Below are 84470 nucleotides of genomic sequence, written 5' to 3' on the forward strand. Positions count from 1 at the left end.
CACAAGCCAGCATTCGCGGCTTGTGTGGAGCAATATTGCCCCACACTCGTGCCAGTATCCCCAGATGCGTCTTGTGTGGAGAACCCGCTCTCCACACTTTGATTTTTCCCTCCCACCGCGCATTGTGTGGAGCGATATTGCTCCATACAATCCTCAGCGAATCCCCTTCAAGCCTTGTATGGAGCATCACTGCTCCACACGCCAAAACTCGACCCTTGTGTGGAGCGTCTGTGCTCCACACGGCGAGCCCGACCGGTATTCGCTGCCCGCGTGGAGCCACGACGCACAATCCAGCCAAACCCTGCCGCAAAACTGTCATGCCGCATGCCATGCCGCATTGTCCTGCAGCGGTGATTGGTCGTGCCTGATGCGCGGAATGAGCGTATACGAAAACCGTGGATTATTGAGCCATACCAATATTGAGGACACGCACACCGTCTTCGTGAATTGAGGGCAACACGGGGTATTGTGGGATGCGGCATTCAATAGTCGATTTAAGGAGAAGCGAAATGGCTGAAACCTTCAACGTCGTCGTGGAGATCCCGCGCGGTTCCAAGAACAAGTACGAAGTCGACCAGGAGACGGGCCGCGTCTTCCTGGACCGTGAGCTGTTCACCGCCATGGGCTACCCGGATGACTACGGCTACATCGAGGGCACGCTGGGCGAGGACGGCGATCCGCTGGACGCGCTCGTCATGGTCCGCAACTCCGTGTTCCCGGGCTGCGTGGTCGAGTGCCGCGCCGTGGCCCTGTACCACATGGAGGACGAAGAGGGCGGCGACGACAAGGTGCTGTGCGTGCCGGCCGACGTCCGTTACGACGACATCCAGGATGTCAAGGACGTCAACGAGTTCCACCTGAAGGAGATCAAGCACTTCTTCGAGCAGTACAAGGCCCTCGAGCCCAACAAGGAAGTCCTCCCCGGCGACTACTGGACCGGTGCGGACGTTGCCGAAAAGGAAATCAAGGAGGCACGTGAGCGTCTGGCTGAGGCGTCAAAGTGAAAGCCCAGTGGGCTTTCACTAGCCGAAGTGAGCGGCTGTGCCGCGAAGCACGCGTGAAACGCGTGACGTCGAAGTGATCTCCTTCAGCGAAGCCCGGTGGGCTTCGCGGCGGCGACGTGCGAGGATGCGACAGCATCCGAGCCAGCAATGAGCCGGCCGTAGGCCGTCCATAATTGCAGGACCGTCGCCGAACAGGAGATCAACGAGGCGCATAGCCGCGAACCGATCTCCACAGAAGAAAGGCTCCCTTCGGGGAGCCTTTCTTCGTCTCTGCGACTATACTGATATTTCGTTGTTTCACCTAGGCGTAGGCGGCGTGTGGAAACGCTGGTCGAGGCCCATCCCGTGGAATCGTGCCGGCACTGCCATCGTGGCATGTGTGCGGCGGCGGGATGAACCATTTCACGCACACCATGATTTCGATGATTATCCAGGTACTGCTGATTTCCGTTTCCGTCGCGATGGACGCGTTCGCCGTATCCATCGGCAAGGGGCTGACCGTGCATAGGGTCCGCTTCGTCGACGCGCTCAAGTGCGGCCTGTGGTTCGGCGGTTTTCAGGCGTTGTTCCCGTTGCTCGGCTTCTTCGCCGCGAATGCGCTCGCCTCGTATGTGACCGCCGTCGACCATTGGATCATTTTCGGTCTGCTGGCGTTCATCGGCGGCAATATGATCCGTGAGGCGTTCGAGGAGCCGGAGGAGAACGCGAAGGAGACGCCCGAGTTCGATTGGAAGCATATGCTGCCGCTTGCGGTCGCGTGCAGCATCGACGCGTTCGCCGTGGGTGTGAGCTTGGGCTTGATGAAGCTCAATGTCGCGTTCGCGGTCGCGTCGATGGGCGTGGTCACCGCATTGTTCTCGATCGCCGGCATCTATATCGGCCGTGCGTTCGGTTCTCGCTGGCAGACGCCGGCGCAGATCGCGGGCGGCGTGGTGTTGATCGTCATCGGCGTCAAGGTGCTGCTCGAGCATCTCGGGTTCACCGCGTTCTGAGCGTCCGGGCACCGCACCTTACAGCGCACCACGCGCCCACCACATACGAGACGGGCCGTGCGACTCACGTGAGTCGCACGGCCCGTCCGTCATTGGTCATTGTTCCGACATCTCACGCGGCGAGCTGCACCACCAGCGCCGCGGCGAAGACGACGAGACCATAGAGCATGACGGGCAGCATCGCGACGCCCACCCATGGCGCCCGTACGGCCGGATCCGGGTCGAGTTCCTTGAGCCACCACACCGAGCCGAACGCGAGCACGAGCACGAACAGCACCATCACGACGATGATGCCGGCGAACAACGCGGGCTGCAGCGTGAACGCTCCGGAGACGACGTAGGGGATGAAGTACCAGCCGGCGAGCGCGATGGATGCGGCGCCGCCGGTCACGCAGTGCGACAGCGCGCGGATGAGGTGCGAGCGTTCCTCGCGCAGCATCTGGCGCGCGAACGAGACGATGGTGAGCAGGACGAGCAGTCCGGCCACGGCGGCGGCCCACTGCGTCTCCGCGTGCATTTCGTATTGGAGCGGGCTGCGTTCGATGGCTTCGCTCATCGGCACGAGCAGGTTGCCGGCGGCGGGCGACGTGACGACCACGATGGACAGCAGGCCCGCCACGCATCCGATCGCACGGTCGATGACGGTCGCGCGGAACGGCCAGTACCAGTGGAACACCGCGAGTACGGCGACCATGAGCACGATCGTGATGATATCGGCGAAGATGCCAGCGCCTGCACCGGCGACCGCCCAGATCACGCCGGTCACGATGAACAGCGCGTATGCAAGCGCCTGGCATGCGAGCATCATGCCCCGCTTGGCGTTCCATTGGCTTATGGTTTCGGCGTTCATACCCACTTGACCACTCCCGGATCCATCTTGGCCTTCATTCGCCCATCAATCCTACCCGCCGCATTGGATGCACGCCGCATGAGCCGCGTACACCACGCACGCCATATGTACGCCCACATGCTGGATAGCATCGCGCGACGGCGTCCGTTGCATGGAACGCGCGTATTCCGCCGATTCCGGGATGCCGGTCGGATCGAAGCGGCGGCGTTGCCGTCTGTTGACACAGACGTTAACAGCGTGTGTCCGGCATGTGCGCGTACAATTGGCGCAGAAATCGTGAGATTCCCATGATGGACGCCGGCCCGGCGCGATCCGGTGCGGACGTTCCCGAAATCGTTCCCGGCGGATCGTTCCCGGCGGCGGTTCCCGGCCTGCATCATACCGGCCGGACCGTGCGGCGGCGGCAATCAACGGAAACGTCAAGACACCGGCGTTGCCGGCGTCCGGCCAATGAGAGGGGCAAGACGTGACTGATCTGACGTTGATGACGTTCGCCGCCAACCCTGCCTCGGTGCTGCCCTCGCTCGCCCTGCTCTCCCACCGCGTGCGCGTCCTGCCGATGGACGCGGCGAGTCTGGTGAAGATGCCGGAGAACACCATCCTGTTCCTCGACGCGCGCGACGATCTGGCCACTGCGAAGACCCTGTGCAATCTCATCCACGCCTCCGGCCTGTCCACGCCGATCGTGCTGGTGCTCACCGAAGGCGGTTTCACCGTCGTCAATTCGCAGTGGGGCATCGCCGACGTGGTCGTCTCGACCGCGTCGCCCGCGGAGGTGGAGGGCCGTCTGCGGCTCGTTTCGGAACGCGGCAACACGCCCGCCAACGCCGTCGCCGCAGTTGCGGGCGACAAGGGCGTGACCGCGGAGGACGGTCAGATCCGTTCCGGCGATCTCATCGTGGACACCAACGGATACACCGCCTCCCTGCACGGGCGCCCCATCGATCTGGCGTACAAGGAGTTCGAACTGCTCAAGTATCTCGTGCAGCATCCGGGCCGCGTCTTCACGCGCGCGCAGCTGCTGCAGGAGGTGTGGGGCTACGACTACTACGGCGGCACCCGCACGGTCGACGTGCACATCCGTCGTCTGCGCGCGAAGCTCGGCGGCGAGTACGAGCATCTCATCGGCACCGTGCGCAACGTCGGCTACCGCTTCGACCCGCCGGACGACGAGACGGAGGAGTCCGCCGCGAAGGACGCCGCGCGCCGCTCCCCCGCCGACGACTGATGCCGCGCGAATCGAAACGCGCGCGTCTCGCCCGCATGCATGACGAGTACGCGGTGTTGTGCGGACTGTTCCCCGCACCGAAGTGCGCGCTCGACTTCTCGACGCCGCTGCAACTGCTCATCGCCACCGTGCTGAGCGCGCAGACCACCGACAAGCGCGTCAACACCGTCACGCCCGAACTGTTCTCCCGATACCCGGACGCCGCCGCGCTGGCCGCCGCGAACCCCGAGGACGTGGAGGACATCATCCATCCGCTCGGCTTCTACCGTTCCAAGACGAAGCATCTGCTCGGACTCGCCGCCGCGCTCGACGAACGTTTCGGCGGGCGCGTGCCGCGCACGATGCCGGAACTCACGAGCCTGCCGGGCGTTGGCCGAAAAACCGCGAACGTCGTGCTCGGCAACGCGTTCGGCGTGCCCGGATTCCCCGTGGACACGCACGTGATGCGCGTGACCGGGCGTCTGCGCTGGCGCACGGACTGGCGCGACGCGCACCCCGACCCGGTGGCCGTCGAACGCGAGATCACCGCCTGTTTCCCGCCCGAGGAGTGGACGGATCTGAGCCATCGGCTCATCCTGTTCGGACGCGCGGTGTGCCATGCGCGCAAACCGGATTGCGCCGCATGCCCGCTCGCCGGCAGCTGCCCGTCGCGCCTCGTATAGCCGCGTATCACACGCATATCGCTGCATATCGCCGCATATCGCCACGCATATCGCACGGAACCGCATGACCGCCGCACGGCCGCCGAGAATCATGTGAACGCGACCATGTAGACTAAGGCCTCATGGCGAATCACGGCAATCATGGGGGCAGGCGCGGCAACGGCGGCAACGGCGGCGTGGGCGAACCGATCCGCTGGGTCATCTTCCTCGGCGTCGCGGCGCTGCTCGCGGCGCTGGTGTGGGGCGGATGGACGCTATGGCGCCATCGCGACGACATTCCCGGACTGACCGGCGGCGGCCCGGAGCCCGGCACCTCCGTGACCATCGGACTGACCGGAGTGCCCTCCTCGCTCGACATCCGCACCGCCTCCGGCACCGAATCGGACCGTCTGAGCCGCGTGCTCATCGGCAACGTGTACGAGACGCTGCTCGACGTGAACGAGAAGAACGAGATCACCGGCGGCATCGCCTCGAAATGGGAGACCTCCGCGGACGGCAGAACGCTCACGCTCACGCTTCGTTCCGGACTCACGTTCGCGAACGGCGACACGCTCGACTCCACCGACGCGGTCTGGTCGATCCAGCAGGCGGTGGAAGGCAAATGGCCCGGCGCAGACACCACGTTCAAGCGTCTCGTCTCCGTCACGAACCCGAACCCGACGACGGTGGTCATCACGCTCAGCCAGCCCGACGCGACGCTCACGCGCGCGCTCACCGGACGTCTCGGCATCGTCTACGACGCGGAGGCGAACATCGACTACGCGACGCAGAGCGCCGGTTCCGGCCCGTTCACCGTCGGCTCGTTCAAGGACGGCGTGCTCACGCTCAAGGCGCGCGACGGCAGCGACGCGAAGGTGGGCACCGTCACGCTCAAATACTTCGCCGACGACGACACGTTGATGAAACAGGCGGATTTCGGCGGATTCGACATGATACTGCCCGATCAGGCCGCCTCCGCCGATCGGCTCAAAGACGATTCCTCGTTCACGATCGCGACCGGTTCCAGCACGCGCAAGGTGTCGCTGCTGTACAACAACGACGCCGACTCCATCCTCTCCGACATCCAAGCGCGTCAGGCGATGCGCCTCATGCTCGACAAGACCGCGCTGACGAACGGGCGCGCGGACGTCGCACAGGTGCTCGGCGGGCCGATCGGACCGCTGGAACCCGGCTACGAGGATCTCACGTCCGTATTGCCGTACGACAGTGCGAAAGGACAGTCGATGATGGGCTACTTCCTCGCCGGATACGTCGGCGAGGTGAAACTCGTCGCACCGACCCGCTACCAGTCGCTCGCGCAGGCCATCGCCGACCAGTACAACGCGCAGAACGTGAACGTCTCCGTCGAGACGTTGGACGACGCGCAGCTCGCGCAACGCGCGCAGTCACGCGACTTCCAGCTCATGCTCACCGAACTGGACGGCGAGGCGGGCGCGGCAGTCTTCTCGACGCCCGACTCGACGCCGCACTACACGAACGCGGACGCGCAGTCGCAGTATGATGCGGCAGTCACGGCGACGAACGCGACTGACTACGCGAACGGATTGAAGACATACGCGCGCACCGTCAGCGAGGACGCGGCCAGCGACTGGCTGTACGCGAAACGCAACGCAATCGCAGCCTCGACATCGCTCAGCGGGTACCCGACGCAGATGACCGATACGCGTCTCGTTCTGACCGGCATCGCGAAGCGGTAGGACATGTGCGTCATCCCGCGCGTCATCCTGCGGATAGCGCGCGGGATGACGCGCGGAAGAGCGCGGGAAGGTTGTCACCTAAGCCGCATAGACTCGCCTGTATGACTGAAGCCAAATCCATCACGGCCAACCTCACCCCGCTGCCCGACCGCGTGGGCGTGGACGGCCTCGAAGACAAGTGGCGTGCCGTCTGGGACGAGCAGGGCACCTACAAGTTCAACGACACCCGCGACCGCAAGGCCGTGTATTCCATCGACACCCCGCCGCCCACCGTCTCCGGGCACCTGCACGTCGGCCACGTGTTCTCCTACACGCACACCGACGTGATCGCGCGCTTCAAGCGCATGCAGGGCTTCGACGTGTTCTACCCGATGGGCTGGGACGACAACGGCCTGCCGACCGAGCGCCGCGTGCAGAACTACTACGGCGTGCGCGTCGACACCTCCCTCAAGTACGATCCTGACTTCAAGCCGCCGTTCGAGGGCACCGACGGCAAGAAGATCGACGCCAAGGACCAGGTGCCGTGCTCCCGCCAGAACTTCATCGAACTGTGCGAGAAGCTCACCGCCGAGGACGAGAAGCTGTTCGAGGCGCTGTGGCGCAAGCTGGGCCTGTCGATCGACTGGTCGCAGACCTACCACACCATCGGCGAGCATCCGCGCCGCGTGGCCCAGAAGGCGTTCCTGCGCAACCTCGCGCGCGGCGAGGCCTACCAGCAGGACGCGCCGGGCCTGTGGGACGTGACCTTCCAGACCGCCGTGGCCCAGGCCGAGCTCGAATCGCGCGAGTACCCGGGCTTCTACCACAAGATCGCGTTCCGTTTCGCGGACGGCACCCCGATCTACATCGAGACCACCCGCCCCGAGCTGCTGGCCGCCTGCGGCGCGCTCATCGCGCACCCGGACGACGAGCGCTACAAGCAGTACTTCGGCCAGAAGGTGTACTCCCCGCTGTTCAAGGTGGAGGTGCCGATCCTCGCGCACCCGGCCGCCGAAATGGACAAGGGCGCCGGCATCGCCATGTGCTGCACGTTCGGCGACGTGACCGACGTCGAATGGTGGCGTGACCTGAAGCTACCGACCCGTCCGATCATCCAGCGCAACGGCCGCATCGTCATGGACGTGCCGGACTGGATCACCGACGAGGGCGGCCGCGAGGTCTTCGGCGAAATCGAAGGCAAGACCACGTTCTCCGCCCGCAAGATCATCGTCGACAAGCTGCGCGAATCCGGCGACCTGGACGGCGAGCCGACGCCGACGAAGCGTATGACGAACTTCTACGAGAAGGGCGACAAGCCGCTCGAGATCGTCACCTCCCGCCAGTGGTACCTGAAGAACGGCGGCACGGACGACGCGCTCAACGCCCAGCTCATCGAGCGCGGCCGCGAGCTCGAATTCCACCCGGACTTCATGCGCGTGCGCTACGAGAACTGGGTGCACGGTCTGAACGGCGACTGGCTGATCTCCCGCCAGCGCTTCTTCGGCGTGCCGTTCCCGCTGTGGTACCCGGTGAAGGAGGACGGTTCCGCCGACTACGATCACCCGATCACGCCGAGCGAGGATCGTCTGCCGATCGACCCGACCACCGACGTGCCGGAAGGCTTCGACGAGTCGCAGCGCGATGTTCCGGGAGGTTTCACCGCCGAAAAGGACATCATGGACACGTGGGCGACCTCCTCGCTCACCCCGCAGATCGTGACCCGCTGGGAGGAGCCCGGCGAGGAGAACCAGGCGCTGTTCAAGGCCACATTCCCGATGGATCTGCGCCCTCAGGGCCAGGACATCATCCGCACCTGGCTGTTCAGCTCCGTGGACCGCGCGCATCTCGAGAACAAGTGCCTGCCGTGGAAGCACACCACGCTCTCCGGCTGGATCCTCGACCCGGACCACAAGAAGATGTCGAAGTCCAAGGGCAACGTCGTCGTGCCGAACAAGCCGATCGAGCAGTTCGGCGCGGACGCGGTGCGCTACTGGGCCGCCGCCGCCCGCCTCGGCCTCGACGCCACCTATGACGAGGGCCAGATGAAGATCGGCCGTCGCCTCGCGATCAAGCTGCTCAACGCGACGAAGTTCGCGCTGGCCATCGGCCGCGAGGACGAGAACCACCACGTCTCCGCCCCGGCGGACGTGACGTGGGATCCGGCCGACGTGACCGAGCCGCTCGACCGCGCCGCCATGGCCCGCATGGCGCTCGTGGTGCGCGAGGCGACCGCCGCGCTCGACCATTACGAGCACTCGAAGGCGCTTGAGGCGATCGAGAACTACTTCTGGCAGTTCTGCGACGACTACATCGAGCTGGTGAAGAACCGCGCCTACGGCACCGCCGACGCGACCGGCCACGTGCCTTCCGAGGCCGCGGTGAAGTCCGCGCGTACCGCGCTGGGCCTGGGCCTTGACGCGTTCACCCGCCTGCTCGCGCCGTTCCTGCCGTACGCGACCGAAGAGGTGTGGAGTTGGATGCACGCCGGTTCCGGTTCCGTGCATCGTGCCGCCTGGCCGACGCCGGACGTGTACGAGGCCGCCGCGTTCAAGGTGGCGCCGGAGCTCCTCAACCATGCGGGCGAGGCGCTGGCTGCGCTGCGCGGCATCAAGTCCAAGGCGAAGGTCTCGATGAAGACGCCGATCCTGTCCGTCACGCTGGGCGTGGCCGACGACGTGCGTGAGTCGCTGGCCGGGGCGCTGGACGACATCGCCGAGGCCGGCCGCGTGGTGGGCAAGATCCAGTTCGCCGCCGCTGCCGCCGCCATCAAGGCCGCGAAGGAGACGGTGGATGCCGCCCGCGAGGCCGCGAAGGACGCCAAGGCCGAGACAGAGGCCGCCGCCGAGGTCATCGTCGAGCAGTCCGAGCTCGGCGAGCCGCCCGCCAAGAAGCCGCGCAAGTAGCAACCCCCATCCTCCCATGGTGCGGTAACACAATTTCTCCATAACCCCGGAATCATGCGGTTTTCGCCCACCGCACCATGGGGATTTCACCGCACCATGGGAATTCCACCGCGCCACACGGCATCGCAAATGCGGGGTTCCGATTGTTGAGCCGCACCTGCGGTTGTTGGACTGGAGTAATTCAGATTCGACGATCACAGGTGCGGTTTTCTCAGATCAGGGGATCGCAAACGTCATTACGGCCCAAACCCAGAAAGAAGCAAACCCATCAGCGGCGGTTTGTACGGAAATAAAGCCACTGCTCCGTATTTTCCGCCGCTGCCGACCACTCAGCGGCGGATATTACGGAAAAGCACCCCTACCTCCGTAATATCGGTCACTAACTCCGTCTCAGGGGCGGTTTGTACGGAGCAATGGGATGTTCTCCGTACAAACCGCCGCTGGCCATGGATAAGTTGGGGACAAGCACTCCACCCCCTTCCTCCCAAAGTGCCCCTGGCAAAGTGCCTCTCCTCCATGGATGTCGCATCCTCCCATGGTGCGGTAACACAATTTCTCCATAACCCCGGAATCATGCGGTTTTCGCCCACCGCACCATGGGGATTTCACCGCACCATGGGCAACGCGCCGTGGGGGGTGGGGGTGGGTGTGCATGGGGTTATATGCCCGGATTGATGATGAGGAAGCGGGTGGCGTCTTGTTGTGCGGAGGATGCAGACAGGATGGATTTGGCCGTTTCATCGGCCAACAATGCGCTGATGAGCGCACCGGCATCGCCGAAGGCGGTGGTGTCGACGATGAGCTGCGTGGTATCGACGGTCAGACGGGTGCCGGTGCCACCGGCCGCACCGTTCATACCGACGAACGGCGACACCTTCATCAACGCGGAATCCACGCCATCGGCATCACCGGATTCAGCCGATGCACCGCCACTCGCACCATCCGACGAACCACCACTCGTACCACCCGATGCACCATCGCTCGCATCGCTTGACGTGCCGCCGCTCGCGCCATCCAATGCACTATCACCCGCGCCACGCGACGAACCGCCGGATGCACCACCCGATGCGCCATCGCCCGATGTACCCGACGTGCCAGTCGTTGTTCCGGCGTCGTTTCCTTGCGCGCCGGACGCCCCAGACTTCGCCCCCGACTTCCCGCCCGTCGCGCCGGGCACGCCGCCCGCGAATTTCATCACATCGCCGGCATCCGTCTTTCCGACGTTCTCATCGATCACGGTGGTGGTCACATCGCCACTGGACGCCTGCGAGATCTTGCGCTCGGCGGCGGCCACGTGCTTGAGCCGCGTCGACTCCGCACGCGCGGACAGCGATTCGTCCGTCGCCATGCCGCGCGCGACGAACCGCCCGTACGCACCCGCAGCGTTCCCCGCACCGGACGCAGCGCCACCGTCATCTCCGGCACCCCCTGCGTCACCGGTGTCGGAACCACGCCCGACGCCCGAGTCCCCAGTGCCGGCACCGGACACGCCACCGGCCGCACCCGCGCCATCCAGCTCGCTTGCGAAGCGCAGCAGCACCTGACGGTACGCACTGCCCGCGCCGGTGCGTTCGCGCGCTGCGGCAAGCGCGGCCATCGCGGCGTCCACCTTCGCCGTGGCACCCGCATGCGCGCCGGAACCAGCGTCCGCACCATCACCGGAACCATCACCGGCACCGCCTCCGATGCCGAACTCGCGTGCGGTCGCCGCGTTCGCTTCGGCCACGTGCCCGACCGCGCCCGCCGACGATCCTCCGGTCAGTTCGCTCAGATGCTTCGTGTACGCGTCCGTGTACGCCATCGAATACGGGATCATCGCCTGCGACAGCTGCGTCTGCCCGTCCGCGTACGCCTCCGCGCCCGCGGTCGTCTCCTCGCCGGCGAGGCGGCGCAACGTGTCCACGAGACCGTCGGTGCCTTGCGCGCGCACCATGCGGATCACCTGTTCGAGCGCGTCGGCGGCGCCCGCATGCTGGTGCGCGGAGGCGAGCGCATCGGTGGCGTTCGCCTCGTCGAGCACGGCGGCGGCGAGCGGCGTGTCGCCGCCGAGCTCGCCTGCCGTGCCCATCAGCGCAGTCAGTTGCGTCGACGTGCCAATCGAACCGGACAGATGGTTCGTGTATGACGTGACGTATGCGGTCATGTAGGCGTTGAACGCTTTGTCGTAGTCATTCTGTTTCGCCGCGATTTCGCGAGCTGCGAGCGACCGTTCGAGGTCGCGCAATGTGGTGAGCTCGTCGAGTAGCCGCTGATGCGCACCTGCGGACCCAACGGCACCGTTCACGTTCGCATCACCCGCGGCGCCATTCGTAGCTCCCGCGCCGCCACTCGCGCCGAGCGTCCCGTCGCCCATCGCGACGGCGTCGGCGGCGAGCGCGGACGCGCCATCGACGGAAACGGCAATCACGTCGCCCATCGTGAACCGTTTCGCGGTCATGTAGCAGTCGAGCCGGTCGCCTACGCGCATCACGCGCGCGACGACCGTGTCGGAGCCGTGCGTGGTGACGATGGCGTCGTCGCCGACGCTCACGTCGCCGGCGACGTGCGTCGGCACGGTGAACGCGACGAGCATGCGCTGCGACTGCGCGGCGCGCGTCGTGCGCACGCGCGCCGCGTCGAGCGTGACATGCACGCCGACGAGGCCGCTCGCACCGGCGATCGCGTCGCGGCTCACGTCAGGCCCGTCGAGCGAGTAGGCGACGCGCACCGCGATTGGGAGACTGCGCGCGCCGGCCTGCACGGTCGCGACGGTCGCGGACGACGATTCAGACACCGCTGCCGCCGAGGAACCTTTGGATGATTGCGCCTCTCCGGAGCCGTCGGATTCGCCGGAACCGCGGCTCACCAGATACAGTCTTCCCGGGCGGCCGTCCGACGCGGCCACGGTGAGGACGTCATGCCCGGCGAGCGCGGGTATGGCGGCGCGTTGCGCCATGATCGACGTGCCGACCGCCCCAGACAGTGCGAGCGACGATGCGACGACGACCGCGCACGCGCACGCCAACGCTCCCCGCCGATGCCCCATATCACTCATATTTCCCGTACTGTAGCCGGACTGGGCCGCACGGGAAAACGGTCATCTCAGGCGAAAACGTCCAGCACGCCCGGGTCTCCGCCGCGTTCGGCGATGCGCTGGTGACGTTTCTTCGCTTCGGTGACGACGAATTCGCGGTACATTTCGGCGATGTCCGGATCGAGGCCCGCAGCCACGGCGATGCGGTGGAGCCGTTCGATCTGGTAGTCCTCGCGCTTGTAGTCCGCGGGGGCGAATCCGGCGCGCGCCTTGAGGACGCCCACTTGCGTGGTGTATTTGAACCGTTCGGCGAGGAGGGAGACGATGGCGGTGTCCACGTTGTCGATGGACTGGCGCAGCGCCTTGATCTTCGCCACGGTTTCCGCGGTTTCGGGATTTTCCGCCGCCTTGGCGGAATCGATGACGGTGGCGTGTTCGCCGGGATTGCGGGTGACGGTGGCGCTCAGCCAGTCGCCCTGTTCGTCGTCCGTATGCGTCGTTTCACTCATAGGAGCTACCCTACCCCACCGGGTCGCTCCGCGACAGGCGTCGGTCCGGGTTTGTCACGGTTTAATCCCGGCTGTTCACGGATCGGGAGCGAACCGTAACGGATCAGGAGCGACGCTCGGGGCCGATGGCGAGGGCGTCGTCGTGGGTGCGGCCGATGTGGATCGCCTCGTTGATGGCGGCGATCTCGTCGGCGGAATAGTCGAGCGCACGCCCGTCGATCTGGCTCACGGGGATGACCCATCCGCCGTGCGTCATGTACAGGCGGTCGGCTTCGCGCAGTTCGGCGATCGGCAGCTTGCGGTAGGCGATGGCCTTGCCTTCCTGCCGTGCCCATGCGAACAGTTCGCGCTGCGAGGTGCCGTTGAGGATGCCGATCGACGGGTCGGGCGTGACGAACGTGTCGCCGTACCGGGCCACGATCGAGGAGTTCGGGCATTCGAGCGTGTAGCCGTCCTCGGTGTAGAGCACCGCGTCGCCGACGCCGCGCCGCGCGCACTCACGATGCACGGCGCAGTTGAACGCGTAGCTCAGCGTCTTCGCGCCGTTGAGCAGCCAGGGCGCGCGAGCGGTGATGTCGGACGGGTAGCCGCGCGTCATCGAGGCCATGGTGATCGGATCGGTCTCATGCAGCGAACCTTTGGCGTCGAGGAAGATGAACACGGTGGGCGTATGGTCGGAGGCCTTGCCCACGCCGGTTTCCGGATCGAGGCCGCGCGAGACGATGATGCGCAGCAGCGGGCCGGGTTCCGGGTCGTCGTAGGCGTCGATGACCTGCTCGACGGCCCGCGTGAACGCTTCGATGTTCGGCTTGGGCATATCCATCAGAGCGGCGGAATGCGCAAGGCGGCGCAGATGGTTCTCCAACGAGATCGGGTAGCCCTTCCACACGGTGGTCGCCTCGAAGATGCCGTCGCCGCGCAGCACACTCAGGTCGAACGCGTTGATGGCGGCCGTCGAGGGGTCGACGAACGTGACGAGCCCGGCGCCATACGCCCTCCCGGCGCCCACGGCGCCCCCGTCATTTCCGCCGAACAGGGCCTTGCCGTTGCCCATTGCCAACACGATAGACCTCATCTATGCACCCTCTCTGCACGTACCTACTCCTACCGTGCCACAATCACGGTAGACACGCATTGTTTCATGTGAAACACGTAACGTCTCGCTGCCACAACGTAACCGTCACAACACCTACGCGCCTCTCCCGCGTGACCGTATGACGGCCGGACCGTCACAACAGTCACTGTAACGCTGCACGGAGGACGAATCGCGACAGGAGTCGTTGCCGGCCTGAAATCATCGCATGTTCACGACGGCATTATTCGCCCCTACCGTCACGAACCGTACGCCGAAACGGGATCGGGGCAGGACAGGACAGTGCCGACGGGTGCCGACATACGACGACACAAAGGGGTGGTTCCGGATCTTCAAGAACCACCCCGCATTCGTCGCTCACGGCTTGCCGCCATGATCGGCATCCGCTCACGCCTTGGGCACGGAACCTTCCTGCGCGTGGTCGAACACCGGCTTGTTGTCCGCATCGAACTTGTAGATGCCGATCGAGGCGGTGGACGGGTCGTGCGCGTCGTTGAACGGTCCGATGCTCGCCTTGCCCTGGTACTGGATGTCCTTGCCGTCCTTCAGCAGGGCGAGGCACGCCTTGTACGAATCGCACTTCTCGCCACCGTCCGTGCCGGAGACCGCCGGCAGGTTCTTCGCCACGGTCTCGCCGTCGGCGCTGCCGCCCTTCTGTGCGGCGAGCGCGGCGAGCATCACCGCGTCATACGTTTCGGCCGCGTAGGTGAAGTCCTTCACCTTCGGGTCGACGGCCTTGATCTGCTTCTGGTAGTCGTCGGTCGGGTGGGCGCCGGGGATGGTGCCGACCGTGCCCTCGAGGAGTCCCGCGTCGAAATCGGCGGAATGGTCGACGGTGTTGCCGTCGGTCATGTACAGCTTGTGCGTGTCGATGCCGGCGGTCTTCAGCGCCTTGACGAGCGAGACGGTCTGGTCGAACGCGATGACGAGCACGGCGTCCGGGCTGGTGGCCTTCACGGCCGTGGCGATCGAGGCGAAGTTCGTTTCGGTCGGGTCGAAGGTGTCCTTCTCGCCGTAGACGACGTTCACGCCGGCGTCCTCGACGGTCTTGACGACGACGTCACGCAGCGACGTGCCGTACTCGTCGTTGAATACCGTGATGGCGAGGTTCTTGACGCCCGCCTGGGCGATGACCTGGCCGAGCACCGCGCCCTGCACGGTGTCCGGCGGAATCGTGCGGAAGAACTTGTCGTCGAGACCGCTGAACGCGGTGGATGTGGCGCCGTTGGAGATCATCGGCACGCCGGCCGCGGTGACCTGCTTGTAGCTGTTCTTGACGACGGAGCTGGACGGCGGGCCGACCACGACGGACGGATTCTTGCTCAGGACGGATTGCGCGGCGGCCGTGTTCTGGTCGGCGTGATCCGCGTCGGAGGTGTCCGCGGTGACGCTGGACGCGTCCTTGCCGAGCACGCCTCCGGCCGCGTTGATGTCTTCGACGGCGAGTTTCAGCGCCGCCACGTTGGACGGTCCGATGTAGGCCATCGAACCGGTGGTCGGGAACAAGCCCGCGGCCACGAACGTGTCCTGCTTGCCGCCGGAATCCGCGACGGAATCACCGCTCGCACCGTTCGACGCCGAGCCGCAGCCCGCCAACGCCATCGACGCCGCGGCCACCATCGCGGTCAGGATCATTGCCGTTGATCGTGTCTTCCTCATGACCTCATCACGTTCCTCTCTATGCCGTGCGGGTCCGATCGGGGTGTGGCGCGTTCCCGGTGTCGCGGCGTTCCGCCGCCCCGGCGCGTTCGCGGGAACCGTGACGAAGGCTCCCGCTCCTCCCCCGATGCGCCCTGTGGTGGGATTCTCGCGTTGTGTCGCGTGCGAATCTTGAGGAAGACGATATGCAATGGTTGATTCGACGGCGTTGTTGCCGTGTAACCGCCGCATGAAGCGCGAAAACCCCCGGAAATCAATTCCGGGGGTTCGTAATGGTCTCGCAATCAGGCGCGACCGCCCGTAACACGGGCCATGTAGCCGGCCTGCGGCTCAGTTGCCGTTGACGGCGCCACCGCCGGACTGCTGCACGATCGCGGCGAGGAAGTCGCGGTTCGTGGCGGTCTTCTTGAGGCGCGGCACGAGCGTCTGGTACGCCTGCTCGGGTTCCATGCCGCCGAGCAGTCGGCGCAGACGGTAGACGATCGGCAGTTCCTGCGGCGCGGTGATGAGCTCTTCGCGTCGGGTGCCGGAGGCGTTGATGTCGATGGCCGGGAACAGGCGCTTGTCGGCGAGTTCGCGCGACAGGCGCAGCTCCATGTTGCCGGTGCCCTTGAACTCCTCGAAGATCACCTCGTCCATCTTCGAGCCGGTCTCCACCAGCGCGGAGGAGATGATGGTCAGCGATCCGCCGTTCTCGATGTTGCGGGCCGCGCCGAAGAACTTCTTCGGCGGGTAGAGGGCCTGCGCGTCGACGCCGCCGGAGAGGATGCGGCCGGAGGCGGGCGCCGCGATGTTGTAGGCGCGGGCGAGTCGGGTCATCGAGTCGAGCAGCACGACCACGTCCTGGCCGAGTTCCACGAGTCGCTTCGCGCGTTCGATGGCGAGTTCGGCGACGGTGGTGTGGTCGGAGGCGGGGCGGTCGAAGGTCGAGGAGATGACCTCGCCCTGCACCGTGCGCTCCATGTCGGTGACCTCTTCCGGGCGTTCGTCCACGAGCACGACCATCAGGTGGACTTCCGGGTTGTTCGTGGTGATGGAGTTGGCGATGTTCTGCAGCGTGATCGTCTTGCCGGCCTTCGGCGGGGAGACGATGAGGCCGCGCTGGCCCTTGCCGATCGGCGAGACGATGTCCATGATGCGGCCGGTGAGCTTGTTCGGCGTGGTCTCCTGCTTGAGTCGCTCCTGCGGGTACAGCGGCGTGAGCTTGTTGAACTGCGGGCGGTTCATCGCCTGCTCGACGCTCATGCCGTTGATGGAGTCGATGGACTGCAGCGGCACGAACTTCTGGCGCTGGTTGCGGCGGTCGCCGTCGCGCGGCGCGCGGATGGCGCCGTGCACGGCGTCGCCCTTGCGCAGTCCGTACTTCTTGACCTGTCCCATCGACACGTACACGTCGTTCGGTCCGGGCAGGTAGCCGGAGGTGCGCACGAACGCGTAGGAGTCGAGCACGTCGACGATGCCGGCGACGGGCACGAGATCGTTGTTCTGGTCGTCGCGGCGCTCACCGCGGGCGGCGCGATCGTCGAAGCGCATGTCGCGGTCGCCGCGTTCCGCGCGATCGGCGGAACGGCGGTCGTCGCGCTCGTCGAAGTCGCGGTTGCGGCCGCGCAGGCGGCGCCCGCGACGGTCCTCATGGTTCACGGTGCGCTCGCCGCGGCCGCGATCGCCGCGATCGTTGCGATCGCGACGGTCGTCGTCGGCGTCGGCGCGCGCGGGGGTGTCCTGCGTGGGCAGCGTGGCGAGGATGTCGTCGAGGTCGCGCACGACCTCTTCCTGCGTCTCGCGCTCTTCGGCCGGACGACGGCGACGACGCACGTTCGCGACGATGATCTCGTCACCGTTCTCGTCGATGGTGTGACGGCGGCCGCGCGCGCGTTCCGGCTCGCTGGTCGGCTTGCCGAGGTCGAGCGTGTCAAGCAGATGCGTGGTGTCGATGAGCGGGGTGTCGGTGGCGGCGTTCCTGCGGTCGCGGCGGGCGACACGGGGCTCGTCGTCGCGACGTGCGTTGCGACGGGTCTTCGCGGCCGGGAATTCGATGTCTTCGATGTGGCCTTCGGCGACGGGCTCGGTCTTCGGTTCGACCGGCTGGGCCGATTCGGTGTGCACCGGGGCGGCGGCCGGCTCGGTCGCGGCAGGCTCGGTCGCGGCGGCGCTTTCGGCGGGGGTTTCGGTCTTGGCGGCGGCCGTCTTGGTGCTCTTCGCGGTCTTCTTCGGGGCGCGCACGGTGACGCCTTCGGGCGCGGCGCCGCCGGAACGTGCGGCCTGCAGCGTGGCGATCAGGTCCTGCTTACGCATGGTGGACGTGCCGCGCAGTCCCATCTGCTTGGCGAGCTCCTTGAGCTCCGGCAGCTTCATATCCTCAAGATTCTGGCTATTGGCCACGGTGTTCTTACCTTTCCACAGCACTCACCGTTGCGCCATGACGCACCGGCTTATGCCTGAAATGTGATTGGCGGCATCAGCCGCTACGAAACGTTCGCCGCAATGCCATGCCCGCGAACTGCACTCACTGTACAACGCCTCGCCGACCAACGCAAACCGCGCGGGAATCCACTGCGTCACATACGACAAAGGCTCCTCCCGAAGAATCGGGAGGAGCCTTGCGCTCCGTCATCCCACTTTTGCTCAGAAATGAGATGACGCGTGCGACGGCAAGGCGCACCGAGGGAAGGCGCCGAACCGTCAAAAGGACAGCCCGGTGGGCTGTCCTTAGGTGAGGGGAGCGGCTATGCCGCGACGGTTGAGCGAAGCTCAACAGGTGCGTCGCGTGCCGAAGAAAGGCGGTATACGCTCCGTGGATTACTTCTGTTCGTGGTAGGACTTGTCGGTGTTGACCGACCACACGTTCTTCTTGGACGTCTTGCCGGACTTGATGTTGCCAACGGCCTCGATGGCGGTGGCCATGGAGTGGTCCATGTTGTTGTAGCGGTGCTGGCCGTTGCGGCCGACGCAGTAGAGGTTGCCGAAGCCGTCGAGGTATTCGACGAGCTCGTCCATATGCTCGTAGGTGTCGAAGTAGGCGGGGTAGGCTTTCTTGACGCGTTCGCGGTGGGAGTCGAGGACGTCGGCGGGACCGTTGATGATGCGCATGCGGGTGAGTTCGGAGATGGCGAACTTGGTGGCTTCCTCGTCGGTCATGTTCCAGAAGGAGTCGCCTTCGGCGCAGAAATATTCGAGGCCGATCCAGACGGTGTTGTCGACGTCCTTGACGAGGTAGGGGCTCCAGTTGTTGAAGATCTGGAGACGGCCGACCTTGTAGCCGGGGTCCTGCACGTAAATCCAACAGTCGGGCACGATGGACGGGTTGCCGAGGGTGGGGATGTCGGTGGTGTTCTTGAGGCGCAGGTGCTTGACGAGCAGGCCGACGGTGACGAAGTCGCGGTAAGGCAGGCCGTTGGCGACCTCGACCATGTCGGCGGGGGCGTGCTTGCCTTCGGCGGATTCACGGCCGGCGTCGATGGCGTTGACCAGGTCCTTGACGGGCATGGAGGAGATGAACTGGTCGGCGGTGCGCTCGGTGCGGCTGCCTTCCGCGTCCTCGGTCACGACGGAGGCGATGCGGCCGTCCTGCTGGCGCACTTCGACGACCTTCGCGCCGGTGATGACCTTGACGCCCGCCGCCTCGCAGTTGTGTTCGACGGTCTCCCACAGCTGGCCGGGGCCATACTTGGGGTACCAGAACTCCTCGATGAGGGAGGTTTCGACTTCGGCGTTGGAGCGCTTCTTGGGCAGGAGCTTCTGGAACGCGTTCTTGAGCACGCCGAGGATGGACAGGCCCTTGACGCGCTGCGCGCCCCAGTCGGCGGAAATCTGGGAGGGGTGGCGGCCCCACAGCTTCTCCGTGTAGCCTTCGAAGAACATCGAATACAGTTTGCGGCCGAAACGGTTGATGTAGAAGTTCTCCAGGTTGGTCTCGGGCAGCTTGTGCACCATGGACTTGAGGTAGGAGAATCCGGCGATCATGGTGAGCTTGAAGCCCATGGCCTTGAGCGTGTTGGGGCTCAGGGAGATCGGGTAGTCGAAGAAGTGGCGGTTCCAGTAGATGCGGGAGACGCGGTGGCGCTTGAGCATCACCTTGTCTTCGGTTTCCGGATCGGGGCCGCCGGGCTCCATGTCATGCTCGCGGCCGAGCTTCTTGTCGTCGTATGAGGGGGCGCCCTGCAGCGGAAGGACTTCCTTCCACCAGTCCATGATGCGGTCGTCCTTCGAGAAGAAACGGTGGCCGCCGATGTCCATGCGGTTGCCGTTATGCTTCACGGTGCGCGAAATGCCGCCGAATTCGCGGGTTTCCTCCAGCACGGTGACGTCATACTTGTCGGCGCCGCCGTCCTTGATGAGCTCCCATGCGGCGGTCAGGCCCGCGGGGCCGCCGCCGATGATCACCACGGATTGCTTGTCGGTCACGTTCATCTCCTTATAACACAAAATCACGCATATCCTACCGGACGGCCCGGAACCGCACACCACGCCTGTGCGGATGCTCACAGAATCATTCCCATCGGGCGATTCAGCGGTCTTCGCCCGGGCAACCGGCGCGCTCCCACCGGAACCGGGCGCAGCCGTGTATTCCACGGCAACATCGAAAACGAAACCGGGCCACCATACGTCAAACGGCCGCTTCCCCACGCAACGGGGAAGCGGCCGCGACGTCAGATCATCCGTTTCAGCGGCGCACGCGCCACAGTGTGAGGGACACACCGGCGAGCGCGAGCATGGTCGCCATCATGACGAACCAGTCGGTGGCGGCACCGGTCGCGGACAGGTTCGCGGGCTTCTTGCCCTGGGTCTGCGGCTTGGCTGCCTGCTGATGCTGGCCATCGTTCTGACCACCGTTCTGCTGGCCGCCGTTGTTCTGTCCGGGTTGCTGGCCACCGTTATCGTCGGTCAGGCGGGCGGCGGCGCCGAGGGTGTTGTGCTTGCCGTTCTCGTCGGCGTTGAGGCAGGTCTTGAGCTCGGTGAGCTTGTACCAGTGGGAGCCTTCGGCAATCGGCGTGCATTCGGCGCGGAACCCGATCTCGGTCTCGTTGTAGAGCATGCGCACGAGCGGCGTGTAGGCGCGGCCGGTGGCCGGATCGTTGCCGGGCTTGGCGACCACGTCCCACTGCACGTTGGCGGCCATCGGCGTGACGGACTCGCCGCGCCACCCGTTGTTCGCGTACGTGTACACGTCGGTGGTGCTGTTCGGCGCCTGCTGGGTGGAGCCGGGCAGGCCGAGGAGCGCGGCGAACGGCATGATGGTCTCGGCGTGGGCGAAGCGGAACGTGGCGACGGTCTTGCCGCCGGCGACGCGCGCGTCGATGGTGTTGAAGAAGTCGTCGAGCAGCGGCTGGGCGATCGTGTACGTCTCGTCCTGGCCGGCGCGGCTCGGGCCCTTCTCGTAGAAGTCCTCGGCGTCGAGCGCCCAGGCGAACAGCTCGGCGTCCTTGGCCTGGTCGCCCTTGAAGTACTGGTCGAAGTCGAAGGTGTGGGCGCCGGTGTTCTCGTTCTTCATGTCCGCGGCGATGATGTACAGGTTGTACAGGTCCATCGCGGCGTCGTATTCGGAGCCGATCTTCTTATCGGCCTCGCCGCACGCGTCGGCGTCCTTGGCCGGGTCGGCGCCGGGCGCACAGTTGGCCGCGCCGTTCTCGGTGCCGTCGGCGGTGTTGTACCACGTGTAGTCGCCGTTGGCGAGCTTGGCAAGGAAGTCCTCGGTGAAGATCTGTCCGAGCAGGTCGTGCGAGGCGGTGACGAGCTGCTTGTCCTTCTTGATGGTCTTCTCGGCGCCGGCGATGGTCTCGTCGCCGTCGATGAAGTTCTCGTAGTCCTGCGCGATCTTCAGGGCGTCGCCGGTCTTCGTGGTGCCGTCCGGGTTCTCGGACTTGTGGAAGTAGAGCGTGTTCGGGGTCTTGTCGAACTTGGCGGCCTCGCCGGTGCCGGCCGGATCCTTCGGGGTGACGACGCTGTCGGCCAGCTCGTTGTCGGAGGCCTGGTTGAATCCGCGGGCGAAGTTCTCGCCGGATTCGGTGGCGCGCGCCTCGCCGGACGACTGGTAGGCGATGGTCTCGTCGCCGCTCTTGGCGGCGGCGTCGAACAGCGTCTTGTTGCGCTCGTAGGCGCGTGCGCCGATGCCCTGGTGCTGGTCGGCGCCCTGGCCGGTGAGCATGCCGTAGCCGTTCTCCACGTTGGCGGCGGTGATGGCGTCGAGGTTCTTCACGAACTCGTCGCGGATGGCGTCGGACTTGAATCCGCCGTCCTTGGCGGCCGCTTCGGCCATCTTCTTGAGCAGCGCGTCGTACTTGTAGCTGGACAGGCCGCGCGAGCCGTGGCGGGCCATCGTTTCGGTGTAGATGGGCTCGTAGCCGGCGGGGGCCGCGCTGTACGCGCCGACGGTGTCGGCGGAGGGAGCGACGTACGGCTGCTTGCTGCTGTAGTACAGGCCTTCGGAGGAAAGGGCCTGTGCCTGGGGAGCGGGGGCGATGACGCCGCCCACCATCAGAGTGGTCAATGCGGCGGCGCCTGCGATGGAGGCGACGACCGCTTTGCGCACGCCGGCGGTTTCGGGCATGCCGGCGCGATGGGATTGAAGGATACGCATGGCTTCGTTGTATCGAATCTCAACGAACGCCACACGCCACCTGAACGTCGTCCAGATGAACTTTCATCAATCGTTCGACGAACCGCGCGCGCCGCACGCCGCCACCGGCACCGCTCGCACCCGCACGCACCCGCATGCCGGAGCGTCAACGGCTCCGGCGCGGCGCCCGGCGCCCCGTCTAGTGGATGTCGTCGGGGATGTCGATGTCGGTCTTCTGGACCTCCTCGACGTTCACGTCCTTGAACGTCACGATGCGCACGTTCTTGACGAACCTGCTCGGACGGTACACGTCCCACACCCACGCGTCGGTGAGCTGCACGTCGAAGTAGACGTCCTGACCGGCGGAACGCACGTTGAAGTCCACCTTGTTCGCCAGATAGAAGCGGCGCTCGGTCTCCACCACGTAGGTGAAGAGCTTGATGACGTCACGGTATTCCTTGTACAACGCCAGTTCGGCGTCGGTTTCGTAGTTGTCGAGATCCTCGGCGCTCATATCCTGTCCTTTGTTCCAGTCCTTCACAGCGGTGGCCGCACCGCGACTGCCCGTCGCCGATGCGGCCACCCTATCTTCATATCGCTGCCTGCCTCCACCTTACCGGCAGCCCGTACATTCCCTTCGGCGCTTACTTCTCCATCTCGCGTTTGCGCCCGCGGCCGAGCGTGCGCCACCACGCCTCCTTGGAGGTCTTGCGCTCGTTCTGCCCGTACGGCCAGTTGCTTTCCTCGTCCGTCTCGCCGGAAGCGTGCGTTCCGGCGGTGCCGTCCGCACGCTTCGGCGGCAGGCCGAGCCGTTCGCGGGCCTCGTCGGGGCTCATGCGGTGCGCGTCGTCGCGGGTCGGCTCCGGCCGCGCGTCCGCGTCGGCCTCGCCGCGCGCGCCGGCCGCGGCCGCGGCGTCCGCCGTACGCTGCCGGATCGCGATGGAATGTTCGCGCGCGCTCAGCGCCTCGCGCACGCCGGGATTGTCCTCGATGACGTGCATGCCGAACGCGTCGAGCGAACGGATCGGATCGTATTCGTCGACGAGCGTGTCCATGACGATGAGATCCTGGTATTTGCCGCTCACCGGATCCCACAACGCGTCGCGCGACGTGCCGGATGGCTCGAATCCGAGCGACTGGTAGACGGACACGGCACGCGAGTTCTGCTCGGGCACGGCGACCCAGATGCGGTGCATGCCGAGACCGGCGGGTTCGGGCGCGAAACCGTAGGTCATGACGCGCGGCATCGCGTCGCGTGAATAACCGCGACCGCGGTAGTCCTTGCCGAGGATGACCTGGATGCGGGCGGAACGGGACCACCCGTCGATGTCGATGAGGAAGATCATGCCGATGACGTTGCCGGTCGCAGCGGCGTCGACGACATGGTCGGCGTCGTGGTCGGCGTCGGTGAGCAGCGCCCATGCCATCGTGCGGCGGGACTCCGGGTCGCCCACGCCGGACTCGGTGGGTGCCTGGCCCTGCGTCCACGCGACGGAGCGCCGCACCCACGCGTGCACGACGGCGCGTTCGGCGTTCTCGTCCTTGCCGGTGATCTTGGTGGCGCCGCTGTAGGCTTCGAGCTCGTCGAGCTTGGGCAGATCCTCCACGGTGGCCGGACGCAGATGCACCATCTCGCCGCGGATCGGCGGGATCACGATGCGCTCCGGCAGGTCGCGCCGAAGCCCAGTCTCCGCTGTTTCCGTGTGCTCAGTCATAATCGCTGTCCATCCCTCACAATCGTTCGCCTGATCGTCCCCGCCTCGTTGACGTCGATCATTGCCGAACATATCCTACTCGGCTGTATGAACGCTGAAAAGACGCTGACACCATCCCCGCACATGCACGGTGCGCGCACGGGCGGGGCGTCGGCGCCGCCGCACCATGCGAAACGCCCCGACGGCGGAACCATCGGGGCGTTCGGAGCGTGCGGCGCAAGCGGCGCTACTGGAGCTTCTTGCGCACGATCGCGGTGACGGCCTTCGCGTCGGCCTGACCGCGCGTCGCCTTCATCACGGCGCCGATGATCACGCCCATCGGCTTCATGTTGCCGCTCTTGAGCTTCTCGACGACATCCGGGTTCGCCTCGAACGCCGCGTCCACGGCCGCCTCGATGGCGCCCGTGTCCTCGACGATCTTGTAGCCGTGCTTCTTGACGACCTCGTCCGGCGTGCCCTCGCCGGCCAGGACGCCGGCGATGGTCTGCTTGGCGAGCTTGTCGTTGAGCTTGCCGGCGGCGATGAGCTTCTCGACCTCGGCCACATCGGCCGGGGTGACGGGCAGCTCCTCCAAGGTGACGCCCTTGGCGTTCGCCTCGCGGGAAAGCTCGCCGAGCCACCACTTGCGGGCGCCCGCGGCCTTCGCGCCGGCCTTCACGGTCTCCTCGATCAGGTCGAGGGCGTCCGCGTTGAGGATGTCGCGCAGCTGCAGGTCGGTGAGGTTCCATTCCTTCTTGAGGCGGTTGCGGCGCTCGCGCGGCATCTCCGGCATCTGCGCCTCCATCTCGGCGATGTGCTCCTTGGTGATGTGGAGCATGACCAGATCCGGATCCGGGAAGTAGCGGTAGTCGTCCGCGTCGGACTTGAGACGGCCGCCGGCGGTGGTCTGCGTGGCCTCGTCCCAGTGGCGGGTCTCCTGCAGGATCTCCTTGCCATCGTCGAGGCGCGCGGCCTGACGGCGGATCTCGTACTGGATGGTCTTCTCGATGCCGCGGAACGAGTTCACGTTCTTCGTTTCGGAACGCGTGCCGTACGGGGCGTCGGCGGAGGGGCGCAGCGAGACGTTCACGTCGGCGCGCATGTTGCCCTGCTCCATGCGCGCGTGGGAGATGCCCAGCGCACGCACGATGTCGCGGATGGCGCGCATGTACGCGCCCGCGATCTCCGGCGCGCGGTCGCCCGCGCCCTCGATCGGCTTGGTGACGATCTCGATCAGCGGCACACCGGCGCGGTTGTAGTCCACGAGCGAGTGGTCGGCGCCCTCGATGCGGCCGTCGGCGCCACCCACGTGCGTGTTCTTGCCGGCGTCGTCCTCGATGTGCGCGCGCTCGATCGGCACGCGGAAGACGGTGCCGTCCTCCAGCTCCACGTCCAGGTAGCCGTTGCCGTTGGTCGGCTTGTCGTACTGGGAGATCTGGTAGTCGCGCGGCATGTCCGGGTAGAAGTAGTTCTTGCGGGCGAACTGGCTCCACTCGTTGATCTCGCAGTGCAGGGCGAGACCCAGCTTGATCGCGTAGTCGACGGCCGTCTTGTTGACCACCGGCAGGGAGCCCGGCAGACCGAGGCTCACCGGGGTCAGCTGCGTGTTCGGCTCGCCGCCGAAGTGGACTTCGGCCGGGCAGAACAGCTTGGTCGTCGTGCACAGCTCGACGTGCGTCTCCAGACCGAACACCACGTCGTACTTCTTGGTGGCATCGGCGTACTTCATCAGTTTTTCAGCCATGATGTTGCTTCCTTGAATCCTTCCGATGTCGCTTCGTCACTTGGCGAGGCCGTCGAGCCACGGCGCCTTGAGATCCTGCCAGATCGGGCCGTTCCAATCCTCTTCGAGCGCGGCTTCGAGCGCGGCGGCGGGCTTGTACATGACCTCGTCGCGCTGCTGCGGCGCGATGAACTGGAAGCCGACCGGCAGGCCGTCGTCGGACAGGCCGGCCGGGATCGACATGGCCGGCACGCCGGCAAGGTTCGCCGGAATCGTGGCGATGTCGTTCATGTACATGGCCAGCGGGTCGTCCATCTTCTCGCCGAACTTGAACGCGGTGGACGGGCTTGTCGGGGAAACGAGCACGTCGGCCTGTTCGAACGCCTTCCTGAAGTCGTCGATGATGAGCGTGCGCACCTTCTGCGCGGAGCCGTACCAAGCGTCGTAGTAGCCGGCGGACAGCGCGTAGGTGCCGAGGATGATGCGGCGCTTGACCTCGTCGCCGAAGCCGGCCTCACGCGTGTAGGCCATCATGTTGGCAGCGGTCTGCGGCACACCGGCCGGCGGCATCACGCGCAGGCCGTAGCGCATGCCGTCGTAGCGGGCCAGGTTGGAGCTGACCTCGGACGGCATGATGATGTAGTACGCGCCCAGCGCGTACTCGAAGTGCGGGCAGGAGACCTCCACGACCTCGGCGCCCATGTCCTGAAGCTTCTTCACGGCCTCGTTGAAGCGGGCCTCGACGCCGGGCTGGAAGCCTTCGCCGCCAAGCTCCTTGACCAGGCCGACCTTCAGGCCCTTGAGGTCGCGCTTGGCGCCTTCGCGCGCGGCGGCGACCATCGGGCGCGGGCCCTCCGGGATGGACGTGGAGTCGCGGCGGTCGTTGCCGCCGATGATCTCCTGCAGCAGCGCGGAATCGAGCACGGTGCGGGAGACCGGGCCGATCTGGTCGAGCGAGGAGGCCATGGCGATCGCGCCGAAACGGGAGACGCCACCGTAGGTCGGCTTCACGCCGACGGTGCCGGTGAGGGCGCCCGGCTGGCGGATCGAGCCGCCGGTGTCGGTGCCGAGGGCGAGCGGCGCCTCGAACGCGGCCACCGCGGAGGCGGAACCGCCGCCGGAGCCGCCGGGCACGCGCTCGGTGTCCCACGGGTTGTGGGTGGTCTGGTATGCGGAGTGCTCGGTGGAGGAGCCCTGCGCGAACTCGTCGAGGTTGGTCTTGCCGAGGATCGGCATGCCGGCGGCCTTGAGCTTCTCGATGACGGTCGCGTCGTACGGCGGCACCCAGCCCTCGAGGATCTTCGAGGCGGCGGTGGTCTCGATGCCCTTGGTGACGATCATGTCCTTGATGGCGATCGGCACGCCAGCCAGCTCGGGCAGGGCGGCCTTCTCGTCCGCGCTCTTCGCGTCGAAGGCATCGGCCTGCTCGCGCGCCACGTCGCCGGAGACCTTGAGGAATGCCTTGATGCTCGGCTCGGCGGCCTCGATCACGTCGAGGTGGGCGTCGACCAGCTCGCGGCTGGAGACCTCGCCCTTGCGGATCGCCGCGGCCATCTCGGCGGCGGACAGCTTGACCAGTTCGTTGGTGTTCTGCGTCATGATCGCTTTCACTCCTCGCTTCCCAGGATGCGCGGCGCGACGAACATGCCGGCCTCGGTCTTCGGGCCGCCGGCGAGCGCCTCGGCCTGCGTGAGCGGCGTGACCGGCACGTCCGGGCGCAGGTAGGCCTCGAGCGGCACCGGGTTGGCGGTCGGCGGCACGTCGTCGGAGGCGACCTCCTGGACCTTGTTGATGGAGTCGGCGATGACGTTCAGCTCGCCCTGCAGGCGGGTGATCTCCTCATCGGTGAGCGCGATTCGGGCCAGATCGCCCAAATGCACGATTTCTTCGCGTGTGAATGTAGGCATGCGCCTAACTATACGAGCGGTTTGTGACACGCGGCCGGGCGCGCTCACAGCTGGACGGACCGGCATCCCTCGGCCCGCGTCGGGCGCCGGCCGGGCTTGTGGCACGTGGCCGTCAGGCCCGCAGGGTCCATGCCGCGCGCCGCCGTGTCATCGATCATCCGATCGACGCGTGCTGCGCGATCCAGCTGTGCATGGCGACCGCGGCGGCCGCACCCGCGTTGATGGACCGCACCGATCCGAACTGCGAGATGTAGACGACGTCGTCGGCGAGGTCGAGCGCCGTGCGCGTCAGACCGGGGCCTTCCGCGCCGAACAGCAGCAGGCAGCGCTTCGGGAACGCGTACCGTTCCATCGGCACGGCGCCGGGCACGATGTCCATCGCGATGACGCGCGCCGCCTCCAGCTCGCGGATACGCGCCTCGTGCGCGTCGAGTTCCGCGAGCAGCTCGCGCACCCGCTGGTCACCCTCGGAGCCGCCCCCATCCATGGCCCCATCACTCCTGTTTCCGCCCACGGCCACGTCGTGCGCGTGGAACGCGGCGGCCGCGGCGCACGCGCGTTCCGCCGCGATCTCGCCGGCGATGCGCAGCCGCCAGCAGCGCACCAGCGCGGCGATCGACGCGTGGTGCTCCATGTGCTGGTACAGCTCGGTCATCAGCGCGCCGTTGCGGTTCCATTTGTGCGGGCCGACGATGTGCACGCGGCGCGCCTGAAACGCGTTCGCGGTGCGCACCATCGAGCCGATGTTGAAGTCGTGCGTCCAGTTCTCGATGGCGACTTCGAAGTCGTGCCGGCCGTGAGCGTCGAGGTCGGCCTTGATGGCCGCGACCGTCCAGTAGCGGTACCGGTCGAGCACGTTGCGCCGGTCGCCGCCGTCGAGCAGGGCCGCATCGTAGCGGTGGCGATGCGGGTAGAGCGGCGACGCCGGGTCGTCCGGACGGGGCTCACGGGGGTGCGTTTCGGTCCATGGCCCGACGCCCACCTCGCGGAAGACGGGCTCGCCGGAACGCTCCGATTCGATGTCGATGGGATTGCGAGGATGCATGTGCTCTTTCGTTTGGTTGCGTGCGGACGACCGGACCGGCCGGTGTCCGACCAGTCCGTTTGGCCTGATCGGCCTTCATCGGCACGGCCGCCCGTCCGATGGGGCCTGCAGGCCAATCCGGTAGTCTGCCGGCCAGTGCCGGCCAACCGGTCCGTTACGGTCAGTCGCTGAGGTCGGATTCGTGGAAGACCTGGATGAACGGCACTTCGTGGCGTTCATCGTTCACCGGATTGACGACAGTGATCTCATGCTCGTCCGCCCCCTTGCCCACGCCGCCGACGAGCGAGGCGACGGCCACGACGGACGCGCCCTCATGCTCGACGATGGAGAAGTCGAGGCTCAGCTCGTTGCCGTTGCGCAGGGTGACGAGCGAACTGGTCTGCACGTAGGATTTCTCGGACAGCCACGCGTCGACGAGCACGACCCGCTTGCCCTTGATGGACGGGCCCTTGATCGAGGGGAACACGAAGTCCATGACGAACCCGTCGAGGTTCTCGCCTCGGGAGGCGGCCGCCTGGATCATCGAACCGACGAGCGGCACGGAGGCGGCGGTGAGGGCGCCGACGGCATCGTAGTCGTCGACAGAATAGCCGGCGTCCTCCAACGTGTCGAGCAGCACGTGGCCCATCACCGCGGCGCCGTGGTGGTCGAGCGTGACCGCATACAGTTCGGAGAACGGTTTGCCGGCCACGCGGTCGCGCAGCAGCGCGCGGAGCTGCTCGCGCGGGTCGAGCGCCGCGAAGTCGATCGCCTCGTTGTGCGGCGCGGCGGGGCGCAGGTCGGTGGGGCCGGTGGCGCGGAATCCAGAATCACTCATGGTTCTCAAGGGTACGGCGCGCCCTCGTCACGAGCGCACGAGGCGCGCGATGGCGGCCGAGGCCTCGGCGAGCTTCTCGTCGGCCACGTCACCGCCCACCGCGGACGCCTGCCGCACGCAGTGGTTGAGATGGTCGTCGAGCAGCAGCAACGCGACCGACTTGAGCGCCGAATTCGCGGCGGCGATCTGCGTCAGCACGTCGATGCAGTATTTGCCGTCGTCCACCATCTGCTCGATGGCGCGCACCTGCCCTTCGACACGCCTGAGGCGCGCGAGCACCTTGGCCTTGTCCTCACCGTATCCATGCATGGCCGCACTCCTTGATTGTTCCGGCTGTGTCAGCTGTTCCGTCCTGTTCCGGTCGTTTCGGAGTCACGGCGACGTGACGGGGTGACACCGCGTCGCTGTGTCGACGCATACGCACGTGTCCGCACGGCCGCACGTGTTTCTCGTGTTCCTCCGCGAGGGAAACTCTCTGCATTATACCCCATAGGGGTATATGGTATACACTGTCAAGCGGGAATATCATGGAGCCGATGGGCAACGGCCCTGACCGGGGAGCGGCCCTAGGGAGCGGCTCCGGGCAACAGCCCCCGGGCAGACCCGTGACGGCAAGGAGAGGAACGGCATGGAATCCAACATCTTCGCCATCAGCGCGGCGCTGATCGTCGCCGCACTGATCACATGGCTCATACTGCGGTTCTTCTTCGGCGCGCGCAAAGCGGCGCAAAGCACCCTGCAAGGCGGCGTGCAACGCGCGACCATCACCGTGAAGGGCGGCTACTCCCCCGACGTGGTGACGGTGCAGGCCGGCGTGCCCACCATCCTGAACTTCGACCGTCAGGAGACCGGCGAATGCACCTCGCACGTCGTCTTCGGCGATTTGGGGCTCGACGCGATGCTGCTCGGCAACACCGCCACCGAAGTGCGGCTGCCCGCGCTCAAGGCGGGCGACTACCCGTTCGCCTGCGGCATGAACATGGTGCACGGACTGCTCAAAGTCGAAGGCGAAGGAGACGACGGCTCCGCGGAAGCCGCTGCGGAAACCGCCGCGGCCGGCGCGGCTGCCATTGCCGCCGACTCCGCCACCCATGAAGCCGATTTCGCACAGGCGCAGGCCCGCGAGGCCGAGGAGCGCCGAGCGGAGATCGCCCATCTGACCAAGCTCGTGGCCATCGGCACGGCACTCACCCTGCCCGTGTTCGTGGGCATGATGCTGCACATGATCGACCACATGCTGGTTCCCGCATGGCTCGTCAACCCGTGGCTGCAGGCGGTGCTCATCACGCCGGTCATGTTCTACTGCGGCGCGCCGATCCATCATGTCGGGCTGCCGGCGCTGCGCCACCGTTCGCCGGATATGAACTCGCTGGTTTCGCTGGGCACCGGCGCGGCCTACCTGTACAGCCTGCTGGTGTGCGTGGCGCCGTGGGCGCTGCCGGAAGGGTCACGCGAACCGTATTTCGAATCGGTGGGCGTGGTGATCACGCTCGTGCTCGTCGGGCGTCTGCTGGAGACCAAGGCCCGCGAAGGCACCGGCAAGGCCGTGCAGGCGCTGATCGGACTGCGCCCGCGCACCGCGCACAAGCTCACGGCGGATGCCGAAGCCGCCGTCGGGGAGAATCTGCGCGATTCCGAGGGCAACCTGCACGGCCCCGAGGGTAACCTGCGCAGTTCCGAGAGTGACCTGCGCGATTCTGAAAACAACCTGCGCAATCAGGACGCGAACCTGAGCACCCCCTCCCTGAAGACCGGCTCAGAGACGGCCTTCGATTGGCTCGCGCCGAGCGCCTTCCACGATGTCGATATCGAAGCCGTCAAGCCTGGCGACCTGCTCGTAATCAAGGCGGGAGAACGCATTCCGACCGATGGCGTGGTCGTCGCAGGCGAGGCCGAAGTGGATGAATCGATGATCACCGGCGAGTCCGAACCAGTGCGGAAAACCGCCGTCTTCACGCCCCCCCTGCGCAAGTTCGGCGCCGAATCACGCAGGTTCGACGACGAATCACGCAAGTTCGAGAGCAAATCGCGCAGGTTCGACAGCGAATCGCGCAGGTTCGAGAGCAAATCGACCACGTCGGGCGAATCGCACCCCGCCACCCTGACCGGCGCCACCGTCGTCCTGCGCGGCAACCTGCTGATGCGCGCCACGCAGGTGGGCGGCGACACCGTGCTTTCGCAGATCGTCGCCATGGTCGCCCGCGCCCAAGCCACGAAGGCCCCCGTGCAGCGGCTTGCCGACTCCATCGCCCGCATATTCGTCCCAGCGGTGTTCATCATCGCGGTATGGACGTTCGCGGTGTGGTTCGCGGTCGGCCCACAGCCGGCGCTGGCACACGCGTTGGTCACAGCCGTCAGCGTGCTCATCATCGCATGCCCGTGCGCGCTCGGCTTGGCGACGCCGCTGTCCGTAACGGCCGCGACGGGCGTCGGCGCGGCGAACGGCGTGCTCGTCACCAGCGCCAAGGCGCTTGAGCAGGCGCGCCTGATCGGCACGGTCGTGTTCGACAAGACCGGCACGATCACGCGGGGCGTGGCCGATGCGGATTCCACCGATTGGAGCAAGCCCAGTTATGAGCGCGACCCGGTCAAGCCCGGCTCCGTGCAGGCGGTGGCCGCATTGCGCGCCGCCGGTATTCGCACGGTCATGCTGTCGGGAGACAAGGCCGAGGTGGCCGCGCACATCGCGCGCGAAGTCGGCATCGACACGGTGATCGCGCAGGTGAAGCCCGACGGCAAGGCGTATTGGATCGAACGGCTGCAGCGCGAGCCGCACGAGGGATTGGTCGCGATGGTCGGCGACGGCATCAACGACGCACCCGCGCTCGTGCAGGCCGATCTCGGCTTCGCCATCGGCACCGGCACCGACGTGGCCATGCAGTCGGCTGATGTGACGCTGATGAGCGGAGACCTGCGCGGCGTGATCCGCACGATCAACCTGTCGCAGGCGACGATGCGCAACATCCGGCAGAATCTCGGCTGGGCGTTCGGCTACAACGTGATCGGCATCCCGATCGCGGCCGGAGTGATCTACCCGTTCACCGGGTGGCTGCTGAGCCCGATGATCGCCGGCCTCGCCATGGCACTGAGTTCCGTATGCCTCGTGCTCAACGCGAACCGGCTCAACCGCGTCGCCCTTGGCGACGACGCCATCGCGCGTGCGGACCGTATGCGCCGTGGCGGTGCCGCCGCACCCGCCGCGCATACGCAGGCCACGCCCCTCGCCGGCGCTGCGACCGCCGACCGCGACGAGACCGCGACGACGGCGAGCGGCGACATGACCGACGGCAACCCGCATGACAGCAACCCGCACGACGATGGACCGCGCGTCATCATCGACGAACGCACGTCACTGACGTATGGTGACGGGGCACACGCCGGGCAAGACACTTCCCCATCAACCGAAACCAAGGAGAACACCATGGAAATGAACCACATGCACCACAATCACATGGCCATGCACCACGCCGCGGCGACCGACGGCGAGACCGCGACCGATCCGGTGTGCGGCATGACCGTCGCGGTGAACGCGGACGCGATCACCCGCGAACACGACGGCAAGACCTACTACTTCTGCGGCGAGCACTGCGCGAAGAACTTCGACAAGGCCCCCCAGATCTTCCTCAGCTAACCCACCTTCCTCCATCCCTCCCCAACCCCCATCCTCACCCACCCATCCCTTTCCCCACCGCCTCTCCCATGGTGCGGTAAATCCCCCATGGTGCGATGACGAGAAACGGCGCCATTCCGCCGTTATGGAGAAAGTGTGTTACCGCACCATGGGAGAGGAGGGGACGAAGGGGCCGGGGATGGACGCGTTGGACGATTCGCCGTCACACGCGCACGTAGATGCGTACAGCAAAGGGCGGCTTCCACACTTGATGTGGAAGCCGCCCTTTATGCATATCGGCGGGTGCGTATTCATGCGCGCATGCCTAGTGACCTGCGTCGTGCATTCGTTTATCCCATTCTCGGCTCCCCTGTCAGGGGAGCTGGACCGCGAAGCGGATCTGATGAGGGGGTAGTCAATTCATCAACGAATGTACGGCGCGCGATACTGGGGTCACGCGAAGAATGCCTTGAACAGCCAGCAGCCGATGATCGCGCCGACGATAGGCGCGACGACCGGAATCCACGCTTCGCCCCAACGCGAGGAGCCCTTGGACGGAATCGGCAGGATGGCGTGCAGCACGCGCGGCATGAGGTCGCGCGCCGGGTTCAGGCCAGGGCCGGTCGGGCCGCCCATGGAGGTCACGAGGCCCCACACGATGAAGCCGACGACGATCGCGGCGGCGGCCGGGTCCTTGACGCCCCACGGGTCCAGCAGGCAGCACAGTGCACCGAAGACCAGCACGAGCGTGCCGAACATCTCGTTGAGGAAGTAGTTGACCTTCTTGTCGTCCGCGTCGCTGGTGCAGAAGGTGGCGAAGATCGCGTCCGCGTCCTCGGTCTCCTTGTAGTGCGGGTAGTAGGTCAGGTAGACGATGAACTGGCCGAGCGCGGCGCCGAGCAGCTGCGCGGCGATGTACGGCAGCACCTCATCCCACGGGAACATGCCGTTGACGGCCTGCGCGAGCGTCATGGCCGGGTTGATGTGCGCGCCGGAGACCGCACCGAACATGAGGACCGGGAACATGACGCCGAAGCCGTAGCCCATGGCGATGTTGAGCCAGCCGGCGTGATGACCCTTCGTGTTCTTGAGCTCGACGTTGGCCACCGAGCCGTTGCCGAAGATCATCAGGATGGCGGTGCCGAAGAATTCGGCCGCCAGCTTCGTAAAGAGTGAGTATTCCACTGCTTCTTCTTTTCTCGTTCCGATGAATGATGTGACCGAACCGGCCGAATGGCCGGGTCACGCAAACGCGATAAGCATACGCCGAGGGCTGAACCGGCTTGCCGGCGCCCCACGCCGCCCAGCGACGCGTCGACGACACCATGGACAAGGGGAAATGGACGGCATCCAACACGATTGGGGGTCTTGACGTTCGTTCCGGGATTCGTTCCGGGATTCACCCGCGCTCCCAAAACTGCGGACGCCATATTCGCAGCACTCAAGCCCGAAGAAGCACCGCAACAGTTCCCATAGCCACCTCCGCGCGATTTTGGTGCGCAAAACGGATGTTTTGCGCACCAAAATCGCGCGGAGGAGTTGCAGGTGCGAACCTCCGTTCGCCGCCACCGCAGCAACCTTGGAAATGCAAAAGGCCGGAACCATTCGGTTCCGGCCTTGTTTGTGCCCCCGCAGGGATTCGAACCCTGGACACGCTGATTAAGAGTCAGCTGCTCTAACCAACTGAGCTACAGGGGCGTTGGTTAGCTGTTGAAGTGTTCCTTGCAACGAGTGATAAATATACTCACATATCTTCATCGCGCAACCCTCGGCGTGTCGCCTGGAATTCCAACGTTTTAAGATCTGCTTTCAGGCCGTCGAGCGGGCGTTGCATCGCCTCACAGCCACCGCAGCATCCATCCTTCACGAAATCATCACACGAGCGAGCGCCCGGAGCATCCGGCACGCACTCACGAGAAGGGCCCAATCACCGCGCCACGACGGACTCTAACGGAACGAGTGCGGAGCGCAACTGCTCCACATCACAGTCCGTCAGAACGAGTGTGGAGCACGACTGCACCACAACACAAGTCACCTCTGTTCGGACGCACGAGTGTGGTGCGATATCGCTCCACACTCCGTCCAACGGGGTCTCCTTTCGTGTTGTATGGAGCGATATTGCTCCACACGACACGAATCCCGCGCCATACACACCCCACGTGGAGCGCAACTGCGCCACATAACCCCACACGCCCCCGTAGTGGAGCGCCTCAGGCGCACTGAGTCGAACATCACCACCCGCGCACTCCATGCCGATGCCGTCACGAAACCACGCCCCGCGTCCACCATTCCCAACAAACGAAAAAGGCCCCACCCGCGCGAACGCGGTATGGGACCTTTGACGTGCTTAAGCTCAGACCTTCAGTCTGATGGGGGTTCCGAGCGGCCTAGCGCCCGGAATCATTCACTCGGCGACGACCTTCACGAAGAAGTTCGCGCTGATCTCCGGGTGGAGCTGGACCGTGGCCGGGAACTCGCCGGTGGTCTTGATGGACTCGACGGTGATGGCCTTCGGGTCGACCGGGGCCTTGTCGAGCAGGGCCATGGCGATGGCGTCCTTGGAGATGCCACCGAACAGCTTGCCGGACTCGGAAACCTTGGCGGCGATCTCGACGGCGGTGCCCTCGATGGCGGCCTTGGCGGCGACGGCATCCTCGCGGGTGGCGACGGCCTTGGCCAGACGGGCGCGCTTCATGGCGACGATCTGGGCCTCGGCGCCCTTGTTCCACGCGAAGGCGAGGTGCTGCGGAATCAGGTAGTTGCGGGCGTAGCCGGCCTTGACGGTGACGACGTCACCGGAGTGGCCGAGGTTCGCAACGGTCTTGGTGAGGATAACCTTGGTATCAGCCATTTCAGATGCCTCCTAAAAACTCAGCGGCCGGAAGTGGCGTACGGCAGCAGGGCCATCTCGCGGGCGTTCTTGATCGCCTTGGAGATCTGGCGCTGTTCCTGCACGGTCACACCGGTGATACGACGGGAACGGATCTTGCCGCGATCGGAGATGAACTTGCGCAGCAGCGCGACGTCCTTGTAATCGATCTCGGTGATCTTCGCCGCCTTCAGCGGGTTCGGCTTCTTCTTGAACGGCTTGACCGGCGGTTGCGGCCTCTTGCGGGACATGATGTTCTCCTTATTTACGATTGATGTTTATTCGCTATGCGAGCGTTTTCGCTATACGAGCGTTGTGCGTCGGTTGCATGCCGCGCGCGGCTGTCACGACGCGGGACGACTCAGAACTCCGGATCGTCGCTGCCGTCACCGCCGAAATCGGAGGATCCTCCGAAATCGGACGAGCCGCCGAACGTCGAGAAGCTGCTGCCGGAATCGGCGCCGCTGCTCCACGGATCGGCCGCGGGCTGATTGTCAGGCGAGGAACCGCCGGCGTTGGAATGGCCCCCACCGAAGCTGGAGCCGCCGCCCTGGTAGCCGGCGCCGCCGGAGTATCCGCCGTTGCCGCCGAAACCACCACCGTTGTTCTGCCCGTAGCCGCCCTGGCCATAGCCGTTGCCGCCGAAACCGCCGCCGTTGTTCTGGCTGCGGCCGGCGAACCCGCCCTGGCCGGACGACTGGCGCGTCACCTGCGCGGTGGCGTAGCGCAGCGAGGGGCCGATCTCGTCGATCGTCATCTCGACAACGGTGCGGTTGGAACCGTCCTGCGCCTGGTAGGAACGCTGCGACAGCCGGCCCTGAGCGATGACGCGCATGCCCTTGCGCAGGGTGTCCGCGCAATGGTTCGCGAGATCACGCCATGCGGAGCAGCGCATGAACAGCGCCTGACCGTCCTCGAACTGGCCGGACTGGCGGTTGTACGTGCGCGGCGTCGACGCGATGGTGAAGCTCGCGACGGTCGCGCCGGAACCGATGGTCCTCAGTTCCGGATCCGCGGTGAGATTGCCGACGATGGTGATCACGGTTTCGCCTGCCATGATGCGACCTTCCTGTCTCGACTGTTTCGACGTTCCGATGCTATTCGACTGCTATCGACTGCTATTCGACGTTGCGGCGTTCCGACACATTCGTCGCGTCCGCCACGTCCGACACGCTCGATCCGACCGTCGTCCGGGCGGCGCTATGCCGCCGGTCCGGCCGGATTACGCGTACACGCTTACTTGACGTCCTTACGAAGGATCTTCGTACGGATCACGGATTCGTTGAGGTTGAGGACACGGTCGAGCTCATCGCTGACAGCGGGCTCGGCGGTGTAGGTCACCACGACGTAGTTGCCTTCGGTCTTGCCATTGATCTCGTAGGCGAGCTTGCGACGGCCCCAGATATCGGGCTCATCGACAGAGCCGCCCTCCTTGGTGACGAGCTCGAGATACTGCTCGGTCAGCTTCTTCAGACCGCGCTCATCCAGCTCAGGATCGGCGATGAACATCAGTTCGTACTTGTGCGCAGACATCACCCACCTCCTTCGGACTATGTGGCCACGGACTTTCCGCGGCAGGAGTGTGTATACGCGCTGCGATATCCGGGCCGCACGGGCGCACGGCGAACCGCCGCACACACGTCCGACCCCAACAAAGCAACCTCACTAGGGTAACGCCTCCGCCCGACAGCCGAAACGCCCCGCCACGCCACACACGCCGCGCCACACACGCCACACCGCCGCGCCACCGCACCAGCACACCCGCCCAACACCACCTCAACCCGCCCGCCGCCTTGTGCGCAATCCCTAGTACACTTGGATGAGGTTCCGGCAGGCCGGCGGCGCGACCTCGCGCGCCATGCCCCACCCGCGCCACCGCGCGCGATTCGGGCGACGCCACGCGCGACCTCGACCGAATCGCCGACGCCAAGCCACAGCTTCAGCAACACAACAGAACACGCAAGCTTGACCACACGGGCTTCGCCACAACAACCACAACAAAAGGACGGGTACGAGAAACATGACGTCGCTGCTCGAAGGCACTCCGGATAAGCGCATGGCCGTGGTCACCGGCCGCGCATACCCCGAACTGGCCGATCAGGTCGCCGCATGTCTGGGCATCAATGTGTTGGAAACCACCGCCTACGATTTCGCGAACGGCGAGATGTACGTGCGCTACACCCAGCCGGTGCGCGGAGCGGACGTGTTCGTGCTCCAATGCCATTCCGGCAAGATCAACAAGTGGATCATGGAGCAGCTCATCATGATCGACGCCCTCAAACGCGCCTCCGCCCGCACGATCACCGTCGTGGCGCCGTTCATGGGCTACTCCCGTCAGGACAAGAAGCATCAGGGCCGCGAGCCCATCACCGCCCGTCTCATCTACGATCTGTTCCGCACCGCCGGCGCCGACCGCATCATGACCGTCGACCTGCACGCCTCGCAGGAGCAGGGATTCTTCAATGCGCCCGTCGACCATCTCACCGCCACGCCGGTGCTCATCGACTACGTGCGCAACCATCTGCCGCTGGAGAACACCACCATCGTCTCCCCCGACGCCGGCCGCATCAAGGTCTCCGAGCGTTGGGCCGCGAAGCTCGGCAACCTGCCGCTCGCCTTCATCCACAAGACACGCGACACCACGCGCCCGAACCACGCGGTCGCGCACGGCATCATCGGCGATGTCCTCGACCGCGACTGCGTCGTCGTCGACGACATGATCGACACCGCCGGCACGATCTGCGAGGCGGTGCGCACGCTGCGCAACGCCGGCGCGCGCTCCGTCACGCTGGTGGCCACGCACGGCCTGCTGTCCGGTCCGGCCGTCGAGCGCCTGTCGCAGTGCGGCGCGCGCGAGATCGTCCTGATGGACACGGTTCCGGTGCCGGAGGAGAAGCGCCTGCCGAACATGACGGTGCTGTCGGTCGCGCCGCTGCTGGCCGCCGGCATCCGTTCCGTCTTCGAGGAAGGTTCCGTGCAGACGCTGCTCGAGGGCCTTCCGGAGGACATGCGCCCGCGCAGCATCTACGCGTAGCGCCATCGCCATCACCGTAAAGCGTGCCGCACGTTTCGCGCGAAACGTGCGGCACGCTTTGCCGTGATGCGCCCAATCATGATCAACGATGACTCAGGAATGACTCAAACAGGAATGACTCAAGGAGGAGCGATGTTCGATTTCACGACGCTGCACGACCGCCACGGCCACGACGCCCTCGCCGTCGACGATATCGGCACCGGCACCGGCAATGCGCCGGACGCGCCGCAGCCCGGATTCGACGCGATTCCGATGTGGATCGCGGATATGAATTTCGCGACCGCGCCCGCCGTGACCCGTGAGATCGCCGCCCGTCTCGCGCATCCGCTGTTCGGCTATTTCGAGCCGTCGCAGGCGTATTACGACGCGATCATCGACTGGCATCGCCGCCGCAACGGCGTCGAGGGGATGCTGCCGGAGCATATCGGCTACGAGAACGGCGTACTCGGCGGTCTCGTCTCCACACTGCGCACGTTCGCCGCGCCCGGCGAGTCGGTGCTCGTGCATTCGCCCACGTACGTCGGGTTCACGATGGCGATCGAGGGTGCCGGGTATCGCATCGAGCACAGTCCGCTCAAGCGCGACGCCGACGGCGTGTGGCGCATGGATTTCGAGGACATGGACCGGCGCCTGAAGGCGAACGGCATCCATGTCGCGGTGTTCTGTTCGCCGCAGAATCCCACCGGCCGCGTGTGGGAACGCTGGGAGATCGAACGCGCGATGGAGGTGTACCGCGCCAACGACTGCGTGGTCGTGTCCGATGAGATCTGGTCGGACCTGATTCTCGACCGCGCGTCGCATCCGCATATCCCCACGCAGTCGGTGAGCGAGGATGCGCGTCACCGCGTGATCGCGATGTACGCGCCGAGCAAGACGTTCAACCTGGCGGGATTGATCGGCAGCTACCACGTGGTGTACGACCGGTATCTGCGCGAGCGGCTGGTGTCGTCGGGGGCACGCACGTTCTACAACGAGATGAACGTGCTGTCGATGCACGCGCTAATCGGCGCGTATTCGGCGGAGGGAGAGGTATGGCTCGACGAACTGCTCGGCGTGCTCGCGGAGAACCTGCGCATCGGCTACGCGTACTTCGCGGGCAGTAGCGAGGCCGGCGATGCGGCGGGCGCGGGCACAGGCACGGGCTCGGACGCGGGCACGGGCTCGGACGCGGGCGCGGGCGCGACCGGTGGCGTCGACTCGGGCGATGCGGCGAGTGAGCCGCACTGGACGGGCGTCGACGGAGTGGAGGTTGCACGTCCGCAGGGCACGTACATGCTGTTCCTCGACTGCGAGCGCTGGTGTGCCGAGCATGGGCTCACGATGGACGAGCTCATCAAGCGCGGCTGGAATGTGGGCGTCTCCTGGCAGGACGGCCGCCCGTTCGCCGGCACGCACACGATCCGCATGAACTTCGCCCTGCCCACGGAGCGCGTCCGCGAGGCGCTGCGCCGCCTCAACCAGTACGTGTTCACCGACTGAGTGGTCCCGGCTGTGCGAATCTGCGCGATTCCACCTCAACCTGCGCAGTATAAAGACGAACCTGTGCAGTTGGAAGGCGAACCTGCGCGGTCAGAGCGCGAACCTGCGCGGTCAGAGCGCGAACCTGCGCGGTCAGAGCGCGAACCTGCGCAGTCGGAGGGCGAACCTGCGCATAGGGGTCGAGTAGAACAGCGATCGAACCATTCGGGCTCCGCGAAGAAAGCTTGAAATGAAGCCATTCTTCGCAAGACCCCGAAGCGGCGGTACGGCTCTCTTCAAGAGGGGTGTGCGCAGGTTCGCTATGCAACTGCGCAGGTCCGTATGCCGATTGCACAGGTTCACACACAAACTGCGCAGGTTCACGCCGCAATCGCGTAGGTTCCCACCTCACAGCCCCGCGAAGACGCCTCCGAGCTTACGCGACGCGACGCTCTGCAAGGACAACCCCTACGGCGTGGTCATCCCCTGCCTCACGGCCGCCGCCGCTCGGCCTCACCTACGGACAACCCACCGGGTTGTCCGCTTCACGGCTCGGCATCAGTTGGTTCGCGTAGCGGATTGCATAATGTGTGCGACCGCAAGGCGCACGAGGCGAAGACGTACGAAGGTACTTCGAGCCTCGCGCAACGCGGCGGACGCAAGATGAACGATTCGCGTAGAAAATCAACTGACGCGTGTGGCTTCAAGGCGTGGAACACGAAGGCGTACAAAGGTACGTCGAGCCTCGAGCAACGCGGAAGACGCTCCATTATGCAATTTGCGCGAATTGGCTGTTGTAGAGGTCGGCGTAGAACCCGCCGGCCTCCAGCAGCTCTTCGTGGGTGCCGCGTTCGATTACGTCGCCGTGGTTCATGACGAGGATCATGTCGGCGTCGCGGATCGTGGAGAGCCGGTGCGCGATGACGAACGAGGTGCGGCCCACGGTGAGCGAGTCCATGGCTTTCTGGATGAGCTCTTCGGTGCGCGTATCCACCGAGGAGGTGGCTTCGTCGAGGATCAGGATCGGCGCGTCCTGCACCATGGCGCGGGCGATGGTGAGCAGCTGCTTCTGCCCGGCGGAGAGTGACGTGTTCTCGTCGAGCACGGTGTCGTACCCGTCCGGCAGAGACATTATGTAGTGGTGCAGCCCGACGGCCTTGCACGCCGCCTCGATCTGCGCGTCCGTCACGCCTTCCTTCGCGTAGGCGATGTTCTCGCGCACGGTGCCGTGGAACACCCAGGTGTCCTGCAGCACCATCGAGAATTGCTCGTGCACGTTCCAGCGCGGCACGCTGGCCGTGTCGACGCCGTCAATGGCGATGCGCCCGCCGGCGATGTCGTAGAAGCGCATGAGCAGGTTGACCATGGTGGTTTTGCCCGCGCCGGTCGGTCCGACGATCGCGACCTTCTGGCCGGCCTTGACGGAAGCCGAGAAGTCGTTGATGATCGGCTTGCCCGGCTCGTATTCGAAGCGCACGTGCTCGAATTCCACGTCGCCGCGCACCGCATGCCCGCCGTCGTACTTCGCGCCGAGCAGCGCGCGCTTGGCCGATTCGTCCTCCATCTCCGGCTCCTCGAGGAATCCGAACACGCGCTCGGATGCGGCGGCGCAGCGCTGCAGGTTCTGGAACGCCTGCGCGAACTGGCTGAGCGGCTGCGTGAACAGGCGGATGTACATCATGAACGCGACGATGACGCCGAATTCGATTGATCCGTTCATGGCGAGCGCGGCGCCCACCACGCATACGACCAAATACCCGAGGTTGCCGATGAACATCATGAGCGGCATCATGAGTCCGGAGAGGAACTGTGACTTCCAGCCGGATTCGTACAGGTCGGCGTTGTAGCGTTCGAAACGTTCGATCGAATCGGCTTCGCCGTTGTATGCCTTGACGATGATGTGGCCGGAGTACATCTCCTCGACGTGTCCGTTGACTTGGCCGAGCGCGACCTGCTGGCGTGTGAAGTAGCGCTGCGACGTCTTCATGATGACGGTCATGAGCACGAGTCCGAGCAGGCTCGCGCCGATCGCGCACAGCGTCATGATCACGTTGTTCCAGAACATCATGACGAGCGCGCCGACGAACAGCGTGAAGGACGTGATGAGCGCGCCGAGCGACTGCCCGAGCGTCTGTCCGATGGCGTCGACGTCGTTGGTGATGCGGCTGAGCACGTCGCCGTAGCTGACTTTGTCGAAGTAGCTGAGCGGCAGTTTGTTGATTTTCTTCGAGATGGATTCGCGCAGGCGTTGCGCGGTGCGCTGCGTGACGGTCGCCATGAGCCAGCTCTGCACGTAGCCGAGCACCGCGTATCCGATGTACAGCGCGAGGAGCGTGAATCCGATGCGCGAGACCGCGTCGAAGTCGACGGCTCCCATGACGGGCCGTCCGTGGACCATCGCGGGCAGGCCCTTGACGATCTCGTTGGTCATGTCCTTGAGTTTGTCCGGCCCGACGATCTGGCAGATGGTGCCGATCGCGCCGAGCACGAGCGCGATGACGATGACGGGCAGGTAGCCTCGGCAGTAGCGTACGAGCTTGCCCATGACCTCCCCGAAGTTCTGTGGTTTTTCGACTGCTGCGCCGCCGCGCGGCCCGTGTCCCATTGGTCCTGGCATGTTGAGTTTCCTTCGCGTCTTAAGTCTTGCGTCTTACGACTTGCGTCTTGCCGGCGTCACGCCGTGAGTTCGGTCTGGCTGAGCTGCGATTCGGCGATCTGCCGGTAGATGTCGCAGGTCTTGAGCAGTTCCTGGTGCGTGCCTTGCCCGACGACTTTGCCGTCGTCGAGCACGACGATGAGGTCGGCGTTCATGATGGTGCCGATGCGCTGCGCGACGATGAGTTTCGTGGCTCCCGCGGCGTGGGCGGCGAGCGCGTCGCGTACGGCGCGGTCGGTGCGGAAGTCGAGCGCGCTAAACGAGTCGTCGAAGATGAGGATTTCGGGGTCGCGGTAGACGGCGCGCGCGATGGAGAGGCGCTGCTTCTGCCCGCCGGACACGTTCGACCCGCCTTGCGCGATGGGCGCGTCGTAGCCGCCGTCCATGCGCTCGACGAATTCGCTCGCCTGCGCGACGTCGGCGGCGGCGCGCACGCGCGTCATGTCCGCCGCGGAGGGGGCGTGCGTCGCGGCGGAGGCCGCAGCGCTTGCCGCGCCCGCCGCGCGCACGTCGTCGCCGTAGCCGATGTTGCCGGCGACGGTGCCTTTGAACAGGACGGATCGTTGCGGCACGTAGCCGATGCGGTCGCGCAGGTCGGTCAGGTTCCAGTCGCGCACGTCGACGCCGTCGACGAGCACGCTGCCTTCGGTCGCGTCGTAGAATCGCGGCACGAGGTTGATGAGTGACGATTTGCCGGAGCCGGTGGCGCCGATGAAGGCGACGGTCTGGCCTTGCGTGGCGGTGAAGGTGACGTGTTCGAGGATGGGTTCGCGCGAGTCGGGGTAGGTGAAGCTGACGTCGCGGAATTCGACGGTGCCGTGCGCGCCGTGGCCGATGCGGGCCACGTCGGCGGCGGTGTCGTCGCCGTTGGTGATGAGTGGTACGGTGTTGATGACTTCCATGACGCGCTGCGCGGAGACGTCGGCGCGCGGCCAGAGCACGAACACCATGCTCATGAGCAGGAAGCTCATGATGACCTGCACGGAGTAGCTGGAGAAGACAACCATGTTGGAGAACACGGTGAGTTTGTCGGTGAGGGAGGCGGCGTCGATGAGGTAGGCGCCGATCCAGTAGACGGCGAGCATGAGGCCGTTCATCACGGTGTTCATCAGCGGCATCATGATGGCCATGGTGCGGTTGGTGAACAGCTGCGTGTCGGTGAGGTTCTTGTTTGCCTGGGTGAATTTGGCTTCCTGGTAGTCTTCGGCGTTGTAGGCGCGCACGACCCGCAGGCCGGTGAGGTTCTCGCGCGCGACGAGGTTGATGTCGTCGGTGAGGCGCTGCATGGCTTTGAATTTCGGCATGACGAGGGCCATGAGGATGACGACGGCTCCGAGCAGTATGACGACGGCGATGCCGGTGGCGAAGGTCCATTCGAAGCCGTCGGAGGCGATTTTCGCGACGGCCCATATGGCCATGATCGGCGATCTGACGATGAGCTGGAGGCCCATGGTGATGAACATCTGGATCTGCGTGATGTCGTTGGTGGAGCGGGTGATGAGGCTTGCGGTGGAGAAGCGGCTCATTTCCGCGGGTCCGAATGATTCGACCCGGGCGAATTCGAGGGAGCGCAGGCGTTGGCCGAAGCTGGCGGCGACGCGTGCGGCGATGAAGCCGGTGACGACGGCGCAGGCGACGGAGCCGAGCGAGACGAGCAGCATCTTGCCGCCGGCGATCCAGATGTCGCTCATGGCGCTGCCGGGGGTTTCGACGAGGGTGGTGATGTCGGACATGTAGTCGGGCAGCTTCAGGTCGAACCAGACCTGCCCGACGATGGTCGCCAAAGCGACGAGCATCTGCCCGATCTCCGCTTTGGAAAGGTATTTCATGATGCGGAACAATGGATTCCCCTTGGTGTTGGTTGCGGCGGCGTAGCGGTGATGGCCTGCGGTTTTCACCGGCACGCAATTTATCTTTCAGCGTTCAATTACTTACAGTGTAAGATAATATGCCCGGCTCTGTACATCCGCTGCAGGCAACGGCTATTACGCTGACCGCGCAACCCCCGTTGAACACCGCGATCACGCCCTTCCCTTTGGCACCCGCCAGAGGAGCCGGCGCCGGCAAGACGAGATGCACCCGCCTCGGCTCACCACCCGGGAGCCGGCCACGCGAATGTACGCCCGACGATGGCGGGGACACTGAGCTCCCCTCGCCTTTGCCCGAGGAGCCACCTCGGGCGGGTTCCAGTAATCGTCGCAACGTCTGGCCGACTGACGGGAGGAACAGGCGGCGTCGAGAGCGCTGCAAACGCGGCGCTCTCGGCGCTAATTCCCACGCCCGGACTCTGAGCGGCGCTCCCGCTCGGCGAACGCGGCCTGCACCTCCTGCGGCGTGGGGCGAGGCTTGCCGGGCCGGCAGATCGACATGTAGGTCATGAATTCGCCGGTGAGGTCAAGGAATTCGCGGGTCCGACGCTCCCCCATCTGCGCGAAGATCCAGCAGACCGCATCGCGCATCTCCTTCATGTCGGAGCGACCGCGCTCGCGCCCGGCATCAGTGAGGCTCACGCGGACCACGCGGCGGTCGTCAGGATCGGCTTCGCGCGTCACCAGCCCCTTCTTCTCCATGGAAGACAGCAATGTGGAGACGCGGCCGGAAGTGGCGTGCATGGCGTCGGCCAGCTGCGAGGGCGTCATCGTGCCGACGTGCGCCAACTGGCGGATGGCGAACGCCTCGCCGTGCGCGCCGCGCATCATCTCACGCTGCATCGCCGACTTGTGCCCCCACATCGTGGACCACAACTCGTGCACCGCCTCATCCTCGAACCCCATGCCATCACCATCCGTTCCCTTATGGCGCGCCCTTGCCGCACGCCACGAAATAGCTCAAGATTACCTCACACCGTAAACAATATGACTTGGCTTTTGCTGTTTTGAATTGTCCCGCCCAACCATCAGACCGGAGGCACACTCAACACATCGACCACCTCAACGTTTGACCGACCGGGCAATCTGCGTTTGATGGGCGAGTATCCCCTATGTTTGGCCGGCCGAGCGCCCTTGCTGTCGCGAACCTGCGCGATTCGGGGCACAACCTGCGCAGTTGGGCGGCCAACCTGCGCAATCCTGGCCCCAACCTGCGCAATCCAAGCCCGAACCTGCGCACAGGGGTGCTGAAAGAAGTCCTCCACAAGGCTCAGGAACGCATGCACCGCATCGCCAAAAGCCCGGAATTCCGGGGAAACACCCGGTGTCGCCCCGCCCGGCACGAGCCGGTCTTCACGACCCCTATGCGCAGGTTCGCCCTCCGACTGTGCAGGTTCGGGGGCAAATCGCGCAGGTTCGCCACCGGACTGCGCAGGTTCGAAGCCCGATTGCGCAAGTTCGCCATCGGACCACCCCGGTTCGAAGCCCGATCGCGCAGGCCCATCGATTCTGCCCAAGCCCCGTCAAAATCCCATCCCGTTAATCACGCCAAACCCAGTCTGCGCTTATTCATGTGCCTATTCCATAGAAAGCAGGCCGCGACCTACATCAACTCGACAAACACCCTCGTCAATCCCTCAGCCAACCCCACTCCCACTGATTCTTCCCTCAACGCATTCCACCCAACCACGCTCCCACCATCATCAACCTCGTCCGGCTGCATAGACCGGCCATCCCTCCCACCCCACTGCATAAGTCGACTCGCCCGACCGCCATCGCAGACACCGACCGGGCCGCCGCCGACAGCCCCACCGCCCGCCGCACGGCCTATACACGCCGAAGAGCAAATCACCACCAACCGACACGCCGATACACTGGCGCTCTAATGTGACTTGTGTTACACATTCAACCGTTTTCTTTGGTTCCGTCAGTCATTGCGCGTACACTGGGAAGTGCTCGAAAGCGGAGAAGCTTTCGGACCTACGAGAAGGCGAAGTAGATAAAGGCCCAAAGAAGGGGAAGAACCCATGTCACAGCATATTTGCAGCATCGCGGGATGCACTCACGAAGCGGAGGAAGCCGGCTTGTGCGGCGCCCACTTCACGGCGGCTCTGGTCCATGGGGCCTTCCAATACAGCACCACCAGCCGGGCCCACAACTGATTCGCAGCCGACGGCCGCACCTGCTGGCGACAAACGTCAACAACGTCAACACGCCAAAATGGCGATGACCAGTGATCAACACCTCAAGTCCGGGCCAGCAACATCAGCGGATACACACGCAATGCCAGCCAGCCGCACGGAACGGAATCGTTCCCGGCACCCCGGTGATTGTCGCAGCACCATATAACAGAACATAGAACATCACCTATCGAGACCACCGCCGGAGCATGACCGGCTGCACAGCGAACATTCGTCAGGACGTACACACGACATGCGATGCCTACACCGCCCAAGCACATTGGGGGATGCGCATTGGTTGTTTGTAGGCTCGTAACCACCGTTCGCCACACCGCAGCAGTCATATCAGGCGGTTTTTCTATGCCTCGAGTCACCGAGCCCAAGGCACCCAAGCTTCTAGGCCCACGCCCATACGCCGTCTCAGCCGCACCTCAGCCGCACCTTACGCGCGATTCTCATGCGCTACAAGGCCGTTTTGCGCACGAAAATCGCGCATAGGAATAGGAGCGGGGCGCCTCGATCGGCCCCGGCGCCCAACGCTCAAATACCCAAGTATCCGACGCCCAACGCCTCAATGTCTCAACACTTCAGCGCCCCGATACCTCAACGTTTCAGCGCCTCAACACTGCTCACCGCTCAACATCTCAACACCCTCAACGCGCCCTCAACACCTCAACACCTCAGCGCCCCGCCACCCCGGCGTCCAGCAATGCCAGTTCGTCATCTTCCAACCGCATGCCGGTTGCGGAGAACGAATCGCGGATCTCATGCGGATTGCGCGCGCTGGGAATCGTGAACAGACGATCGTACCGTGTCATCTCCCATGCGAGCACGACCCGCTGGTAGGAGCATCCGCGCGCGGCCGCCACACGCTTGAACGGCTCGTAGGCGCGCGCGTCGACCGGATCCAGGAACCCGCCGAGCGGCGACCAGCACACGAAGTCGAGTCCGAGCGCCGCGCAATGCGCCATCGTCCCCTCCGGATCGGGGTGCGACGGCGAGAACTGGTTCTGTACGGCGATCAGACCGTCGCCGAGCATCGCGTGCGCCACGTCGATCTGCTCGTTGTTCACGCGAGACACGCCCGCGTACCGAATCACGCCTTCGTCGAGCAGCGTCTTCAACGCACCGACCGTCTCCTCGTAAGGCACGGACGGGTCCGGCCCGTGCGAGTACAGCAGGTCGAGCGCGTCGACGCCGAGGTGCCGCGCGGATTCCTTCGCGTCGCGGATCATCGTCTCCGGGCGCGAGTCCGCCATCCACCCGTACCGGCTGCCCGCGGCCTGCAGCCGCTGGCGGGACTGCGCGGGCGGCTCGCCCGAAGCGTTCGGCACGGGCGCGGAGGTTCCGGCAGGCGCGGGGAATTCGGGATGCTCGGCGGACTCACCGATGTGGGTGATGTGGGCACCAGGCACATCCGGCGAGCTTGTCTCTTCCTCGGGCTCGTTCGGCGTACGCGGACCGTCCGGCGTCACGTCGATCGTCCGACGATACCCGGTTTTCGTGGCGACGAGCACCTCGTCGCGCGGGCCGTCCCAACTGGCGAGCGCGTCACGCACGAGCAGTTCGCCATAGCCGAAGTCGGCCGCGACGCCGGTGCCGTCCGCGCCGGGCACGCTCGGCAGGTAGTACGACCATGCGGTATCGAGGTAGCGTACGCCGGCGTCAAGCGCCGCATGGATGGTGCCGATGGCGGTATTCCGGTCGGGCCGCCCCTCGATGGCGAGCGCCATCGTGCCCATGCCGAGACGTGGCACCCGTTTGCCCGCGAACGGCACGGCGACAGCCGGTGCGGCATTGGCATCAGTCACGGCGTTGCCCGGCCCGGCGCCGGCCTGTCCCACACGGGCCGATTCATCGTTGACCGGTCGCGCGTTGACAATGCTTGCGTTCACCGGGCTTGCGTTGACGTCCTTCATGCTTCCGATGCTCCCTTCGTCACGGATGGTTCCATCATGGCACGCCCGATGCCGCAATGCGCGCGATTGTGGGCCACAACACCCCGAACAAACCAAAAACAACACTGAAACCCAAACCCCTTGGGCCACAGGCGCAACATCCAGCCAAATCCGCACTGTGACCCACAGCCCCGTGGGCCATAACACCATATCCAGCCAATCCCGCCACTGGAACCCAAACCAGACAACCCGACCAGACAACACCGCAGCCATGCGACACCGTAACCGAACAACACCGGCTCCGCCCGGCCCACACCCCGCAACAACAGATGGTCCGGGCCTATTTTGCAGTTGTGTGTAGCTTGCCGTGGCACACGGCGGGAACGCTGGTATCAGCATGGTGCGGAATGGCCATTTTCAGCGGTTCTGAACCCCAGGATGTCCGTGGCGCGCCCGTGCCGCTACACACAACTGCGAGATAGGCTGTGAGAAGATGAAAAAACTCGCGGCCGAAACGCTTACCCCATGCTCACGCCCGCGTTCGGCATCCCCATGCACCACGGCACCGGCATCGACTGGAACGAGTTCCACACCCGGACCGAATAGCCATCCCACGACCAGACCACCAGACACACAATTTGGCCTATAACCCAACAGATGGCCCGGGCCACGGACCTCCCCGAAAGAAAATCCACGACCCGGGCCATCACCCGGCGCACACCCCGCGCCACGCAAAACAACACGAATGGCCCGGACAGCCCGGACCGCGAACCCCCTCCCAAACCAAAGAGAGGAACCGCAATCCGGACCATCCATCATCAAAGCATCGAAGGCCTACGCGTCTTCAACGAGCCGGAAGAAACGGAAGAGCCGAAAGAGCCGACCGGGCGGCAGTCCGGCCTACGTCAAATCACAGCGACATGGAACAGCCGCAAGCCGCCATGACTGGTATACGTTGACCCCGGAGTTTCATGATGTTTCGCATGAGTGACTTTCACGGGGCCTTGCATTCGTTAGTATAGGCTCCATGGCCGATAACATGCAAGCCACCGTCGCCGATCTGCGCAACTGGTTCTCCGCGGAGCGCATGCACCGATACGAAGAATCAGCGTTGGACCCGGTCGCGCTGTACGTGTGGAACACACGTATGTCCAAAGCGTATCTTGAGGACATCGCGCATGCCGAAGTCATGTTGCGCAACTTCATCGCCGAACGTCTCGCGTCCGACTGCGATCGGGAGGATTGGTTCGACCAAGCCGATTATTTCGGTTTCGACTACGAGTTCCGCAAGGCCGTCGAACGTGTCAAACGGCGCGTCCGTCATGCCGGCCACAGCATCACCCCGGACCGCGTGGTTGCGGGACTGTCTCTGGATTCATGGCGGTTCCTTCTGGTGCGCAAACTGGAGCCGACCGTATGGAAGGCATTGCGCGACCGCGCCAACGGTGGCATGCCATACTACAAATCGCGTCGACGCAGGGAGTTCGAGGCACACGTCGTTCAGCTGTTGGATATGCGTAATCGTTGCAGTCATCAGGAACCGCTTATCCAATCGGATGCGGACGCCGAACGGCAATATCTTGATGCCCAGTGGCAGAACCTGCTGTGGGTCGTTCGCGCCATCGACCCACAGGCCGCCGATTGGATTCATAGCCGGTCCCGCGTACCTGCGTTACGTGGACTACGTCCGATACGCTCGACATCGGACCTCGCGAACCTGCCGAAATCCGAGTTCATGATGCCCGAACCAGAACGCGACCGACTGGTCAGACTCATCCTCGACGGTACGAAAACCGCCACCGCAGCGTTGCTCATCGATTACACCGAGTCCGCCGACCCATTGCCGCGGATCGGCGACCGGTCCGTACTGATGGATTCCGACGGACGCGGGGTGGCCGTGCTGACCACCACCGATGCGGCTGTAGTACGACTGGCCGATGTCTCCGACCAGCATGCAATCGACGAAGGCGAGGGCGATACGACCGCGGCACAATGGCGATCCAAGCACGAAACCTTCTGGAATTCCAGCGACTACCGAAACGAGTTTTCAGATTCGACGTTCCCCTTGAATGATGACACACTCGTGGTCTTGGAACGATTCATGGTGACGGAACGATGGTGACAGAACGATTGCGCACCTGGCGCACATCTAGAAAACACACCACCCGCAACATGAGGCCAGCTTTCAGGCACCGGCCTCGTCCGCTTCCACTGTGCCCTCAACCTTAATGGCCTTGGGGCAGGCCAAGGCTCCCCCCCAAGATCGCCCCGCGCCGCAGAACAACACGAATGGCCCGGACCGCGAACCCCTCCCAAACCAAAGGAAGGAACCGCAATCCGGGCCATCCATCATCGAATCATCGAAGGCCCGTACCCTCAACGGGCCGGGAATCCAGAAGAATCGGGGGATCCGGGAAATCCAGAGAAACCCAGAGAAGCCGGGGAAACCGGGGAAGCCGGCAGGCCCGGCCGGGCCGAAGCCCGTCCGAACCATGCCGGCAAACCACAGAGGCACGGGACAGCCGCCGACACACCCGCCGACGGCCAATCCCAAAGCCTCATCAGCCACGACGCCTGCGGGTGATGAACACCACGCCCGCCGCGGCCACCAGCAGCGCGATCACACCGACCACGCCGGCGACCGACGCGCCGGTCTTGGACAGCCCGGCAGACGGCTTGGGCTCAGGCTTGGGCTCAGCGGCCTTCTCCTTCACCGTCACCGTGCGCACCACCGTGCACTTCGCACCCTGCTTGTCGGCCACGGAATACGTCAGCTTGTACACGCCGGCCTTCGCGGCATCCACCGAACCAGACACCTTGATCGACTTGGTCAGGTCACCATCCTCCTTATCGGAAGCGGTCACACCAGCCAGCGCATCGAACTTCGCACCAACCGTCAGTGTCACATCCTCCGCACCGGAGATCGTCGGCGCGGCGTTCAGCGGGGTCGGAGGAACCGTCGTGCCGGGATCGGTGAGGGTGACCACGGCCTTCGCGCGCAGCACGGACTTGTCGATGCCCTCAAGGTCACCGCGAAGCTCGACCGTACCGGCCTTCTTCTCAGCGGCCCAGTCGTGCTCGTTCCACGTCACCTTGACGTCCTTGTCGGAATTGTCGGAGTACGTCACCTTCACCGTCTCCGGCAGCTTCGGCGTCTCGCCGGCCTTCACCGTAAGCTTCACGGTTTCGGCCGACACCGGCTTTGCCGGCTCCGGCTCAGGCTCGGGCTCGCCGCCCTGCTTCGTGGAGGCCACCCAGTTGAGCACCGGGCCAGTGCCTTCGGAGGACGTGAGCGTGACGGTGACGACCTTCGCCTCGCCCGCCGGAATCTCGATGGTTCCGGAGACGACGCTGTTGCCGCCGTTGGCGTTGCCGGTGCCCAGCGTGGCGGCCTTGTCGAGGCCGTCGTACTGGTAGGTGACGGTGGTGGGACGGGTCACGTTCCACCAGTCGTGCAGGCCCACGGAGACGGTGTGCTTGCCGGGGGCGAGCGTGAGCTTGTAGCTCAGCGCGCCCTCGTCGCCGTCCGCTCCGGCGTAGATACCGGAGGCGTACGGGTCGGCGTTGCCGTCGTTCTGCTTGCCGTAGTTGGTGGACGCGTTGCCCCAGCCGTCGGCTTCGGCGAAGGTCTGATCGGCCTTCGCGTTCTTGAGCCCATCCTTGGTGAGCGACTTGGCCGTCTCGTACGTGGCGGAGGAGTCGCCGCCGTTCACGTCGATGAAGTACTCGAGGTTCGCGGGGATGCGCTGCACGGTGGCGGTGGCGGGCAGGGTGGTGCCTTCCACCACGCCGCGCACGGCGGTGGGGGCGAAGTCGGCGAGCGACTTGGCGTCATACTGCCACGTCACCTTGCGCTCCTCGGTCTTGCCGTCGGCGCGGGTCACGGTCACCTTCGCGGGCAGGTCGGGGCCGTTCTCGGCGCCCTCGAGGAACGCCTTGACGCCGTCCACGGGCGCGACGGACACCGCCTGGTCGGCGGTGACCTTGGCCACGCCGATCCAGCTGAGCAGCGGGTCGCCGCCGGAGGTGGACTTGGTCAGGAACGTCACGGTGGCGTCCTTGTCGAGCGTGAACTTCACCTGGTCGGTGGCGTTGCCGGAACCGGACGGCACGATCTTGGTCTCGCCCAGGGTCTTGCCGTCGGCGGACACGCTGAATACGGTCTGGCGCTTGTTGCTCCACCATTCCTTGTATCCGGCCTGCACCGTGTAGGTGCCGGCCTTGAGGTCGGCCTTGTACTCGATGCTCTTGCCGCCCTTGGCCCAGTATCCGGTCTGGTAGATGTCGCTGTCGCCGGTGTCGTAGGCTTCCACGTCGGTGCCCTTCACGCTGGACAGACCCCACGCGTTCTCGGCGCCGGACTTGTACTGCTGGTCGCTGACCTTGGTGTTGATGAGGTCGTCGGCGTGCTTGACGAGCGTCTTGTAGTAGGCGGACTCGTTGTCCGGATCGCTGCCGGCATCCATGAAGAGCACGGCGCTCTTCGGGTAGATGGTGGCGGTGGCGTTCACGGTGATGCCGTCCAGCTCGGGGAGCGTGCCTTTGATGGTCACCTGGCCGAAGCTCTGGTCCGTGCCGAAGTACGGGGTCCAGGAGACAGGCGTCTTGACAGTCTTGTCGCCCACGCGCACTTCGAGCGTCTTGGGCAGGGAGGCGACGAGTTCGGAGGCTGATCCGGCTTCGGTGGGCAGCTTGGTGACCACTTCCACGGACTGATACTTGTCGAGCAGGTCGGTGGTCCAGTCGGCGGCGGGCAGCACGCGCAGGCTGCCTCCCACGAACTGGATGGGCGTCATCACGTAGCGCGACTGGCTGATGTCACGGTTGTCATCCGGGTTGAACCAGCGGTCCGCGAAGTAGATGTACTGTCCCTTGGCGGTGTCGTACGGGATGACGTAGCTGCTCTGCGTGGTGAACGCGTTGCCGCGGCTCTGGTTGGTGCCGTCGCCGGAGACGAACGGGTTGCCGACCTCCTTGTAGGGTCCGAGGATGCTGTCGTTCTCACTGACGGCCACCTTGTTCTCGTTCGGGGACCAGCCGGTGGTTCCCGAGTAGATGATGTAGTAGTGGCCTTGGTACTTCACGGGGGCCGGAGCCTCCTTGGAGTTGGTGGCGGCGATCGCGTAGGTGGCGCCGTCCTTGACGGACGTGCCCTGCTTCTGCTCGGCCTGCGGCACGACCAGCTTGGTGTACGTCTTGTCAAGCAGGGAGATGGTCAGGTCCCTGTTGTCGTTGCTGGCGTAGATGAGGTACGCGTCGTCCACGCCGTCGCCGTTGTCGTCCTTGCCTTCGTCCACGTACAGGTTCATGTCTCGGGCCATGCCTGGGTTGCCGGAGTTGCGGCCCGGGCTCATGCGGAACGAGCCGAGGTACTTGTACGGGCCCGCCGGGTCGGAGCCTTCGGAGATGGCGACGCCCGCCTTGGCCTTCGAGTAGCTGCCGGAGGTGGGGTTGCCGCGGATCGGGCCGTCGGCGTGGTACCAGATGACCCAACGCTTGGTGGCCTTGTTGTAGACCATCTTCGGGCGTTCGTACACGGCGCTGTCCGCCACGGACAGGTCGTACTTCACGTTGGCGAGCGCATCTTCCGGCGAGCTCATGTTGTAGTTGGACTTGTCGTCGGCGAAGGCCTTGAAGTCCTTGCCGTACACGTTCTGGAAGTCGGGGTCGTTCTTGATCTTCTCGACCGTGTAGTACTTGCTGTACGGGTCGTTCGGGTCCTTGACCTTCTTCTCGAAGTCGGCCTCATCCTGATAGGTGGCGAAGCCGAGGCCCTTGTCCACCCAGTTGTAGAGGTCGTCCGAGTAGTAGATGTGCACGCCGCTGGGCAGCAGGCCGTTGGTCTTGTCCTCGCCGTCCCACACCCAGATCTTGCCGTCCTTGTTGGCGTCGAGCTTCTTGTCCGCATCGGCGAGCAGGTCGACGGAGACCGGCTGGATCTGCGGGCCGTGGGCCTGGATGAGCGTGCCGTTGTCGTCGAAGATCTTGGCGCCGTTGGTGCCGGTGATGCCGGTGTAGTGGTAGATGAAGCGCACGTTGTCGAACGCCTTCTTCAGGCCGTCGTAGGCGTCGAAGATCTCGTCGGAGGTGGCGTTCGCGTCGGCGTTGACCTTCTCGGCGGTGGCGCGCGCGGCGGCGAGCTTCTTGAGGTTGCTCGCGTTGGGGGTCACCTTGTCGTAGGGCGCGGTGTAGTTCTTGGTGCCCTGGCCGTCGGCCTGGTACCCGGACTTGAGCGGCGTGAGCTTGGCGTCCTGCGTGTCCTCGATGAGCTTGGGCAGGTTGTCCTTGGTGTAGACCGGTTCGGCGGAGACCTCGATGTACTTGACCTGCACGTCGTTGTTGGCGTCGATCCAGTCCTCGAGCGGGGTATCGGCTTGGACGCGCACGTCGATGACCTGCTTGCCGGTGGCGGGGTCGGTCTTGGCTTCGGTCTGGAAGCCTTCCACGTACTTGACGTTGGCCACGAGTAGGAGGCTGTCGATCTTCTTCACGTCGTTGGCGTACACGTTGAGGAAGCGGTTGCGGCCGCCGGTGTGGAAGCCGAGGCGCACGTTGTACTTGTTGACTGCGTTGGCGTCCTCGCGCTGCGGGATCTCGAAGCGGTAGGTCACGCCGCCCTTGGTGTCGTAGTCGGGGTTGGCCTTGAGCAGGTTGTTGGCGCCGTCCTTGTTGCCGACGTTGGTCTGCCAGTAGGTGTTGTACGGCCAGCTATTGCCGCTGCCGCCGCGCTTGACGGGGTTGGTGGTGCTGTCCGGGTCGACGATGCCCCACGAGTAGGGGCTGTTCGCGTCGGAATCCGCGGCGGCGTCCGCGTTGTAGGTCTGGTCCGGGATGGTGTTGGCCACGCGGTCCGGGAACTTGGGCTCGGCGACGCCCTGGTACTGTTCGGCGCGGTCGATGGAGTTCGACGGGAACGAGCTTTCGTTGGCGCCGGCGTTGACGGCGTAGAGGATGTAGTTCTTGTCCTTGAGCTGGTCCTCGCTGATGGCGGGGGCGGATGCCTTGGCGTTCGCGTCAGCGTCAGCGTCAGCGTTCGCGTCAGCGTCAGCGTCAGCGTCAGCGTCAGCGTCAGCGTCAGCGTTCGCGTCCGCGTCAGCGTTCGCGGCGTCGGCGTTCGCGTCGGCGTCCGCGTCGGCGTTCGCGGCGGAATCGGAGGCACTTTGCTGTGCGGTGAGCTGGTCAAGCGTGGCCTGCTCCTGCTCGGTGACTTTCGGCGTGGTGTCTGCTGTGCCGTCGGTGCCGCCGGTGCTTGAATCGCCGGATGCGGCGGCCGCTGCCACGGCCTGCTGGGCGGTCGGCGCAGCGTCTTGCGCGAGCGCCGCCGGTGCCGCAAGCATGCCGCCTCCAGCCATGATGGCGGCTGCTGCGAACGCGGCCACCCATCGGGTTGTTGCTGTCATACTTATTTTCCTTCCTATGGTGTGCCGGAGTCGCGCATCCTTGACGCGTGCCGCATCACTGCGGCGGCTCGTTTGCCGATGGTCCCCCGGTGGGCCGTCCTTCATCGGCCCACGTCATGTTCGATGTTTGCGCAAACATAACGACGGTCTCCATTGTACCAGCCGCCTACGTTTGCACGCACCTTTCGGATTCAATTTGCAAGTGCAACATCCGGCCACATCCACGCCGAAACCCACAGACCCGTGGGCCGCAACACCGCATCCCGTAACGACGAATGGCCCGGACCGCGAATCCCTTCCAAAGGAAGGAAACGCGATCCGGGCCATCCACCATCGAAGGCCTACGCCATCAACGAGCCGGAAACCGGCAGGCCCGACCGGACAGCAGTCCGGCCGAACCATGCCAGCCCAACACGGGCCGCCATCAGGCGCGGCGCTTGCGCAGCACGAGAGCCGCGCCACCGGCGAGCGCGGCCATCACGGCCACACCGGCCAGAGCGGCCACAGCCGAACCGGTCTCCGACAGACCAGGCTGCTTGCTGGACGGCTTGGCGCCCGGCTTCGCCTTCACGGTCACCGTGCGCTGCTTCGTCGCGGATGCGCCCTGCTTGTCGGTCACGGAATACGTGAGCCTGTACACGCCGGCCTTCGAGGTATCCACCGAACCGGACACCTCAATCGACCCGGTCAGGTCGCCATCCTCCTTATCGGAGGCCGTCACACCGGCCAGCGCATCGAACTTCGCACCAACCTCGACCGTCACATCCTCCGCACCGGAAATCGTCGGCGCAGCATTGACGACGGCGGGCTTCGGAGTCACCGTCACCGCAAACTCGGCGCTCAGGCCACGGTAGGAAACCGTGACGGTCTTCGTGCCGTCGCTGGAGGAATCGAAGCCGGTGAACGTGAGATCAGCGTCGCCGGAGTCGATCAAATCGCTCGCGGTCTCCTTGTCACCGATCTTGTACACGGCATACACCTTCACACCGGAGGCGGTGCGGTCGAACTCCTCACCCACCTGGTAGGTGCTCTTGACGACCTCCACCCGAAGTTCGGCGAGCTTCGGCAGCGCGCCGAACGCCACGGTGTAGGTCTTCGTCGTACCGTCCTCGGCGGTCACGGTCACGGTGGCGGTGCCGCCGTTGTCCGCGGTCGCCTGTTCGATGGCGACCTTCGCCTTGTCGGCGTCGGCGGCCGTCGCGCCCACCTGCGGGTAGGCGGAGGCGTCGCCGGCGAGCAGGGACGCGGCGTCATACTTGGTCTCGGAGGCGGTGAAGCCTTCCAGATCCTTGCCGTCCACGGTCAGCGAGGCGAGATCGGCGTTGCTGGAGGGCGTGGGCTCGGGCTCGCTGCCGCCCTGCTGTTCGCTGATCTTCACTTCGGCGACCTTCGCGTAGTCGTTGCCGTCCGCGTAGGTGAGGTTGAGACGCAGACCCTTGGTGGCGGGCAACTTGCTCAGGTCGGCTTCGGTGGAGGCGCCGGCGGCGGTGTTGACGGTCACGGCCGGAACCTGCGCGTCGGTGGCGTCCGTCCACGTGGCGCCGTCCTCACCGAGGTAGGAGACGGTGAGGCTCTTCGGCGCGGCTTCGCCCTTGGCCTTGTCCACGGTGAACGTGAGCTTGTCGAGCTTGCGCTCGGCGTTGCCGAACGTGTAGCTCAGCCACGGGGTCTTGTCGCCGGTGCCCCAGTTCGACCAGTTGGTGGCCGGATCGTTGTCGCACGTGAGCGACGGCAGCGAGGCGGAGGCCCAGTTGCTGGCCGGTTCGTACTTCGACGCGGCTGCGGTGGCGCAGTAGAGGCGCGCGAGGTTGCTTTCCACGGTCACGGTGGTCTTGGCGGTCACGGTCTTGTCGGCCACGAGCGTGACGGTGACGTCCTGCTTGCCGAGTTTGGAGGTGTCCGCTGCGATCGTGTATTCGGCCGGTTCGAGCACGCGAGTCTTGCCGTTGGTCAGCGTGGCGGTGACGGTCACATCCTTCGGTTCCAGCGTCTGGCCCTGCGGGATGGTGGATTGCGGGCCGGCTGCGGTGATGGACTTCACCGCGGCGGTCTGCGAGCCGAACGCGGTGCCGTTGAACAGCACGGTGAACGCGCCCTTGTTGTTGTTGGACGTGGCGAACACGCCGGCATCAAGGCCGGCGGCGTCCGCGCCGCTCAGGGTCACGGTGGCGACGTCCTGCCACTCAGCATCGGCGGCCGCATCGCCGGCACGCCAGTAGCCCTTGAGCTGGTCCTCGGAGATGCGTTCCAGCTTGAGCTGGACGCCGGTGCCGGTGCTGGTGCCGAAGCCGGAGCCCACGTGGCCGCTTTCCTTGTCGATGTAGCCGTTGCCGTCGGAATCGTACTGCATGTAGATGCCGCTCGGGCTGGCGAGGAGCGTGGCGTACCCCTTGCCGCCGTTCGCGTAGTCAAGGCTGTTGCGCACGACGAGGCCGGCGCGCGGATCGTTGTTGCCGCCCAAATCGGCCGGCTTGACGGTGGTCACGAGCGTCTCACCGGCTTCCAGCACATCCCACTGGTAGACGGAGCTGCCTTCGTTGCGGTCGGTCCACACGCCGTTGTTGGCGTTGTCGGTGATGGAGAAATCGTAGGAACCGTTGGCCGCGGCCACCTTGCAGGCGCTGCCGCCCTTCCAGTGGATTTCCTTCCACGGGCTGGCGACCGGGTCGGAGCAGGTCACGGAAACCTGGCGGCGGAACGTGCGTCCGGGGTTGAAGTTCGTGTCTTCGGCGAGCGTGCCGGTGACGGTGTACGTGCCGGGCGCGTTGAACACGTAGGTGCCGGTCTTGCCGGCGACGGGCGTGCCGCCGTCAACGGTCCACGTGGTCTTGACCTTCACGGTCTTGGCCGCGTCGCCCTTGCCTTCGGTGACGTCGACCTCGCCGGGCAGACTCACCGTGCCGCCGGTGCTGACGGATTCGGGCACGTCATCGTTCACGGTCCAATCCACCACGGAGCCCTTGGCGCCGCCGTGGTTGTCCCAGTAGTCCAGACCCCAGCCGTCCGGCTCGCCTTCCTGCGCGGGGTTGTGCATTTCGATGGAGCCGTTCTCGCCGATGGTCAACGGCAGCCACACGTAGGTGGAATCGGCCTTGCCGTCGTCCCAACGATCGCCGAGGTAGATGAAGTGGCCCTTGGCCTGGTCCACGGCGAGCACGCTGGCGGATTGCGAGCCGAACGTGGTGCCGCGGCTGTCGCCTACGGACAGGAGGCCATCGGCGCCTTCGGGCATGCTGTTGTACCAGGTGTTCTCGTGTGCGTCGTTCTTCTCCACGCCACGGGTCCAGCTGCCGAGCATGGAGTCGGCGGTGTAGTAGGTCTGCTTGTTCGGAGCCCAGCCGGTGGCGCCGGAGGCGATGATGTTGTATCGGCCGTTGTATTGGAAGACGGCCGGGGCTTCGAGCGAGCCGTTCTGCTTGACGATCTGGAAGTCCTCGCCACGCACGGGCGCGCCATCCTTGCCGTCGGCGAGGATGTACGGGTACTTGCCGTCCGCCGAGTACTGCTTCTCGCCTTCGGACTGGTCCACGGTGGTGGTCTTGACCACGTTCGTGTAGTCGTCGTTGAGCTTGGCGATGTACAAGGTGGCGTTCGCTTCGGAGGAGTACAGCACGTAGGCGCTCTTATCCTTCGGGTCGACGAACACGGTCATGTCGCGGCTGTCGCCGTTCTCGCCCCAGCTGGGGTTGCCGGCCGCTTCCTTCCAGTTGTTCTGGTTGGGCAGACGGTAGGCGCCGATCATGGTGAACGGGCCGGCCGGGTTGTCGGAGACGGCCACGCCGGCGAGCGCACGCGCGTAGTTGGATCCGCCGGGCGTGGTGCTGCCGTCGGAGTGCCACCAGAGCACGTACTGCTTGTTCTTCTCGTTGTAGATGATCTTCGGGCGTTCGAAGATGCCTTGTACGGAGTCCTTCTTGCCGTCGCCGTCCTGATCGGGGTTGGTGTTGAGGTATGGGAAGATGGCGTCCGCCTTGGCGGTGTCCACGGTGCCGTCGTCCTTGGTCAGGTTGTAGGCCTTGTCGAAGTAGACGTAGTCGGCGTTGGTCTTGTCGGTGAGCTGGGCCTTGCTGGTCACGGCTCGCAGGGCGACGCCGAGGTCGGTCCAGTTGTAGAGGTCCTTGGACATGTACGCGTGGACGCCGGGGCTGTTGTCGTAGCCGTTGGAGCGGTCTTCGCCGTACCAGTAGTAGGCGTCGCCGACCTTGACGACCTGGCCGCCGTGCGCTTGGATGTGGGTGCCGCCGTTGCCGTCGGCGTTCTTGGCGTACCAGTACGGCTTGAAGTAGTCGTTGGAGCCGCTGCCGGGGTCGGTGGTGGGTTGGAAGTTGGTGTAGGTGGGTACTTGGTCGATGGTCGGCAGATAGTCGACGCCGGCCGCGCTGGCGCTGGATGCGGCGAGTCCGCATGACAGCAGCGTCGCCGCCGCGGCGATCGCCGCGATCAACGTCCTTTTGCCGTTGTTGCTCTTCATTGAGATGATTCTTCCCCTGAGAAAATCTGTGATTGGAATGTGCGGCACTGCGTGGGTATGTGAATAGGTGAACGTCGGTTGCGTGACAGTCACGTATGGTGCGCGCGGTGCCGCACGGTCGGCCGGGAATCCCGAATGTGCGGGGATTCCCGGTGTCGCTGATGGTCTACGGGCCGGTGCGGCCGCGTAAGCCGCGCGACCGGGTCGGCCCGTAGGCCGACGCCGGTTGTGCGCGGCGTTCGCGCGGCTTACGAGCGGCGCTTGCGGGTGATGAGCACCACTCCCGCAGCGGCGACGAGCAGGGCGATGACGCCCACCACGCCGCTTACGGATGCGCCGGTCGCGGACAGTCCACCGGCGGGCTTGGCGCCAGGCGCGGGCTGCGGCTTCGGCTCGGGAGTGACGGGGGCGGGCTTGATCGTCACGTTGAACGTGGCGGACTTGCCACGGTAGGTGACGGTGACGGGCTTGTTCTCTCCCGCGACGGTGGAGTCGAATCCGGAGACCACATAACCGGCGCTCGCATCGTCGGACGGCTGGAGTTCGACCGTCTCACCGCTCTCGTAGACGGCGTTGACCTTGAGACCGGTGAGGTCGAGCGCTTCGCCGATCTCGTATTCGGTCTTGGTCGGGCCGGTCACGGTAAGGCCGGTGAGCTCGTCCACGTTGAACGTCACCGTGTACTGCTTGGTGGTGGCGCCGTCCGCGGCGGTCACGTCGATGACGGCCGTGCCGCCCAGCTTGCCGGCTTCCACGACATCGCCGGTCACCTTGACGGTGGCGGCGTTGTCCGTGGCGAAGGCCTGCAGCACCGGGTTGGCCTGCGCGTCATACGGCAGGTCGACGGTGTACTTGCCGGTCTCGTTCTTCGGATCGAGGATGCTCTTACCGTCGACACGCAGGTCGCCGAGCGTGGCGTCAGAGGCCGGCTTCGCGGTCTGCTGCGCCTGGAAGATGCGCACTTCGGCGATCTTGGCGTAGTAGTTGGCGTTGTCGGCGTAGGTGAGCTTGAGGCGCACGCCCTTGGTGGCGGGCAGCGCGTTCAGGTTCGCCGTGGTGACGTCGCCGCCGTTGATCTTGGCGCCGGTCTCGACCTTGACGTCGGAGTCCTTCCACGTCATGCCGTCCTCGTCGAGGTACTGCACGGTGAACGCCTTCGGCGTGGCCTCGCCGTACGAGACGAAGTCGAGGTCGTTGAGCTTGTACGCGTTGTCGAAGGTGTAGCTCACCCACGGGTCCTTGTCGTCGGCACTGGACTGATTCTTCCAGTTCGACCAGGAGGTGCCGTTGTCGCCGTCGCAGGTCTTCTGCACGGTGTTCGAGCCTTCGGTGGACGACGCCTCGGAGGCGCTGCAGAACTTGGCGGCGAGGTTCTCGCCGTTCACGGTCTCGCCTTCGGTCACGTATACGGTCAGCTTGGCGGCGATCGTCTTGCCGGTGCCGTCGTCGGTGTCGACGGCACCGGTGACGGTCACGGTCTCGCCGGCTTCGGCGAAATCGGTATCCGCGAGCTTCGTCCAATCCCACGTGACGCCGCGCGCGAACGCCGGCGAAGCGCCGACGTGCGCGTCGACGGTCGTGGGTGCCGCGGCCTTGACCGCGTCAAGCGTGGCGCCCGCGGCGAGCGTCACGGAGGCGGGATCGGTCACGTCGAACGCGCCGACGTAGACCTTCGCGGTGACCTTGAACTCGTTGCCGTAGATGTCCTTGGCGGTGCCGGTGGCCTCATAGGTGCCGGTCTTGGCCGTGTCGACCTTCGTCACGTCCCAATCGGAGACAGTGGCCGGGCCTTCGCCCCACGCGTAGTAGAGTGTCACGGTCTCGGGCAGCTGGGCGGGGGCGTTGACGGCGGTCTGCACGTTCACGGGCTTAGCGCCGGTCGGAACGACGTCGCGCAGCGTCCAGGTCTGGTTCGAGGCGGGCGAGGTGCCGCTCGGCGACTGCCACAGGCCGACCTTGGTGCCGACGGCGGTCTTGGAGCCGTCCACGTCAAGGTTCTGCTTGGCGGCCGCGTTGAGCAGCTGGTAGGTGGAGCCGTTGGACGTGTTGAGGATCCATTCGGCGGTCTTGTCGCTCTTGGCCTGCTCGACCGTCAGCGAATCGGAGAAGGCGTTGGTGCCGTCCTTGGAGACGAGCACCTTGCCGTCAGCGTTGGTGATCACGAACGCCTTGAGGTCGGGGCGCTCGGAATCGGCGGGCTGCTCGATCGGGGTGAACGTGAAGGTCTGCTGCTTGGCGGCGTCGGCGGTGGTGGCCGCATCGGCGAGGGACAGCGCGGAGTCGCCGGCGGCGACGTTCGCGAGAACCTTGCCGGACTGCTTGCCGACGAGCTGGTACGCGTGGCCGGACTGCACGCCCGCGTCCTTGGCGACGCCGGAGACGCCCTTGAGCTGGATGGAGGCGATGGAGCGAGCCGGAACCGTCACGGTGGCGGTCTTGGCGGCCTTGTCGATTACGACGGAGCCCGCGGCCTGCTTGACGTTGCTGGTCTTGGCGAACACCTCCGGAGTGGCGGCGTCCACGCCCTTGTCCTTGTCCTCCTGGGCGGTCTCAGTGGTCAGGTACAGGTCGCCGGACGCGTCGTCGGCGATCTCGCCGTACTTGGAGAGGTCGATGACGAACGTCTGCGCGGCGGTGCCGGAGTTGCGGTGCACGATGGTCTGCGTGGTGCCGTCCGCAGCGGTGGCGGTCATCGTATTGTTCTCGTCGTTGTTCGCGATGACCTTGTCACCGGGGTGGATGAAGTGCGTGATGGCCTTCACGCCGTTGTACTTGGCGTTCGCGATGACGGTGCACGGGGCGATGCCGTCGGTCTTGCCGCCGTTGTTGTTGACGCGGCGCTCGGAGTAGAGCTTGCCGTCCGCGCCGGCCACGGTGCAGTCGAAGTCGATGAGCACGGTGCCCCAGTTGGTGTTCTCGCCGGCCGGGTTGACGTTCGAGCCCATCTGCATGTTGTAGAGGTCCTCGACGACCTGCCAGAAGGTGAAGTCCTTGGACTGCAGGCGGGTCACGTTGGAGCTGATCTTGCTCATCATGCCGAGCGCGTTGTCGAAGCCGTACGGGTTGTAGGAGCCGGACTGCCAGGAGCCGTCCACCTCGCTCATCGAGAGCTTCTTGCCGTCGGCTTGGGCGACGTCGCGGGCCTGCATCTGGCCGCCGTCGCCGTACGCGTGCACGTTGTACTGGTCGACGAGGTCACGCACCTCCTGCGGGTACGCGTTGTACGACTTGATGAAGTCGCTGGCGTTCGTGGCGTCGGTGGCGGCGATGATCGTGTCCTCGTTGCCGTTCAGCGCGGCGGCGAGGGCGTTGAGGGTCTGCTGCTGCTGGGCGTTGTCGACGTGCATGCCCTCCTGCGGCTTCTTCAGGCCGGTCGAGTACGGGGTGGCTTCGGCGTTCTTGTCCTTGTAGTACTTGTTCCAGTAGCGCTTGACGAGCTGGCCGTTGGCGCCGCTCCATGCATCGCTGAGGCCATCGGCCGCGGTGTCGCCGGGCGTGCCCCAATAGCTGGTCTCGGACTCGTTGAACGGCTCGACGGTGTCGACGTTCGCGCCGAGGCTTTCGAGATGCTCTACGTTCTTGGCGAGGTATTGGGCGAACTTCTCCGGATCCTTGAGGTTGTTCTTGCCGGAGTTGTAGCCGCCGGTCGCGTAGCCGCTTTCGGTGAGGAACCACGGCGCGGAGTTGGAGAACGCCTCGATGTCGGTGATGTCCGGGTTGTCGCCGGTGGCGCCGCGGCTGATCCACCAGTCCTGCGCGGAGGACTTGGAGAAGTCGTACTGGCTGCTGTCGGTCGGGTCGAACGCGGCGGCGAGCTTGTCCTTGTCCGCCTGCTTGGTGGTGACGCCGTCGCCGTAGGTCTTGGCCGAACCGTCGGCGTCGTCCTTCCACGTACCGGGCACGGCGGCGCCCTGACGCATGAACGGGTAGCCGTAGGCCACGTCGGAGGCGTTGCCGCCGCCCACGTTGTAGCGGGCCATGTTGAGGTCGAGGCCGGTCTCGCCGAAAACGGACTGGTAGAACTGCTCACGCAGTTGCTTGCCGTATTCCACGGCCTTCTTCTTGGACGCCTCGTCGCCGAGGTTGTCGGTGATGGACGATTCCTCGCCCAGGCTGCCGGTGGCGTTGGCGAACCAGGCGAGCGAGGTGCCCCATCCTTCGAATGAGTTGGCGTTCCATGGGTTCGGCGTCACGGTAATGGTGGCGTTGCCATCTGCGGCATACGCGGTGCTCGTCGTGGCGAGCGCCCCTCCCCCCAACAAAGTTGCCGCCGCAACCATTGCGGCCAGCGATGTTCGAATAGCCTTCATAATGCTCCTTACTTCCAGCTTTTCGCTTATTCGCGCCCTCGTCGGCCCGATGACCGCTTCGCTGCAATACCATGCGTCTCCGCCACCATGCGACTCGGGCACGCACCGGCTCCTTCACCCGGCGCATCGATTTGCCACGCAAGAAATGTTTGCGCAAACATCCCGATAGGGGTCATTTTACCACAACAACCGACATTTTTTGCCTGTGATGAGCCTGCCGACTGAGACAATGGAAACCATGGCGAAAAAGCCATCGGCCAGCGGCGGATTGCACGGATTTGAGCCCATTGCTCCGTATTTTCGGTCGCTGACGTCCGCTCAGCGGCGGATTGCACGGAGCAGTGGGTCTTTCTCCGTAATATCCGCCGATGAGTTGTTCTGAGCGGCGGTTTGCACGGAACAATGGATCCATCTCCGTATTTTCCGCCGCAGGGATTGCCACGGTGGCCACGGTGGCATTGCCGACCTACCCACTGCTTTCCCTTGTTGTCGCGAACCTGCGCGGTTCAGGGCATGACTTGCGCGATTGGACGGCGAACCTGCGCAGTCGGCGGGCGAACCTGCGCAGTCCAAGCCCCAATCTGCGCACAGGGGTGCTGAAAGAAGCCCTCCGCAAGACATTGGAGCATATGCGCCATATTCCGAAAAGCCCGGAATACCAAGGAAACCACCGACGACACCCCACCCGTCGCAAACCGGCCTTCACGACCCCCACGCACAGGTTCGCCGTAGGACTGCACAGGTTCGGAGCCAAACTGCGCAGGTTCATACCCAAACCGCGCAAGTTCACGCGCCAACTACACAGGTTCGAGACCGAACCGCGCAAGTTCGAGACCGAACCGCACAGGTTCATACCCCGACCCGACCGCACAGGTCCGACACCACTCTTGCAATCATGGACACGCCACGCACGCATTCGTCTGGTCCCGTCGCATAAGACCGCCCGATCACCACCATGCGAGTCGGCCGACTCGCCGCCGCCCTCCTGTCGACCGCCGTCACGTAAGCCGACCATACCACCGTCGGCGGCCGCAGCAAGACAACCCGAATACCACCCGACACGCCGATACACTGGCGCTCTAATGTGACTTGTGTTACACATTCAACCGTTTTCTTTGGTTCCGTCAGTCATCGCGCGTACACTGGGAAGTGCTCGAAAGCGGAGAAGCTTCCGGACCTACGAGAAGGCGAAGTAGATAAAGGCCCAAAGAAGGGGAAGAACCCATGTCACAGCATATTTGCAGCATCGCGGGATGCACTCACGAAGCGGAGGAAGCCGGCCTGTGCGGCGCCCACTTCACGGCGGCTCTGGTCCATGGGGCCTTCCAATACAGCACCACCAGCCGGGCCCACAACTGACCCACAGTCGACGGCCACGTAGCGGCCACACCTGCCCGGTCATGAACGTCACAGCGTCACAATGTAAGAGCGCAACAACGTAACAACGTCCATAACCACAGGGCAGCGTTCCGACACCGGAACCCGCCCGGCCAACGGCATCAGTGGACCGCAACGACTCCTCGCAGGACCCGCCAGCCACACGGCACGGAATCGCCCCATTCACCGGCGCCCCGGCGCCCCAGCGATTCGCCGCAGCAACATATAACAGAACATAGAACATCACCCATCGAGACCACCGCCGGAGTGACCGGCTGCACAGCGAACATTCGTCAGGACGTACACACGACATGCGATGCCTACACCACCCAAGCACATTGGGGGATGCGCATTGGTTGTTTGTAGGCTCGTAACCACCGTTCGCCGCACCGCAGCAGTCATATCAGGCGGTTTTTCTATGTCCGAGGTAACAGGGTGCCGTAGCGCCGAGATGCCCCGTAGTACCAAGGGGCCGTAACGCCAAGGCATTGAACCCCAACCGCGACCACCCTCTATGCGCGATTCTCATGCGCTGCAAGGCCGATTGCCGCACGATAATCGCGCATAGGAACGGTGCACGCCTCAGTCAGCCCAGTCACCCAGCGCTCAAATACCCAAGTACCCGACGCCCAGTGTCTCAGCACCTTAACGCCCCGACGCCCAGCACTCAATGCCCCGGTACGGCGGCGCCGAGCGACGTGCGGGCGTTCTCCGACCGGCTCGCCCCCTCAGCGCCCCGCCACTCCGGCGCCCAGCAGCGCCAGTTCGTCGTCATCCAGCCGCATGTCGATCGCGGCGAACGAATCGCGGATCTCATGCGGATTGCGCGCGCTGGGAATCGTGAACAGGCGATCGTAGCGCGTCATCTCCCATGCGAGCACGACCCGCTGGTAGGAGCATCCGCGCGCGGCCGCGACCGCGCGGAACGGGTCGTAGGCGTGCGCGTCGAACGGGTCGAGGAATCCACCGAGCGGCGACCAGCAGACAAAATCGAGTCCGAGCGCCGCGCAATGCGCCATCGTCCCTTCCGGATCGGGGTGCGACGGCGAGAACTGGTTCTGTACGGCGATCAGGCCGTCGCCGAGTATCGCGTGCGCCACGTCGATCTGCTCGTTGTTCACGCGGGACACGCCCGCGTACCGGATCACGCCTTCGTCGAGCAGTGTCTTCAACGCGCCGACCGTCTCCTCGTACGGCACGGACGGGTCCGGTCCGTGCGAGTACAGCAGGTCGAGCGCGTCGACGCCGAGGTGCCGCGCGGATTCCTTCGCGTCGCGAATCATCGCCTCCGGGCGCGAATCCGCCATCCACCCGTACCGGCTGCCGGCTGCTTGCAGCCGCTGCCGACCGGCCGCGCCGGCACCGGCAGTGCGTGCGCCGTCAACGACTTCCGTGCCGGCATCGTCCGCGGCCCCTGCGCCACTGCCTGCCGCGCCGGTACCGGCCGCGCCGTCCGCATCGTCCGTCACTGCCGGCTCCGGCGCCGCGCTGATCGTGCGCCGGTAGCCGGTCTTCGTCGCGACGATGACCTCGTCGCGCGGCCCGTTCCACGTGGCGAGCGAGTCGCGCACGAGCGTTTCGCCGTACCCGAAATCCACGGGCGCGCCGGTGCCGTCCGGTCCGGGCGCGGACGGCAGGTAGTACGACCATGCGGTGTCGAGGTATCGCACGCCGGCGTCGAGCGCGGCGTGGATCGTCGCGATGGCGGTGTCGCGGCTTGGACGGCCTTCGATGGCGAGCGCCATCGTGCCCATGCCGAGCCGCGGCACGCGCCCGTGCCCCGCGAAGTCGACGATGTTCGACGATTGCGTTGTGTTGCCGCTCATGTTCGTTCTCCTGACTGCGCGCCTGTGCGCCTGTTCCCTCACGATTCTGTTCATCCGCTACCCATTATTCTCATACACCCCCGAACCGCAAACTTCGTACTCCAGCCAGCCTCCAGACTACGGTCTCATGTCTGCAAGCAGACCGCGCAAGTACGACACGCCAATGAGGATTTGCCTCAGGCGAAGAAGACGGCTATGTTAATCAGTTTACCCATACGAAGTGGTACCCTCGGCAGTATATTTTTATCGCGCAGCATGCGAGAGACGTTAGGAGCAGCACAATGCTGGTAGTTGGTTTGGCCAGCCGCAAGGCGAGCGCATACACGTTATGGAGGCAGGCATGACCGCATCAGGTATTTCCGATCCTTTGCTCCAGTGGCAGCGGGAGCAGCATTACCGCCCTAAGGCGAAGCGCGCGACCTTGTCAAGCTCGACCAATCGAGGGTTAATCATTACATCCGCTCAATCGAACGACATAGAGCTTGTCAAGGGCATCAAGGCCATACAGGAGAGGGGAGAACGCGGAAAAAGAATTGCCGAGCTTCCTTTCAATGCATATAAGAGTTTTTAATTGTCTTATTGCCAGCGGCATGATTAATTCATCTATAGAGCACGTGCTTGTCCACGGACGGTAAGTTCCAGGATTGTGATCGTAAAGGCGTATGACGGTCACAATCCTCCTGCCAATCCGGCGTGGATGCAAGACGATGAAGTCATAAAGGGGAAGGGCACGGTGGCCCATTTCGAGAATCTCGCATCAGGTGAGTATATATCAACACATTTCAATTCGCTGCTGTTGTCCGGGGAAATGGAGTTCCTATACAGACTGCAAACCAACGAATGCCTGAGGTACGGAGAACGCCGCGTCTCCTTCAAGGAGGACCGCCCTTGGCTGAAACAGCTACGCCGCACCGTCGATATCAGCAATCTTGGACGGCAGGATGAAACATGGACATTTGAAGTTGATTGGTCGGTTCTGCAAAACATTGCCCAGGATTGTTGGCTGGAAAGATTCCAAGAAGGCGAGTCTGTTCCCCTTCCCCTCCTGCTTATCCGCAGATATGTTGCCACCGATTACAATTGCCTCACGAAGAGCAACGATGGTTCTTCATATTTAACGCACCGTAAAGCCAATAATGCTTTTGCTGCTTTAGTGGCATCGTACTTCCTCTCCGCCCGCATTTCATCTCTCCATAAACCACCATATCCATCTGACGAAATTAGGGTTGAGGTCTTCCACGTTCCTGGTTCATCGTTTCGCCAAGGATGTGCGGCCTGTTCTTGTCCACGACAAGTACCCCGGCATGGAGCAGAGCATTCAGAGCGATACCGAACTGTTCAGCTCATTGCACTGGAATGGTGAGGGGAATACGGTCGGCACGAATCCCGCAAATGCTGCGGCAGCCGTGTTGGGCGCCATACTCGGCACCTGGCTCATCGTGTACCTGCTGCTGCGAATCGTCGGCTAGACGGACACGCGGCCTCAACATCTCACGAAAGAGCCCCCGCCAAAGGCCGACCCGCACCGGCCACGCAGCCGGCCACCAGCCATTAGCCAGCCCCGGCCGCATCAGCCACTAATCGCTGACACTAGTCGCTGATGTCGCGGAGTTTTTCGTCGATGCCGGGTTCGAACTGTTTGGTGCCCATGCCGGCGACGGTCCGTGCCTGCCGACGCCGCCCCTGCCGAGCGCCACCAGCACCACCAGCGCCACCAGCCGCGCCAGCGCCACCGCCGGCCACGTCTGCAGCACCGATGCCGGCACCCGAGCCACCAGAGCCCGAGTCGAATCCAGAACCGGCGTCACCGCCATCAGAGCCACCTACACCGGTACCGCCGCCAGAACCCGCAGCGCCACCAGCCACTACTCCCCCAATCGTCCCCGCCACGCTGGCCGCGACGACGCGCGCGACCGCCTCACGCCGCCGCTTCCGCCGCCACCAGCGCCACAGCGCAATCGCGAGCAGTGTCACGACGGCCGCGAGTCCGCCGAAGCGGAACCATGTGTCGGGCGAGTTGGGTGAGAACGACACGACGGGCTCCTTCACTTGGTCCGGATGGTAGGCGGTGCGTTCGCCGGTGACGAGGAGTCGGTGCGTGTTGATGCCGTATGGCGTGCAGGTGACGAGGGTTATGAGGTCACGTCCCGCTTCGGCGCGGATTTTGTCGAGGTCGTCGGGTTTCACGGTTTCGATTTCGACGACTTTGTACGCGTGTGTTTCATCGAGCACGCTGATGGTGAAGATGTCGCCTTTGTCGAGTTCGTCGAGTCGGGTGAAGAGTTCGGCGGAGGGCAGTCCGCGGTGTCCGGTGAGTACGCTGCGGTTGCCTTTCCCTCCGATGGGGAGTGAGGTCTGCCGCATGTGTCCGATGCCTTTGGCGAGGACTTCGTCGTCGGTTCCGTGGTAGATGGGCAGGTTGAGTTTGATTTTGGGGATGCTGATGTATCCCATGACGCCGTCGCCGTTGAGGTTGAGCACGTCGGTGTAGTTGGTGGGGAGTGCGTATCCGCTGCCTTCGACGAAGGGGTCATGGAGTGGCTCGCCGGTGAGGTTGTCGTTGTATTCTTTGGCGAGTTTGAGCTGTTTCTGCTTTTCGGCGGCGCTGAGGGTGGATACGGTTTCGCTGTAGTTGGTGATGACTTGATTGTGTTGTTGGTTGGAGACGAGGTCGGCGAAGATCGGGTAGGAGAAGACGAGTACGCCGGCGAGGATGAGGATGGCCGCGAGGATGGTGTTGAGTTTGTTCTGCTGTGGTTGCGTTGTACTGCGCGCGCGGCGTGCGTGCATGTTCCGCCGTCTCACTGCCATTTCCGCTCCCTGATTGTTCCGTTCCCCCGATGATGATACACGTTGCGTTTCCGGTCCTGTCATGCCAGAAACCCCCGCTCGTAGATTCGCGGGTGGGTTCCGTTCGGAACCCACCCGCGAATCTACGAGCGGGGGTTGGGTGAGGCGATCGGCGTGCGAAGGGTTTTCACTCCGATTGTCTCGTTATGGTTCAGGCGCGACGCTTGCGGGTCAGTACGGTGACGCCCGCCGCGACGAGCAGCACGCCGGCCACGGTCATAAGGACCATGCCCGCGCTACCGGTCTTCGGCAGCCAGCCCTTGGTGTTGTTGACGGTGGTGGAGACGAAGCCGAGTTCGCTCTCGCCTTCGACGTGACCGTTGAAGTCTTCACCGTCCTTCAGAGCGGTGATGGTGACGGAAACACGGCCGTTCAGCTTGATGTAGCCGGCCGGAGCCTTGGTTTCTTCAAGCTCGTAGGTGCCCTCGTCGAGACCATAGACGCTGAGGTGTCCTTTGGAGTCCACAGGCAGGCTGGTGACGCCGGCTTCACCGGACTTCGCCGGGCGGTACCCCTTGTCATCCTTCACGAAGCTGAGCTCGTTATCGCCGCCCTGCTTGTACACGGCGAACTCGGCGCCAGCAGGCAGGTTGTCCTTCTGCAGAACACCGTTCTCGAAGAACTGCTTCAGGACCTTGATGCCGAAGGTGTACACCTTGACCTTGTCCGGCACGGTGCGGTGAGAGTCCTTCTCATACGGGTTGTTGGTGTACTGAAGCTTCACGTTGTTGTAAATCGGCTCGCCGACAATGGCCTTCTCGTTCACCGTGGCGGTGTACTGCACGTGAATCTTGTCGAACTGGCGAACCTTCTCATAGTTGAAGTCCAGAACCCAAGTAACGGCATTGCCATCAAGATCCTCGGCGTTTTCAGTGGTCAGCGTGTAGTAGTCGTTGCTGGCACCCTCACCGATCTTGGTTTCGGTTCCCTTATCGTCAACGCCGTAGACGATGAACTTGTGACCGCCCCCGTTCGTGTAGTTCGGGGTCAGGGCCTCATCCATCGTATCGGCAATGACGTACTTCTTCTCGATGGCATCCTTCGGGAAAACGGGCACGTTGGAGCGGGTGTCATAAGTCACGATGCTGCCGATTCCGACGGTGTCGGAACCGGTGTCTGTCTGGTCCTTGCCGCTGTTGTGGCCGTCATCATTCTGCTCGTTGATGCTCTTATCGATGGTGGCCTTGCTGCGCTTGGCCTCAATGTCGGCATCCGCGATCTTCCACGGTTCTCCCTCTTCCTGGGAGAACCCGACGGTCACTACGACAGGACGATAGGAGTAGTCGGCGACGACCCCAGGTTTGTTTCCGTTACCTTCAGTATTACCGCTCTTGTTGGTAATCTTCACCAGGTAACCGGCGACAGTCAAATCCTTGAGAGTGACCGTATTCGCATCCGCGGTACCTTCAACAGTGACTTGCCTCGCTTCAGTCAGCTTGACAGTGCCGTTGCCGACTGCGTTGGACAGTCCGTCGTAGAACTTCGCGATGTCGGACGAGTAGTTGCCGTTCTTGTCCGGCGCGCCGCTCAGATCATCCTTCAGATTCGCATACTCGTTGCTGACAACGTTCTTCTCGCCGATGTATCCGGAGTAGTTGCCACGCACCCATTCGGCCACGGCATTATCCCAAGTGTACTCCGGAGTGGCGGGCACGTAGGACGGAGCCTCAGCCGTGCCTTCGTTCGTGTAGTTGACGTTGATGACCTTGTACGCGGTCACGGTGGCGCCACCCTGCACGTTGCTGATAGTGATGGAACCCTTGTCCGTGGTGGCACCATTCGGCGTATCCGCTGCCATGGCCGGGGCGGCGAGGCCGAAGGAGCCGAGCATGGCGGCGACCGCCGCGACGGCCACGGCTGCGATGCCGCTCTTCTTCAAACTGAACATTTTGCTTTTCCTTCTCTTAAGTATTGATTTGTGAATCAATGGGCGGCCACGCCGCGTATGTGCAACGCGGCCGCCCGAGAAAACCTAGTTACTGCAGATTCGCCTTCCTCCTCGCTTCAGCGGTCAATACCGTCACACCCGCGAGCAGCAAAGCGCCACCCAGCGAAGCGAACACAATCAGACCACGCCCACCAGTGGAGGGAACAGACATGTGCTTGTTGTTGCCCAAACCAAGCAGTCCGCCGTTCTTGTCATCCGTGTGGAAGGCGGGCGGCAGGTTGCCGTCCTTATCCGCAACCGCCTCGGGTCTCTCGATCGAGCCTTCCTTGACGATGACCCGCCACTGGCCGGCCGGAAGCGTGTAGCCACTCGGCGCCTTGGTTTCGACCAGACGGTATTCGCCATCGGCGAGACCGGAGAACTCAATCTTGCCGTTCGTGCCACTCGTCTGAGTGGCGAACATGGACCAAGCCTTATCCGGGCCGACATTACTGCCGTTCCGCCAGTCGACCAAGCCTTCCGGGCAGCTCTCACTGTTGCAACGGAACAGGGAGAACGTCGCACCCTGCAGCAGGAACTTGTAGTCGTCGCCATCGGTCTTGACGAACTCGAACGACGGCTTGAGCACGTTCTCGAACTGGAAGTCCTCCGTCTTCACTTGCCCCGGCTTGGGCTGGTAGGTCACGTTGCCCTTGTCGTCAGTAGAGTTGCCGTTCGTCTCCTTGCTGGTGAACGCGCGGTTGAAGACCTGGGTCTTGTCTTCCACGCCATCCTGACCAGTCGCGACCTTGGTAACAGTCACTTCCGCGCGATAGCCGTAGCCGTCGCTGGTGGTGCCGTCGAGCGCGGTTACGTGAACCGCCATCTCGTAGTACACACCATCGGGGTTGTAGGTCACGTCAGGGTCGTTGCCCGACTCTTCGGTGATCTTGTACGTGAAGGTCTTGTCCGTGACGGGCTGACCGTTCGCGTCCATACCGAGGGCATCCGCATCGTACTTCAGCATGTCGAAGGCGGCGATGCCAACCGAGGCGGCCTTACCGGTCTTCTTGAGTTCGACAGAAGCGGTCTGGTCCACGCCTTCACCGGAAAGCCTGAACGTGAACGTCTTCGACTCGTCCTTGCCGAGCACAGCGTCACCGGAAAGGAGCTTCGTCACCGACGGCTGAATATACACCGGCAGCTTCTTGTTCGTGACCTGCGTCTCCGACGCGTTCTTGCCAGGAGCGTAGTAGACGCGCTTGCCGGTGTTGACGGTAATCACCGCATTATCGGCATCAAGCTTCTTCTCCGCGATGAGCTTGTTGATGGCGTCCTGAGCATCCTGAAGGGTCTTGAACGTTCCCTTGGTGCCGTCACTATCGGTCATCGTATATGTCGGAGCACCGCTGAGAAGCTGCACACCATCACCGGTAACGGAAGCATCGTTCAATGTGACCGAATTGCCACTGTTCTTGATATACACGCCGTTGTTCACGGTGATTTTTTGCGTGCCAGAGGTAAGAGTAACGTTACCCTTACCTTTATTCCATGCAACATCCCAATCAAGAATGCCTTTGAAGTCATCAGCGACAGCAGTGTTCTTGTCCTTAAGGACCTCTGCAGACTTGCCTTCACCGTTAAGAACGTCTGCCTCAGTCACAGTGGCGTTGGCAGTGACCTTAACCGGCTTGGACTTGGAATCGATTTGGTAGCCAGCGGGCACTGCGACTTCCTTCACGTAATACGTCTTGCCTGCAAGCATGTACGGAACCGTGATTTCACCATTGGAGTCGGTGGTGTAGATTCCGGTGTCCTGCATTATGATGGAACCGTCCTGCTTCAGCTGAACCTTGCCGTCTTTGACAACAGCCTGCTGCGCGGTCTGGGTACCCCCCTCATCTGCATACACTTTGAACTGCACGCCCGGAATGGGCTTGCCGGTAGTCGCATCCACCTTCTGGAAGCTCAAATCGGACAGCACGGTGTCATTGGACTCGATCTTCACCGTATTGAGATACGTGACATCAGCACGATAGAAGTAATCAAGTGACGTGTAAGTCTTAACCGTATTATTGTAGAACCCATAAATGCTTTGGAATCCGATACGCTCCTCATACCGCCCATCTTGACCGCTATTGGGTATGGACAAGACTACGCTATTGCCCGAAGCAGTAAACCGATCGGTTCCCGAGTAGCTGCCATCAATTGAACTTGTAAACGACGGCTCTACCTCGGTAGGATGTATCGCATTATCCGCATTACGAGCAGCAGTCACACTACCCAAATCAACATCTGCCGAACGGCCTGTTAAAGTTGTATCTATCGCAATTTCTGTATTCCCACTACCAGAATGACGAAGAATAGCCACCGGCATATCATTATATGCGGTAGTTTGAAAATAATGAATATTACCCAAAGTTCGTGTCAGATTAAGCTGATACGGGTTCTTCGGGAGTACGGTAATACCGATAGAATCCACAGACACCGCCGGCCCCAAATCTTTATCAGCCGGGAAGGGCTTGGTGGACACTTCCTGATAGGCATCTTCAATAAAACCGAGGCTCTTCCAAGAACCCACATCCTCGATGGAAAGTCTCTTTGTCCTGACAAGCAGAAGAATACCTCTGAGGACAGCATTATTCTCCAGTGTATTCGTTATACGAATTTCACTCGACGCATCGCCAGAACCGTAATACTTAATCACATCGGCAGCAGTACGCGGCGTGTATCCACCATACTTATCGCTGTCAGTGTAATCCTGCCCCGACGCGTAAATCGTGTTGTAAACGGCATCGGCGAAGACCTTGGAGCCAGTGAAATTGGCATCGATATAGCTGCGCACATCGGCCCACGAGACACCATCGGGAAGCTTGGTGGAGGACGGGGCGTTTTCGGCCACCATTTGGGCGGCGTAGATGGCCCAGTCGTGGCTGTACTTGTTGACCTTCTGGATGAGCACGTCGGCTCGCGTGGTATCGAGCTTCTGGACCTCATCAGTGGAGAGGGCGTTGACCTTGGCGTTGACCTTGGCGATCTGGTCGTTGAGTTCGCCCACGTTGTTGGCGTCAACGGTGAAATCGTCGGCGGAGGCGTCCGGCAGGGCGTTGATCGCATCCTGCGCCTTCTGCGCCTTATTGCTCAGCTGCGTGGCCTGCGCGGTCCGATTGCCGGCCGCAGCGGCGTTCGCATCGGTCGTACCGTCGGCGACGACGGTGGCCGCGTTGGAATCCTGTGCCGTGTCGGCGAGCGCGGTGCCTGCCGTGAAGCTCACGGAGCCCAGCATCACCAGGGACACTATGGCGGCTACCACACGGCCGGCTATGCCGCGTCCCTTCTTCGCCGCGAATCCGCGACGGGATTCATCGTTCTGGTGTTCGTGCAACATCATGCGCTTCTTCGTCTTCCTCTTCTTTTCGACTGCGCTGACATCTTCTCTCTGTCAACTCTACTAGGAACCGTTCATACTCCTTCCGTGTGACTCCTTTGGTACGACCCACGCATTCCTCGTGTAGTTTTTACAGTAGCATGACCAACTTGAGAACCGCTGCCTTCCGCTTGATACCAAGGAAAACAGCACCCCCCCCCCCGGAAAATCGAGTCAGCAGGCGCGACACGCCCACGAACGACGTCTCACCTATCGGACAACTACTGAAACGCTCAAGTGTCCGATTGTGTGACCGTAAACACTATCGCCGTCTCATTTCCGCGCCGTCAATCTTCGCCAACGCGGCATCCAACGCCACCGCAGCGGCGTTCAGCAACGCCGTCCTGCCGGACGGTCATCTCCTGCGATGACCGTCATCTTCGGGTCGAGGGCAATACCGAAATCAGAGAACCGTCGGAAGTCCCGCGACGAACAGAACCGACCTGCGGCCGATGCTACTCGAAAAGCATCGGCCGCAGGTCGATTCCGCGTCCACAGAACCAACACACCGCCGTACCCGCTACCGTTTCAGCGCAGCCCTGAGGTCGCGGTTCTGGAATCGCTCGTGCAGCAGACAGTAGCCGCCGAACGCCGCGAGCCACACCAGACCGGCGATCGCGGAACCGCGCGTATCGTCCGCGAGGAACAGCGTCGCGTACACGAACACGAAGAACACAATCGCGAACGTGTTCGTGAACCGGTAGGCGGGCATCACGAAACCGTCGCTGATGAAATCAGCCGAACGACGGTACTTCTGGTGCGCGATCATCGTGAGGATGTAGATGAAGATGATCACCGCGCTCGACGCGGACGAGAACAGCACGAACGCGCTCGACATGCCCGGAATCGCGTTGATGATCGGCGACAGCAGGATCAGCGCGGCGGAAACGAGAATCGCGCGCGCCGGCACGTGGCGTTTCGACACGACGCCCACCTTGCCGAACACCGGGGAGTCCGATTCGTGCGCGAGCTGGTACAGGTGACGCCCAGCGGAGTACAGCAGCGAGTTCAGCGCGCTCGACGCGGCCGTGATCACCACGAAGAACACGAGCGCAGCCGCCCAGTTCAATCCCGCGTACTGGAACACCATGATGAACGGCGAGGCGAACGAACCGTCCTTGTTCGGCGTGAACGACGTCCACGGCACGATCACCATGATCGCGACCAGCGCACCCACGTAGAAGATGAGCACGCGCACGATGATCTCGTTGACGGCTTTCGGCAGCACCTTGCGCGGATTCTGCGTTTCGGACACGGTCACGCCCACGAATTCGATCATCTCGTATGCGAAGAACACCATCTGGAAGCTCATCAGGAACGCGAGCCAGCCGTTCGGCGCGAGCGAGAACCCGTTGAGGATGTTGTCGAAACCGGCGTGCCCGGCCGGGGAGACGCCGTCGCGGCCGGTGATCTGCACCGCGTCGTAATGGTAGCCGATCACGACCATCACGACGGCGGTGGCGATCATCGCGCAGATCAGCGTGATCTTGATCATCGAGAACCAGAATTCGGCTTCGCCGAACGCCTTCACGGCAATCAGGTTGATGGTGACCAACGCGGCGAGGAAGCACAGTTCGATCAGCCACTTCCAATGCGACAGGTCCATGCCGAACGTGTCGAAGAACGTGATGAAATACGTGGAGACGGCGGTGATCTCACTCATGCCGATCAGCACGAGCACGATCCAATACGACCATCCGGCGAATTTGCCCCAGCCGTTGCCCAGATAGCGGGTGATGAAGTTGATGAACGTGTGCTGGCTCGGATCGCGGTACATGAGTTCGCCGATCGCGCGCATCAGCATGAACATCACGATGCCGACGCCGATGTACACGAAGATGATGCTCGGGCCCGTCAACGCGATCGACTTGCCGGAGCCCAGGAACAGGCCGGTGCCGATCGTGCCGCCGATCGCGATGAACTGCACGTGGCGATTGTTGAGGCCACGCGCCATTTCGTTGTTCTGGTCAAGCGATTCGACCGATTGGAGGGAAGTGGGGCCGGCATCGAGGCCGGTACTGTCGCCGGGCGCCGCAGTCACGCCCGTACCGCTGGTTTCATTCTTCACTTCAGACATAGTGGGCGAGTTTACCGCCCGTTTGTTTCATCGACAAGAGTCGCCCGCAGCCGCGGTACGCCGTCACCCGACTGGACACTCTCCCGTTCCCCGTCGGGCAGTCTTCTCCCACACATCCTTGATGGCATCCATCAGCTCGAGCACCTCGGATGAGGGACGATTCTCAGGATACGCCAGATTATCAGAGCGCAGCTTCGCGTCGGCTTCACGTGCCCGCCGGGATGCTTCGTGCAGTCCGTCCTTACGAAGCCCAGTCCACAATGCCGCCCAAGGATTGTCGGCACCTTTCGAATAGGAAGGCCATACCTTCTTCAGTTCCGCATCGGTCTGTTTCGCCAAACATCCGACACGCATATAGTCCTCTAGATGCCAAATCAGCCAGACATCAAAGCAAGGGTTGGACAGTGCCACGTGAATGCCTAATCGCTCCGCCTCCTTCCGGGCGCGTACGACCTCACCGGTGTGCTCATCCCAATCGAACACAACCCATACCTGGTCCTGCTTCTCGACCGCTTCGATACCTCGCTTGGGATTGCCGGTAATGTAGTCTTTCGCCCTATCGACGATGGCCAGCGGGGACACCTCGTCCTGTACTGCCTTCACGGATATCCCCGCCAGTCGAAGCAGCTGGTTGACGGCTTGGAAGTAACCTCTCTCCGTTTGCCCCTCGCACACCAGTATGAATCGTGGCGGCACCTGGCGTTTGCCAACGCCCCTCTTCTTGCTCATGACCGTTTCCCTTACCGTCATCCCCGTCGTTCGGACTATTCCCGTGGCGCTTCCCGCACGAGGTCTCCGAGAATCGGAGTCGCACCGAGACGTCCCTGAAGATACAGCTTCTCGATGTTCTCCTCGCTGCGCGGCGAGAAGTCAGTCAACGGATACAGCTGAGTGATACCGTCATTGCCCTTCTCAGTGAACCAGATCTGATCACGGTCAAGCAGAAAACCGAGACCACCCCAGTTCCCAAGCAAGGTGACATCATGGGAGGAGAACAGCAACTGCGCCCCGTTGGGGTTGGTGCTCTTCCGTTGGAAGAGCATGATGATCTCCTTCAGCAGCAATGGGTGCAGTCCGGTAATCTCGTCCAGCAGCAACAGCGTGCCGTTTTTCAGCGCCGAATAGATTCCGCCGGCGTATTCCCAGAGCTGTCGGGTGCCCAAGGACTCATAGTTCCACGGAATCTCCTCGGCCGTAAGAACACCGTCAACGATGGCTCGGTGCGAAAGCGTCGGTCGACGATTGGCCTTCATCAGACGCTGTTCGGCGTCGGCCAGCGACTCCGAATCATCGTCTTCGGCGAGCATCTTGACCAATTCCTGAGGGGGACGCTGCGACGGCGGTTTAATCCGAATACCCGAAACGCCCAAATCGGCGCTTCCCAGCAACTGGAGAACCCACTCGCAGAACTTCGGATCCTCGTCGAAAAGATTGACGGGGTCCGTGGATGAGTCCGCTGGGATAAACCAGTGGTACGCGTCCATAAGCGGCTCGAAATTCTCCTTCGCCGCTTTGGACAGAAATAGCATGTTGTCACGGGTGGCGTCGATGATGGCTTTCTTCGATCCACGCAGTTTGGCCGACACCGTGATAGCGCTTTTCCCGTCCGCCACGCGACGAGAGAACAATGTGCGCACAGAACGACGCGTCGTATTCCGAACGTGTTCGCCAAGCCATTCGGAAACGACTATTCCATCCTGCAGCGAGACCTCGTACTCGTATTCGTGCGCAGCCGTGGAGAAACGGATACGGAACGACGACGGTGCCTCGCGTGACTTCTCGTCAAGTCTGAACGTCTGCACAGGCAGAGGTTTGCCCACTTCCCTGTCTGCGGATCCCAACACCAATGCCCGTACGTATTTCAAGGCGTCCAAGACGTTGGACTTGCCGGACGCATTGGCGCCGAACAAGACGACGACCGGAGTGAGGTCGCCACCGGCGGTGTCGCTTCCAAGATCGAGCCTGGATTCAGAACCATTGCCGGCACGTTGGAAGGTAAGAGCCTGCCGCTCCTTGATTGAACGGAAATTCTCCACTTCAAGTGAGAAGAACATACGCCCCCCCCTTTCTGCAATATGCAGATTATCACTTAAGGCAATCAATGCAAAAAAATCTCATAAAATCATCTTATCGACGGCTCTATTGATTTCGAAGCTTTACAGTTCCGACAGACATCAGCCCGATTCCGTCCCACCCTTCGGTCGCCGAGCGGGCGGCTACGCTGTGGCGAGACCCGATGGCCGGGAGCTACACGCGGCATTGCCGACCCGCTTCGCAGGAAGCCGATACCTATCGACAACCGATTCGATTGCGCAACACATCACGTCACACATGCGACGCGGCGCGGCACCGTGTGGAGCCGCGCCGCGCAGCGTCACCTCGCGCCGAGCGTCAACTCACTTCGCGAGCAGCGGGGCGACCTGCTCCTCGTAGGCGGTGAGCGCGGTGTCGATCACGTTGTGCATGTCGTAGTACTTGTACGTGCCGAGACGACCACCGAACACGGTCTTCGGCTCGGCGGCGGCCTTCGCCTCGTACTGGGCGTACAGGGCCTTGTCCTCGTCCGTGTTGATCGGGTAGTACGGTTCGTCGCCGCGCTCGGCGAAGCGGGAGTACTCCTCCCACACGACCGTCTTGTCCGGATTCTGCTGTTCACGGCGCTCCGGGTTGAAATTCTTGAACTCGATGGCGCGGGTGTACGGCACGTCCGCGTCGGAGAAGTTCATCACCGGGCAGCCGAAGTGATCGCCCTCGTCGTAGCGGACTTCCTTGAAGTCCACGGTGCGCCACTTGAGGTCGCCGAGCTCGTAGTCGAAGTAGCGGTCCACCGGGCCCGTGTACACGACCGGCACGCCGGCCGCGCGCAGCGCCTTCTTGTTGTACGGCTGCGACTCGTCGAAGAAATCAACCCCGAGGGACACGGTGATGCGCGGATCGTCGATCATGCGCTCCATCCACTTGGTGTAGCCGTCCTTCGGCAGGCCTTCCCACGTGTCCTTGAAGTAGCGGTTATCGTAGTTGAAACGCACCGGCAGGCGCTTGATGATCGACGCAGGCAGCTCGCTCGGATCCGTCTGCCACTGCTTGCCCGTGTAGTTCTTGATGAACGCCTCGTACAGCGGGCGACCGATCAGCTGGATGCCCTTGTCGTTGAGGTTCTGCGGATCGGTGCCGGCCAGCTCGCCGGCCTGCTCCTCGATGACCTTGCGCGCCTCGGCCGGCGTGTACGCCTTGCCGAAGAACTGGTTGATGGTGCCGAGGTTGATGGGCAGCGGGTACACGACGCCGTCATGCGTGGCGTACACGCGGTGCACGTAGTCGGTGAACTCGGTGAAACGGTTCACGTAGTCCCACACGCGCTTGTTGGACGTGTGGAACAGGTGCGCGCCGTATTTGTGGATCTCCGCGCCGGTCTCCTCGTCGAAGTACGAGTACGCGTTGCCGCCGATGTGGTCGCGCACGTCGATGATGTGCACGCGCGCGCCCGCATGCTCGACCGCCTGCTGCGCGACGGTCAGGCCGAACAGGCCCGCGCCGACAATCACCAGATCCGGGTACTGCACGTCACCTCGCGCGTCACCCGCAGCGTCCTGCGTCTTGTCCTGCGTTTGCTCCACCACGTTCGCCACGGTCTCAAACCTTTCATCGTTGATGTGCGATTACCCGCACCATGCTAGCGGCAATCATGGAACTCCGTCACGCGCCGGCGGAAGGCAGCCGGTATCGCGTGGACGGCCCGCGGCCATCCCGCGCCAGCATCCCTCGTTCCACCATGTCCCTGATGATGGCGGCCGCAGTGGATTGCGACAGTCCCGTGACCTCCTGCACCTTGCGGCGTGTGACGCTCCCGTTCCCGCGCACGTAGTCGAGAACGACGCGCTGCCGCTCCGCCGCGGCAGCACCGACATCAGGCACCGCCGCCACCGAGTCGGCCCCAGCCGATACCTCGGGCTTCGGCTCGAACACGCCCGGCCCAAACACCCCCGGCCCCAACATGCCCGTCATCGATGTCGCCTTCGTCCCCGATGTCGCCTTGCCCTCCTCACTCGACAAACGGCTGTAGCGATGATTCGGCAAGGTGAGCCGGAATGAGTGGTCGCTGATGTCGAATTCCGGCTTGACCGAATCATTGCGATAATCGCCCATGATGCGTCGCACACCGGTTCCGTAAGCCTCCACCAACCGCAACCGGTAGAAGATGTTCGCAAGTTTCGGGTTACGTTGGGAGGAGATGCCGTTCATCATATCCTCGCGGGTGAATCGGTCCGGGAGCCCGCCGAGATTCAGGAATTCCATGCGGTCGTCGAATATGCTGATCAGCGACGGTCCGGACAGACCGTAGTCTCGGTGTACCAGCAGGTTCAGCAGCACTTCGCGCAGCACCAGCGGGGAGTAGTCGTATTCATCGACACGCCGCATGGATTGCCCGGTATGGGATTGCACGACGTTATGCCTGGCAATGAATTCGCCGACCTGATCGAACTGCGTGAGCAGCGATCCGGAGAATTCCTGACGATTGACGAACACCTCCTTGCGGCCATCGGCGAATACCGCCGCTTTGACCGATGCCGTGCATTGGTCCGAGAGCAACCAAGCAAGGTTCGTATACGTTCCGTCCGCGTCCAGCAGTCCCAGTGTGCGCTGTGACGATTCGGTGAATCCGATTCCAGCGTCCGCGAAGGCGCTGCGAGCTGCAGCGAACGTCAGATTCTGTTCCAGCGAGAGCGCGTCCTCAAAGGAGTCGCCGGCCGTCTGCCGGATCATGTCCACGATTGCGGATTCGGATGCGGGTATCGAGGCGGCACCTGAACGGATGTACACTCCGGCGGAGCGGATGCCCTTATCCGCCAGATAGTACGGCCGGTGCGAGCCACGTTGCACGTGCACTGCGACGATGGGAACACCCTGAACGGTTTCCGGTTCGACCGAGACGAAACTCATCACATCAGGACGGATGCCATCGGACACCGCCTGCGTGGCACGCCGCATGGTCTCGTCGGGATTGTCCAATCCCACCGCAGTGCCGTCATCATCAATGCCGATATAAATGACGCCGCCGTCCGTGTTCGCAAAGGCTACCGCCGAACGCTTCGCCCCATCGGTCCACGTCCGTTTGAACTCGGTGCGCAATCCTTCCATGAACGACATAGACATGGTGACCTCTTTCGCAGCATTGACGGTATCGCGCATCGCATCGATTATCGCGGTATCTATCTTACGGTTATCTTCTATCTTATCTTATCATCTTACAATTATCTTCCAATATCTTATTGTCTATCTTACGATCGCCTTTCCGACGGCAGCACCTCTTGCCGACCGTCCATCGAGGCGCCGCGCGCGTACAGACCGGCACGGTCGCGGCGAATCACGTCGACGCGATGACGAACGACCCGCGCATAGTGAACGAAAGGTAAATTCGTCCTGAACCTACGTTTACAATGTCCCGGAATGCCACCGGAGTAGGAATAGGTGTAGACAGTGAGCGCATCGCAGGGTATGGACGAGCCACAGCACAACCCGGAAACTTCCGACGTACAGAAGACTCCCAGCAAACAGGAAGCTGCGGGCACACCCCGTACACAATCGGACTCCGACGCACAGGAGACCGCCAGAGCACCGGAAATCCACGGCACGCAGAAAGACCTCACCGTGCAGCCGGACTCCGACGCACAGGGAATCCCCTGCATTCAGGAAACGGAGACTTCCAGCGCCCCGGTAACCCCCAGCGCCCAAAAGCCCGTCGACACGACGCTCACCGGCACACCTGGCCCAACGGATACGCCCGTCGACACAGCCAATCCAACGGGCATGCCTGCGGCGACTACATTCCTGCCCACCGGCACACCCGATTCGACGGAGGCACCCACCGGCACACCCGCCCCGGCGATTGCGCCCACCCCGACCACATCCTCGGGCGACGCGGCACGCGGGGCGCGCAGCGTCGCCCGAGCGGCGGTTGCG

48 protein-coding genes, 1 tRNA gene and 5 pseudogenes are annotated in these 84470 nt (G+C 63.9%); 15 read left to right on the plus strand and 39 right to left on the minus strand.

The window, feature by feature from the left end:
* Nucleotides 1-509 precede the first annotated feature (509 nt).
* Together BFAL_RS05755 and BFAL_RS05760 are read left to right on the plus strand one after the other, a co-directional pair.
* Nucleotides 510-1004: an inorganic diphosphatase gene (locus tag BFAL_RS05755; protein WP_055427474.1), complete on the plus strand. Its 495-nt coding sequence runs from the start codon at nucleotides 510-512 to the stop codon at nucleotides 1002-1004.
* A gap of 413 nt (nucleotides 1005-1417) precedes the next feature.
* Complete coding sequence (locus BFAL_RS05760; protein WP_152973555.1) at nucleotides 1418-1996, plus strand: manganese efflux pump MntP; 579 nt, start codon at nucleotides 1418-1420, stop codon at nucleotides 1994-1996.
* Between the two features lie 112 nt (nucleotides 1997-2108).
* Here BFAL_RS05760 and BFAL_RS05765 read toward each other — a convergent pair whose 3' ends face one another.
* Entirely contained in the window at nucleotides 2109-2846 is a 738-nt protein-coding gene (locus tag BFAL_RS05765) for a hypothetical protein (RefSeq protein ID WP_055427475.1), read from the minus strand.
* Nucleotides 2847-3330: 484 nt separating this feature from the next.
* Here BFAL_RS05765 and BFAL_RS05770 point away from each other — a divergent pair, with 484 nt between their 5' ends.
* The 4 genes from BFAL_RS05770 (at nucleotide 3331) to valS (ending at nucleotide 9315) form a co-directional block, all read left to right on the plus strand.
* On the plus strand, nucleotides 3331-4074 hold the full coding sequence (locus tag BFAL_RS05770; RefSeq protein WP_055427476.1) for a winged helix-turn-helix transcriptional regulator: 744 nt from the start codon (nucleotides 3331-3333) through the stop codon (nucleotides 4072-4074).
* On the plus strand, nucleotides 4074-4736 hold the full coding sequence (gene nth / locus BFAL_RS05775; RefSeq protein ID WP_055427477.1) for an endonuclease III: 663 nt from the start codon (nucleotides 4074-4076) through the stop codon (nucleotides 4734-4736). Before BFAL_RS05770 ends, nth begins: the two co-directional genes overlap by 1 nt.
* Before the next feature lie 122 nt (nucleotides 4737-4858).
* Nucleotides 4859-6433, plus strand: a complete 1575-nt coding sequence (locus tag BFAL_RS05780) for an ABC transporter substrate-binding protein (protein ID WP_055427478.1) — start codon at nucleotides 4859-4861, stop codon at nucleotides 6431-6433.
* Between the two features lie 101 nt (nucleotides 6434-6534).
* Nucleotides 6535-9315: a valine--tRNA ligase gene (valS, locus tag BFAL_RS05785; protein WP_055427479.1), complete on the plus strand. Its 2781-nt coding sequence runs from the start codon at nucleotides 6535-6537 to the stop codon at nucleotides 9313-9315.
* Between the two features lie 658 nt (nucleotides 9316-9973).
* On the opposite strand, the gene BFAL_RS05790 is transcribed toward valS, so the two are convergent.
* From BFAL_RS05790 to BFAL_RS05860, 16 genes and pseudogenes are all read right to left on the minus strand, one after another.
* Nucleotides 9974-12349, minus strand: coding sequence for a hypothetical protein (locus BFAL_RS05790; RefSeq protein ID WP_152973557.1), 2376 nt, complete (start codon nucleotides 12347-12349; stop codon nucleotides 9974-9976).
* Nucleotides 12350-12396: 47 nt separating this feature from the next.
* Nucleotides 12397-12837: a chorismate mutase gene (locus BFAL_RS05795; RefSeq protein WP_082440409.1), complete on the minus strand. Its 441-nt coding sequence runs from the start codon at nucleotides 12835-12837 to the stop codon at nucleotides 12397-12399.
* A gap of 103 nt (nucleotides 12838-12940) precedes the next feature.
* Nucleotides 12941-13912, minus strand: coding sequence for an aminodeoxychorismate lyase (locus BFAL_RS05800; RefSeq protein ID WP_055427481.1), 972 nt, complete (start codon nucleotides 13910-13912; stop codon nucleotides 12941-12943).
* 405 nt (nucleotides 13913-14317) lie between these two features.
* Nucleotides 14318-15589 carry an ABC transporter substrate-binding protein gene (locus tag BFAL_RS05805; protein WP_055427482.1) on the minus strand — a complete coding sequence of 424 codons (1272 nt, stop codon included), beginning with the start codon at nucleotides 15587-15589 and terminating at the stop codon, nucleotides 14318-14320.
* 330 nt (nucleotides 15590-15919) lie between these two features.
* On the minus strand, nucleotides 15920-17971 hold the full coding sequence (gene rho / locus BFAL_RS05810; protein ID WP_055427517.1) for a transcription termination factor Rho: 2052 nt from the start codon (nucleotides 17969-17971) through the stop codon (nucleotides 15920-15922).
* A 417-nt stretch (nucleotides 17972-18388) separates the two neighbouring features.
* Nucleotides 18389-19993 (minus strand): NAD(P)/FAD-dependent oxidoreductase, encoded by a 1605-nt coding sequence (locus BFAL_RS05815; protein WP_055427518.1) that lies wholly within the window; start codon nucleotides 19991-19993, stop codon nucleotides 18389-18391.
* Between the two features lie 259 nt (nucleotides 19994-20252).
* Complete coding sequence (locus BFAL_RS05820; protein ID WP_152973562.1) at nucleotides 20253-22136, minus strand: histidine-type phosphatase; 1884 nt, start codon at nucleotides 22134-22136, stop codon at nucleotides 20253-20255.
* A gap of 208 nt (nucleotides 22137-22344) precedes the next feature.
* Nucleotides 22345-22659 (minus strand): DUF2469 domain-containing protein, encoded by a 315-nt coding sequence (locus tag BFAL_RS05825; RefSeq protein WP_033494454.1) that lies wholly within the window; start codon nucleotides 22657-22659, stop codon nucleotides 22345-22347.
* A 130-nt stretch (nucleotides 22660-22789) separates the two neighbouring features.
* A complete protein-coding gene (locus BFAL_RS05830) occupies nucleotides 22790-23860 on the minus strand; it encodes a GNAT family N-acetyltransferase (RefSeq protein WP_055427483.1) in 1071 nt (356 codons plus the stop codon).
* Nucleotides 23861-24086: 226 nt separating this feature from the next.
* Nucleotides 24087-25583 (minus strand): Asp-tRNA(Asn)/Glu-tRNA(Gln) amidotransferase subunit GatB, encoded by a 1497-nt coding sequence (gene gatB / locus BFAL_RS05835; protein ID WP_055427484.1) that lies wholly within the window; start codon nucleotides 25581-25583, stop codon nucleotides 24087-24089.
* A gap of 36 nt (nucleotides 25584-25619) precedes the next feature.
* A complete protein-coding gene (gene gatA / locus BFAL_RS05840) occupies nucleotides 25620-27161 on the minus strand; it encodes an Asp-tRNA(Asn)/Glu-tRNA(Gln) amidotransferase subunit GatA (protein ID WP_055427485.1) in 1542 nt (513 codons plus the stop codon).
* Nucleotides 27162-27169: 8 nt separating this feature from the next.
* The gene (gene gatC, locus BFAL_RS05845; protein ID WP_055427486.1) at nucleotides 27170-27469 is read right to left on the minus strand and encodes an Asp-tRNA(Asn)/Glu-tRNA(Gln) amidotransferase subunit GatC; all 300 of its coding nucleotides are present in this window, start codon (nucleotides 27467-27469) and stop codon (nucleotides 27170-27172) included.
* Nucleotides 27470-27623: 154 nt separating this feature from the next.
* The gene (locus tag BFAL_RS11865) at nucleotides 27624-27956 is read right to left on the minus strand and encodes a TrmH family RNA methyltransferase (protein WP_370696063.1); all 333 of its coding nucleotides are present in this window, start codon (nucleotides 27954-27956) and stop codon (nucleotides 27624-27626) included.
* 39 nt (nucleotides 27957-27995) lie between these two features.
* Nucleotides 27996-28514 (minus strand): annotated as a pseudogene (locus BFAL_RS11870) (RNA methyltransferase); the annotation flags it as partial.
* Nucleotides 28515-28674: 160 nt separating this feature from the next.
* Nucleotides 28675-29331 (minus strand): type I phosphoribosyltransferase, encoded by a 657-nt coding sequence (locus BFAL_RS05855; protein ID WP_055427488.1) that lies wholly within the window; start codon nucleotides 29329-29331, stop codon nucleotides 28675-28677.
* A gap of 27 nt (nucleotides 29332-29358) precedes the next feature.
* Nucleotides 29359-29640, minus strand: a complete 282-nt coding sequence (locus tag BFAL_RS05860; protein ID WP_055427489.1) for a metal-sensitive transcriptional regulator — start codon at nucleotides 29638-29640, stop codon at nucleotides 29359-29361.
* 319 nt (nucleotides 29641-29959) lie between these two features.
* Here BFAL_RS05860 and BFAL_RS11875 point away from each other — a divergent pair.
* The 3 pseudogenes from BFAL_RS11875 to BFAL_RS11885 form a co-directional block, all read left to right on the plus strand.
* Nucleotides 29960-30985, plus strand: a pseudogene (locus tag BFAL_RS11875) (cupredoxin domain-containing protein); the annotation flags it as partial.
* A gap of 144 nt (nucleotides 30986-31129) precedes the next feature.
* Nucleotides 31130-32458: pseudogene (locus BFAL_RS11880) on the plus strand (HAD-IC family P-type ATPase); the annotation flags it as partial.
* 195 nt (nucleotides 32459-32653) lie between these two features.
* Nucleotides 32654-32962 (plus strand): annotated as a pseudogene (locus BFAL_RS11885) (YHS domain-containing protein); the annotation flags it as partial.
* Nucleotides 32963-33394: 432 nt separating this feature from the next.
* Here BFAL_RS11885 and BFAL_RS05875 read toward each other — a convergent pair.
* The 6 genes from BFAL_RS05875 to rpsF form a co-directional block, all read right to left on the minus strand.
* Nucleotides 33395-34126 (minus strand): MIP/aquaporin family protein, encoded by a 732-nt coding sequence (locus tag BFAL_RS05875; RefSeq protein WP_055427492.1) that lies wholly within the window; start codon nucleotides 34124-34126, stop codon nucleotides 33395-33397.
* 439 nt (nucleotides 34127-34565) lie between these two features.
* A tRNA-Lys gene (locus tag BFAL_RS05880) sits at nucleotides 34566-34639 on the minus strand.
* Nucleotides 34640-35345: 706 nt separating this feature from the next.
* A complete protein-coding gene (gene rplI / locus BFAL_RS05885; protein ID WP_055427493.1) occupies nucleotides 35346-35792 on the minus strand; it encodes a 50S ribosomal protein L9 in 447 nt (148 codons plus the stop codon).
* Between the two features lie 20 nt (nucleotides 35793-35812).
* Nucleotides 35813-36061: a 30S ribosomal protein S18 gene (gene rpsR / locus BFAL_RS05890; RefSeq protein ID WP_055427494.1), complete on the minus strand. Its 249-nt coding sequence runs from the start codon at nucleotides 36059-36061 to the stop codon at nucleotides 35813-35815.
* Nucleotides 36062-36171: 110 nt separating this feature from the next.
* Nucleotides 36172-36867, minus strand: coding sequence for a single-stranded DNA-binding protein (locus tag BFAL_RS05895; RefSeq protein ID WP_055427495.1), 696 nt, complete (start codon nucleotides 36865-36867; stop codon nucleotides 36172-36174).
* A gap of 179 nt (nucleotides 36868-37046) precedes the next feature.
* Nucleotides 37047-37343, minus strand: coding sequence for a 30S ribosomal protein S6 (gene rpsF / locus BFAL_RS05900; RefSeq protein WP_055427496.1), 297 nt, complete (start codon nucleotides 37341-37343; stop codon nucleotides 37047-37049).
* Nucleotides 37344-37830: 487 nt separating this feature from the next.
* Here rpsF and BFAL_RS05905 point away from each other — a divergent pair, with 487 nt between their 5' ends.
* Nucleotides 37831-38844 carry a ribose-phosphate diphosphokinase gene (locus BFAL_RS05905; protein WP_055427497.1) on the plus strand — a complete coding sequence of 338 codons (1014 nt, stop codon included), beginning with the start codon at nucleotides 37831-37833 and terminating at the stop codon, nucleotides 38842-38844.
* Between the two features lie 132 nt (nucleotides 38845-38976).
* On the plus strand, nucleotides 38977-40323 hold the full coding sequence (locus BFAL_RS05910) for a MalY/PatB family protein (RefSeq protein WP_055427498.1): 1347 nt from the start codon (nucleotides 38977-38979) through the stop codon (nucleotides 40321-40323).
* 748 nt (nucleotides 40324-41071) lie between these two features.
* Here BFAL_RS05910 and BFAL_RS05915 read toward each other — a convergent pair.
* The 4 genes from BFAL_RS05915 to BFAL_RS05930 all read right to left on the minus strand — a co-directional run bounded on the left by BFAL_RS05915 (nucleotide 41072) and on the right by BFAL_RS05930 (nucleotide 48748).
* Nucleotides 41072-42907, minus strand: a complete 1836-nt coding sequence (locus tag BFAL_RS05915; protein WP_055427499.1) for an ABC transporter ATP-binding protein — start codon at nucleotides 42905-42907, stop codon at nucleotides 41072-41074.
* A gap of 68 nt (nucleotides 42908-42975) precedes the next feature.
* On the minus strand, nucleotides 42976-44799 hold the full coding sequence (locus BFAL_RS05920; RefSeq protein WP_055427500.1) for an ABC transporter ATP-binding protein: 1824 nt from the start codon (nucleotides 44797-44799) through the stop codon (nucleotides 42976-42978).
* 426 nt (nucleotides 44800-45225) lie between these two features.
* Nucleotides 45226-45732 (minus strand): MarR family winged helix-turn-helix transcriptional regulator, encoded by a 507-nt coding sequence (locus BFAL_RS05925; protein WP_055427501.1) that lies wholly within the window; start codon nucleotides 45730-45732, stop codon nucleotides 45226-45228.
* Nucleotides 45733-47686: 1954 nt separating this feature from the next.
* A complete protein-coding gene (locus BFAL_RS05930; protein ID WP_082440412.1) occupies nucleotides 47687-48748 on the minus strand; it encodes an aldo/keto reductase in 1062 nt (353 codons plus the stop codon).
* A gap of 1183 nt (nucleotides 48749-49931) precedes the next feature.
* Here BFAL_RS05930 and BFAL_RS11580 point away from each other — a divergent pair.
* The gene (locus tag BFAL_RS11580; protein ID WP_152973558.1) at nucleotides 49932-51026 is read left to right on the plus strand and encodes an ASCH domain-containing protein; all 1095 of its coding nucleotides are present in this window, start codon (nucleotides 49932-49934) and stop codon (nucleotides 51024-51026) included.
* Between the two features lie 439 nt (nucleotides 51027-51465).
* Here BFAL_RS11580 and BFAL_RS05945 read toward each other — a convergent pair whose 3' ends face one another.
* From BFAL_RS05945 to BFAL_RS05960, 4 genes are all read right to left on the minus strand, one after another.
* Entirely contained in the window at nucleotides 51466-56304 is a 4839-nt protein-coding gene (locus tag BFAL_RS05945; protein WP_152973559.1) for an immunoglobulin-like domain-containing protein, read from the minus strand.
* Between the two features lie 424 nt (nucleotides 56305-56728).
* Entirely contained in the window at nucleotides 56729-60775 is a 4047-nt protein-coding gene (locus BFAL_RS05950) for a galactan 1,3-beta-galactosidase (protein WP_055427504.1), read from the minus strand.
* A 248-nt stretch (nucleotides 60776-61023) separates the two neighbouring features.
* On the minus strand, nucleotides 61024-65085 hold the full coding sequence (locus BFAL_RS05955) for a bacterial Ig-like domain-containing protein (RefSeq protein WP_055427505.1): 4062 nt from the start codon (nucleotides 65083-65085) through the stop codon (nucleotides 61024-61026).
* Between the two features lie 2105 nt (nucleotides 65086-67190).
* The gene (locus BFAL_RS05960) at nucleotides 67191-68288 is read right to left on the minus strand and encodes an aldo/keto reductase (RefSeq protein ID WP_055427506.1); all 1098 of its coding nucleotides are present in this window, start codon (nucleotides 68286-68288) and stop codon (nucleotides 67191-67193) included.
* A gap of 340 nt (nucleotides 68289-68628) precedes the next feature.
* On the opposite strand from BFAL_RS05960, the gene BFAL_RS05965 reads away from it, so the two are divergent.
* The gene (locus BFAL_RS05965) at nucleotides 68629-68859 is read left to right on the plus strand and encodes a hypothetical protein (RefSeq protein WP_055427507.1); all 231 of its coding nucleotides are present in this window, start codon (nucleotides 68629-68631) and stop codon (nucleotides 68857-68859) included.
* Between the two features lie 75 nt (nucleotides 68860-68934).
* On the plus strand, nucleotides 68935-69651 hold the full coding sequence (locus tag BFAL_RS11000; protein ID WP_152973560.1) for a hypothetical protein: 717 nt from the start codon (nucleotides 68935-68937) through the stop codon (nucleotides 69649-69651).
* 227 nt (nucleotides 69652-69878) lie between these two features.
* Here BFAL_RS11000 and BFAL_RS11390 read toward each other — a convergent pair whose 3' ends face one another.
* The 8 genes from BFAL_RS11390 to BFAL_RS06010 all read right to left on the minus strand — a co-directional run bounded on the left by BFAL_RS11390 (nucleotide 69879) and on the right by BFAL_RS06010 (nucleotide 83699).
* The gene (locus tag BFAL_RS11390) at nucleotides 69879-71099 is read right to left on the minus strand and encodes a class C sortase (RefSeq protein ID WP_201780447.1); all 1221 of its coding nucleotides are present in this window, start codon (nucleotides 71097-71099) and stop codon (nucleotides 69879-69881) included.
* A gap of 190 nt (nucleotides 71100-71289) precedes the next feature.
* A complete protein-coding gene (locus BFAL_RS05980; RefSeq protein ID WP_055427509.1) occupies nucleotides 71290-73026 on the minus strand; it encodes a SpaH/EbpB family LPXTG-anchored major pilin in 1737 nt (578 codons plus the stop codon).
* 88 nt (nucleotides 73027-73114) lie between these two features.
* Nucleotides 73115-76396: a SpaA isopeptide-forming pilin-related protein gene (locus BFAL_RS05985; RefSeq protein WP_055427510.1), complete on the minus strand. Its 3282-nt coding sequence runs from the start codon at nucleotides 76394-76396 to the stop codon at nucleotides 73115-73117.
* A gap of 556 nt (nucleotides 76397-76952) precedes the next feature.
* The gene (locus BFAL_RS05990) at nucleotides 76953-78509 is read right to left on the minus strand and encodes an amino acid permease (protein WP_082440410.1); all 1557 of its coding nucleotides are present in this window, start codon (nucleotides 78507-78509) and stop codon (nucleotides 76953-76955) included.
* Nucleotides 78510-78572: 63 nt separating this feature from the next.
* The gene (locus tag BFAL_RS05995; RefSeq protein WP_055427512.1) at nucleotides 78573-79238 is read right to left on the minus strand and encodes an RloB family protein; all 666 of its coding nucleotides are present in this window, start codon (nucleotides 79236-79238) and stop codon (nucleotides 78573-78575) included.
* A 35-nt stretch (nucleotides 79239-79273) separates the two neighbouring features.
* Nucleotides 79274-80563 (minus strand): AAA family ATPase, encoded by a 1290-nt coding sequence (locus BFAL_RS06000; protein ID WP_055427513.1) that lies wholly within the window; start codon nucleotides 80561-80563, stop codon nucleotides 79274-79276.
* Between the two features lie 342 nt (nucleotides 80564-80905).
* Nucleotides 80906-82129 (minus strand): UDP-galactopyranose mutase, encoded by a 1224-nt coding sequence (gene glf / locus BFAL_RS06005; protein ID WP_305765038.1) that lies wholly within the window; start codon nucleotides 82127-82129, stop codon nucleotides 80906-80908.
* 76 nt (nucleotides 82130-82205) lie between these two features.
* The gene (locus tag BFAL_RS06010; protein WP_055427514.1) at nucleotides 82206-83699 is read right to left on the minus strand and encodes an RNA-binding domain-containing protein; all 1494 of its coding nucleotides are present in this window, start codon (nucleotides 83697-83699) and stop codon (nucleotides 82206-82208) included.
* 288 nt (nucleotides 83700-83987) lie between these two features.
* Here BFAL_RS06010 and BFAL_RS11585 point away from each other — a divergent pair.
* Nucleotides 83988-84470, plus strand: a pseudogene (locus BFAL_RS11585) (hypothetical protein); the annotation flags it as partial.

Source organism: Bifidobacterium aesculapii (genome assembly GCF_001417815.1).
Lineage (GTDB): Bacteria > Actinomycetota > Actinomycetes > Actinomycetales > Bifidobacteriaceae > Bifidobacterium > Bifidobacterium aesculapii.

Coding starts and splice junctions, on each gene's coding strand:
- valS (WP_055427479.1), top strand. CDS start 6,535: ATGACTGAAGCCAAATCCATCACGGCCAACCTCACCCCGCTGCCCGAC.
- BFAL_RS05825 (WP_033494454.1), bottom strand. CDS start 22,659: ATGAGCGCCGAGGATCTCGACAACTACGAAACCGACGCCGAACTGGCG.
- BFAL_RS05770 (WP_055427476.1), top strand. CDS start 3,331: ATGACGTTCGCCGCCAACCCTGCCTCGGTGCTGCCCTCGCTCGCCCTG.
- BFAL_RS05915 (WP_055427499.1), bottom strand. CDS start 42,907: ATGGGACACGGGCCGCGCGGCGGCGCAGCAGTCGAAAAACCACAGAAC.
- BFAL_RS05855 (WP_055427488.1), bottom strand. CDS start 29,331: ATGAGTGATTCTGGATTCCGCGCCACCGGCCCCACCGACCTGCGCCCC.
- BFAL_RS05950 (WP_055427504.1), bottom strand. CDS start 60,775: ATGAAGAGCAACAACGGCAAAAGGACGTTGATCGCGGCGATCGCCGCG.
- gatA (WP_055427485.1), bottom strand. CDS start 27,161: ATGACGCAGAACACCAACGAACTGGTCAAGCTGTCCGCCGCCGAGATG.
- rplI (WP_055427493.1), bottom strand. CDS start 35,792: ATGGCTGATACCAAGGTTATCCTCACCAAGACCGTTGCGAACCTCGGC.
- BFAL_RS05790 (WP_152973557.1), bottom strand. CDS start 12,349: ATGAGTGATATGGGGCATCGGCGGGGAGCGTTGGCGTGCGCGTGCGCG.
- BFAL_RS05860 (WP_055427489.1), bottom strand. CDS start 29,640: ATGCATGGATACGGTGAGGACAAGGCCAAGGTGCTCGCGCGCCTCAGG.
- BFAL_RS05995 (WP_055427512.1), bottom strand. CDS start 79,238: ATGAGCAAGAAGAGGGGCGTTGGCAAACGCCAGGTGCCGCCACGATTC.
- BFAL_RS06000 (WP_055427513.1), bottom strand. CDS start 80,563: ATGTTCTTCTCACTTGAAGTGGAGAATTTCCGTTCAATCAAGGAGCGG.
- gatB (WP_055427484.1), bottom strand. CDS start 25,583: ATGGCTGAAAAACTGATGAAGTACGCCGATGCCACCAAGAAGTACGAC.
- BFAL_RS05800 (WP_055427481.1), bottom strand. CDS start 13,912: ATGAGGTCTATCGTGTTGGCAATGGGCAACGGCAAGGCCCTGTTCGGC.
- BFAL_RS05985 (WP_055427510.1), bottom strand. CDS start 76,396: ATGATGTTGCACGAACACCAGAACGATGAATCCCGTCGCGGATTCGCG.
- BFAL_RS05765 (WP_055427475.1), bottom strand. CDS start 2,846: ATGAACGCCGAAACCATAAGCCAATGGAACGCCAAGCGGGGCATGATG.
- BFAL_RS05760 (WP_152973555.1), top strand. CDS start 1,418: ATGATTTCGATGATTATCCAGGTACTGCTGATTTCCGTTTCCGTCGCG.
- BFAL_RS05925 (WP_055427501.1), bottom strand. CDS start 45,732: ATGGGGTTCGAGGATGAGGCGGTGCACGAGTTGTGGTCCACGATGTGG.
- BFAL_RS05945 (WP_152973559.1), bottom strand. CDS start 56,304: ATGACAGCAACAACCCGATGGGTGGCCGCGTTCGCAGCAGCCGCCATC.
- BFAL_RS05830 (WP_055427483.1), bottom strand. CDS start 23,860: ATGACTGAGCACACGGAAACAGCGGAGACTGGGCTTCGGCGCGACCTG.
- BFAL_RS05905 (WP_055427497.1), top strand. CDS start 37,831: ATGACGTCGCTGCTCGAAGGCACTCCGGATAAGCGCATGGCCGTGGTC.
- gatC (WP_055427486.1), bottom strand. CDS start 27,469: ATGCCTACATTCACACGCGAAGAAATCGTGCATTTGGGCGATCTGGCC.
- BFAL_RS11865 (WP_370696063.1), bottom strand. CDS start 27,956: ATGGATGGGGGCGGCTCCGAGGGTGACCAGCGGGTGCGCGAGCTGCTC.
- BFAL_RS05980 (WP_055427509.1), bottom strand. CDS start 73,026: ATGTTCAGTTTGAAGAAGAGCGGCATCGCAGCCGTGGCCGTCGCGGCG.
- BFAL_RS05910 (WP_055427498.1), top strand. CDS start 38,977: ATGTTCGATTTCACGACGCTGCACGACCGCCACGGCCACGACGCCCTC.
- BFAL_RS11390 (WP_201780447.1), bottom strand. CDS start 71,099: ATGGCAGTGAGACGGCGGAACATGCACGCACGCCGCGCGCGCAGTACA.
- BFAL_RS05805 (WP_055427482.1), bottom strand. CDS start 15,589: ATGAGGAAGACACGATCAACGGCAATGATCCTGACCGCGATGGTGGCC.
- nth (WP_055427477.1), top strand. CDS start 4,074: ATGCCGCGCGAATCGAAACGCGCGCGTCTCGCCCGCATGCATGACGAG.
- BFAL_RS05780 (WP_055427478.1), top strand. CDS start 4,859: ATGGCGAATCACGGCAATCATGGGGGCAGGCGCGGCAACGGCGGCAAC.
- BFAL_RS05755 (WP_055427474.1), top strand. CDS start 510: ATGGCTGAAACCTTCAACGTCGTCGTGGAGATCCCGCGCGGTTCCAAG.
- BFAL_RS05960 (WP_055427506.1), bottom strand. CDS start 68,288: ATGAGCGGCAACACAACGCAATCGTCGAACATCGTCGACTTCGCGGGG.
- BFAL_RS05895 (WP_055427495.1), bottom strand. CDS start 36,867: ATGGCAGGCGAAACCGTGATCACCATCGTCGGCAATCTCACCGCGGAT.
- rpsF (WP_055427496.1), bottom strand. CDS start 37,343: ATGTCTGCGCACAAGTACGAACTGATGTTCATCGCCGATCCTGAGCTG.
- BFAL_RS05955 (WP_055427505.1), bottom strand. CDS start 65,085: ATGAAGGCTATTCGAACATCGCTGGCCGCAATGGTTGCGGCGGCAACT.
- BFAL_RS05990 (WP_082440410.1), bottom strand. CDS start 78,509: ATGTCTGAAGTGAAGAATGAAACCAGCGGTACGGGCGTGACTGCGGCG.
- BFAL_RS05795 (WP_082440409.1), bottom strand. CDS start 12,837: ATGAGTGAAACGACGCATACGGACGACGAACAGGGCGACTGGCTGAGC.
- BFAL_RS05820 (WP_152973562.1), bottom strand. CDS start 22,136: ATGCCCGAAACCGCCGGCGTGCGCAAAGCGGTCGTCGCCTCCATCGCA.
- rpsR (WP_055427494.1), bottom strand. CDS start 36,061: ATGTCCCGCAAGAGGCCGCAACCGCCGGTCAAGCCGTTCAAGAAGAAG.
- BFAL_RS05965 (WP_055427507.1), top strand. CDS start 68,629: ATGACCGCATCAGGTATTTCCGATCCTTTGCTCCAGTGGCAGCGGGAG.
- BFAL_RS11580 (WP_152973558.1), top strand. CDS start 49,932: ATGGCCGATAACATGCAAGCCACCGTCGCCGATCTGCGCAACTGGTTC.
- BFAL_RS05930 (WP_082440412.1), bottom strand. CDS start 48,748: ATGGGCACGATGGCGCTCGCCATCGAGGGGCGGCCCGACCGGAATACC.
- BFAL_RS06010 (WP_055427514.1), bottom strand. CDS start 83,699: ATGCGCGATACCGTCAATGCTGCGAAAGAGGTCACCATGTCTATGTCG.